The sequence below is a fragment of the Chlorogloeopsis sp. ULAP01 genome (assembly GCF_030381805.1).
GTDB lineage: Bacteria > Cyanobacteriota > Cyanobacteriia > Cyanobacteriales > Nostocaceae > Chlorogloeopsis.
In genome coordinates this window covers 1-115343 of the sequence record NZ_JAUDRH010000005.1, presented here as the reverse complement: position 1 = coordinate 115343, position 115343 = coordinate 1, and the positions used below count along the sequence as shown (strand labels likewise).

The following is a 115343-nucleotide window of genomic DNA, read 5'->3' as shown; positions in this document are numbered from 1 at the left end:
ATTAGTGCTGCTGAATTAATGCAAATTCCTGGCATCGGCCCAGCAAAAGCAACTACCATATTGGCAGCAATTGAATTAGGTAAACGTGCTTTTCAGTCTCGTCCTTCGGATCGGACAGTTATTGATAGTCCAGCAGTAGCTGCTGCTGCTCTCAGCCAAGATTTGATGTGGCAAACAAAAGAGCGTTTGGCAGTTTTGCTGTTGGATGTGAAAAATCGCTTGCTAGGAACCCAAGTAATTACTATTGGCACTGCCACCGAAACTTTAGCACCTCCCCGCGAAATTTTTCGAGAAGTGATTCGCCAAGGGGCAACACGAGTTATAGTTGCGCATAATCATCCTTCAGGTAATATTGAACCGAGTAGCGAAGATATCGAACTTACCCGGCAGTTGCTAGCAGGGGCGCAATTTTTGGGTATTCCACTGCTAGATCATTTAATTTTAGGTAATGGCAATCATCAAAGTTTGCGGGAAATTACAACTTTGTGGGAGGAGTATCCCCAGGGAGATTGATAAAATTGGAAGCCCTCTGTAAATGCTAATAATTCATCACAAGAGTGGAGAGCCACGCAGTAAAGTAATCTATTTCTGGTAGTGTAACCCTATCTAGGGGAGGATATTACCCAGTAACAAACCGCCAATATTTTGCTTAATGTTCTCCGCTCGCTGGTTTAAGCATATTCCCTCATACTAAAAGCTGGTATATACCGATGAGAGTTCCGTCTGGATCTCGAAGATAAGCCGTTTTAATTCCAAAGTAGGGATTATTCATGGGTGGTGCGATAAATTTCACACCTTTATGTCTTAATTGTTGATATTCTTCTTCCACATCATGGACTGTAAAAATCAATGCTACAGTGTCTTGACATTCAGCATGAGGTGGCTTGTCGGCATTATGAATTAGTTGTGCCATTTCTTGTCGCCGAAATATACTTAGCCTCATATCTCCGGCTTTAAACTCGGCATATCCGTCTTCTTCATCTTCTACAGCAACGTCAAATTCCATCACATCTTTGTAGAACAAAAAGCTAGCTTTCCAGTCTTTTACCAATAATCTTGTGTATGCTAAACCTGTTTTCATTGCTAGTGTCCCTCTGCTGCAATCTTTGATTGACTTATGCGATCGCCTCTTGTGGTAAGTTTCTGTGCAGATTTATTTGTAATAATCTTCGTTATTAAAAACAGAGTAAATCAACTTTAAGGAGTATTTTTGCAAAAAATTGCACATTGTAACTGCTTAGATCGCTAATTATTCAGCAGGTTCGGTGTAAACAACTTCGTAAAGATGAAATTCATTTTCAGCCAACCCTTGCCAATACTCATTCAAGGGTTTGTATTTTGGATCTTTTAGTAATTCTTCAAAATCTGCAAAACTGCGCCATTGTCCATAATTTACATTGTGAACACCATCTAGGGAACGATGAAAATTAGCAGAAAGAAGTCCAGAATTTTGCAAACCCACTCCTACGTATTCTCTTTCTAGTTCCACTAGGCGCATTTGGTTTTCTGGCTTGACTCGGAATTCAGCAAGGTGAATCAACCCGCCTTTACTAATTTTTAGATTGGCATTATCCGGTTTAGAAACCACAACTTCGTAAACGTGTGATTCTGGTTTAGAAAAGTTACCTAATTTTGCAGCCTTTGCTTGCACCTCAGAATTATTGATAAAGGCTTTGTAGTCTTCTATCGTTTGCCATTGAGCATAATTCATTACCCGCACCTCATCTATACTTTTATGAATGCTAGATGAGATAAAACCGGGCTGATATTTCACTGTTGTTTCTAGAAATTCAATAATTGTGTTTATCAATTCCTGCTGACGTTTTGGCTCTACGGCAAAGATAATTATTACCGTAACTACATCGTTGTTTTTAGAAATAGTTGGCATTTTTTACCTCGTAGATGTTCTGGTTCAAAAAGATTGATTAAAAAACTTCTGCTTTGTGAATTATCCTTATTTAGATTCGACAGCCACCTGTTCTGGCTTTTGAAATACAAACGATAGTAAGGGTGGTGCTAAAAAAGTTGTCAAAATTACCATCACAATAATTGCAGCATCTAACGAACCAGATAAAACTCCAGTTGTTGAGCCGATACCTGCAAATACCAGTCCTACTTCTCCCCGTGGAATCATGCCAACACCAATTGCTAATCGATTAGTTTCTTCTCGGTCGAATACTGCAAAACCGCTGATTACTTTGCCTACAATTGCTACCACAATTAAGAATGCAGCGATAATCAGACCTTCGCGATTTTCGGGTACAAATGGATTTAAGACGCCAATATTAGTTTTGGCACTTACAACCACAAAGAAAATAGGTACTAGTATATCTGCAATGGGAATAACTTGGTTTTTTAACGCTCGACATTTTTGAGTTTCTGCTAATACTAAACCAGCAGTAAATGCTCCTAAAATTGCTTCTAATTTAATAGCTGTAGCAATGTAGGACAAAACAAAAGCAAAAATTAAAGCCGGAATTAACAACTGACCGCGAGTTCTCAACTCATCGACAATTTTGACAAAGTAAGGATTGAAAAGACGACCAAGTAAAACTGCTCCGACTAAGAATACTACTGCACTGATAATCAAATATAGTACATTCGTCAGTTCTACTTCTCCAGTTTTTGCCAGACTTGCAACAACAGCAAGAATAATAATGCCAAGAACATCATCTAAAACAGCAGCGCCAATAATAATTCGTCCTTCTTTACGATTGAGATATTGTAGTTCTGCTAAAACTTTAGCTGTAATTCCAATACTGGTTGCGGTAAGAGTGGCACCAGCAAAAATTGCTGGAACAGTGGGTACACCAAACAAGTAAACTAATCCTAAAGTTCCACCAAAAAAGGGCGCGGCTACTCCTACGAATGCAACGATCGCTGAGTAAGACCCTACTTTCAGTAGTTCTTTTAAATCTGATTCCAAACCAATTTCAAATAGTAGAATTACTACACCTATTTCTGCCAATACTGAAATGACTTCGCTATTGATTTGAAATGTAGCTGCTGCTCCATCCAAACTTAAACCTGTAGTGGCTATTAAAAAATTAATGATGAGGGAACTACTACTATCACCTCCCCCCTCAGGAAATACTAATAAGTGAAATGCAGATATTCCCACCACAAGCCCACCGAGTAATTGTCCTAAAACTGGCGGCATATTTAAGCGAGCGCAAATCTCAGCACCAATAATACTGGCAAGATAAATTACGATCAAACTAATCAGCACTCCTGCCATGATGGCTGCACTGTCTGATTCTGTGGCAGTTGCCAACAGAGGAATAATTTGGCTAGAGGTAAAAGAAGTCACCCAGGTTAAAGAATTTGTTAACATCTTGTGTTGCTTTTTTCAACTCTTTTGGATGTAAAAAAACCCGATTTCATTGAAAAATCGGGTTGGTAGTAAATTTAGCGATATATTTCAGTAGAAACTCGTCCATCATCTTCTAGATGTTGTGGTGGTTGAGGTGGACGACGACGCGAAAATAAGCGATCGCGTATTGTTCCAATCACGATGTATAAAATTGGCACCACAAATAAACTTAAGAAGGTGGCAACAAGCATTCCGCCAAACACTGCTGTACCAAGAGATTGGCGACTACCAGCCCCTGCTCCAGTGGCAATCACCAAGGGGAAAATTCCCAATAAGGTAGAAATGGCAGTCATGAGAATTGGACGCAAGCGCTCTTGAGCTGCTTGTACGGCAGCTTTGGTAATCGAAAGCCCTTGCTCGTGTAGTTGGTTGGCAAATTCTACAATCAAAATAGCATTCTTACTTGCTAAACCAATCAACATTACCAATCCAACTTGGCAAAAGATATCGTTATCAAGTCCCCGCAATGACTGTGCCAACAGCGCCCCAAAGATAGCTAGGGGAACCGAGAGCATAATAATTAACGGATCAATATAATTTTCGTACTGGGCAGCTAATACTAAGAAAACGAAAACAAGTCCCAAACCAAAAATTAAGGGTGCAAGTCCGCCTGATTCTATTTCTTCTGCTGCTATCCCTGTCCATTCATAACCAAAAGTTGTTGGTAATACCTTTTGCGATACTTGTTCCATCGCTTGAATTGCTTGTCCTGAGCTGTAGCCAGGATCTGGTGAGCCGTTAATTTCAATTGAGCGGAACAAGTTGTAGTGATTAATTGTTTGTGCTCCAGTAGTAGGAGTGAGTTTAACAAGATTGCCCAGAGGAATCATTTGATCGTCAGCAGAGCGAACATACAGTTTATTAATATCCTGTGGATTGGAGCGAAACTGAGCATCTGCTTGAACATATACCCGGTAAGTCCGTCGTTCATAATTAAAGTCATTTACATATCGCGAACCTAAGTAACTCTGGAGAGTATTAAATATTTCATCTACGTCAACATTGAGAGCCTTAGCGCGATTGCGATCAACTTCAATCAACATTTGGGGAGTATTGGCAGCGAACGTGCTAAATACAGCTTGTAATCCTGGTGTTTGATTACCTTGCTGAAGTAACTGCCCCATTACTTGCAGCATGGTTTCCAAGTCGCTGTTACCAGCTCTATCTTGTAGCTGATATTGAAAACCACTAAAACTACCTAAACCTCGAATTGTGGGTGGATTGACTGGCAAAACTCTTGCTTCAGTAATTCCTGATAATTTACCTTGCAAATTGCCGATGATTGCCTGCACTGGCTGATTGCGGCGTTGATCCCAAGGCTTGAGGGTTGTAAAAATTACACCGTTGTTAGCTGTGCTGCCACTAAAACTAAATCCACCAACAGCAAATGTGCCTGTGACTTCCGGCAATTTGAGAATTTCTGCTTCAGCTTGCTGCATCACTTTGCTAGTGTAGTTCAGCGAAACTCCCTCTGGCCCTTGAATAATCGTAATGAAGTAACCTTGGTCTTCATCGGGAAGAAATGATGTAGGTACTTGGGTATAAAGCCAACCTGTCAATACCAAGGATAAAACAAACAGTGCGATGACAATTGCTTTCACTCTTACCAAGCGGTTGAGGAACCACTCATATCTGTGACGCATTGAGTCTTGGAACGAGTTAAACTTACCAAATACCCAACCTAAAATGCCGCGTTGTGGGGGTTTGCGCCGTAGCAGTAAGGCAGACAAAGAAGGTGTGAGGGTAATGGCAAGAAAAGTAGAAATAACGATAGAAAAAGCAATTGTTAAAGCAAATTGTTTGTATATTTGTCCGGTAGCTCCTGGAAAGAATGCGACAGGGACAAATACAGCCATTAGTACCAATGAAGTGGCAATTACTGCCCCAAATAATTCCTGCATTGCTACTGATGCAGCTCGTCGAGGTGACATTCCCTCTTGCTGAATCAAGCGCGAGATATTTTCTACTACGACAATGGCATCATCAACTACCATCCCTGTTGCCAAGGTAAGACCAAATAATGTCAAGGTGTTGATGGAAAAATTAAAGGCTTTGACAAAGGCAAATGTACCAATTAGTGCTAGGGGAATAGTAACAACGGGAATTAAAGTTGTGCGCCAATCCTGTAAGAAAAGAAAAATTACTAGGATCACCAGAGCGATCGCCAGTAATAAAGTCGAGACTACTTCCGAGAGCGATGCTTCTACAAAACTAGTGGTATCAAAAGCAACTTGATATTCCATTCCCGGTGGAAACTTTTGAGCAAGTTGTGCCATTTCGGCTTTGACTGCTCTAGCTACGTCTAGTACGTTACTTCCTGGGATAGTAAATATACCAAGACCTACACCCTCATTGCCTCTAAATCGCAGGAAAGAACTATAATTTTCGGCTCCTAGTTCGGCTCGTCCTACATCCTTAAGCTTAACCAGTGTCCCGTTGTCACCGGTTTTGAGCACTATGTCCTCAAATTCCGCAACATCCGTAAGTCTACTGATAGCACGTAAATCTATTTGATACATTTGATCAGATGGGGCTGGCTGCTGACCAATTTGCCCGGCACCCACTTGGATATTTTGTTCGTTGAGAGCATCTATGACATCTTGAGCGGTGAGGTTGCGGCTAGCAAGTCGATTAGGATCAAGCCACAGACGCATTGCATAGCGACGTTCGCCAAAAATCCGCGCCTCACTTACACCTTCAATTCTTTTGAGTGCATCTGCTATATAAAGGTCAGCATAATTACTTAAAAAGACGGTGTCGTACTCTCCTTGATCGCTATACAGCCCGATCGCTAATAAGATGTTAGTGGACTGCTTTCTGACAGTAACTCCAGTTTGTCTGACTGGATCTGGCAGTTGTGGTTCAGCCAACGAAACACGATTTTGCACATCAACGGCGGCAATATCTGGATCTCGCGCAGCATCAAAAGTGACTGTAATCGTACTAGTACCGTTGTTACTACTGCTAGAAGTTATGTACTTCATGCCTTCAACACCGTTAATCTGTCGTTCTAAGACAGTGGTAACAGTGTTTTCTACAATTTCAGAACTTGCGCCAACATAGTTAGCAGTAACCTCTACTTGGGTTGGACTAATTTCTGGATACTGTTCTGTAGGTAGGGTAGGTATACTAATTAAACCTACCAACAAAATGATGATGGCGCAGACACTGGTGAAAACAGGTCGCTTAATAAAGAAGTCAACAAACATGGGGGATTGGGGATTAGGAATTGGGGATTGGGGATTGGGGTTTGGGAAAAGGACGCGGGGACACGGAGAATTGTGATTGAGGTTCTTACCCCTTGTCTTTTTGTCTCCCCCTCCCCTTGTCCTCTTCTTTGTCCCTAGTCCCTACTAAGATTCAGGATTGATGGGTGCTCCATCTGTGAGGTTAAGTAGCCCTGAGACAATAATTCTTTCTCCTGGCTCTAATCCTTCTAAAACTTGATAAGTATTGCCCTTAATATTGCCTAACTTTACACGCTTTTGTTTTGCTACCTGTTGAAATTCTCCTTTGGGAGATTGTTGCATTTGCGCTACATAAACAAAATTCTGTCCAGCCACACGAGTTACTGCCGTAGTTGGAATTAATACTCCAGGGCGCTGATTCCAGATTACTCTTACCCTAGTATATTCATCAGCCCGTAATTGTCCTTTGGCGTTATCAAAAAGTGCTTTAACTAATATGGATTGGGTGTTATTAATAACTTTAGGAGAAATAAAAAATACCCGACTAATACCAACGCTGCGACCTTGAGCATCCATGATTTCTACTGGTGTTCCCTTACGCAATTGAGATCCGCGCTCAAGTGGTACAGAGATATTTACCTCTAGTGGTCTATTTTGAGTAATGGTTACCAGTTGAGTAGAATTACTCACGAAATCACCCACCTTTACAGGAATGTCACCCACTGTGCCTGCAAAGGGAGCTTCTATTCTGTAATACTGGAGTTGAACAGCTTGTTCTTTTGTATTAGCTAATGCTTGTTGCAAGGATTTTTCTGCTTGGGAGACAGAAGCCTGCTGCGCTTGTATTCTAGATTCAATCGCTCGCAAATTAGCCCTTGCTGTTGCTAGTCTGTTGGCATACTGATCTCTTGTTTGTCGAGAAACTGCTCCTTGAGCAGCAAGATTAGAATAGCGATCGTATTCTTGCTGATTTAATCTCACATCGGCAAGGTTAGATATACGTTCTGCTTCTAGAGAACGCAGGGTTGCTCTAGCATTTTCTAACTGGGAACTAGCTGCATCAGCTGCTGCATTAACACTGTTGAGTGCTGCCTGTTGCTGTCTGGCATCTATCTGGATAATTGGATCTCCTTGTTTGAGTGTATCTCCCGATCTCACCAATATTTGGGCTACTTGTCCCTGAATTCTTGGCTGTAGAATTACCGAGCGACGTGACTCTAAGCTGGCTATATACTCTGAGCTATCTTCGATTAAGCCCGATTGTACTGTAGATACCTTAACTGGTACTGCTGGCGGTGGAGCATTAGCACCTGTTGGTGCTTGATTATCAGCTGGATCTAGTAAACGCCACAACAAAAAGCCTCCACCCATCAATCCTAGTAGGGCTAACAATAACCAAAGCCACCGACGTTTTTGGCGAGGTGGCTGTATTTCTGTCTCTGGAACACTATCTTCAAATTCAGTTCGAGGCTGAGGGGGTATCATGGATTGCAGAGAAGTAAATAAAACAAATGAGCGCTAAATCAGGATTGAACTTAGAATTGATATGGAAATTACTTGTTATGACTAATTTAGTTATAATGCTCCTTCGTATAATCAAATACTAAAAATTTATCCTAATATAACTTTTTGTTAAAGTAAATCTCATCTATCTAGAAGTAGGTAGTAATTTATAGTTTATAAAAAAATCTGTTCTACTGTCTTGTCTATTCTTGCGAAAATTATTCAAATCTTGCTATGATTTATATGCAAAGTTTGTACTCACTAATCAAAAAGTTGTTATTTTTGACTGTTTACAGCTAATATTTTCAAATTCTTTCCAAATTAATTAATGCTTAGTGTTAGCTACAGCTAAGTTAATTTAAAATTAAAACTTCCCTCAACAAGCAACTACTTACAATCATCCATGTGTATGTAATTACCTGTCGTATGGTTGTGTAAAATACATCCTTTATGGCGGTTTAATTTGTTTTCTCCTACAACAAAAAGACCAATAAATAATATTAATAATAATCTCAGTAATTTTATTTTATCAGTTGGATGCAAAACTTCTAGATATTTATTTTTAAAAGCATTGTAATAGTTTTTTTTGATTTTGCAATTAGTATTGAGTATATTTTTTTTAGATGAAGTGAGATTTAGTGGAACTTCTACATTTAATTCTTGACTCCATAAAGGCGCAGATTTTCCTTCTTGAAAGCCATAAATTTTGACATTCTTAATACATACAGTTTTCAAACCTGTGATTTCTTGACGAACATATTTAACTAAATTTTCTTGTTCTGGTACTTGCATAGATTTAAATTTAATCTCTAAACAACTATTATTGAAGCTAACTTTAACTGTGACATTTTTAAGTTGTAGTTGGCTGTTCATTAAAGACGCGATCGCCTTAACATCACCCTGCTTGGCAAGTTCTAAAATATTTGCTTGTGTCATAACTGTAGAAGTGAAGAGTTATCAAAAGAAAATTTACATCAAATATAACTTGCGCTCTCAAGTTTTACTTCGGTGATTACACGACAATTACAGACAGCAATCTTCAAAAAATTGTTGATTTTAATTCATATAAAATTAATATGTAGTGACTGGGGATTAGGGGCTAGGAATAAAGAAATTTTAATACCCAATCCCCGATACCTTTTTAATTTCCATCTAGAGTATATTGTTGAGCAAACTCACGATGAATCTGATATTGTATAATTTCTTGCTGGGCTGAGCTGTAATTACTACTAGTATATGGTACAGTTTTCATAAGAGTGATCGCTTCGTCCCAATTGCGAACAACCTTTTGCCATTCGTCTTGAGATTGTGCCAGTTGTGCTAGTTTAGCTGCGCGTTTCGCTTTGTTTACGGCTCTTTCGTAATTATCTGTAGGTTTTTTAGGTTTAGCTTTAGATGGCTCTTTTTCGGAAGCGACTGTTGTAAGATTCTCTAGAGAAAAATTTGCAGATATACTTTGTTTAATTTCTGGTAACTTAGCATAGGAATATATCCAGAGAGCCAGAAAGGGAATTAAAATAAACGTAACTAATTGCTTTGAGACTGAAGAATACTTTTGAGGTGTCTGTGTCAATGTCTGTTTTGTGTTAGCAACTTCATCGGTTGTTTGTACTTTAGTAACACTAAATTCAGATGAGATTACTTCATTTTTAAATTCATGTGATGCAGTTTGAGTGATATTTTTAGGTTCGATACTCACAGAATTGCCTAAAGTAATTTGGCGTTTAAATAAAGATTCAATCTCATAAAGTATAGCAGCCAAAAAGAGCCAAAAAATAGCAAAATATGGTAATATTTGACTACTAATTTGACTATAGTTAGAAATTATTTGATAATAGTTGAGTTGAAATAAAGGGAGAAGAGGAGTAAAAATTAAAGTTGCCGTTAGTGTAGACAAGATAAAAACTAGCCAGCTATACAAGCTTTCTCTCCAACTTTGCAGCCCTGGCAAAATTCCTCTAATTTTATTTAACTTTTTTCCTGGAATTACTGGAATAAAGCGACTGAGCAGAAAATGATGCACAAAAGCGATCGCTGGTATGGGTAAGATTAGCAAAAATATCACCGAAGTGATAATTCGCTCTGGTTTGTCTGATAAATTAGTAAAGTTAAGCAATAAAAATTGATTATATGCAATTGTGTTGATAAATCCTGCCATCAAACCAAAGAGTATTAAAGCATTTAGCCAAGAATAAGGATGAGGAAGCCATCTTAGCAATTTAAACTTTCTCATGTTTCATGTATCCTCTGTTTTATCAAGATGATTATGTAGAGTTAGCTTCAGCCACATTCTACGAAGATATCGAGTAATTTCCGCTTTTTAGTTGTTAAATAATTTACTCGATCTAGGATAATCTAACTTTCTATAACGCCCAAAACAGCAGGCGTTGCAAAAATTTATAGTTTGAGCAAAATTACTGATATGGCAATCGAATCTGCCGTAGGCGAAGTTGGAATCGAGCAAAATTTAAAGCAATTTCTACTTGTACTCTCAGTTTCCTTGAGCGTGGCGACTTTACCGCAAGTTATTAGCTGGTTTCGTCAAATTCCCTACACTTTACTCTTGGTAATTGCTGGATTGGGATTGGCGCTAGTGGATGTGCGTTTAGTTAATCTTTCCCCGGAGTTGATTCTGGCAATTTTTCTGCCACCTTTACTATTTGAAGCTGCTTGGAATTTAAAATGGTCTAATTTAAAGCGGGATTTAGTGCCTATCTGCCTTTATGCGGTGATCGGAGTGCTAATTTCCATTGCAGGTGTAGCGCTAGGTTTGAATTTATTAGCACACCTGCCACTAACAACAGCATTGCTAGTAGGAGCAAGTTTGTCTGCCACCGATCCGGTTTCAGTCACAGCTTTGTTTCGAGAACTGGGAGTAGACAAGCGTCTCACAACACTGATGGAGGGCGAGAGTTTATTTAATGATGGTATGGCAGTTGTGGCTTTTAGTTTCCTAGTTGCCTTACCGTTGGGAACAGCACAATTAGCAGTACGACCTGTATTATTACAACTGTTTGCAGTTGTTGGGATCGGTTTAGCAGTAGGTGGTTTGATTGGGTTTGGAATCTCTTACCTAACGCAAAGATTTGATTTACCGCTAGTGGAACAATCTTTAACTCTCGTCTCCGCTTACGGAACTTATATTATTGCTGAAGAATTTGGTGGATCTGGGGTAATAGCAGTTGTCACCACTGGCTTGATATTAGGTAATTTTGGTTCCCGAATTGGTATGAACCCGCGTACACGGGTAATTGTCAGCGAATTTTGGGAATTTCTGGCTTTTTTTGTTAATTCTATTGTTTTTCTATTGATTGGTGATCAAGTTAGATTTACCCATTTAGGAGAAAATCTGGCAATTATTGCTGTTACCGTTGCCGGGATGGTTTTAGCACGAGCGATCGCTGTTTATGGTTTAGGGTTGATCAGCAATCGCCTCGTCAACTCTGACATTTCCTTAGCACAACAAACTGTATTGTGGTGGGGAGGTTTGCGAGGCTCTGTCTCCATCGCTCTAGCATTGAGCGTACCGAATATCCTCAGTGAACGAGAAGATGTAATTGCTACGGTATTTGGAGTAGTATTATTTACACTTTTGGTGCAGGGATTAACTACCAAGCCTTTGTTAGAAAAACTCAATCTTTTAGGCGATCAGCCCCTGCGACAACAATATTTAGAGTTAGTGGCTCGCCAAACTGCTCTTAAACGTGTTTTAAGATACCTGGAACAAATAGAAGAACGCCCAGGATTGGATCCAGAATTTTACCGCTATCAGGAAACTTTAATTAAAGGCGAACTGCGACGGTTGGAGGAGCAAATTGATAAATTACAAGATGAATACCCCAACTTGCGAACCTTCACTGCTGAACAGCTGCGAATGGAATTGCTGGCTGTAGAGGCAGATACTTACGCAGAATTTGTGCGATCGGGTAGGTTAAATCAAGAACTTGCTCCTATGCTTGAGGATGTTTTAGAGGATGAGCTTTAACAGTTATCAGTGCAATGATGCAATAAATTTTTTTGTGGTGCGGGCATCCTGCCCGCTTATAAAGACGGGCTAGAAGCCCATCCCACAAGATTTTTCTAATGCACTAAATTAGCTGTGTCAGTCCAATCAGGCGGTGCGTTACGGCTAGTTCTCATTTTCTTTAACTCTCAAATCCTTACGTAGCCGTATCACACCCTACTTTTCTTGTTCCATGAAAGTTATGCAGGTAAAGGTACATACTTCTACTTCCCTTGGCTGATGCAAAGTGTACGTGGTTAATTTAGGTTAATTAGGTTGTGGTTAGCACTAGTCACCGTAATTGTCCGCATTTACAGCCAGATTTAATTACATATGCCAGAATTTGCCGGAGAAATACCTGTTCGCGAACCAGCGTGGAATGTCATCTCATCCGTTCAAAATATCCAGCGTCATCAGTGGGGGATAGATTTTGAATGCGGTTTTTCTCGCCTTCTTTTGAGGGTTCTTGCTCCCAACCTAATCCGCGTGCGCTTTTCACCAACAGGAGAGTTTAGAGCCAGACGTTCTTGGGCTGTGACGCCACAGGATGAGGAATGGGCTGCTATCTCTTTCGATGTGCAAGAGACGGAGGAAGAGGTAATAATTGAAACTGAAAAAATGCGCGTCTGCGTGCAGCGCCATCCTTGTCGAGTCAAGTTTTTTGACAAAGAAAATCGTCCCTTTGCTCAAGATACGGGTTTGGGGATGGGTTGGCGGCAAATGGGAGCACAAAAGTTTCAAGTTGCTAATTGGAAGCGTATAGAAGCTGGAGAAAAATACTATGGCTTTGGAGAGCGGGCTGGCTTGCTAAATCAACGGGGCAAGCGTCTGACTAATTGGACAACGGATAGCCTTGATTACACTATGTTAACGGATGCAATGTACCAAGCGATTCCGTTTTTTATGGCGTTGCGTCCGGAAATTGGTTATGGTTTATTTTTTAACACAACCTTTTGGAGTCGGTTTGATATTGGTGCCGACGAACCAGAAATTTTACGAATGGAAACGCTGGGTGGCGAATTAGATTATTACATTATTTACAGTCCTGAACCAGCAGAAATTATTCGTACATACACGCAGTTGACTGGGAGAATGCCACTACCACCCCGGTGGGCATTAGGTTATCACCAATGTCGGTGGAGTTATGACTCAGAAACAGAAGTACGACAATTGGTATACCAACTGCGCCACCGTCGGATACCTTGCGATGTTATCCACCTAGACATTGATTATATGTTTGGCTTCCGGGTGTTTAGCTGGAACCCTAGACGATTTCCAGATCCAAAGAAATTGCTCGGCGATTTAGCACAGGAAGGTTTTAAAGTTGTCACCATTGTCGATCCAGGGGTGAAATTCGAGCCGCAGTCAGATTATGCAATTTATGACGAAGGAGTGGAAAAGGACTACTTTATTCGTAGAGCAGATGGTAAAGTGTTTCACGGTTATGTTTGGCCTGATCGCGCTGTATTTCCCGATTTTCTTCGTCCGGATGTGCGTCAGTGGTGGGGAGATTTACACCACAATTTAACTGAGGTGGGTGTTGCTGGAATCTGGAATGATATGAATGAGCCAGCAATGAACGATCGCCCATTTGGAGATGAGGGGGGGCGGAAAGTTTTCTTTCCAATGGATGCACCTACAGGCTCTGGTGATGAGCGCACAACCTACGCCGAAGCTCACAATCTGTATGGGATGATGATGGCTCGTGCCTGTCGGGAAGGATTAGAAAAACTCAGAGGGCGATCGCGTTCTTTTGTTCTGACGCGATCGGGTTATGCTGGTGTGCAAAAATGGTCAGCAGTATGGACAGGGGATAATCACTCGCTGTGGGAATACCTGGAAATGTCTTTGCCCATGCTTTGTAACTTAGGTTTATCGGGCGTAGCATTTGTTGGTGCGGATATTGGGGGATTTGCAGGAGATGCAACCCCAGAAATGTTTGCTCGTTGGATGCAGTTAGGAATGTTGTATCCTTTGATGCGCGCTCATTCAATGATTAATACCAAGCGCCACGAACCTTGGGAGTTTGGAACAAGGGTAGAAGAAATTTGCCGCCAATATATCGAATTGCGCTACAGATTATTGCCTTACATTTACACCTTATTTTGGGAAGCAACAAGCACGGGAAACCCCATTTTACGTCCCTTATTTTATCACTATTCTGATGATCCGAAAACCTATGAAATCTACGACCAGGTACTTTTAGGCTCATTTCTGATGGCAGCACCAGTATACCGACCAGGAGTAGAGCAGCGTATGGTTTATTTGCCGAAAGGTAACTGGTATGACTGGTGGACGGGAGAGTGTTACACAGGCTCAACTTATATTCTTGCTGATGCACCCTTGGAGAAAATGCCCATGTACATTCGTGCCGGCTCGATAATTCCTCTTGCCCCTGTTATGCAGTATGTGGATGAGTTACCCATCAACGAACTGAGATTACGAGTTACTCCTGGTGTATGTGAATGGACATTATATGAAGATGATGGGCATAGCTTTGAATATCGCCACGGCGCTTGCTCAACTATAACTTATCGTGTGTATTCAGAAGGTAAGCAGACAGTTGTGGATATCCAAACACGTCAAGGACAGTGGACTCCCCACCCTCGCAGAGTTATTGTTGAGGTGGTAGGTTGTGGTGAGCAAGAATTTACAGATGACGGTTCCGCTCGTCGTCTAGTTTTTGACTAGCGTCTGTTGATAATTGCCTCTTGTAATTCTACTGGAGGTAATTGTTCTACAGTTTGTAGAGGCGATCGCCCTGTGATTAAACTTTGACTCAACCAAATCAAACTACCACCAAATAAAGTAATAACCCCGATCAAAATACCAGTCAGTAATTTCACTTGGGAGCGTAGAAATTTTACTTCTCTGCTTTTATATTCCAATTCAGAAATTACCTTGGCAGGAGGAAGTTGTTTTTCTATTACTATTTCTGCCGATTGTTGTATTACTGGCTTCTTGAAACTGACTTGTTGGTACAGCCAATTAGTAATTAATATTGGACAATTTTTTCTAAACCAACGCCAGGCAAAAAGTCTGAACGCTGGTTTAGACATTCTGGCAATCCATTTTAGTACTCTTTTTACAGCACAAGAGCGAAACTTTTTATTGATTAAATTAATTGAACCTATATCATAAAGTCGGTCAAAGATAAGTTTTGCAGTAGCTTCTTCTCTATATGCTAGATTTTCTATAATTAGAAGAACTTCGTACATTAGTTCTTCTTCTTTTTTATTTTCTGCTAAAAAATGTGTTAAATTACCTGATATTTTAACTGGATTAGCCATATATTTTACTCTGGCAGCACCTTGTATTTTTAATTAAAAAATATTTTAATTCTTTAACTCAAATGACATATCAAAATTTTTGTAAACTGAAAAATACTGTTCCTGTTAAAATCTCCCAAGCATAGTATATTTCATCTTATATTTTAATACACTTCTAACAACAGTAATGGTAAAAAAACTAACATTACATAGCTGATTGAAGAAAAAAATAATTGTTACTTTGCTGTTAAGCATAAATTTATGTTAAATGCAGTGTTTTTGAAACTTATTTACCTCTGGGAGGATTTAATTTTTTCTTTAAGATATATTCTTAAGCTTGTCGCTGTTAGTGAACAGGAATCTGTATCCTACTCTACAACTAAGTAGAATTGCTCTGAAGATGCACATTTTCTTTCAGATCTTGCACTTAGACATTGGCTACTTTTAGACGTAGCAGCAGTCAAAGTGGAAGAACATCAACATGATAAAACTTAGATACCAAAAGACTGTAACCCTGCCACTTACCATGTTCCTCAGAATTTCCTCATTTTTAGGTGGCAAGATTTATTACACAGTACAAAGCGGATGCCTGAAGCGTAATGCTTTTTACTGAGCATACGGTAACATTTATTGATAGCCCCAGTTGGGGCTTTTATTTTTTCAAGCCCAAAACACAGATCCTTAACTGTTCTAATAAGTTAAGTATTTTCTAGGGCAAAATAAAATATTAGTATACTAATTTTTATACTTAAAAAGATGGTGGCATGGCCCCAAAGTGAATTGATTCAATCATGTCTGGTGACTTTACCACCAGACACCTCAGTTGAAACTGCCGTTAAAGTCATGAACCGTAGCAAAACTAGTTATGTCTTAGTCTTTGAGCAAAGACAACTAGTTGGAATTTTTACTGAGCAAGATTTAGTTGGGGCGATCGCCTCTGGGGTGAACTTAGATATTGCCACCTTATCAGAGGTAATGACTGAGCAAGTTATTAGCATTAAAGAATCAGAGTTAGACAATTTATTTCATATCCTACGCCTGCTTTGTCACCACAAAATCCGCTACTTGTCAATTGTGGATGAACAAGAGCAACTAGTAGGTGTAATCACGCTTGAAAGTATTCCAGAAGCTTTACAACAGATAGAAACCCAACTGAAACAAGCCGAATTGCAGTACCGCAATCTCATTGAGCAAATTCCTGGAGTTGCATACACTTCCCCAATCACCGCAACCTCGGAATTTGCCTATATCAGCCCGCAAATACAACAATTCCTCGGCATTCCAGATCAAGAGTGGAAACCAGGATTTTTCAACAGTTGGGCAGATTATGTGCATCCGGAGGATCGCGATCGCATTCAGCAAGAAGTTGCTGCTACCATCGCCACGGGCAAACCGTTTCGTAGCGAGTACCGCATGATCCGACATGATGGCAGAATTATTTGGGTGCAAGATCAAGCCAAACTTGCGCTGGCAACAGATGGGGAAACAACTGTGCTTCAGGGAGTTGCCTTTGATATTAGCGATGCCTCACCGCGTCTATGCAAGCAGCAAGAAGAAGCACTTCAACAAAGCCAAGCCCATTATCAATCAATCCTAGAAGATCAGACAGAAATCGTAGCTCGTTTTTTGCCTGATAGTAAGATTTTGTTTGTTAATCAGGTATTTTGTCGTTACTTTGGCATTGAGCGGCACGGAATTCTTGCTAAGAGCTACATACCTATTATTTATGAAGAAGACAGGGATAGGGTGACTCAACTTCTAGAGTCAATGAGTATTGAAAACCCTACCATAATGATTGAAAATCGAGTAATTAATGGTAAAGGGGAAATTCGCTGGACACAGTGGGTTAACCGAATACTATTCGATGACTGGGGAAATGTCAGTGAATGTCAGTCTGTTGGACGCGATATTACTCAATTAAAACTTACAGAAGCAGCACTACGCCAGAGTGAAGAACGATTGCAATTAGCCTTGGAGGCATCTGGAGATGGAATTTGGAGCTGGAACATTCTCACGGGAGAAGTATATCTTAGCCCTCGCTGGCTAGAAATGCTGGGTTATGAAGCTAATGAATTTCCAAGTGAATTTAGCGCTTGGGAAAAAAGTATCCATCCAGACGATAAACTTTGGGTCATGGATGTATTGCAAGCTCACTTGAAAGATAGTTCTGTTCCTTACACATTTGAATATCGAATGCGAACTAAATCGGGTGAGTGGAAATGGATTGCTAACTATGGCAAGGTTGTGGTGCGCGATCAAGATGCCCAACCATTACAAATGGCAGGAATTCATCGAGATGTGGACGATCGCAAACAAGCAGAACAAGCTCTAAAAGAGCGAGAGGCTTTTTTACGCGCGATCGGGGATAATATTCCCAATAGCTACATTTACCAGGTTGTGCGGGAACTGGATGGTAGCTATCGCTTTTACTATTTTAGTGCGGGTGTTGAAAAAGCACATGGACTGAAACCGGAAGCAATTTTGGCAGATCCAAGTCTGTTGTATAGTACTTTGCTTCCAGAAGATCTCCTTTACGTCAGTCAAAAGCAGGAAGAATCTGCACAAACAATGTCAGTCTTTGATGTTCAAGTGCGGGAATATTCTCCTAAAGGCAATATTCGCTGGGTGCGCTTATGCTCAACTCCTCGCGCGATGGATGATGGGCGGATAATTTGGGATGGTGTCCGCTTTGACATCACCGAACTCAAAGGTACTGAAGAAACACTACGCAAGAGCAAAGCTCTCCTTACAGAAGCCCAAAAAGTTGCCCATATCGGTAACTGGGAGTTTGATGTCGCTACCCAAAAAATCACCTGGACAGAGGAGCTATTTCACATATTAAATAGGGATCTGGTACAAAAGGAACCCACTTATCTTGAGCATTTACAACTCTATCATCCAGATGATCGAGAAAAATTGCACAAAGTGTTTGAGCGAGCGATTACAACAGGTGAATCATACAAACTTACACTCAGACTCAATCCTCAGTCTGATAGTTCTATACGCTACATTGAGGGAATTGGATACGCAGACTTCAATGCCGAGGGGCAAGTGATTCGTTTGTATGGAACTACCCAAGATGTTACAGAACGTGTGCAAACTGAGAAGGCACTGCAAGAAAAAGAGCAGTTTTTACGCAGTATTTATAATGGTGTTGAACAAGCTATTTTCGTAGTAGATGTTCTCGAAGACGGTGATTTTAAATTAGTTGGATTCAATCCTGCCTGTGAACGTTTCACAAATATGCGTTCAGCAGAAATACAAGGTAAGTCTCTACAACAAATATTTCCTCCCGAAATTGCTGCATCGGTTCGGCAACGCTACCAAGCTTGTCAAGAGGCAGGAAAAGTGATTACCTATGAAGAATGTTTACCCTTTTTAGGGTTAGATACTTGGTGGATAACTAACCTGGCTCCTTTATGGGATGAACGTTCACGCATCTATCGGATTGTGGGCAGCAGCATCAATATTAGTGAGCGCAAACGGCTAGAACTTGCTCTGGAAGCATCAGAAAATCACTTAAAAAATATTCTCACTACGGCGAATGCCTCTATTGTCAGTTTTCGCGTCTTTGCCAATCGAGACTGGGAATATGAATATCAGTCGATTGGATGTGAGAGTCTTTTTGGCTATACAGCAGCAGAAATCTTAACCGACAAAATGCTGTGGATATCACGGGTGTTTCCAGAGGATCGAGATACGCTTATTTATCCACATTTTGAGAGTATTTTTGCTGAACGCACTTTTGCTGTAGAATATCGATTCCATCACAAAGATGGTTCGCTGCGTTGGATTTCTGCAATTTATTCCTCTCATCGGGATGAGATAGCCAATTGCTGGATTGTAACAGGAGTTAGTATCGATATTAGCGATCGCAAACGGGCAGAAGAGGCTTTGCAGCAAAGTGAAACTTTGTTTCGGACTCTCAGCGAGTTTGCACCAGTAGGCATTTTTAGAACGGATGCTCAAGGTAAAAATACTTATAGCAATCCTCGCTGTCAAGCAATTTGTGGCTTTACCTTTGAGGAAGCTTTAAAAGATGGCTGGATGCAGTTTATTCACCCAGAAGATTTGGAAGTTGTTTTTCCTCAGTGGATTTTGTTCTTAACCACAAATCAAGAATTTCGCGCCCAGGTGCGTTTTGTTCACCCAGATGCAACAATTCGCTTTTGTCGATTGATGGCAGTTCCCATTTTCTCTGAGTCAGGTGAATTAATGGGTAATGTGGGTACTGTAGAAGATATTACGGAAAGTCGGGCAATAGCGAAAATGAAGAACGAATTCATCTCTATTGTCAGCCACGAGCTGCGAACCCCCTTGGCTTCTATTCGTGGTTCTTTAGGATTACTAGCTGCTGGAGTACTCAAAGATCAACCAGAATCAGCTCAACAAATGTTAGAAATAGCTTCCAGTGAGACGGAACGCTTAGTGCGCTTAGTAAATGATATTCTTGACTTAGAACGCTTAGAGTCAAATAAAGTAACTCTAGTCAAGCAGTGGTGCGATGTAACTAAAATTTTGCGTCAGTCTATAGAAACTGTCCAACCTTTGGCGGCTGAAAATAACATTGCACTAGTTATGTTACCCAGTTTTATACAAATCTGGATAGATCCAGATCGAATTATTCAGACTCTTGTTAACTTAATAGGTAATGCGATAAAATTTTCACCGTCAGATAGTCAAGTGACAGTGAGTGCAGAATCTCTGACAAATCAAGTTTTATTTAAAGTTCAAGACCAAGGTAGAGGTATTCCAGATAGTAAGTTAGAGACTATTTTTGAACGGTTTCAACAAGTTGATGCCACTGACTCACGCCAAAAAGGAGGAACTGGTTTAGGTTTAGCTATCTGCAAGAGTATTGTGCAGCAGCACGGTGGTAAAATTTGGGTAGAAAGTATTTTGGAAAAGGGCAGTATATTTTATTTCACAATACCCAAGTGAGTGGAAGGGTAAGGGCTGATAGTTTCTGAAATCTATAAGCTCCAACCAAGAATTTTAGCAATTTCAGAAACTAGCGTTAGAGGATTGAAAGGTTTAGCGATCGCTCCCACCGCACCTAGTGACAAGAACTGATGTGGTTCCGTAAAACTCAGAAAAGATGTAATAAATATTACTGGTATTGTTTGAGAGTGAATATTTAACTGTAATTTTTTTAGGCAAGCGATGCCATCGATTTCTGGCATGAGCACATCTAAAAGAATGGCATCTGGTTTAAGCTCCTCAGCTTTTATTAAACCCTCTGCACCTGAATTTGCTACTACTACCTCCCAACTGCCAATCGTTTCTAGGCTGATTTTGACAATTTTTTGCATATATGGTTCATCATCAACAAATAGAATCTTTTTACTGGCTGGTTCTACCATCATTTGTAGTTCCTACATACTGTTCGCTTGGAGAGAATACCAAACTTAACTTGTCCCAATTCATACCAAGAGCTGCATCTACAGCCAAAGATTGTTCTGGTGCAGACTCTTTTGTGTCAAAAATTTTTACCTTAATTGGCCGCCTTTTATGATAAGACTTCTGGAAAGTGAGCTTCAGGATACCGTCATTAAATTCTGCGATCGTGGCATGAGGTTGAATCAAATTAGGTAGAGGAATAATAATTTGAAATTGATTTGGGCAAAATTCAAAATCAAAGGAGCTAAAAATTTCTGCAAGTTTTAACTCTTGTCCTATGATTAAAACTGTTTCCTGAGAGACTTGAACATCAAGGTTTTCAATTTCTATATTTGGAATTTCTGCTATAACTATAATTTCCGTATCTGTTTCTTCTACCTCAATCGTAGATACGCCAGTTGTACCGTCTTCATAAACCCATACTGTATCTTCACTATAACTGTACAAAAACTCACGTATGACACTATATATGTACTGCTCGAAAATACTCAACCTCTGTAAGAACTGCCAACAGGTTAACATTCCGATATTTCCTTTTATCTCTCAACTAATGAATATTACCAAAATCGGCAATCATATAAATAGTTGGGCAAAATTAAATTCATTCATGTAAAGAAGGAACAGGGAACCGGGCTAGGGAAAACAATATGTGTAATTAATTCTGTTTAGGTACTTACGTCAGCCAAAAATTATTAATTTAAATTATCAATAGATAAAGGTTTAGTTGAATTTCTATAGTTTTCTATGATTGTTAAAATTCTATTTCTAACTAGCTGTTGCTGATAATTATAGTACTGTCTGAGTAATTCAAGCTGTTGGTTTAAACGCTCAGTATCTTCAACTAATGTATTTAATTCGTAGATTATACTTGTGTATCCAGCTAAAATTATACTATCCGTAAGTGTTGAGGAAGTTTCATTTCCAATAATTTCAAAACTTTGGCGATCGCTGTTATTAATCATCGTTTTTATTCCTCAATTTAGCTTCATCCCATAACTTAAAACAAAAAAATGAGGATTTTATGAGGAACAACACCTGCGCTAGAAATTTATGTTTAAGGTAATGCTGTTAGTGACGTTACTGATTTAATGTCTTGAAAATAATTTTCGTTATGCCAAAATTCTTATCCAGACGCAATAAATCGCCTCTTCGCATCCGGATTCATACCCCCCCATTCAGAAATACCCTTTTAGTTCTAAAGACAAGCAAGTTTATTTCAAGAGCCTTCAACAGATATTTCCTTAATTCCTCATGCCCTTGTATCATACTTAGCAATCTACGAGCAGCCATCAGGCAAACCCACACCATGTTACCAGCTCCTAGCTGGTAAAGGAAACTAGAGCCGCTCTTACTCTCGCAATTGTATGGCAAAGTTTTTCTTGCATATGGTGTAAGATATCAATTCTTGTACTAAGATTTCCACCCTAGAACTTCAGCTACTACATGTGAAAGTTTTAATGGATCAAAAGGTTTAGGAATTACTCCTGCAACCCCTAGTTGAGCAAATTTATTTAAGTCAACCGTCTGTACCTTAGCTGTCAGTAAAATTACGGGAATATTTTGAGTTAAATGATTACTCTGCAATTTACCAAACAGTGCCAGCCCATCTATATCTGGCATCATCACATCTAAAAGAATAGCATCAGGATGTTCGGTTTCAGCTAAAGTTAAGCCTTTACTACCTGAATGTGCTGTTAGCACTTTCCAACACCCAAGCTTTTCCAAACAAGCTTGAATAATAGTACACAGATTTTTTTCATCATCAATTACCAGAATACATTTTGCTGACATAGCTTTACTTTTACCCTTCAAAGCTTGCTAGGGGTAAAAAATCGTTTTGAGCAATAGTATAAATCATCAACATTGATAGTAGTCATAATACTTATAGATTCTCCTTTCTAGGCGATTAAGTATACGGACGATTAATTCTGACTCTACAAATGGTTTTTTTACATAATCATCAGCTCCTGCCGCATAAACTTTACGCACAATTTCTGTATCAGAATGTACGGACAGGAACAAAACAGCTAACTGATTCCAACGAGGATCGTTACGTACAGCTTGGCATAGTTCAATCCCGCTAAAATCAGGCATTTCGATATCTAAAATCAGCAAATCTGGTGCAGTATATTCTAATACATCCCAAAATTTTTGAGAATCTTGTAATGTAGTTAGTTGTATTCTCCAAGGTGACAGCAATGCAGTTACGTGATTAAGCACTAGGGAGTCATCATCTACAATCAGGATTTTGGCTTCAGTGATATGGTTCTGGTTCAGTGCTGTTTTGACGACGGAAATTACCTCGCTAGCAAACATAGTTTTACTCAAAAAGCCACAGGCACCAAGACTTGCGGCTTCTACTCGTTTAGACAATTGATTGCAGCTAGTAAAAACTAGGACAGGAATATCAGGCTTACTTTGATTAAGTTCTGCTAAGAGCTTTAAACCATTCTCCTGTGAATCAGCGAAGGAGAGGTCTAATAAAATGACATCAGGAGAGTATTTAACAAGTATACTTCTTGCCATTTTCAAATTTGCTGCAATCTCTACTTGGAAGCCGTGGGTTTTTGCCTCCAGTTCAATTCGTTCAATTAACATAGCATCGTCGTCAATTATTAGTAACCGCCTAGAAGAAACTCTAGAGGAAGAACTAGCGGCAGGCATTGATGATTGCTGATGCAGTATTTTTTTCAGTGATTTAATTAATTCCCCTAACTGCAAGGTTATACTTTGCTTTGGAGTAGTTTGAGTTTCCTCCAGCAATCTTTCAATTTCCCTTGCTATTTTTGAACCTTCCAAAAGACTGTAGCATCCTAAAGAACCGGCTAAACGATGGGCTTGTGCCGTTGCTTGCTTGAGTAAAGTGTGATTTAGCGTTGCGTCTAATAACTGGGCTTGTACCTGCTCAAATAATTTAATCTGTTCTCCTAGAGTCTGTTTAAACTCTTCCCACATATTTGCTACTACAGCCATCACTTTTGCTTCGGCTTGCTGCTTTTGTGCCAACTCATAACAAGGAGTTATTTGATTAACTGTTCCTCTATGGGAGTCTAAAATCCCCTGTTCCTTTTGAACTGATTTATCCTTTTCCTCTTCTGTGAGGCGATAACCCAATCCATAAACTGTTTCTATTAAATCTACCTTCATCCCAGCTATTTTTAGTTTTTGCCGCAAACCTTTAATTTGAGTTGTAACAGCTTCCTCGCCAGGAAATTCAACAGAAGACCATATTTTATCTAGTAAAGCTCTTCTACTATATATCCTATGAGGATTACGAAGAAATAATTCTAGTAATCCATATTCTTTTGGAGTGAGATGGAGATGCTTCGTAGTATAAGTAACTTCTTTGGTATTGGTATTAATCTGCAAATTTTCCCAAGCTATTATTGTTGGTAAAATTTCTTTTCCCCTACGCAATAAAGCTTTTATTCGTGCAATTAATTCTGATATATCAAAGGGTTTAGCAACATAATCATCTGCACCAGCCTCTAATCCCGTCACACGCATACTAATGCTATCCTTGCCAGTCAAAATTAAAATTGGCATTTGATAGCCTGCACAACGAATTTGGCGACAAAGACTGATACCATCTAATCCTGGAAGCGAAACATCCAATAAAAGCAGATCGTAATCTACTTTTTTTGCTAACTCCAACCCTATTTGGCCATCATTTGTAGTCTCAATCTGATAGTTAGAATTTTTAAGTGCTGCTACAACTACTGAGGTTGTAAATTCATCATCTTCTACCAAAAGAATTTTCATGGACATTTTTCTTCTGTATTTAGATTACAGAAACTAACAGAAATTATATTCTTGCCTATTGTCTAAATAAAAACTAAATTATGCAAACCAATCTTGAATATGACAAATCAATTCGGTTTTCTCTGTAAAGTTTATTTTATTTAGTTCTTTGGAATTGATTCTTTGCACGCAATGTTATATCAAATCATGAATAATGTCATTGACTAGTAGCAAATGACTCAAAGCTATGCTCATCCGTATTAGTACGATGAGTAGGAAATTATGAAGATTTATCTTTAAGAGATTATTTATAAAGTAAACCCTAATTTGTAGTATTTATTGGTGCGTTACGGCTAATCTGACTCTCTTAAACGCTCAAATCCCTAAACAGTCGTAACACAACGGTAATAAAACGAGAACTCAGAGCGGCGGCTACTTAACAGAAGCCACTTAACGTCTACCGCCGAAGTGCGTTAGCTCCTTGCTCCGCGAGGCTCTGAAGTTGGGTGGGCAGAACATCTGACCATTTTTTACCTCCCCTACTTAACATTAACTTTATAAATAGCCTTTAAATAAATTTTTGAGTGATAGCGATCGCGTACTTAAAAGAAAAGATTGCGGAGGCTTCAATATTGAAATTTTCTATCTAATGTAAACAGTTTGAACAATCAATTTCAACTTTTTACAAGTTTCAAAAATACTCTTTGATTATATTTACTTAAAAGTGGGGGTGGAGGGACTTGAACCCTCACGACCTTTTACGGTCAACGGATTTTCATTCTCCTGCAACTTTCGCCACTGCCTAATAGCTTTATCAGCTTTAGACTTTGAGAATTGGACTCTCCCTTTACCCTCGACTTTACGTTAGGGTAGCTCCCGTCAAGTCTCTGCACCTTCCAAACTAGCCTTTTGTTAGTAATTATTTGCTAGCTACAAATGACTAATGACAAGTGACGAGTTTGGCTTGGCTCAGGATTGCCTTGTCTGTTACCAGATTTAGGTTTCCCTGAATTTGAGAGCTTACACTCAAAGGATTTCTCCTTTAAGGCTCAATTACTTAAGTCCGTAGCGTCTACCATTCCGCCACACCCCCATATTAATTTGGGAGTCACTTTTTAATTTGTGAGGCATTAAACACCTCCTCGATCTATTGCAACATCATTTGCGTCATTTGCCAACTAGTAACTATAAAAAATTTTTCTGGATAACCGAACTTTTTTAAAAAAAGGCAGAAAATTCTCCTTGCCAGCTTGAAGATTAAATCGTTAAGAGCGCAAAAGCAATTAACAGTACTTTCCTGGTGACGAGCTTTCAGCCTATGATGGAAAGGAAAGATGCACCCGTTGGTTATTGCTGTATTAAACTCATGATGGAATCTATGATGGTACCGCTCCTGTACCTGATTTTGGCTGGAGCTTATCTATTAGTCATACCTGTGGCTGTGCTGTTCTATCTAAACAAACGTTGGTATGTGGCTAGCTCCATAGAGCGTGCATTTATGTACTTTTTGATATTTTTCTTCTTTCCAGGTTTATTAGTTCTGTCACCGTTTGTGAATCTTCGACCCAAGCGGCGGCAAATTGAAGCTTAAATTAACAATGGTAGGTCATAAGACTTATGCGACGCATTGACGCTATTGGAATTGGCTTAGGCGTTTTTATTGCAGGTGGCTTGGTGTATTTACTCCTACAACTAGCAGGCTTAGATAGTTTGAATGCTGGTATTTGGAGTCAAGCCTTGCTAGTCGGTGGATTAGTTGGCTGGTTGCTGACATATCTTTTCCGTGCAGTGAGTCACAATATGACCTACCATAAACAACGCGAACAATACGAAGAAGACTACTTGCAAAAGCGCTTAGAAGAACTTTCCCCAGAAGAGTTAGCGAAAATTCAAGCTGAAATAGAACAGGAAGAACAACATAAGGTGTAAATTAGTTATCTGTCATTCGTCAGTCGCTACAAGTCGCTTAACCCGCAAGAGCGCGCTGGCTCCCAATGACTACTTACTATTTACTAATTACTAATGACTGCGATTTCCGATTGCTTTGAAAACCTGGCACGTAACCGAGAGTGCGCTTTAATTCCCTTTATTACTGCTGGCGATCCAGATATAGAAACCACAGCAGAAGCTTTGCGAGTTTTGGATCGCAGTGGTGCGGATATAATCGAACTTGGTGTTCCCTATTCTGATCCTCTGGCTGATGGGCCTGTTATTCAAGCTGCTGCTACTCGTGCTTTGCAAAGGGGAACAAGTTTAGATCAAGTGCTGGAAATGCTAAAAGCTACTTCTCCTAGCTTGCGAGCGCCAATTATTCTTTTTACTTACTATAATCCCATTCTTAACCGTGGTATAGATACATTTCTCCAGCAAGTTGCTAATGCTGGCGTGGCTGGCTTAGTCGTGCCAGATTTACCTTTAGAAGAAGCTGCAACCTTGCTCAAACCTGCTGCTGAAATTGGAATAGATGTCACTTTGTTGATTGCTCCTACTAGTTCCAGCGAAAGGATCGAAGCAATTGCTCGCGCCTCTCAAGGATTTATTTATTTAGTCAGTGTCACGGGTGTTACAGGTATGCGATCGCAAGTTGAAACACGAGTATCTGATTTATTAAATAAAATACGTAATTATACTACTAAACCAATTGGCGTAGGTTTTGGAATTTCCCAAGCAGAACAAGCTCGTCAAGTGAAAGAGTGGGGAGCAGATGCTGCAATTGTTGGCAGTGCTTTTGTAAAACGCCTGGCTGAAGGCACTCCACAGCAAGGTTTAAAGGCGATCGCTGAATTTTGTCAAACACTCAAAAGCGCGATCGCTAACCCGTAAGCAAAAGCAAATAGCAATTTGAACGAGACAAACTGGGAAGGTAGATTAAAATGTTTAATAATCAGAGTTTTTTTACCTTCCTTTGTAGACATTTTGAAAAATATAGTTTTGAATATATAAAGCAGATATCAAGCGGTAACAAGGCAGGTTTGATCGCTGATCCGGATTTAGATGTTATTTAAAGTACAGTACTTTAGAATGTAAATTTTATGATTATGAGTGTTAAAGTATATCGGTCACAAGCGATCATAGTGGCTTCGCTGACTAGAGGTAAAGGCAATGAGTGAGAGTATGGCATTTATCGGCGGTGTTGCCGTAGCGGGGCTAGCGGCTATTTTGTTGTTAAAGGGAACTGGAAATCCTCTGCAACAGCCAAACATCGCAGTTGCTCCACAATTGCCAACTACTATGATGCCTGGAGTTATACAGCAGCCACCGACATATAATCCTTACGCACCACAACCTGTTGCTCCAACACCTGCAAGTCCAAATCCTGATGAGCGTTTAGCAATGGAACGTCTCAAAATGGAAAATGAGGGGCTAAAGAAGGAAAACGAGCAACTCAAAAGTCAAATGCAGCAGTTCCAAGCCCAACTCCAACAGGCTTACAACTATCAGTTGCAATTAAATGCACAGCAAAACCAAAATGCAGCGTCACGCTTGCAGCAATCTGAAAATCCCTGGTGGTCTTCACCTATAGTATGGGCAGTGGGAGGTATGTCTTTAACTATCGGCGGAGGTATTGTTGTTGCTGGGGTATTATCTTTGTTTTCTCCTAAACAACGACATACTCGTACAGTCCAAGTTATTCATCCTTACAATGGTTCTGGTACACCATTAGTTCCAGTACGTCGAGCTGAGTTTTTACCACCTCACACCGAAGTAAGACGAGTTAATGCGCCAGAATACGAGGATACCTACTAAGTAGTTTGAAACCAGTTAAAGTATATCCTATTGAAAAACGCTTTCCCAAAATACAGACGTGCGAAAAATAATTTTCTCATGCTTATTTTTCATGTTTTTTTATAGTAAAAAATATTAAATATTTAATTAGTAAATAAAAAATAGATACCCGACTTCTTTAAGAAGTCGGGTATCTTACTCTTAAATTAACCACTAAATATTTTATTATCTTTACTGTTTAGTTGATTCAGTAGTGGAAAGCTTGTCCTGAGAATTATTATTCGACTTGGTTATCTGAGGAAGCTTTTGTTTAGCTATATTTTCGGCAGCTTGTTTAAATAATGGCTCTATTTTGTTTCGCCAATATTGAATATTTGGCAAATTTTCAGGATTGTCTTTGTAAGCTAAAACCTTATCCCATTGACCACTATCTAATGCTTTATTAATCTCGTTGAAGAAAGCTTCTGACTTTGCCCAATCTTGTTGCCATTGATTTAACATTTCTGTCGTTTGTTTTAAGCCAGAAGGATTTATAGGAATAGACTTAACTAATTCAACTGCACCTTGTAAATCTCCAGATTCATACTTCTTTCTTGCTTTTTCTATAGTCTGGGTAGATGTTTTGTGTTGTGAGTTTTCTGACTCTAATTTTGCAGATAAAGAAGCTGGTTCTGATGTTTCTGTGGAAGAAATTTTGCTATCCACAACAGATTTTGATGAGGAAGTTGAGAGAAAACCAATCAAGTCAACATCGTTTACAGTTTTCACAGCAATGCCCTTATCTCGCAGACAAGTAACCCATCCATCTTTATTTTTGATATGAACTTGTTCTATCCAAGCCCGCTCCGAGTCAAGTCTTACTTCTACCCAACCGCGTTTTGTCCTTTTTCCTGTCACTTCTAACTTCTTGCCCTGGTTAACTTTTTGCACGATGTTATCACTGGCGATCGCACTCGGCTCTGAACGGATATTTGCTTGCTTTGCTCCAACAACAGCTAAACAGGTGGGCGCTGTAATGATGTCATTTCCTCCTGTCACGTTCGCAGCAAAATTTTGTGCATTCTTAACTACCAACGGAGCAATAGCAGCAGCACTACCTGCCAAAAATACTAGAACAAATAGCTGCAATAAGTCAGGGCCATTAGAAGAACTCCTGGAAACAGAAGTAAGTGGCTTGGTGGCTGCTTCTGGTGGTGCTGGAGATACATTATTTGCTGGCGCGAGGGCGATGGTTTTCTGCTGAGATTGGCGTGATGGGAAAGTAGTTGCCCCATAACTGAGATTTTTGCGATATTCTCCAATTTGAGAGCGGATATCAATTGCTTGCAGTGCTTGCAAAGCTTCTTGAGCGCTTTGATAACGATCCTTGAAGTGATAGCGTACCATTTTGCTCAAAACCGCCGCCAAATCTTGGCTGATGGGTACTAAGTGCTGCCAGAGAATTTCGCCTGTTTGGGGATCTTCTTGCATTTCTACTGGCGCTACTCCCGTTAGTGCTTGAATGGCTATAATGCCCAAAGCGTAGATATCACTATTAGGGCGGGGTTTGCCTTGCCCTTGTTCTGTGGGCATATAACCGGGAGTACCAATAGCTACCGTAGCAGAGAAGTACCCGGCGGCATTGAGAACTGATGTTTGAGTAGCATATTCGGAGGGTGTACGCAATTTTTTCACCGCCCCAAAGTCTAATAAGACTAATTTTTTGTCTGCGGCACGGCGGATAATATTATCTGGCTTAATGTCGCGGTGAATTACACCATGACTGTGAACAAAATCTAAGATATTTAAAATTTCTGTTAACAAATCGATGACTTCCCCTTCAGTCCAGTTTTCACTAGATATCATTTCATCGCTAAGGGAATGCCCTTCAATAAATTCCTGTACCAAGTAAAATTCTTGATTTTCGTCAAAGTAAGCCAACAGCCGGGGTATTTGATCGTGGTTACCCAATTTTTCTAAAGTTTCGGCTTCGCTTTCAAATAGGCGTTTAGCTGTATCAAACAAGGAGGGAGCGGCGCTGATTGGCTTGAGGTGCTTAACTACGCAGATCGGATTACCCGGACGTTTTGTATCCTGGGCAATGTATGTTTCACCAAATCCTCCTGTTGCTAGGACTTGCATGACTTGGTATCGATGGTCTAGTAACTTGCCAATCATATTCCCTCCCCAGTATTAACACCCATTTTCTCAGGATGGTAATAAATATCTCCAAAATTTCCTCGATAAAATCCGTTATCTTGAGAAAAGATTTGGATGTAAAACACAATATTTTAGTCAATAAACATTGTTAATTTTGATTTCAATATCATTTTTTAGTAACCATGCCACCTAAAATAACAAATTCAGTCGCGTGGCGGCAGGCTGAACTCCTCATGCAACCTGCTTTCATTCGCGTTGTGGATAATATTCGCAAGTTGCTTGATGTATCTGCTTGGAAGGGAACTTACCAGGATGTGCTGATTTGGCCCCCAAATACCAGCGATGAGACAAAAGCAGTTGTGACAAGACTTTTACAAGAACTAGAAGCCGCAACTCCTGAGAAAGCACTTGAAATTAGAGAGACTCTTGCCCGTCTACCAATGCCCCATCCAGGATATCATCTGTGTTTACAGCGTCAAGAGCAACAAGTAAGTGTGGATTTATGGGAATTGTGTTACCGAGTGTGTTTTCTTGATTACAATTCCTTAAGTGATGAACCAGTTGATATTGATACTAGTTTAATCGATGAAACGGGTGATGTGGATTGGAATGCTCTAGAAACTAAAACGAAAGGGTTAGTCGAACAAGTATTTGCAAGTTTACCTCCAGAAGAACTTCACCCTTAGAACGTGTTGTCAAATCTCACGAGCCTTCAGGCTAGCTTGAGGCTACGCGGACAAAGCCTGCCTCCGCAGGTCAAAATCTTAATTTTTATAGTCCGTGTCGGCGGACTACCCTTCAGGGAGCCGCTTCCGCGTCTACGTTTTTATAGCCGCACCCTTCAGGGTATCGGCTAGTTGGAAAATAGGCCTTAGCCCTTTTTTGCAAGTGGAAAGGGGATTTTTTTCTAAACCACCAAGAACAGATAAACGCGGAAGCGGTTAATTGCCCAAGCGACTCTCTACCCACTGGAAAGGGGATGAAAAAACGATAAACAGAGTAGATTCTTTTAATTAATGATGGCTGTTTTGCAGAAGTTGAAGAGAATTCTAAAAATTCTCGCTTTTGACTTCAAAATAGGAACTAGAGAATAGAAGTTTACATAATTTCTTTATGAGATTAATTATATGAGCTTCTGACTTCTGAATGCTTTTATGATTAAATTTCTTACTTGTATGTAGAGTGCTCTGGAAGCTTACTCTCTAAAATATTTAAAAATAATAACTTAGTACAAGTTTATAAAACATTTCTTTAAGATATGTTTAACTTGCAGTTAAATTTGGATTTTGAGTATAGTATTCTGGAACGCAAACTTTTTTAGTCAGCAGAAAGTATAATTTAGTGTCGCAATAATATTTTTATTTCTAATTCTAACTGTTTTAGGCAAATAAAATACTCTAACACCTAATAAGTTTAGCAGCAATTTTTTTATATTTTAGCAAGAATTGTTGACTTTTAACCTAAAGATGTATAGGTAAAAATGACAGCACAGTTACTTAAAATTCAGCAGCAATTGTCACTCAAGAGAGGACGAAGAATCTTATTAATAGAAGATAATGATATTAACAGAATGTTACTCAGTGACTATCTAATTCACTTTAGATATGAAGTTCAGAGCTTGGCAGGAGGTTCTGATTTGATTTCTACTATCAAGAAATTTCAACCAGATTTGATTTTATTAGATTTAAAATTACCTGATATTGATGGTTATTCTTTATTAGAAAAAATACAGCAAGAAACAGATATATCACTGACACCAATTTTTGTAGTTTCAGCCTTTGCTTTTAAAGAGGATCGGGAACGAGCAATCAAACTAGGTGCTCGTCGCTACTTTGTCAAACCTGTAAACTTGATTGAGTTAATTTTGGCAATCGAAGAAGAATTAGCTTGTAAACTTTTCCAGTAAATTGGCGATATAGAAAAATATACAATCAATAAAATTTCATAGTAATTTTACTTAAAACCAATATATTCTCATCTTGCACTAGTTCCAATAGCCTTCAAAGCCCTCGTTACCAGGTTCAACCTGGTAACGAGAACTATCGATAAAATTTCATAGTAATTTTACTTAAAATAAATATAGGTGAATTATAAAGTTGCCAAACTTTGGTTGTGACAACATCTGCTCAAACACTACCACTAATTAAAGAACCAGAACGTCTAGAAAGCCGTTTAGCCGAAATTCCGCCAGAACCTGGAGTGTATATGATGCGAGACAGGAGCGATCGCATTATATATATAGGTAAATCTCGGAAGTTGCGATCGCGTGTTCGTTCTTATTTTCGAGAATCACAAAAACTCAGCGAACGCATCGCCACAATGGTAAGGCAGGTGACAGAGATTGAATTTATTGTCACCGATACAGAAGCGGAAGCCCTAGCGTTAGAAGCTAACCTGATCAAGCAGCACCAACCTTATTTCAACGTGTTGCTGAAAGATGATAAAAAATATCCTTACGTTTGTATCACTTGGTCAGAAGATTATCCCCGAATCTATATTACTCGTAAGCGTCAACTAGGTAAAGAAAAGGACAAATATTATGGCCCTTATACTGATTCTCACTTACTGCGGGAGATTTTGCGCTTATGTAAGCGGATATTTCCTTTGCGACAGCGCCCTCAACCCCTGTTTAAAGACCGTCCCTGTTTAAATTACGATATAGGACGTTGTCCTGGTGTGTGTCAGTTGCTGATTTCTCCAGAAGAATATCGCAAAACTGTGCAAAAAGTGGCGATGGTATTCCAAGGGCGAAGCAGCGAACTGATTGACATCCTGACAGAACAAATGCACAAACAAGCGGAGGCACTCAACTTTGAGGCGGCAGCACGGATTCGCGATCAAATTGCAGGGCTAAAGTCTCTCAATGCCGATCAAAAAGTTTCCCTACCAGATGATACGGTTTCTCGTGATGCGATCGCCGCTTCAGCAGATGCACAACACGCCTGCATTCAATTATTTCAAATTCGTGCCGGACAATTGGTGGGCAGACTTGCATTTATTGCGGAAGTACCCCCCCTTTCATCCTCCCCGCAAGCGGGGGAGAGTGAGGGAGGGTTGATGGGAGCCATCTTACAACGCGTGTTGGAAGAACACTACCAAACTGCCGATGCGGTAGAAATTCCTACGGAAATTTTGGTGCAGCATGAATTACCAGATACAGAGATACTGGCAGATGTGCTGACACAGCGTAAAGGTAGAAAAGTGACGATTGTCGCTCCCCAGCGCCAAACCAAGGCAGAATTAATCGAAATGGTAGAGCGAAACGCTCAATATGAATTGCAAAGACTGCAAAAATTGGGCGATCGCAACCAACAAGCGATGCAAGATTTAGCTGCCATCCTTGATTTACCCGACTTACCTCACCGCATTGAAGGTTATGATATCTCTCACATCCAAGGCTCAAATGCTGTAGCTTCCCAAGTCGTGTTTGTCAACGGAATCAGCGCCAAGCAACACTATCGCCACTACAAAATCAAAAATCCCACAGTTACAACCGGACATTCGGATGATTTTGCCAGTCTTGCTGAAGTTATCTGTCGCCGCTTTCGCAAGTATGCCGAAAATCCGCAATTGTCGCGAATTGGGAATCCTGACTGGCCTGATCTAATTATGATTGATGGTGGTAAAGGTCAGTTATCAGCAGTTGTAGCAGTCTTGCAACAGATGAATTTATTGGAAGACTTGCGTGTAATCAGTCTGGCAAAACGACGAGAAGAAATTTTTCTACCGGGAGAATCGGAACCACTGTCAACAGAGTCAGAACAACCAGGAGTACAACTACTGCGGAGATTGCGAGATGAAGCGCATCGATTTGCTGTCAGTTTTCATCGCCAGCAACGCAGCGATAAATTGAAGCGATCGCGTTTAGATGAAATTCCTGGTTTAGGGCATTATCGCCAAAAACAGCTTTTGGGACATTTCCGCTCAGTTGATTATATTCGCCAAGCTACACCCGCACAGATAGCTGAAGTTCCAGGAATTGGCTCGCGTTTAGCTCAGGAAATTTATGACTATTTTCATCCCGCTTGAGGTAGATAAAATCAAATGCTAGCGCTAATTCAATGCTGATAAACAGGTGAAAAGAAATGATGGGTAATTGATAAGCGGAAAAAACCCATTACCTAATTACCCATTACCCATTACCCATTACCCATTACTAATCATTAGATTAGCAAATATGGCTGAGGCTACTCATCTATTGATTGGAAGTTTTTCTTAAATTTTATCTCTAGAATTTAATTCTTTTTTTGCAGTAACAAAAAAATCATTTCAACCTAGAATTAATATTTTTTTACTCGAACTTATAATTTGTGATGTATTTACTAATTTAATCATAACGCTATTTTTGCAGCTAGATTTTAGACAAAATCTTCATTTACAGTCTTTTTATACCTAGTTTCAAAAAAATTGTGACTTAATATACAGATTTTGCACTTTTTTATAAGAGAAGATTTTACACTAGAATCACACTCAGTTTTGTGGGGGAGTAGTGTGCTAGCAAAGCCTAAAGTCAACTACATATGATTTGCTCAAGTCTTGCTAAAAGCTACTGCTGATTTTAGTAGCAATAGCTAGACGAAAAGAACTAGAGTCGCTATAGTCTCAAGCTAATCTTGGTAGGGATCGCAGAAACCATAAGCTAAGACAGCATAAACAAGCTAATTTTATATCCAAAGCTAGATGGTTATATATCTAAAGTTTAAGATAATCAAAAGAATTATAGGTTGTTAAGTTTTTCCAGGCTAAATTGATTTACCAGCTAACATAAATATTGATTTTTGTTAAGTATAGAAGATTAAAGGTTAGCCGGTTTCATTAACCTGCTTATTGTTTACAGCAAAACTAATCATGATATCCAGGGATTTAAAAATGCAGATAGTACAAAGTATTTACTGCCCCAATTGCGGTAGTAAAGGAGAAAGATATTATATTTTTGATAGGCAATTAACAAGAACTCAATGCCAAAGTTGTGACTACTTAATGGTATGTTGCACGCGTACTGGTAAAGTTATTGAAGCTTATGCCCCTGGAATTTATGCTCGTTGATGATAACGTTAATACCTAATAGCTAATGGTTAATGGCCAATAGCAATAAACTCTAAATAATGTACGGGCGGGTTGAGTGTTTTATCAAAGGATAATCAACAAAACTCGCCTTTTCTCTACTGCTTACTTGCTCGTAGTTGTCCGCAAGCAGCATCTGCTTCTAAACCACGAGAGTAGCGCACGCTCACAGCAATATGATGCTGTTTGAGAACTTTGACAAAAGTTTGAATGCGACTAGGAGTCGGACGTTTGTAGTCTACTTCAGATATAGGATTATATGGTATTAAATTAACATGACTTTGAAATCGCCGTAGTCTTTGTGCTAATTCAACAGCATCCTCTGGAAAGTCGTTAACATCCGCAAGAAGAACATATTCAAAAGTTACACGTCGTCCAGTAATTTCCACATACTCGCGACATTCAGCTAGCAAATCTTCAATTTGATAGGCACGGGCGCTAGGAATGAGTTTTTCTCGTAGTGCTTGGTTAGGAGCGTGGAGACTGACTGCGAGGGTAACTTGTAATTTGTGCTGGGCAAATTTACGAATGTGATCGCTTATTCCCACTGTAGAGACAGTCATGCAGCGCTGCCCAATACCCACATCTTGATTGAGAGATTTAATCGCTCCTAAAACATGATCTGAATTTAACAGTGGTTCACCCATACCCATAAATACGATATGACTCACTCGCTGCTGAAAATCTTCCTGAACAGTTAATACCTGATCGATAATTTCGTGCCGTGCCAAATTGCGCTTATAGCCACCTTTACCAGTCGCACAGAAATCACATCCCATCGGACAACCGACTTGAGTTGAGACGCAAACTGTCAACCGTTCTAGGGATTTTGGATCTGGGAATTTCTCCACTTCCCCCCGTCTTTGCGTCTCCCCCTCTCCCCTGCTTCGATAAGTTGGGATACCGACTGTTTCAATGATATATCCGTCTGCTAGTTGCAAAAGATACTTAACAGTGCCATCGGGAGCAACGGAGCGGTAATGGATTGTAGAGCGCCCAATTGAAATTTCTGCAACCTCTGCCCGCCATTGTTTAGGGAATACAGAGATATCAGCAAGCGATCGCACGCCTTTATGATAGATCCATTCATGTAACTGCTTTCCTCTGTAAGCAGGTTGTCCTTTTTGTTGCACCCAAGCGGTTAACTCGGCAAGCGAAGCACCCAGTAGAGAAAGAGTTAATTCTCCTGATGCCGTATCTAGTTTTTTATTGGTAGGAGAGTTAACCCCAGGTAAAAGAGGCGTAGCAGACATAAAAAGTCACAAATTCACGGTGGCATATCTATCCTATAACCTCTTGCTAAATCTTGCTTTGACTGACTTTGCTCAAGCGTATTCCCAGTACCAGCAGCCAAGAGAACCAATCAGAACATTGGGTGGGGATACACATGATGCCTTTACCTCAGCACTGAATATTTCCTCAATCTGAAGAGACAGCATTGTAAACTTATGTTAAGTTTTATTTTGGTTTGCACTCATGATTTCTCGCCGCCATTTTTTAAGCATATTATTCGTTAGTTGTTTTGCTCTCATCAGTTGGTTGAATTTTGTCCCAACAGCTAGTGCATTGGGTGGTAAATTACCCCCTCTTAATCAACCTGCACCGTTATTTACTTTGCCGACAAACTCTGGCGATGGTGAAATTTCTCTTGAAGATTTTCGTGGTAAGTGGTTAGTTGTGTACTTTTATCCGAAAGACTTCACCCCTGGTTGCACAATAGAAGCACGTCGCTTTCAGCAAGACTTGCCTAAATATCTCGAAAAAAATGCCCAAATCATTGGTGTGAGTGCCGATGATGTAAATTCTCATGCCGAATTTTGTGATTCAGAGGGATTAGTATTTCCACTATTGGCAGATACAACGGGTGCAGTAAGTAAATCCTACGGTTCTTGGATGAGCTTTGTCTCGATGCGTCACACATTTATCATCGATCCGCAGGGTGTTCTGCGCGAGACTTTTGTCAAAGTCAATCCAGCTATCCACAGTCAAGAAGTCTTATCTCGGTTAGAGGAATTGCAAAAAACTACTGCTAAGGGTATAGGGGTATAGGGGTATATGGGAGTAGGGGATAATGCTTCCCTTACACCCTCACACCCTTTTCTTTAGTCACTAGTGATTAGTAATTAGTCTTAAACTCATAATATAAATGGGCAGAATGAGAAAAAACTGAAAACTAATAAAAGCTGATAGCTCCTTGGCGAGGCATACTATGAATGTTGAACGCAAAGTAAATTTTCAAAATCCAACAGAAGAATTAGAATTTGCTCAACCACCTGTTCCTCCTAAACCACTAGAATTGCTAAGAGATACTGAGGCTTTACTGCGTCGTCCAACAGTTGCAACCTTGGTACCACTTTTACCACCAAAGCTAGGAAAGAACTTGCAAGCTGCGTCTTGTGTTGCAGAAGATTCCTTAAAAGAGTTAGCCGAAATTGAACTAGAGAAAATTAGCGACTGGGAACTAAGAACTGCGCGTATTCGTATGGGATTAAGCTTTGTTGGTTTTGGAGCGCTGATGATAATTGTACTTTTGCTTTATCTCACCACGTTACATCCACAACTCAGTCCAGTTGAGCAAATTGGTCTATATTGGTATCAATATGTTTGGTTTGTGTGTTTGGGCGTAGCGGGAATGTTTATTCTCGGACGAGAAGCAATGCGTCCTACTGAAAAGCCTCAAAAATTCAATCAACGCTGAGTATGAATGATATCAACCACAACCATTTAATTGTTAAACCTGGTTCTAAAATTTTATTAAAAGATTATGACCCTAAATATACGGGTAATTTCCAAAGTAAGGTTGATGCACAAGGCAAATTAGAAGCAGGCGTTCAGCAACTAAGAAAATATCAAGACGTTCTGTATGCTCAAAATACTTATGCTTTGTTAATTATATTTCAGGCAATGGATGCCGCTGGTAAAGATAGTACGATTAAGCATGTGATGTCTGGTGTCAATCCGCAAGGCTGTCAGGTATTTAGCTTTAAAGCACCAAGTGCAGAAGAGTTAGATCATGATTATTTGTGGCGATCAGCCAAATCATTGCCAGAAAGAGGACGAATTGGTATTTTCAATCGTTCATACTATGAAGAAGTTTTGATAGTTCGTGTTCATCCTGAACTCCTACAAAAGCAACAATTACCTGAATCCTTCAAGGGAAACTATATTTGGAAGCAACGATTCGAGGAAATTAACAATTTTGAAAAATATTTAGTAAATAATGGCATTATAGTTATTAAATTTTTTTTAAATGTTTCTAAAACAGAACAAAAGAAACGTTTTTTAGACCGAATTGAATTGCCAGAAAAAAATTGGAAGTTCTCAATCAGTGATGTTCAAGAACGTGCTCACTGGGATGATTATATGGAAGTTTATGAAGATGTTTTCAATCATACCAGCACAGATTGGGCTCCTTGGTATATTATTCCTGCCGATCGCAAATGGTTCATGCGTCTTGCTGTATCTGAAATTATCTGCTCAAAATTAAAAGACCTTAATCTAAAATATCCGACGGTAAGCGATGAACACAAACAGCAACTTTTGCAGGCAAAAGCAATATTAGAACGAGAAGATTAACTGTAGAGTGAGAAAAAGATAAAAATTTTAAAATTCACCTTTGTTGCGATAGTGATATTATGCCTATTAATTAACTAAAATATTGCCAATCCAGATAGAATGCTGCTTTTTAACCATAAATACTCATCGTAAAGCTACATCAAAAGAGCTTTTTGTTCACTAGGGTAAGCAAAAAGGAGTACTCAACTGGATTGAACATTATTTAATCAAGGCTATACAGAAACCCATACTTGACCGCACGTTATGTATGGCTGATTTTGAAAGCCAAGCTTAATCTCATCAAATCCTCACAAGTTCCTCAGGTTTATAGCTTAATCTCATGAGTATTGCCCAAGGAGAGGTGGCAAGTATGGAAGCAAGTAAACTTGCAAAATTCCTTAGTTTTTTGCAAGAAGATTTAGCGATTCCAGCAGATGATCTGCAATTAGCATTGCGGCATCCTGAACAAAATCCAAATTTGTTACCAATAATTCTGTGGCAATATGGGTTGGTAACGTTGAACCAGCTAGACTTGATTTTTGACTGGTTGCAGGGGAATGGTTGAGGTTAAGCCGCAATGAAAACAAAAAAACGTGTTGGTATTCTTACCAGTGGCGGCGACTGCCCCGGATTAAACACCGCAATTAGAGCTGTTGTTAGTCATGCCACCCTGACTTATGATTGGGAAGTGGTGGGCATTCCCTACGCCACAACGGGACTTTTGGAGAAAAAAACAGTTCCTCTATCGATGCATGGTTTAGATTTACACGGTATCGATCCTTTACTGTGCATAGGCGGAACAATTCTCGGCAGCATCAATAAAGGAGATACCCTGGCTCATGTTAATGAAATTCTAGCTGGTTATCAGGCTTTAGAACTGGATGCCTTGATTGGTATTGGTGGAGACGGTAGTTTAGCAATTCTTAAAGAGCTACAATCTAAAGGCGATTGGCAGTTTATTGCCATCCCAAAAACTATTGATAATGATGTGGCATTGACAGAAAGAGTAGTTGGATTTGATACTGCTGTGAATACAATTGTTGATGCCCTAAATCGTTTGACTTTTACTGCTGCTAGTCACGATCGCGTTATGATTGTAGAAGTAATGGGGCGTACTGCTGGACACTTGGCGCTACAGGCAGGAATTGCAGGTGGAGCAGATATCATCCTGATTCCGGAAATTCCTTACTCAATTCAAGAAATTTGCCAGCATCTTGCAGAATTACGCGATCGCAACTGGCGTCGATTTGCAATTATTGTCGTAGCAGAAGGCATTCGCATCGCTGAAGATTCATCTTTGCAACCAGCCTGTGAAAAGCCAACTTGTGGGATGGGGCAGTATATCGCTGATGAAATTCGGCGTTGCAGCACTTATCCTGTAGACGTTCGAGTTTCAGTATTAGGGCATATCCAACGCGGTGGTATTCCCTCTGCTAGCGATCGCTTGATAGCTACAGCTTTTGGTAAAGCTGCTGTAGATTTGATTATCAGCGGACACACTGGTTTAATGGTATCTTGGCAGAATGGGAGAGTAGTGCCAGTTTCTTTGGATTTGGTTTTAGCAAAAAGTCCTTTACTGGTAGATCCCAATAGTTTTTTAGTAGAAACTGCCCGTTGTTTGGGTGTTTATGTGGGCAAATGAAGATAGAAGGCAGACGAACCAGAGGCTCTACTTCTCGTTACCAGGTTGAACCTGGTAACGAGGGTTGTGGGGCTGCTGCCTAGTGGCTGTTGGTAGGAGTGCAAAAAAATTTCTCCGCGTCTCTCCCTCTCCGTGTCCCCGCGTCAGCCTCAACCCGTCAATTAAGTTATCGAACCGCAGCTTCTAGCATTCGTAGTGTTCCATTGTCGGCATCTATTTCTACATCAACACCTAGAGGTATAGTAAATTTATCCTTAATATGACCAATCATCGAACCATACCAAGCAGGAATACCCAAGGGCTGGATGTGATCCTTTAATATTTGGGCTAAAGTCAGCGATGGTTGATCACCAAGACTACAATTGGTACATTTTCCAAACACAAAACCAACGATTTGGTTGAGAATACCCGCATTTTTTAACTGAGTGAGCATTCGATCAATGCGGTAAATATCCTCGCCTATATCTTCCACAAATAAGATACTATTCTGCCATGAGGGAAGATATGAAGATCCCAGCATCGCCGAGAGTACCGACAAATTACCACCAACTAATTTACCCCTAGCCTTGCCAGAGGTAACTGTTTTGCGGCTAATTTCGGTGGTGAGGGTATTTGTCATTGTCACTATTTCCGCATTAAAAAGAATGCGCTTAATATAATCCACGGTAAACTGATTCCAAGTAGATGTAGCAACAGGGCCGTGAAAAGTAATTAACCGACTGCAAGCATATATTGCTAATAAAAGGGAAGTAATATCGCTGTAACCCATAAAAATTTTTGGATGGGAGCGAATTAGGGAATAGTTAATTAGGGGTAAAATTCGATTGCATCCCCAACCACCGCGCATAGTAATAATGGCTTTTACCGAGCGATCGCGAAACATATTATTAACATCTTGAGCACGGTTAATATCTTTGCCTGCTAAATAACCGTAACTATCTAAAATATGCGCCCCTAGCTTCACCTTTAATCCTAAAGTCAATAATACTTGTTTTGCGTTTTCGATGTCTTGTGGTTCAACTATACCAGCAGGGCTGATTAATCCTACTGTGTCGCCTACTTGTAAACGTGGTGGCTTAACTAATGTATGTGAATATAATTTACCTTGAGCAGTATATACAGGAATTTGAGAATATAGAGCACCTAAACCCAAGAATTTGACAATTTTTCGGCGCTTGATGGTCATGGTGAAATATGGTATCATTTAAAACCTGTATCCAATGATAGGAAAAAAACAGAAGGTAAAGGGTAAAAGCAAAAACCTTCCCATTACTTTTACCTTTTACCTTTTACTTTTTGTGCTCTATAAAAACCGCGATCGCCAGTACCAATGTTGCGAGCCATCAACAGCGAGCGGCATGGGGTAACATAAACTTCTCTGTTTCTAGGGGGAAAGCACCGCGAACCATCAAAAAAGAATCGCCGTCAAGTAGGTGAGGAAGTGCTTGTACATCAGCATCTAAGCGTTCCGGGCAGAAATAAATTTCAACTTCGTTAATTGGTTGCGGTACTCGTTTGAGAATAGCTTCCAAAGTACATATTTGCGTTCCTACCACATCAAAAAGCTTGATTTTATTACCTTCTATCTTCATCGCCGCAATCAAATCTAAATCCTGGGCATAATACAGGGGATTGTTGCCTTCCTGGTAGCAGAATATTGCTTTCTCATTTACTATTCCCAAAATGTTAGATACTGGCTGACGTGCTTCCAAAAGTCTGTGTAGCAATTTTATATCATCGTGATCGCTAGTATTTAGCAATCGAAAGCCATCAATGCCACCTTTTGAATCACACTTGCTGATAAAAATATGTTCTTCGATCCAGCGAAAGCCAAAAGGTTTATATAATTCGGGTTGGGATGTAGTTAATACCAAGGTTTGATAGCGGCGATCGCAGTAGTTCAGTACCTCTTCCATCACTTCCCGGTAGTAGCCACGCCGTCGAAATTGGGGATGGGTGCATACACCGTGAATTCCTCCTACAACCACATCTTTTCCCATCAGTCGCATCGGAATCTCCAGAACCCCCACATGGGTAATAGCTAACTCATCGTGGAAGCGAATAAACGGGGTAGAAGCATCTTCCCAAGGAGCACCCAACTTCCGAATGCGTACTGCTGCATCCTTAACCCCAGGGAAAGCAATCTCTAGCAATTTAAAGAGGCGATCGCTTAATCTCGGATCTACAGCAAATGACTGCCGGAAGCGATACTGATTCATAGTTCGTGTACTCAACAAAAACGCAATTCTATTTTTTATGCTACACACACTACAAAATCATTTCCCGAACAAGAGGCTAAAGCTTTGAGAAATTTAGTAGGCTGTGTAGAGAAAATCTATAGCAATCCGAAATACTTAAAGAGGTAAAAATGGCGCGTAAACGCTTAATTATAGAGATGGGGATGGGAGTAGATCAACACGGACAAGATCCAACAGTAGCAGCAGCAAGGGCAGTAAGAAACGCCATTGCTAACAATGCCTTGCCTGGTGTTTGGGAAGTAGCTGGCTTAAGCGATCCAAATAACATGATTGTGGAAGTGGAGGTTGCAGTACCATACCCAGAGCAAGTAAAAAATGAAGAAGTACTTGCTGTACTACCTTTTGGGCATAAATATTTGAATGTGAAACTTGGGGGAATGGTTGTGCAAGGAAGAGCAATTGCAGAACTTAAGGATAAAAATGACGAAATGTTGATAGCTGTCGCTGCTGTTACAGTTTTGGTTGAAAATGAATGGCTGAAACAGTGATTATAAAACTTAGTTAAAAAGTGCCAATTGATTTCTGAAATGTTTCATAGAGAAGAGTAAGCAAAAGTTAATCAGGAGTAAGAAAACTATGAAAGCACAGCTAGAAAATTGAGATAGTTTTTGTCGATATTTTATATTTTTCAGATGGTGTTTATATCAGTTATCTACGCAATATGTACTCTGAAAAAGATTTGTGTTTAGCAATAAACTGGCAGATTACTCCTAACTTTTTGCAACGTGGTATTCATACTTATGATCCTTCTGGGTTTATAAGTTTTACTCTGGAAACATTTAACTTACTGATTAAAGGCGATCGCCTCCGATAGTTTTGGTACTATTGCACTCATAGTTGTTACCATATGTTCAACATTGATGTAGCAATAATCAGTGCTATTCCTCACAGATTGGCATTAATCTATACTTTTTACTAATAGTATTAACTCTTGAAATGATAGCAAACCAAAATATGAATTCTGAAAAATTATTTGCAACCAATACAACTCAATCTTCTAAAGATAACGTATTAATTGTAGGAGGAGGGCCAGCAGGTCTTGCCACTGCATTAATGCTAGCCAAACGCGGCTGGAAAAATATTACAGTTTTAGAAAAACGTCCTAGTGCTGACTATTATGAACTAGATAAATCATTCAGTTATCAAATTGATGGACGTGGTCAAAAATTCACCGATTTTTTAGATTTAACCCAACAACTATCAACAATTAGCGTTCCAAGTACAGAATTTTATTTAACAACAATTAAACCAAATGGTAGCCGCAAAACCTTCAAGTTACCTATCGTAGATTCAAAACGCAAAACTGCTTACTGGTTACCAAGAAGAGCATTTCTTCTATTGTTGTACCAAGAAATTGAACGGAATTGGCAAAACTACATCAAAGTACTTTTCAACACAAGCTGTCTCCAGATTAATAAAATAGCTATAAATAACGCAGAAGAAAAGCTTGAGATTATTGTCAAACAAGAAAATGGCAGTATTGTGAGATATGAACCCAATCTTCTAGTGGGTTGTGATGGTCTTAATTCTATTGTTCGTAATACCTTAAAAGAGTGGGATAACCAATCTAGTTCAGACAGATTTGAAATGAAGCTTTTTCCTTCACCTAGTTCAGGCTTGAGGTATAAAGTTTTAAGCTTACCGCCAAATTTACCTCTTGATCACAGTGGAGAAGAACACGCTGTATCGACAATGGCTTATGCGATTCGTGGGGCTTTTAAAGGGCGCAAGCGTTCTGTCTCCCTTGGTTTGTTACCGCTCAAAAACCCAGATGAACTTAGGACTGCAAATATCATTACATACCCAGACCACCAAATCTGGGAATTAAAAAACAGCGAGCAGTTATATGACTTTTTAGAGCCAGCCTTCCCCCAATTACCTATACATCAAATAGTCTCACCTCAAGAAGCGGATAGATTTGCCCAAAGTGAAGGCGGTTCTTTTCCCATTCCCCAATACTGTTCTGGATTGCACTTCCTATTAAAAACCAATCAATCTTGTGCAACTGGGATAGTACTTTTAGGAGATGCGATTCATTGCTTTCCTCCAGATATTGGGCAAGGGGTGAATTCGGCATTGGAAGATGTATGTGTCCTTAACGAGGCACTATCGAGAAGCAATGATGATATTTTACAGGCTCTGCCTCTTTATGAATCCTTAAGATTGCCTGATGTCAAAGCTTTGGTACGTCTTGCCCAAACTGCCTTTCCGTGGCAGTATAACCAAGATCCTCTGCGCAGAAACTTATGGAGTGTCAACTTTTTTCTCCGACTTTTACTCAGTCGTTTACTACCTTTTGTATTTAGCTCTCCAGCTTTCCTTCTCATCCAGAACCAGCAACTTTCTTATCAGCAAATCTGGGCTATGGCTCAACGCACAACCCAAATTTTGTATTTACTCGGTTTGATATTCATTCTTGGATATTTAGCTGTAGTTTTGAAATTAGCAGAGATTTAATGATTGCCTGTAGAAATAGCAGCTATCCGTGACAAAATAAGAGCTAGTCTGAAAATCTAAGAAACTAACACAATGACAGAAGAAGCAATAGAAAGCGTTGTTTCTAGCTACTTTGCCAACATTGCTGCAATGAACGCCGAAGGTTGGGTGGACAATTTTGCAGAAGATGCTGTTAGTTACGATCCCGTTGGAGAGCCACCGACAAAAGTTCATGAGGGATTTCGTGCTTTGATCGGGCAGTTGCAAGCAGTGTTTGAGAAACTAGAACCCACTACAGAGCATATTTTTATTGCAGGCAATGAAGCAGCCGTAAAATGGACTATGCAGGGCATCAGCAAGAGTAACAAGTCAGTGACATTTGAGGGAATCACAGTTTTTGAGATGAATGAGGCTGGCAAAATTCAAACCACTCGTGCTTATTGGAATCCAGCAGCGATGGTAGCGCAACTGCGTTCTTGAGGAGCGGCTGTGCGGTAAACTAGAGGCATAGGGGTGGAAGTCTCTGATAGTAAGCCTGAATCAATGACTAACCTTCACCACTCCAGTAACAATGTCTCAAGAGAATAACGAAGCAATCAAAATTCAAGAACTCTACAAACTCAAACCAGTACATTTTGCTGATTTAATCAGAGCTGTACAATTGATTTTTGATCCAGCCAGAGGAATGTCTGGTATATACAGAGAAGTTGATTGGAAAGACTTTGGCATTCCCGATGATGTGGTGGAAAATTTGAAAGCTCTCGGTAAGGAATATCGATATGCATCTCCCCACATTCCTCCAGAAATTATTTGGAGTAAATTAACTCCCCAAGCGCGAATTTGGTTTCTAGAAAATAAAGAAGATTTGTGGCAATTTGAGGAATTTTTTCCCGCTCTGGATGAAGATTAACTTTCTACTATGAACCTACCTGCACCAATTTTTGAACTCAAAAACGTCACCCAAAAATTTAATCAAGTTCCATGTCTGATTGATATCAACTTGCAAATTTACCCTGGTGAGAGAGTTGCCCTTGTTGGTTCTAGTGGTGCAGGTAAAAGTACGTTAATTAGCTTACTCAATGGTACACTACAACCTACACAAGGGGAAGTATGGGCATTTGGCCGCAATTTGGCACGCACGCGCCCTAAGTCACTGCGGCAAGTACAACGACAAATTGGTACAATTTATCAGCAATTTCATCTAGTAGATAACCTACGAGTAATTCACAATATTAATGCTGGCAATTTAGGGCGATGGTCATTTTTGAAAGCAGCTATTTCTTTAGTTTATCCCTTAGAAGTGGAAACAGCAGCTAAAGCATTAATGCAGGTAGGAATTCCAGAAAAACTGTACGAGCGCACCGATCGCCTGTCTGGGGGACAACGACAAAGAGTAGCGATCGCCCGTGTTTTAGTACAAAATCCCGTTGTGATTGTTGCCGATGAACCAATCTCTAATCTTGATCCAGAACGCAGTCGGGAGATAATGAATCTGTTAAGCAATATCAGCCAACAAACAGGCAAAACATTGCTCACTAGCATACATGCAATCGAGTATGCCCGCAGTCACTTCCAGCGAATTATTGGTTTGCGCCAAGGCAGAATTCTATTTGATGCACCCACAGAGGAAGCATCAATGAAAATGGTGGAGGAGTTGTATAGGATTGAACCACAGAGGCGCTGAGAACACAGAGCAAGAGGTAGAAAGACAAGCGTTTTTCCCATCTCCCTATCTTCTTGGGGTGTTGGTGTTGTTAGTGTTGATAATTTGGTCGTTACAAGTAGCTGGTATATTTCAAGGAGATTTAATTAATGAAGGCGGTTGGAGTCTTGTTGTTAGTTTTCTGATTGCTGTACTCTCTCCTGAAATCAGTTCAGATTTTTTACTACTAACCTTAGATGCAACACTCAAAACTCTCGCCTACGCGATTTGTGGCACATTTTTTAGCATTGTGATTGGATTTGTGGTTGGTGTTTTATCATCTCAAGTTTGGTGGAAATCTTTAGGTAAAGCCTACAAAATTCCTTGGTTAATGATTAGAGCTATTTTAGCAATACCAAGAGCAATTCACGAACTAATTTGGGGATTATTTTTTATCAATATTTTTGGACTCGATCCACTCGTAGCGGTGTTGGCGATCGCTATTCCTTTTGGTGCAATTACTGCTAAAGTTTTTTCCGAAATTTTAGATGAAACACCCCGCGAACCTTTATTAGCGCTACTAAACAGTGGTGTACCTCCTGTGAGTGCTTTTATCTACACTCTGATTCCCCAAGCGTTACCTAATCTAATTTCCTACAGTTTTTATCGGTTGGAGTGTTCTATCCGTTCGGCGGCGGTTTTAGGTATCATCGGTGCTGGAGGATTAGGCTATCAAATTTTCCTGAGCCTTCAATCGTTGCAGTACGAGCAAGTATGGACTTTGATGTTTGCATTGCTATTTTTGAGTGGTTGTACTGATTTTGTGAGTAGGTTGTTGCGTCAGCGTTCAGAATTACCAAATCGCTCCCCCACTCTCTCGCTGTTATGTGCATTTTTCTTATTAATATTTTCCTTTTGGTATATTAAAGCCGATTTTGGGAAATTTTGGGAACCACGCACAGCCGAACGTTTGACAAGAGTAATCCAAGATGCTTTTCCGCCACAATTGATTGATTTGCATCAATTATTTACTTTGTCGGCGCAAACTCTGGCGATGTCTATATTGGCAATGGCTGGTGCAGGATTGGGTGGCATTTTGCTTTCTTTTGGGGCAGCAAGAGAAATTGTGGCAAAAAAAAGACGATTCTCAATTGAAAATCTCCAATCTCAAATCAGAATTGGTATTACCCGCTTGTTATTGCTTATTGCTCGTGCTGTACCGGAACCAATTTGGGCATTAATATTTTTGTTTGTATTTTTTCCCGGAATTTTACCCGGTGCGATCGCTCTGGCTGTTCACAATTTTGGTATTCTTGGTAGACTAATGGCAGAGGTTGTAGAAAATTTAGATCGGCGTCCACTACTTTCTTTAAAAGCTTTAGGTGGAAGTAATTCCCAAGTTTTTATCTACGGCGTTCTACCCGCAACTTTTCCTCAGTTCATCGCTTACATTCTCTACCGTTGGGAAGTCTGCATTCGTGCTACAGTGATTGTCGGATTAGTAGGTGCAGGGGGCTTAGGGCGTTTGTTGACAGAGCAATTGAGCAGTTTTGACTATAAAGGTTTACTAACAACTTTGACAGTTTTGATTATTCTTACTTTAATGATAGATATTATCAGTACAACCCTCAGAGGAACTCTACGTTAAAAAGTTAAATAACTAACATTTATTTAGTCGAGCGTGGTAACATTTTCTTGAAAACTTCAAAACATTAAATCCCCAACCATAAAGGTATTTGTTGTTGCACTGAAGACTAGTATTTAAGAACAAGACTGTAAGCAATTTTACCTGCAATATCTTTCAAACAAATGATACTATGTCGGACTTAGGGATGTCACCTGATCGCAAAGGGGAAGTTTCAACCAATCTGCAACCACAGGAATCTTTGCATGATCAACCTGAAAGTTGCAAATTGAAAGAAAATATATTGATTGTTGACGATAATCCTGACCATTTAGAGATTCTCATCAAAATCTTGTCTGAACATGGGTATAAAGTGCAACTGGTTACGAGTGGGAAACAAGCTTTAGTTGCTGTCGAGTCAACTCCACCTGACTTAATTTTATTAGATATTGTCATGCCGGAAATGGACGGCTTCCAGGTGTGTTCTGAGCTAAAAGCATCTGCCCAAACCAAGGATATTCCGATTATCTTTCTTAGTGTCTTACACAAAACGTTCGATAAAGTAAAAGCCTTTTCCCTTGGTGGAGCAGACTACATTACTAAGCCATTTCAACCAGCAGAAGTTTTGGCTCGTGTCGAAAATCAACTACGCATCCAGAGACTGACAAAGCAATTAAGTGAGCAAACAGCACGGCTTGTGGAGGAAATCAAAGAGCGCAACATTGCCCAAGAGCAGCTTAAGCAAAGTGAGAAGCGCTATCGCAAACTTTTTGAGAGTAGCGTTGATGGCATTGTCATCACCGACATGGCGGGAAGAATTATTGATTGTAATGCTAGTTACCAAAAGATGTTGGGATATTCCCTAGAGGAACTCAAGTTAAAGAGTTTTTGGGATCTCACACCGATACAATGGCATTGTTGGGAAGCCGAAATTATTGAGCAACAAATTATTGAACGAGGCTACTCTGATACCTACGAAAAAGAATACATCCGCAAGGATGGTACTTTATTTCCGGTAGAGTTGACAGTTTATTGTCAGAAAAATGACTGCGGACAACCGGAGTTGATGTGGGCAAATGTACAAGATATTACGGAGCGCAATCAAGCCCAACAGATACTACATCAAAGCCTAACCAAAAATCGCGCCCTTGTTGACGCCATCCCCGATATGATATTCCGTTGTCACGTCGATGGTACTTATCTAGAGTTCAAACCTGCGAAAGGTGTCCAGCCCTTTGTACCACCTCTTGCCTTTCTGGGGAAAAAAATCCAAGAGATATTGCCAGCTGAATTGGCATACAAGATATTGCAAGCTCAAAGGCAAGCTATATCATTACAAAAAATCCAAATTTTAGAATATCAGCTCACAATCGATGAGCAACTTCACGATTACGAAGCTCGCATTGTCGCTTGTGGAAGTCATGACAATATTATTATAGTACGTGATATTACGGGACGCAAACGCACTGAAAAAGAATTACAGGAAGCTTATAAAAAATTAGAAGCATACAACGCCGATCTCCAAGCAACAAATCAAGAATTGCAATGTATGCTGGAGGAATTACAACTGCTTGAGGTAGAACGACAAGAGCAGTATTACAAGTTGGCAATCGAGCAAAAGCGCTATGAAGATTTATTTAACTTTGCGCCCGATGGCTACCTGCTGACAAACGCAAAGGGGATCATCCAAGAAGCAAACCATGCGATCGCAACATCCCTGTCAGTAGATTTGAGATTTTTAACCGGCAAACCTTTAGCTCTTTTCATCCCAGCAGATGAGCGTCTGGTATTTCGTACTAAATTAAATCAGCTATTATCGCTTCCAGAGAGGCAAACCTGGGAACTGAAGCTGCAACCTCGCGATGGTGAGCCTTTTCCTGTGGAAATTACAGTTGCTCCCGTTCGTGACTCTTCAGAGAAACTCATTGCTCTACGCTGGCTGCTCCGAGATATTACTGAACGCAAACAAGTCGAAGCTGCCCTCCGAGAGAGTGAAGAGCGATTTCGTCAAATAGCAGGAAATATCAATCAATTTTTCTTTATAAAATCTGCCAAGGACGGAAATTTTCTTTACATCAGCCCCGCTTATGAGAAGATTTGGGGACAAAGTTGTGAAAGTCTCTATCAAAATTCTACATCTTGGCTAGAGTTTTTACATCCAAATGATCGCGAAATTGTATTGCAATCTATCGAACAACAGTCACAAGGCAAGCGCGCCCAACGAGAATATCGAATTATTAAACGTGATGGCACAACTCGCTGGATTTTTGCCGAAGTGCTTCCAATTCTGGATGAAGTAGGAAAACCCTTACACTACATAGGATTGGCAGAAGATATTACGGAGCGTAAAAAGGCAGAAGCAGAACTCAAAGAGAGTGAACAGTTTTTACGCAGTATTTATGAGGGAATTGAAACTGCTGTCTTTATCGTTGATGTGCTAGAGGATGGAGGGTTTCGCTATGTCGGAATTAATCCTGCCAATGAGCGGATGTCAGGGTTACTATCATCAGAAGTTAGTGGCAAAACTCCCGAACAAGTGCTGACTCCAGAGATGGCACAAATGGTGTCGGATCATTATCGTGCCTGTATTGAAGCTGGAGAGCGCATTACCTATGAAGAATATTTGTTGATTAAAGGAAAAGATACTTGGTGGATCACAAACCTAACTCCAGTGCGAGATAGCAATAGTCGTATCTATCTCTTAATCGGCACAAGCTTTGATATCACACAGCGCAAGCAGCTAGAGCAGTCTTTACGCTTGCAAGCGCAACAAGAACGCTTGCTTGGCACTATCACTCAACACATCCGTCAGTCGCTCAATTTAGAGGAAATTCTAGCAACAACTGTGGTTGAGGTACAGCGAACTCTCCAAGCAGATAGAGTTTTGATTTTTCGGTTGAATGAAGACGGTTCGGGAGAGGTGATTGAGGAAGCCGTTGTCTCCCAGTATCCTGTCACAAATCAGATGCACTGGCTTGATGAGTGTTTCCCAGACGACTGCTATGAGTACTATCGCCAAGGAAATCCTCGCATTGTGCCTAATGTGGCAACAGATGATTGGGGAGCGTGTTTGGCTGAGTTTATGCAAGAAGTTGGCGTCAAGTCTAAAATGGTTGCGCCGATTGTCCAAACTTTTGAAGGTTCCTCAAGTAAAGTTTGGGGATTGCTCATAGTTCACGCCTGCTCTTACTATCGTCAATGGCAAGCATCTGATATCGAATTTTTGCAGCAGATTAGCAACCAGCTAGCGATCGCTATTCATCAGGCAAATATATACCAGAAGTTGCAAATTGAATTAGCTGAACGCAAACAGGCTGAAGCTGCTCTAAAAGCTGCTCAAGAGAATTTGACTATTGCCATCGAAGCTGCGCAAATGGGAACATGGCATTTGGATATAACCAAAGATTTTGCCCCGAAGCGATCGCTGCGTCACGATCAGATTTTTGGTTACGAAACACTACAAGCAGAATGGGGGCAAGAAATTGCTAGACGCCACGTAGTTGAGGAAGATCGTGAAATTTTCGACGCGGCGTTTGCTCGTGCTATGGAAACTGGCAAACTCGATTTTGAGGTACGCATTCAATGGCCGGATGGTAGCATTCACTGGATGGCGGCTCGTGGGCGTTTTTACTTTGACGACAACGGCAAACCTGGGTACGGGGGAGGTGTAAACTTTGACATTACAGAGCGCAAACAAACAGAATTGGCACTGCGCGAAAGTGAAGAGCGATTTCGCAGAGCCTTTGATGATGCTGCCATTGGCATGGCAATGGTTGCAATTGATGGTAGCTTTTTGAGGGTTAACCGTTCGCTATGTGAAATTTTAGGCTATTGTGAATCGGAATTTTTGGCGTTGACATTTCAAGATATTACTCACGCTGATGATTTACAAAAGGATCTCGATCATCGACAGCGTCTTTTAGTTGGAGAAACTCGCACCTACCAAACACAAAAGCGATATATTCACAAACTAGGACACGAAGTCTGGATATTACTGAGTACATCCCTAGTGAGGGATCGGGATGGACAATCACTCTACTTTATTACTCAATATCAAGATATTAGCGATCGCCAGCAGATTTCTCGGATGAAAAATGAATTTATCTCCATCGTCTCTCACGAACTGCGTACTCCATTAACAGCAATTCGCGGCTCTTTGGGTATTTTGGAAACAGGTATCTTAGAAGATGAACCACAACAAGTCAAAGAATTAATCCAAATAGCTCTTAATAATAGCAATCGCCTCATGCGTCTTGTTAACGATATCCTCGATCTCGAACGCCTAGAGTCGGGTAAAGTTCGACTGATCATGCAAGAGTGCGAAATTGCCGATATAGTTAAGCAAGCAACCGAAACAGTGCAATCGATCGCACACGAAGCCAAAATCACCCTTTGTGCTACATTCCCTAACACTAAAATTTGGGCAGCACCCGATGCGATCGCCCAAGCACTAATTAATTTATTAAGTAATGCGATCAAGTTCTCGTCTGCTGGTAATAGCGTGTGGTTAAGTGCAGAATTATTTCCCGACTATGTTATGTTCTTCGTCAGAGATAACGGACGTGGCATTCCCTCTGACAAGCTCAAAACCATCTTCGGACGATTTCAGCAGGTAGATGCTTCTGATTCCCGTCAAAAAGGGGGAACAGGATTGGGATTAGCAATCTGTAAAACTATCATTCGCCAACATGGTGGACAGATTTGGGTAGAGAGTATATTGGGTGAAGGAAGCACGTTTTACTTCACATTGCCAACAACAAGGCTCGATCCATGAGTGAACAAATTTTTTGCATCCTTACAATCAAGTCTTGCAAGGATGTTCTGAATCTTGGCAAGACTATCAATTACTGAGTCAGCAACTTGGCGATCGCTGTAAAAAACTTCACTTTCTTTCTGCACATCCTTCCAAAACTCTATCACCCAAGATTAAAGTTGCTGAGTAGGGATAATTATTGTCAGACATACCATCACTACAGTTATCAACTTTTTTAATCATGAGCATATTGTTGCCTTTGCCCGTTAATCTGTATACTCTGACTAAATCTGTAGGACGACCTGCTGCTGTTAATGGTGCAACATATGGGAATGTTAGCTTGCGAGTGTCTGGTGAAGAGTAAACAATTCCACCTTGGGTGACAGTAACACTCCAAAATGGTTCAGTCCCTCGACTAATAAATTCTTCAACGTTAGCATTATTGCCAGCTATGGCGGCATTTATATTTAGAAATCCTAATTCTTTGTTCGTACTGAAATAAGCAACAACTGCTAAGAAAGTTGTACAAAGTCCCAAAGTTAAGATGCGGGATGCGAAAGCTTTCTTCATAAATATAGAGCTACTTTAAATTCCAATTTCATGACGCCAAATACCTCTGAATCGTTTCCAATAGAGATTTAAATTATAGGAATCCAGTTTGATGAGTGAAAAAATTCAGTATTTGTAGTGGCGTGACTACCTTACAATAGTTCATTATAGTTTTCTTGTGGGATGGACTTCTAGCCCGCACCACAAAACAATTTATTCTGCCATTTTAATCGTGTCACCCCAGTAGGGCGTGTTATGGCTTTAGTCTAACGCACCCTACCCTTGAAAACGGTGCGTCACGCTTTGCGACAATACACCCTATGTGTTTTTCAAAAATCAAATATGAGTCCTGTATTTCGTATCCTGATGGCAAGGTTGCTCCAATCACAACAGTATTTAGTTCTCACTACGACTTCACCAACCTATAGAGGGATGGGAATTTTCTTAGAGAATGGTTAAATAATAGACTATAACAATACCTTTAGTCATATCTTTAGTTTATGTGTGGTTGAGTGTAAAAACAGGAAACTTCAAATACATCTCATTGCAAAAACAGAGAGAACCTCTGACTAAGGAAGAGAAAAGTTGTATCTGAGACTACTTAAACAACAGCAGCAAGGTTTGGTGGGGCAGATTTAATAATGGCTTCTTTACATAACAATTGCAAGCAAGCAGAAGAAACATCACCAGACAAGCAAATCCCGATCAAACAATTAGCCGATATGAGTCCGGGATTATTATATCTTTACGATGTGATCGAGCATCGAAATCTCTACATCAATGCGCGATCGCTCGAATTGCTAGGCTACTCACCCGAAACCGTTTTGGCTATGGGAGGTGACTTTATGCTCAAAGTCATGCATCCAGACGATTTGGCTCAAATGCCTGCCCATCTTGAACGGTTAAATGCTTCTTGTGATGGCAGTTTTCATGACATTCAGTATCGAATGCAGCACACCAATGGCGAATGGCACTGGTTTCGTAGTCGCGATACAGTATTTAAGCGGACAGCAGACGGACGAGTTTGCCAGGTTTTAGGCACAGCCGAAGATATCACTGAGCAGATACGTGCAGAAACAGCGCTCCGCGAAAAGGAGCAGCATTTAAACATCGCCTTACAGACAGCTAAACTTGGTACCTGGCAATTAGATTTAGCAAGTAGTCAGCTGACTTGTTCCCAGCAGTGTAAGGCAAACTTTGGATTACCATCTGAGATTGATTTTTCCTATCAAACTCTATTTTCTGCACTACATCCAGATGATCGCGATCGCGCACAAGTAGCAATGCAACAGGCAATAGAACAGCGAAGCGATTATGATATTGAATTACGTTGCTGTTGGGCAGATGGCAGCTTGCACTGGTTAATCGCACGGGGACGTTTGATTTATGGTTCTGATGGTACTCCTGTGCGTATGGTAGGTGTCACCCTTGATATTACAGAACGCAAGCAATATGAGGAATCTCTCAAGGCAGCAAACCAACGCATCTCCAACATCTTGGAAAGCAATACAGATGCGTTTGTGGCATTTGATCGGCAATGGCGCTACACCTACGTTAATCGAGAAGCATCAAGAATATTACAGCGATCGCCCGAAGAGTTACTAGGAAAATGTCGGCAGGATATCTTTTTGGAAGCAGATCGTCTCAATCCGCAGATTTATCAAGAACTGTATCGAGCCGTAGCCGAGCAAGTCACAGTTAAATTTGAAAGTTTTTCCTTCGCAGCCAATTGTTGGCTGGAAATATCTGCTTTTCCATTCTCGGATGGACTAGCGGTTTATTTTCGTGACATCAGCGATCACAAACGAGAGGAAAGACGCAAAGCAGCACGGTATGCAGTAACTTGTGTTTTAGCTGAGGCGACTACATTGGTTGATGCAGTTCCAGCCATTTTACAATCTTTGTGTGAAAACCTCAATTGGCAACTAGGATCAATTTGGAGTGTAGATAAACACCACAACATTTTGCGCTACGTCAATAGCTGGCACGCTGCTAAAACTAATCTCCAAGAATTCATCACGGTTAATCAACAAACGACTTTTGCACCTGGTATTGGACTTCCAGGTATGATTTGGGCAAACCGTCAACCGGCTTGGATTGCCAAAATTAATAAAGAGAAAAACTTTACTAGATCTGCATCGGCAAGCAAAAGCGGATTACAGTCTGTATTTGGCTTTCCAATTTTGCTTGGTAGCGAGATTTTAGGCGTAATCGAATGCTTTAGTGATCGCGCTCAAGAGCCAGATGAAGATTTACTACAAATGATGGCAGCGATCGGTAGTCAAATTGGACAATTCATGGAGCGCATCCGTACACGAGAAGCTCTGAAGGAAAGTCAAGCGCTATTCCAAAGTTTCATGAACAACAGCCCTATCGCTGCCTTTATTAAGGATGAGGCTGGGAAGTACATCTATGTAAATGCGTTTGTAGAACAATTATTACAGCGCAGTCAATCTGAATTGGTAGGCAAAACAGATTTTGAGTTGGTACCCGATCAAGCAACGCAGATGCGTGCTAATGATGCAGCAGTGCTGACAACAAATCAAGCAATCCAAGTATTAGAAACGCTTCAAACCCAGGATGGGGAACACTATTATATGTCCTTTAAATTCCCTTTCCAGAATACTGCTGGGCGAAAATTTCTAGCCGGAATGTCTGTTGAAATTAGCGATCGCATCCGAGCCGAAGCAGCTTTGCGCAAGAGTGAAGAGAAATACCGGACAATTTTTGAGAATGCAGGTGTATCAATTTGGGAAGAAGATTTTTCTGAGGTGAAAGCAGCGATAGAGCAGTTGAAAACCCAAGGAATCAAAGATTTTCGCGCCTTTTTTACGGAACATCCTGAGTTTGTGCAGCAGGCTGTTGGCATGGTGAGGTTGGTAAATATTAACCATACAACGGTACGAATGTTTGGAGCGCAGGATAAAAATGAGCTGCTGACTTCATTCAAGCAAATATTTCTGCCAGAAACCTTTGAGGTGTTTGTCGAAAAACTCCTTACCATTGCTGAAGGAAAAACTTCATTTGAATCAGAAACTATTGTCAAAACTCTACAGGGAGAACGCCTGAATGTAATTTTTACAGTAACATTCCCGCCTGCGACAGCAACATTCGATAGCGTACTGGCGAGCGTTATGAATATCACTGATCGCAAGCGCTTAGAAGAGGCTTTACGAGAAAGTGAAGAACGTCTGCGGCTAGCATTAAACGCTGCCCGAATGGTTGCTTGGACTTGGAATGCTAACACTGATGCGATCATTCATTCCGAAACTGCCTGCGAAGTTTTAGGACTAACACCTGACACCCTATACGGTACAGGAACCCAAGCATGGCAGTTAGTTCACCCAGAAGATCTTGCCACTCATCAGGCAACAGTACAAGCGGCGATTGACTCGAAGGGTAGCTATGTGTCTGAATTTCGCGTTATTCGTCCTGATGACGGTAAAGTTATCTGGGTAGAGGATCGGGGGAAGATTACTTGTGATCAGATGGGGAATCTTGTCAGTATTGAAGGAGCTCTATTTGACATCACTATTCGCAAACAAATTGAAAAACGCGAACGGGCGGCTCGTGAACAAGCTGAAGCTACTAATAGAATTAAAGATGAATTTTTGGCTGTGCTTTCTCATGAATTGCGTTCTCCCCTCAACCCAATTTTAGGTTGGACACAGCTTCTGCAAACTCGTCAGTTTGATCAGCAAGCAACCAGTCGCGCCCTAGAAGCAATTGAGCGCAATGCTAAATTGCAAACTCAACTCATCGAAGACTTACTTGATGTCTCACGTATTCTGCGTGGCAAAATAGTCTTGAATGTTTGCCCAGTTGATTTAGTCGCAGTGATTGAAGCTGCTTTGGAAACCGTACACCTGGCAGCAGAGGCAAAAAACATCACTATCCAGAAGGTTTTTGCAACCGATATTGGACAAGTTTGTGGTGATGCAAACCGTTTGCAACAAGTTGTGTGGAATTTGCTCTCTAACGCCATCAAATTCACACCCCCAGGTGGACGAGTGGAGGTAAGATTGTCAAGCTTGAAGGACACGGAAACACGGGGACACGAGAACACGGGGAATTGTTCTGTCTTTGCGTCTTCCCAGTACCCTATCCCCGCTCCCCAATCCTCAATCAATAACTATGCTCTAATTCATGTTATGGATACAGGCAAAGGCATTTGTCAAGAATTTTTGCCTCATGTTTTTGAATATTTTCGTCAAGAAGATGGCACTACCACCCGGCAATTTGGCGGACTAGGGCTTGGACTTGCGATCGCCCGTCACATCACTGAACTGCATGGTGGCACCATTGAGGCAAAAAGCCCCGGTGAGGGATTGGGAGCAACCTTCACAGTTAGATTGCCTTTACCAGCAAATAACCCAGAGGTAACTCAGAATCGTACACAATTTATTGACAACAGCGATCTGAGCCACTTGCAGATTTTAGTCGTAGATGATGAAGCCGATATGCGAGAGTTACTGGTGACAATTTTAGAGTTTTATGGAGCAAAAGTAACAGTTGCAGCATCGGCAGCACAGGCATTATCCACTCTAGAGCAATATCAACCAGATCTGGTAATTAGCGATATTGGTATGCCAGATATGGACGGCTATGTGTTGATGCAGCAAATCAAAAGTCGCTCAACACAACAAGTTAGAAAAATCCCAGCTATTGCCCTTACTGCCTATGCTGGAGAATACAATCGACGTCAAGCTCTTGCTGTTGGATTTGAATTACATATTTCCAAGCCTGTAGAGCCACAAAAATTAGTCAGTGCAATCGCTCAGGTTATGAATAAGACTCATTGTGCATCTTAATTTCACGATTTGGGCAAGCATAACTACATATTATCATCAACTAAGCGAAATTTAGTAGAAATCTGGTGTAGAGGTATAAAAGCCGAGGCTATTATTCACCAATTTAATTAAAGGAATAAAAGATTAGTCATAAGTACTTAATGAGTCATGAGATTGCCTATGACTTTACTTAACCTGCCTAATCCAAAAATTCCACAACATGACTGAATATATGCGATTGCCGCGAGGTGAACTATGTCAGGTGATGATCTGCCAGAGATTAGTACGAAGTGCGAAAGTTTTTTTTCACAAGTTTTCTGTGAAACACCCATACTTTTTAGCGATAGAAACATATGGAACGGAATCAGTTTAGAGCAACGCTACCTACCACCAGGGGAAACTCCTGAGTATTCTCTCAATCAATTTGTCATCACTATTAATCTTGGGCAGAGTTTTCAGGTAGAGCGAACTCTAGATAGACATTTGCAAGCAGGATTAATGTTTACAGGTGCAGTGGGGCTTTGTCCAATGCATATTCCCCAGACGATCCGTTGGGATAGAGATGCCAATGTTCTTTTCCTCTATTTAGAATATGCATTCTTGACTCGTAATGCTGTAGAGTTACTTGATACAGATAAATTTGAAATGTTACCGCATCTGATCGCTCAAGATATGTTGGTTCATCAAATTGGGCTAGGATTAAAAGCACAACTTAAAACTAATGGTTTAGATAGTCGTCTGTACGCCGAATCAGCCGCAACATTTTTAGCAGTTCATCTCCTGCAAAACTATTCAACTCGAAAATCTTTGTTCCGGGAGTATGCAGGAGGTTTACCGCAACAGCAGCTAAAACAAGCAGTTGATTATATCCAAGATCACTTAACACAACAAATCTCTCTAGATGCGATCGCTAATTATCTTGGTATCAGTCGCTATCACTTTTGCCGATTATTCAAGCAATCTACAGGACTAAGCCCTCATCAGTATGTGATTCAACAGCGAGTAGAACGGGCAAAGCAACTATTACTGCAAGGTGAGATGAGTATTGCTTATGTTGCTCAAGCTTGTGGCTTTTCCCATCAGAGCCATCTTAATCACCACTTCAAACGATTAACTGGAGTGACACCCAAAAATTTGCTCAATTCATAGCAAAATTATGCAAAATTAGCACAAACGTGCAAGATATTTAGCTGGCGACTTGCCAAAATTAAGTTGTTTAAGGAAATTATTGCCATCAATATTTCCACTTTTTCTAACTCAAAAAGGCTCACATAAATTACTCTCTTACCGTTACAAAATTACCTATGTTTTTCTTTGTGTGCTATCCTTCCGGAAAGCCGCTATGGTCTAATGTTTACTTTTTGGTTAGTTAAAAAGTTTTTTCAAAAACATAATTGTAATAGGACTTAATTAACACATGACCAGTGTCAAAGCTTGTAATTTATCTTTTGATTCTGAAAATTTTTTTACAGAACTTTCAGAGGATGAACAAGAAATAATTTCTGGAGGCAGCATTCCCCAAGGAATACCCTGTACAGATGATTTACCACCAGGTCATTGGGGTGCTCCATGTATTGGACGTGGTGGTGGTTCAGATATCAAAGTGTTTGTGTGGGAGCAAAAAATTGCTTAAATACTTACATAAACCATACCATCTTACTCAAAAGTAAAATTAGAAACTGTATCAATCCCCTTGAGTTATTGATACAGTTCAAAAACAACATAACAAGCCAAAAATATTTACAAGTTTTTGAGGATCAGAAAATCTTAAAAAATTAAGAAAAATCACCTAATATTATGCTTAAATATCAGTATTTACAAATTATTATTTTGGATGTGTGAGAAAAAATTAATATAAATCTATCCATAAATCAGCGAATTTAGACTAAAATCAGCCCCTTGAAAATTAATGAATATTTCGTAAGTCTATTTGGTTAATATAGAATCAATCATCAAAAGGAGTTGAAATATGTTTTATAAGTATTTATTTAAAAATTCATCACAATCTAATTTAAATGTTGAAATCGATGTTGAAACAACACAATTTTTTTGGCAAGAGCTAAATGAGCAGCAAACTGAAAGTATTCGTGGAGGTTTCAATAAAATTGATTTTTTAGACAAAGCAGTTGAAAAAGTATTTACTATACAACCAGAAGCAGAAGGTAAAATTCGAGGAACTTTGATATTAACCTGATAAATTCTCATACACTTAACTATAGTAGAATTAACTGAGCCAAAACAGAAACTTGGCAGCATAATTTTCCTGATGTTTTTACTGCTGTCTCCAAGAATTCCATAGCTTTTTTGCTATTCTTCGCCAACTCTTTTAATTAAATTTGAATTACTTACACCTTGTCTTTCGGTGGCGGTACAATCCTAAATTTCTTTAAACCCGCGTCGATTTCTCTAAGTATTTTAAAATCCTGCTCCGGCAAGGAATAACTACCACTTCCTAACAAACTCGCATCCTTTGTGGGGAACTTTTCCAGAAAAGAGAATGCTTGTCGAAATTGATGCCCTCCTGCTTTGATGGGTGAGTTAAAGTGAGAGGGAATAATCCACTGAAAATCCCAACTCGCCACCCGATTTGCCCATTCAATAGTTTCCTTTGGTGCTCGATTTAGAATCAGAGTCTGTAAAATTGGGGCTACAATTAGACGACCATCTCCTTGCAATACATCAAATGAGCGTTTCCAGTCGTCCTTCCATTTAAAAGGAAACAAACCAAAATAAGCTTTCTTTGAGCGTTCCGGTGCTTTGAAGGCATTGCGAAATACCTCACCCCAACTAATAACCTCCAACACACTTGGTTGAAAGTACATAGCAAACAACGAAATCCGTTGCCAGCCTTTACAGCGATTTACTTGATTATCTGCAACAACATCAGATGCATTATCCTTAGCATGGAATAGCAACGGGTATGGATCTAATTGGACGATCGCAGGTGGTTCTTCCGGTATAGAAACTACTGAATCCGTAATCAAGAGTGTGTGCGATCGCTTATGAAAGAATGCAACTTCTGTAAATTTACCCAGCCCAAGCTCGATAGAACCCAAAATCGCATAATCAAACTCGTCAGCGAAGGGTGCTGTAGTGCTGTCTTTTGGTAGCTGCTGAGTGCGCCGAGAGGGTAAACCAAGCCAACTGAGGGGCAGATTTAGAGGAAAACTCCACTGATTGGGAGCTACAAATACCAGTGCTTTTGGAAAGCATCTAGAAAAAGGGCCAACGAAAACCTTATGTTCTATACCAGAGGTAGTCGGCAGAATAATATACTTGACATCCCCATGTTCTGCCACTAATTCTTGCATAAGTCCAATACACTCAGGCGTTGGTGCAACAGGTGCATAAACCAAAAGTCCTCCCTGAGCGAACTTCACCACCGTCATCCGAATAGGTACAACAACATAGAAAATGCCTTGAAGTTGATCAAAAGTCCAGATTGTATCCTGAACCACTTCTTTGCGAATTGTTCGGCGTTGACCGTATGGATAAAGTGGTACAACAGGCCACAATGGCCATGAAAAGTCTTTTGAATAAATCTCTGATGCTTTCGCTCCCTGTGCATTTATCGTGGTTTTAGGCACTCCACGACCCCCTTAAAAAGTTATAATCCTAAAACTGTCTGACTTACTCCCCAAAGCTTGGAGTTGAGACAATTTTTGAGGTAATCATCTATTTTTTTTATAACTTACTTTAATGCTTGTACCTCACTTTAACAAATAAGTGCGATCGCCTCAGCTATTTTTCAGTTGGCAGAAGATCCTACCCAAAAACTTGACGCTTTCTCCATCACGGCTGTCTAGTGTTCTTCTTGTTGGGAAGTAATTGCTCAATCAGTTCCCAGTCTTTTTCAGTTAAGCTGCTGAGGTACAAATTTATTCTCATCGTCAAATATTCCAAGTGGCTTCACTAGAAGCCTTAATGCTATTGATTTGTATAGCCACTATTTTTGTGAATTTTCCTGAGCTAATTACTAGCCTTTTTTCAAAAAAGTTACTGATGGTGACTGTAGTCAAGACAAATCCCATACACAAAAAGTAATTATTGTTACACATAAATTCAGTAGACTATCGGTAAATGTAAATAAAGTAAAAGCAGCATTGCAAGTTGCGAAAAGAATATACTGCCAGGTTCTAACACTGAATATTGCAACTATCTTCAGAAGGTAGAGTGATTACCAAAATATTGAATTTAAATATTTGATTGATTTGATAGCTATGTTTGTTTTGAATGTTTTAGAGTCATTTTCAGTTTTAAAATCTAGGTTTTATAAATTGCGATTTAGTCTCTTGACTTAATTCATCCTAGTTTTCTGTAAAGTATATTAATTTGAAAAATTTTTAAACATATCGTTGATTACGTAATTCGTGCCGCAACTAAAAATAAGTATCATTTCGCAGGTTTAACTATAAAATCAGCGTTTAAAGTTGAAGAAAAGGAATAACAAGTAAATTTTTCATGCCAATTCGATTAGCCTTAATATCTTTGAGTTGCCTATCTATCGTAGGTTGTACTAATACTACAGAGCTACAATCATCAGCAAATTTAGTTGAATTACAGGCCAGTAGCAATCAGAGAATACAAACAAAATTAGCAACTATTGAGCGAGAGAAAGAAAGCAAAAGTTATAATGTATTATCTAATTTTGAAATACAAAATAGCAATGACTTAAAGCACGAGTGGAAATTTGAGAATCAAGAATTATATGCTCAAAAAATTTCAACAGCACCAATAAGTCCATCTAGTTACATGAAATTAGTGCCAACAGGGAAAAAAAATGCTCTTGGTAATCCCCTTTATCAACTTAAAATGTACGCAAAAGGTCAGCCAGTTGGCACTTATAATACTGTTTCTGGAAGAGCTTCTAGTCAAAAAAGAAACCGCAATCTCTCCGGAACGGAAGCACCATTACCAAATGGAAAGTATGAGGTTGCAAGAAATTATATTCGCGGCACGATTCCAGAAGCAGGCGATCGTTTCCTTCCGATCAAGCCAAAATTTAAAACTGGTCGTACAGATTTAGGCATTCATTACGATCCATCTTTTGATAAAGACAACGGTGAAGACGGAACATCAGGATGTATTGCACTAACTAAGCGACAGGATTTAGATCAAGTTTTGAGATATATCCGCACTTATCAACCCAGTTTTCTTGAAGTCACTATTTAATAATTTTTTATTTAACTAAAAGGATTTAACAATGTTGAAAATTTTCATGACTGGCGCATTAATTCTAGCTGCTGCTCTACCCGCACGCGCACAAGTTGGGCCTGGACTTGGTCGCACTGATAGTATTGCGTCTCGTCCCCAATCTTATGCTCAAGTTTGTACTAATGATGTTTATGGTAGACTTTCAGTGCGTAGTGGCCCTGGGCGCAACTTTCGTAAGCTTAAAGAAATTACTAACGGACAGCTGGTAGGATTAATGAGTGGTCAGTACGGACAAGACGGTTTTTGGTGGTGGAGAATTTCTCATCAAAATGGAAGTGGTTGGGCTCGTGCTGATTTTCTTTGTGGCGATCCTCAATAATTAGTTACTCAAGCACATTTAGTATTCTTTGATTAGCTGATGCATGGATGTTTGCCATTCTCTAATCATAAGAAATACTTTAGAGAAAAACCCCTCATCCATTCTGAATGAGGGATTTTTAATATTCAGTAAAGGCTGTGATCGCCCTCTTGCCTTCAGATTGCTAAACTAAAATACAACCCTCACTTCCAAGCAAAGGTAGCCTTATGACCTCTGCAACCAATCCAACCACTGACCTTACTCCTTTCCCTGACCATACGCAACTACCAGAGTCTGACGGCACTTTTGTGAAAAATTTCCAGGAACATCCACAAAGCATTCTACTAACCGACTCGATTAAACCCATATTGCAAAAACGTCATCCTGATGGGCAATACTGTATTGGTCAAGATTGCGGTATCTATTGGCGCATAACCGATCCTCCAGAGAAAGGTGCAGAAGCTCCCGACTGGTTCTATGTACCGAATGTACCATCATTGCTCAACGGGCAAACACGGAGGTCTTATGTATTATGGCAAGAGTTTATCGCACCCTTAATTGTATTAGAATTTGCCTCTGGAGATGGAAGCGAAGAACGAAATCAAACCCCCTGGACGGGGAAATTTTGGATTTATGAGCAAGTGATCCACCCGGCTTTTTATGGCATTTATGAAGTAAATAAAGCCAGTGTGGAAGTTTATCACTTAATTGAGGGGCAGTATCAGCTATTACCAGTAAATGAGCGCGGACATTATTCTATACATCCTTTAGGCGTTGAATTAGGTATATGGCAGGGACAGTATCAGAATATGGAATTACCCTGGTTGCGCTGGTGGGATTCGCAAGGTAATTTGTTGTTGACTGGCGAAGAAAGAGCCGAACAAGAACGTCAAAGAGCCGATCGCCTAGCTGCCCAATTGCGATCGCTTGGCATTGAACCAGAAGCTTAATATTTTTGTGTATTTTCCAACTTTAGTGAACTAAAATCTCAAATAGAGGTGGCTAGAAAATAACCCCGAAACAAGGCATCTTATTCCATTTAGGAAAATAGAATTAGAAATTGCCTTGGTGTGTCTGGATTTGGTGAATGCATCTGCCCTTAATCATTTTTTAAATTGGTATTAGTTGGAAATTTAGATTCTGCTATTTTAGAAAGACTAGCAAATCTTGCCAAACAGCGTGGTATATCTTTGCAAGAGATGAAATACTACAAGTATTAGTGCAATCAACTCCAGACAGATGCTTGAGACTAATTGCAATATGGCAAAATTCTGGTGTTAGCAAAGCTTTCCTTGAATAAACTCGCTCTGAATTGCTTACGCAGGAGAAAAATGAATCAGCAGCAAGCACTTGCTCCTTGGCAGTGTTTTTCACTTCACCTAAGTTAGGCATCCTCAAACCCAATAACAATAATATAATTCCCGTTGCATTTCCAGCCTTCTACTCGCCCATTGACTCAAAGTTCATGACTGAAACTTCCCCTAAACCGATTGCAACAACTGCCCCTGTTCCAGCAAATGAGGTAGAACGCTTAGAGGCACTGCGGCGATACAACATTCTCGATACACCACCAGAAGCTGCTTTTGATCGCATCACCTCCTTGGCAGCGCGTATATTGAATGTGCCGATCGCACTGGTTTCGCTAATTGATAAATCGAGAGGCTGGTTTAAATCGGCTCATGGCTTTGAACTACGCGAGGTGCAGCGAGATGCGACTATTTGTAGCTTTGCCCTGTTATCTAATGAAATTTTAGTCATTCCCGATACTAGGCTCGACAATCGTCTCGTCTGTAATCCATTTGTACAAAATGAACCAGGTTTGCGATTCTATGCTGGTGCGCCATTGCTGACTCAAGATGGCTTCAACTTAGGTACTCTTTGTTTGTTAGATACTAAACCGCGTGCTGACTTAAGTGATGAGCAAAAAGTCGTTCTGACAGATCTGGCTGCAATGGTAATGGATGAACTAGAACTACGATTGGCAGCCCGTAAAATTGCTCAAATTGATGTTGCATTGTTAGAGGTGACTCAAGGCGTTTCTGTAGCAACGGGTGAAGCATTTTTCTTTGCTTTGGTGCAACATTTAGGCAAGGTGCTGGGAGTTGATTACACATATATTGGTTTATTGGATGGAGATAACCAAGAAGCAATCCAAACGATCGCCGCCTGCGCCAAGGGGCAGATCATTGACAATTTTGCATACCTGCTACAAGATACCCCCTGCCAGGAAGTCCTTCAGACACGAAAATTGTGCTGTTATCCCAATCGAGTCCAAGCTTTGTTTCCCAACGCGCCTCTTTTAGAACCTCTAAATGTGGAAAGCTATGTAGCGGTTCCGTTTTTTGACTCCACGGGCGTACCCCTCGGCTTATTAGGTGTGATGCATAGCAATGCTTTGACGAATGTTCAGCTTGCAGAATCTCTATTAACCATCTTTGCCCTCCGCATCGCCACTGAACTGGAACGACAGCAAACAGAAGCAGTACGGCAACAAGTCCAGTACGATTTGGAGCGGTTAGTTGAAAAACGAACAGTTGAACTATCCCAAGCAAATGAATTACTCCAGTCAGAAATTGCAGAGCGCCAGCAAGCCCAAGTAGCCCTGCAAAAAGAACAAGAGTTACTCAGAGTGCTGCTTGATAATGTTCAGGCAGGAATTGTAGCCTGTAACGCCGAGGGGATTTTGACTCTATTTAATCGAGCCGCACGGGAATTTCATGGCTTGCTGGAGCAACCACTACCACCTGAAGAGTGGGCAAGACACTATAACCTGTATTTGCCTGATGGCAAAACGCCTATGTCCAAAAACGAGATCCCGTTATTTCGGGCGTTACAGGAACAGACAGTCGAGAATGTTGAAATGGTAATTGCGCCCAAACATGGAACGGCAAAAACGGTGCTTGCTAGTGGGCAGGCGATCGCCGATAGCCAGGGCAAAAAACAAGGGGCAGTCGTCGTGATGCACGACATCACCGAACGCAAACAAGCCGAAGCCGAGCTACTGATTTCCGATGCTGCCTTGCAACAAATGCCTGATGCCATTTTGTTAACCGATTTGGAGGGTAAGATTCAACGCTGGTTGGGCAATGCCGAGCAAATTTTTGGCTACACAGCAAAAGAGGCGATCGGCAAACCCGTAAACTTTCTCCATCACCCAGATATCAAACCGAAGATGACGGCGCAAATGATTCGCTCCATTCAAGAAACAGGAGCCTTTTGTAGTGAAGTCCCCTGTCTACGAAAAGATGGATCGGTAGTGCCAATTGAAACAACAGCCAAAACTGTATACGACAAAGCGGGCAATCCAATCTTTTTTATTAGTATCAACAGAGACATTACCGAGCGCAAACGTTCAGAAGCAGAACGCGCCCAATTGATGCGCCAGCAAGTTCAAGAGCAAACTGCGCGTCTAGAAGCAGAAGCCGATCAACGGCGATCAGCATTTCTTGCAGAAGTTAGCACAGCACTGGCATCCTCATTGGATTATGAATGCACTCTGGCAAGTGTTGCAAATTTGGTAGTGCCGTTTTTTGCAGACTGGTGTGCGATCGACCTACTGCAAGACAATCAATTTATTCATCGGGTTGCAGTGGCTCACTGCGATCCAAACAAAGTGGAATTGGGTTGGGAAATTCATCGTCGATATCCCAGACACATCGACGCAACGGAAGGAGTACCTAAGGTATTGCGAACTAGGAAAACCGAAATGGCAACTGAAATTCCAGATGCTGCATTGGTAATGATGGCTCAAGATGCTGAACATCTGCAAATTTTACGCGAATTGGGCTTAAAATCTGGGATTATCTCACCGTTACTTGCTCGTGGTCAGATTTTGGGAGCAATTTCCTTTGTCACTGCCCAATCCGAGCGCCGTTACAGTCAAGCAGATCTAGCCTTGGCAGAAGACATTGCCCATCGAGCCGCGATCGCCATTGATAATGCCCGCCTCTACGAAGCCGAACGAACAGCCCGAAGTACAGCAGAAGCTGCCAACCGAGTTAAAGATGAATTTTTGGCGGTGTTGTCTCATGAGTTGCGAACGCCACTCAATCCGATTTTAGGTTGGTCTAAATTGCTTCGTGCAGGAAAATTAGATGCTGCCAAAATAGATTATGCCTTAGAAACAATTGAGCGTAACGCTAAACTCCAAACCCAACTCATTGAGGATCTTTTGGATGTCTCGCGCATTTTGCAAGGCAAGCTTAGTTTCAACATGGCTCCTGTCGATTTGGCACCGACGATTAAAGCAGCTATTGAAACTGTGCAGTTGGCAGCCCAAGCCAAATCAATCAATTTACGATTTACGATTTTAGATTTTGGATTGGAAAATATTGATGTTAGCCCAAAAGCTACAGACTTTAACGAGCAACTGGATCATCTAAAATCACGCCACTTGCACTCAACGCGCTTAACCCGTAAAGGCTCAGTGGCTCCAAAATTCCAGGTTTTGGGTGATGCTGCTCGCCTACAGCAAATGATTTGGAATTTACTTACAAACGCCGTTAAATTTACTCCATCAGGCGGACGGGTTGAAATTATACTGAAGTGTATTGACTCAGAGGCTGAAATTAAAGTTAGTGATACGGGTAAAGGTATTGATTGTGACTTTTTGCCGTATGTATTTGAGTATTTTCGACAGGCCGATGCAACAATCACCAGGAAATTTGGCGGGCTAGGATTAGGATTAGCAATAGTTCGTCACTTAGTCGAACTACATGGAGGAACTATTTATGCAGAGAGTCCTGGTGAGGATTTAGGCGCAACCTTTACGGTCAGATTACCATTAATAACCGTTGTTGGAAAAACAACTCAGGACAACCTATCTGCTGTTGGCAACTTTGATTTTAGTCAACTACAAATTCTTATCGTTGATGATGAAGCTGATATGCGAGACTTGGTACTCACCATTTTGGAACAATATGGAGCGCAGGTGAGGGTTGCAGCATCAGCTACTGAAGCATTGGCACTGTTGGATATTTCCCAGCCAGACTTGTTAATTAGCGATATTGGGATGCCTGATATCGATGGTTATATGTTAATGCGACAAATCAGGAATAGACCGCCTGAAAAAGGAGGATCAATTGGAGCGATCGCTCTAACTGCCTATGCCGCAGAGTACGATCAGCAAAAAGCCCTGGAAGCAGGATTTCAACAGCATATATCTAAACCCGTTGATCCAGAAGAATTAGTCAAGGCGATCGCGACATTGGTTGTCAGTATTGATGGACAAAACAAACCTGGCAATGTCTAACAAAATTGATGGTATTTTCAAGGGCGGGAAATGGCTTTATGATTTTTTCCCTATGATCTCCATCTTAGTAATGATGGATTCTTTACGACTTTTCCCACACGGTTCAGCACTTTGACAATCACTAACTGATGCTATTTCATAATAGATGCGTACTTGCCTGTTCAAGAATGTTTTTTCTTGCGCACATATCTCAAAATCTGCGCCAACGTTATGCTCTTTTCCACTTTTGTCTACTAAACTCACGTAACAAAGAAGGTCACCATTTTGCATACTTGTGACCGTACCAACTGTTGGTTGTTGCGATGAATCTTGCTTTTGGGTAACAGTGTTATCTTGACCAGAAGTAGTAGTTTTGACAGAATTACTCTGGGGAGAATCTTTTTTCACCTCAGCAATGGTGTCCTTCTGAGTTTCCGCAGAAGTATCATTCTGAAGATTCTCGCAGCCAGAAATTAAAATCAGGCTGCAAGCGATCACATATGCGGGGATGGCGATCGCAATTGTTGAAATCAGCTTTTTCATGTATGCATCCTTAGTGAATATCTCGCTCACGCACCATATCAACTAGTTTAGAGCGATGCGGCAATCAGCCCATAGTATAAAAAAATATACAAATACCCTATGATTATTGCAACTTTTTCAGGACATTCAGAACCAAAAAAGACAATACAGTACTAATTAATCCTAATTGCCATAAACCACATCCAGCAGCTATTCCCAAAGCTGCCGATATCCAGATAGCTGCTGCTGAGGTAAGCCCACGAACTTTTGTACGTTGGGATTCTTCAGGAGATTCACGTAAGATTTCTCCAGCGCCCAGAAACCCGATACCAGCCGCAACACCTTGGATGACACGACTGAGAGGATCGTAATCCGGTGAAACGGCAGCCGTTTGCAAGATAACAAGAACAAATAGTGCCGAACCAAGACTAACCAACATATGAGTTCTTAGACCTGCGGGTTTACGTCTTAGTTCGCGTTCTAAGCCGATAACTGCCCCAAATAGCAAAGCGAGGCATAACCTAAAGGTAAGGTTAAACCAATCATGAGGTGAAAGGTAGTATGTATTAATCAGTAATAATGATTGGAATGTCATATTTTTTATTCAAAGCACGCGATACAAATGCGATCGCAACAGTATAAAATCCACATATCTAGCGTTTGACAATTACTAAAGCTTACTTCACACCAGCATACGGAACCAGTAAAGGGATGTCGTTAGTAAAGAGGAGGAATATTCTGTACAATTTGTCTTGTTTAGTTCTTAGACTCTTTCTGGTATGATCTGAAAAGTTATAGTATGGATTTTTTTTCTTGGATGCCCTGCAAGCAGACCAACAGAGCAAAACTCACGGGAAAATACCCAAGAGTTTATGTCGGCTCTTTGCTACGCTTCCAGATGTGTTGATTAGCGACATACAAATGCCAGGGCAAAAATAAAATCGCTAATTTAGATAAGTATTATCTTTAGCATTTTCAGTATAGCTAATTCACAACTTTAAGAGCTAAGATCATTCTGAGCAAGCAGACGAGAGAATTTACCAGCTTGGACATCAAGAAGCTCTCTATAAAAGTTAGTAAAAATTTTATTAGCATACACGTGCTGTAATTAGTGGTGATTTAATTTAATAAACATCAGCCTGGAATTATCATAGTTAAACCCGCTCATATATTAGCTAGCAGTAATTTTTGATAAATAACGAAACACCACCAAAAATGGATTTCTCTGGTTTTAACTAGAGATGATGAAAACCGATAACTGACAACTGACTAACTGAGTGGACAAACTCTACTGGCTTGAGAAAATTAAACTGCAAGATCGCGCCGAGGTAGGTGATAAAGCTTTTTATTTAAGCAAAATCATGCATCGTGGTTATCCGGTGCTACCTGGTTTTGTGATTGCAGCATCAGTTTTGCGAAAATTTCTAGAAAATCTCAATAGTTCAGAGGCGCTAGTTGCTGACTTACCTCACTCTTCTTTACACTTAGATGTGAATAATTGGCGTCAACTTCGGCAGGTAGCTAGTGGTCTGCGTCAGGAGATAATTAATGCTACAGTACCACCCCAATTGTTGAACGCAATCCTCAAAGCAGCTAGGCAATTAGAAACTAAATATCTAATTTTTCGCCCCAGCTTGATGCTTCCAAGCATGAAACAGTCTATTGGGAGTATATCTGGATTGCTGGAGTCGCAAGTTTGTTGTTGTGAGCCAGAAGCGATCGCCATAGCACTCAAGCAAACTTGGAGTCAGTTATTTCGAGCTAGAAGTTTACTATATTGGCAGCAGGTAGAAATTGATTTGCAACAAATTAATTTCGCAATTTTAGTACAACCAATCCAAAATGCGATCGCCTCTGGCTTGCTCGTTGCTAACTCTTCAGGATGGGAAATTCAAGCTACTTGGGGATTAGGGATGGCGATCGCTTACGGCGAAGTTCTACCAGATTCCTACTACATTCATCCAGAAACTGGGGCAGTGTTGGAGCAACAACTAGGGAACAAAACTTTGGCTTATGATATTGATAAAACAAATTATAAAGTTGATTTACAACACGTGTCTTTGTCTGGGGAAATACTAGAGTGCTATTGCTTACAAGCCTATTTCCTAGAAGAAGACCAACAAAAACAGTATGCTTTACCGGAAGAAAACTTACAACAATTGATTGGATTAGCAAAGCAAATTGCCAAAGAATTTGGGAATAATTTTACCTTAAAATGGACAATTCCACAACAAGAATCTTCTAGAGCACTTTATCTAACACAAGTCATTGCCCCTCAATTAGGTATTTCTAATTTTCATTTTCTCAAAGGATTGGGGGCAGCAGCAGGACGTGTCACAGCCACTGCCCATGTGGTTGCTAATTCCCGACAAAAACCAACACAGATACCCAAAGGAGTAATTTTAGTCACATCAATCATTACACCAGATTGGTTACCAATCCTGCAACAAGCAGGCGGTATAATCACTGAGCAAGGAGGATTAACTAGCCATGCTGCAATATTGGCAAGAGAATTGGGAATTCCGGCAATAGGGAATTTAGCAAATGCCACAACTTTCATTCAAAACGGTGAACGAGTGCTGATAGATGGTGACAAAGGAGAAGTTTATCGGCTTGGCATGAATACAGAAGAGGATGTAAACAAACAAGAAGAAAATTCGACAAGAAAACAATTAGAAAAACTCTCTGTTCACCAACCCAACCACTCGGTTTACTTCGAGCAACCCATGACTGCCACTAAGTTACTAGTTAACTTGAGTCAGCCGAGTCTCATTGAGCAAGTGCAGTCCTTGCCTGTGGATGGAGTTGGATTATTGCGCTCAGAACTAATGTTGCTCACTATTTTAGATGGAGAGCATCCTAACACTTGGTTGAATGAGGGGCGTCAAACACAATTGTTAGAGCGTTGGTGCGAAACAATTATGCAGTTTGCTCGTGGCTTTGCTCCACGACCGATTTTTTATCGCTCTTTGGATTGGCGATCGCACGAATTTTCATCTTTAAGAGATAATCTACCATCTTATGCGGCATCAAAGCTCGGAGAACGGGGTACCTTTAGTTATCTAGCAAATCCCACCCTTTTTGAAATAGAACTTACAGCTTTGGCAACCCTACAAAAAGCTGGTTATACCAACATCCACCTAATTTTACCCTTTGTTCGTACCCTAGAAGAATTTCGCTTTTGTCGCCAAAAAGTTGAACAAGCAAATTTAACCCAAGTGCCTCAGTTTCAATTATGGATAATGGCAGAAGTGCCAAGTGTACTGTTTTTATTGCCAGAGTATGTTAAAGCTGGGGTGCAAGGTATTTCTATTGGAACAAATGATCTAACTCAACTACTATTAGGAGTAGATAGAGAGCAAGGGCAGCTAGCACAAGCATTTGATGAACGTCATCCAGCAGTAATGAGTGCCATAGCTCAACTTATTCGCACAGCAAAAGAAGGAGGAATTCCTTGCTCAATCTGTGGGCAAGCTCCAGCATTGTATCCAGAGATCATTGAGAGCCTCGTTCAATGGGGCATTACTTCTATTTCCGTTGAACCAGAAGCATTTTCGAGGACATATCAAGCCATTGCTCGTGCGGAGAAAAGCCTGCTTTTAGAAGCAGCACGGCGACAAATACAATAATTAGTGGATACAGACGCAATCAATCGCGTCCGTATATTTAATGGTTGATGCCTAATCTTGAGAATTTAGTTGTTAGTATTGATACCTTGAGAAGGAATATCTATATTATTATTTCTTTGCTTGATAAAACCAAGAGTCACTCGTTTCATTAACCAATACAAACCAACAAGTATGCCAAAAGTTATCGCAATAATAACTAATGGTTGCTTACCAAGAATTTCTTCTATACCTTTAGTCAGTAAAGCATCTGGTTGAGTCACAAAATCCCAACTATTGAAACGCAAAAAACGCCCCCAATAAATACCAATAGCACATAAAGCATGGGTAATTATTTCAACCCAAAAAATCCATTGACTCTTGCCAACGCGGTGCAAATAGTAACCCAAATTAATTAAAGAGATGACATAAGCTTCAAAACCAGCCAAAATTACTAACAAATACACTGGGATTAACACGAGGCTAATTATCCACACAGATTGAATTGTGCGGATATCATGAATTAGGTGAATTACATCAGTCAACAAATAAGGCGCATTTGGTAAGAAAGCGTAAAATACCAAAAAACCCAACCACCAAACCCAAGAACGTCCACGTTTAATCCGAAATAGCCAAATACTTAAAACTAAAGGTATAAACGCCAGAAATAAATTCCAAGTCATCCAACGTATATTTATTAGTAAGACTTGTATAACTCTGTCTATCAATTCAATCAGATCCGCTTTCATTGCTACTTCCTCTGAAGACGTGTGTGAAGATTGGTTATTTCCTTGTGAGCGTGAACCAACATTGTTGACAGATAAAACAATTAAAAGCCGACTGTAGTTTTTTCTGTCAACAGTGAATCAGTTTCATTTCACTCTAAATAAAGAGTTGTGTATATAGGAAAACTGAATCTGTGACAGTATAGTTAGGAAGAAGGTAGTTTGGAATCCTTGTGTTAATCATCTAGTATAGCGATAACAAGACTATAGGCAAATCTCCCACACCAAATTTTTATTGTGGAATACTACCATTGTCTTGTCTATGTTATCAATTTCATCTTGTCTCAGTGATATTCCAGAAAAGATTGACTAACACAGCAGCAAGAAACTATGAAGAGCGATCGCACTCCTGGCGGCTAACGCTGATACGACAAATGCGATTGTATTTGTCGCCCCTTGATGCGTCACACCATCGCTTCTTGGAATCTAGATACTTTTGGCAGTGGTACTATTCAGTCTGACTACAATACTTATTCACCTCACCTGCTAAAGTATCAGATTGTTTCGCAGCAATTGTAGCTGCTTTTAAAGCATTATCAATTTCATCTCTAGTCTTTTGTAGTTTATCTCTACCAGATGATGACGCTTCTGTGAGCTTTGCTGCACCAAGAGCTTTACCAGCCTTGTTAATATTTTGACTAAGAGTTGCAAACACTTTGACAAAACGGGTTTGAAATTCTTGAAGCTTAGGATCTTTAAAGTTTTTTTCTTCAATATTTTTAGCAACAGCTTCCAAATCTTGAGCTAATTGCAAACTTGTGATCACTTGCGTGCCTTTATTTGTCTCTAAAAGAGAGGTGCCATCATTCACTGCCGTAACGAGTCGCTGGCATTGAGAAGCTTTGCTGTCGTCACAACTAGCAAGAAATAGAACTAAGCTTACGCTCACAGGAATAATAAGGGTATATTTACGCCAAACAGACATTTATACTTTACTACCAATAAAATCTAAATCATAGTAACCAATGATTCAGTATTTTTGGGGTGTGTTCCGATGATTTGAAACCTCAATCAAATTACCATCAGGATCACGTAAATAAAGAGATTCAATTTCTCCTGCTGCTCCTATTCTACTCACTGATCCTCTACAATTTTTACACCATAAACACTGATATGGTCTTTTACCTGAGATAGTGGTGTCTTTGTAATGAAACAAATATCTGCCAAGCCAGGTGTGGGATGAGCAGAATCCTCATAATAGATTCTAATTCAGAGCTAGAAGTCATTTTGGCGCATTATACATTGACAAGATCATGAGGCGATCGCCACTGCAAACGAAGTAGCTCAGATTAACGCTCTGTGTTCCTACCCTGCGGGAAGGCGTTCGCGTAGCGCGTCGCTTTGCGACTCAGCGCCTAAAGCGTTAAACTCTGCGTTCCCACCGAAGCTTTGATCGCCGGAAGCCGACGCACCCTTACGGGAAGTCGCTCCGCGCCTACAAACTTCTCTCTGCGTTGAAAAATCAACTCAAACATTTGGGATGCTCCCCAGATAAAAGCGTTCTCATCCGCTATAATTTGCATATTTTTTGCAAAATCATCTTATTTATTACTTATCACAATCTTATTTCTTTGCTGTAATGTTAATTCTGTTACAAAATAAACTTAATAAAAACTATTTTTTCAATGCATCTCACACCCAGATGTAACAGGTTTTGATGTATGCTCGCATAGCTTTTGAAAAAAATGATTTTAATTATTAAGTTGCTAAGTTTAAATATTTCATATTTTCATTCAATATTTTTTTATGTTCGTGTCACAAAATCACTGCCAATAATTTTGAAGATAATTGGACTAATAGACTTGCCACATCTGCTTTTTCAGACGCTTGTCATACTTGAATTTTTCTTGTTTGCTTACAATCCAGCTAATCTAGTAGTGAACTCAGCTATTAATTTATTTCTCAATTTTTCTAAGTTCAGTTGAGTGATAAATTTCAGACCAATGTATTATTCTCAATTGAGATTTATGTAGTCTAAGATGTATTGTTTTTTGAATTTTTAGAATGATTTAATCTTTAAAGTTCAGAATGTTTATAAACTCAAAGATAAAAGGTATTAATTTTTGGCTAGAAAAATTATCTGTACCTAACTGGCATTTGTTTAACAAATTAAAAAGATTATATCAGCATTAACTGTCTAGAGATTTTACACTGCTAAAAATCTAATATTCACGTGAGCAGGAGATATCTATGACTGCGGAAGAACAACGGCTTGAGCAAAACCGCACTGGCAAAACCGATTGGTATAAATGGGGGCCGTATATAAGTGAGAGGCAGTGGGGTACTGTACGCGAAGACTACAGTTCCGATGGGAATGCCTGGAATTATTTCCCGCACGATCACGCGCGATCACGAGCATATCGCTGGGGTGAAGACGGATTGGGTGGTATCACCGACAGCCATAACCTGCTCTGCTTTGCACTGGCACTATGGAATGGCAAAGATCCTATTCTCAAAGAGCGGTTATTTGGGTTGACTAATGGCGAAGGCAACCACGGCGAAGATGTAAAAGAGTACTACTTCTACATCGATAGCACGCCCACCCATTCCTACATGAAGTATCTCTACAAGTATCCGCAATCAGAGTTTCCTTACAACGATTTACTCAACACCAATCGCCGTCGCAGTCGTTATGAACTGGAATACGAACTTTTAGATACGGGCGTTTTTGACGATGATCGCTACTTTGATGTGTTTGTAGAATACGCCAAAGCAGATGTCGAAGATATTTTGATTAAAATCAGTATTGTTAATCGAGGATCACAAACAGCTCCTATTCATGTGCTACCGACTTTGTGGTTCCGTAACACTTGGTCTTGGACGAACGGTGGAACAAAGCCTGTACTCAAAAAAGTTGAGGGAACGAATAACAGTGTAGTGCATGCTCACATCACAGATACCTTGCTCAATCAATATATCAGCGACTATTACTTCTACTGTAATGGCTTGGTTCCGTTGCTATTTACAGAAAATGAAACAAACAATCAGCGACTGTTTGACACACCTAACGCTAGTCCCTATGTAAAAGATGGTATTAATAATTACATTTTAAATGGACAGCAGGACGCCGTTAATCCCCACAAAGTTGGTACAAAAGTTTCACCCCATTACGAAATCAACATTGGAGCCGGGGAGACAAAGGTAATCCGATTGCGTCTTTCCAAAAATGCTCCGGCTCATCTCAGTGAGGCATTTGGCACTGAATTTGACCAAATTTTTACGACTCGCCTCAAAGAAGCAGATGAGTTCTATCAAGCCGTGACTCCACCATCAGTTCTAGCAGATAGCGATCGCACGAATGTCATGCGGCAAGCACTAGCCGGGATGATGTGGACAAAACAATACTTCTACTACGATGTGGATAATTGGCTGAGGGAGCGCAACATCACCCCTTGGACACTGGCAGCCCAAAGAAAGCATGTGCGCAACAGCGATTGGTTCCATATGCATAATGACGATATTGTTTCTATGCCAGACAAGTGGGAATATCCCTGGTACGCTGCTTGGGATCTGGCGTTCCACGTCATTCCTATCAGCTTGATCGATCCGGACTTTGCCAAAAATCAATTGATGCTGATGTTGCAGGAAGATTACTTGCATCCAAACGGTCAAATCCCTGCCTATGAATGGAACTTTAGCGATGTGAATCCACCCGTACACGCTTGGGCAACCTGGGAAATTTATATCCGCGATCGCGAACTTAACAACGGCGTCGGGGATATTGAATTTCTCAAATACGCCTTTTCCAAATTACTGATTAATTTTACTTGGTGGGTCAATCGCAAAGACGAAGGCGGAGACAACTTGTTTCAAGGTGGATTCCTGGGATTGGACAACATTGGAGTGTTTGATCGCAGTTCACCGTTACCTACAGGCGGCTATCTTGATCAAGCAGACGGTACCGCCTGGATGGTATTTTTTAGTCAGCAGATGTTTGAGATTGCAATTGAATTGGCACTCCACGATCAACTCTACGAAGACTTTGCAATTAAGTTCTTGGAACACACCATGTGGATCGCTGGAGCGATGGATCGGATGGGTGAACATCAAGACGAACTATGGGATGAAGAAGATGGTTTCTTCTACGATGTACTGCGTTTTCCCGATGGCAAGTCCACCCGTCTCAAAGTGCGATCGCTAGTCGGTTTATTGTCTATGATGGCAGTTGTTGTTTTTCCTAGTGAAGCTTTTGCAAAACTGCCACGTTTTAAGGCAGAAGCACAAAAGTTCATTATGCAGCACCCCGAACTTACTCATAATATTCATTTACCTAATCAGCCCGGACATCGAAATCGGCTAATGCTCTCTATCTTGAACGAACATAAACTGCGCTGTGTACTCTCCAAAATGCTCGATGAATCAGAGTTCCTCAGTGATTATGGCATTCGTTCCCTGTCCCGCTATCACTTAGAGCATCCTTACAGCTTTTATCACGCGGGACAAGAATATAAAGTAGGATACGTTCCCGGTGATTCTACCTCAGGTATGTTTGGTGGCAATTCTAACTGGCGCGGCCCCATCTGGATGCCTGTCAATCTCCTGCTACTGCGAGCACTTTTTCATCTGTATGCCTATTACGGCGATTCTTTTACCGTAGAATACCCCACAGGATCTGGTAAGCACCTATCGCTATTCGATGTCGCCCAGCAAATCAGCGAGCGAATTGTGAGTATTTTTCTCAAGGATAAATCTGGTCGTCGTCCAGTCTATGGCGGTACTGAGAAGTTCCAGCAAGATCCGCATTGGCGCGATCTAATTTTGTTCTACGAATATTTCCACGGGGATAACGGTGCAGGAATTGGTGCGAGTCACCAAACTGGATGGACGGGCTGCGTTGCGCGGATAATACACGCTTTGGGCTACTTTACTAAAGAAAGAGTATCAGATATCACAACACCTGGAGAACTCTCAAGGTTTCGGGCTTAAGTTACTGCATCTATCAACGGTAGCCCTCTTCTCTAAGTTCTTGTACTTGCCCAGCAGCGTGAATGGTAGAGTCATACAACAATGGGAAGTCCACAGCTATGCTAAAACCTATGTATCCCCTTTTATATCAGGTCAATACTCGTGTCTGGATACAATTGCTATCTAAACAATTGCATCGTCCAGCGACACTAGATGATATTCCTGACACAGCCCTAGATGAAATAGCCAGTTTGGGATTTGATTGGGTTTATTTCCTGGGGGTTTGGCAAACAGGGGATGCGGGGCGAAGTGTTTCACTGTCGAACCCAGAGTGGTTAGAGGAATATCGGCAATTGTTGAGCGACTTGTCCGATGAAGATATCTGCGGCTCTTGTTTCGCCATTAAAAATTATATTGTCAGCGATCGCATGGGCGGCAATCCAGCGATGGAACGACTGCGCGATCGTCTCCACCAGCGCAAACTCAAACTGATGTTGGATTTTGTTCCCAACCACATGGCTGTTGATCATGCCTGGGTGCAAACTCACCCCGATTTTTTTGTTCAAGGAACCGAAGCATTACTAGCACAACAACCTCAAAACTATTGCCGAATGTCCTTACCCTCTGGTGAAGCCATCTTTGCCTACGGACGCGATCCCTACTTTGCTGGTTGGCCTGAACACTCCAACTCAACTATGGGAATCCCTTACTGCAAGCGGCAATGCTAGGTGAATTGTTGACAATTGCTCAGTTGTGTGATGGGATACGGTGCGATATGGCAATGCTGATTCTGCCAGAGATTTTTCAGCGCACCTGGGGCATTGCAGCCGAACCATTCTGGCAAATCGCCATCCCAAAAGTACGGCAACATTATCCCGGCTTCATCTTCATGGCGGAAGTTTATTGGGATTTGGAGTGGACTCTACAACAGTACGGTTTTGACTACACCTACGACAAACGCCTTTACGATCGCCTGCGCGAACAACACGCCCAACCCGTGCGCGAACATTTTTGGGCAGACATAAACTATCAGAATAAGTCTGCTCGATTTCTAGAAAATCATGACGAACCTCGTGCTGCTGCTACTTTTCCACTCGATGTGCATCGTGCTGCCGCCATCCTCACCTTTTTGAGTCCAGGTTTGCGCTTCCTACATCAGGGGCAGCTAGAGGGCTTTATACATAAGATTTCGGTGCATCTCCAAAGAGGCCCCACCGAAATTATTAACGAAGAACTACATACCTTCTACTACAAACTGCTAACCTGTTTACGGCTACCCGTTGTACGAGAAGGCTCCTGGCGACTGCTCAACTGCACTCCCGCCTGGGATGGCAACTGGACGTGGAATAATTTCATCAGCTTTTCTTGGCAAGAACCCGGACAAAATCGGTTGCTGGTGATTGTGAACTACGCACCCTATCAGAGCCAGTGTTATGTAACTCTGCCTGACGACGACTTAACAGGCAAGTCATTTCACCTCAAGGATTTAATGAATCCTATTGTTTATGAGCGCTCCGGTGACAGTCTAGTCTCTGGTCTGTATTTTGATATACCGGGATGGGGCTACCATGTGTTTGACTTGCAGCCCGTGAGTTTGCTCCAACACCCTTTAGAAAATTTGGTCTCAGCATCATGAAATTCGGTGACACCTATTTAACTGCTCTAGATACTACATCTTTAATCTGTGGCAGTGAGCGACAAGAAAATTTAATAGGGGTTCTACGTCGGAGATTTATTTCACCTCAAAACCCATGCTCCGAGAACGCCTACACAGCTGTTTTTGGGTTAGCTCAAATCTGAAAGCTAATCCAATGATTACTCTCCAACTCAAACTAAGGAGCAAACCAACATGGAAAAAATGGTTGTAGTCGTTTTCGACAACGAAAGCAAAGCTTACAGTGGTTTGAACGAACTTAGAAAGCTGCATCAGCAGGCAGATATAGTCCTCTATGCGATCGCAGTCATTGCTAAGGATACAGACGGTAAAGTTGATGTGCGCCAAGCCGATGCAGGCCCCCTTGAAACCCTCTTCGGTGCAGCCCTAGGCAGCATGGTGGGTATGCTTGCAGGCCCTGTTGGCATGGCTGTAGGAATGGCTAGCGGCTCTCTTGGCGGAGCAGTGAGCGATATATCCCAGATGGGTATTGACCTTGAGTTTCTCGATGATGTCAGCAGAGTTCTAACTCCAGGTAAAGCAGCGGTTGTGGCATCCATTGATGAATACTGGACAACTCCTCTCGACACATCAATGGAACCACTGGCAGGAACAGTATTCCGTAAACTCCGCACCGAAGTCATTGACGATCAGCTTGATCGCGAAATCCGAGAGACTCAAGCAGAACTGCAAGCATTGGAGGAAGAATTCAATGCAGCAACGGCAGAACAGCAGGCTAAACTCCAAGCCAAAATTGATGCCACTCGCAGCAAACTCCAATCCAAGGTTGATGCGGCAAACAAGTGGATGGAAGAAACCAATCGTCAGTTTCAAGACAAAGTCAATGTACTGCAAGAGCAGGCAAAAATTGCTAGCGACAGAAGAAAAGCTCAGATACAGAAGCAGATTGCAGAAACTCAGTCTGATGTAGCACAACGGCAGGAAAAGCTTAAGCAGGCATCTACCTTAGCGAAAGAAGCCCTGACTGTCTAGTTAGATTCTGTTCAGAATATGCTCCGTTAAGCTACTTGTCTAACACAACTGCCTTCAAGCCTGATGTCACAGTATTTGGCTAGCGTGGATTTCGACAATTCATACCTTTCAATCAAGAGCAAAAAAGGAGAAATGAATCATGAGTAACAATCCAGTTCAAGTTATTGTGGCAGCGTTCAGCACACCCGACGGTGCAGGTAAAGTCATGACAGATCTCAAGCAGGGTAAAAAGGCAGGGTTAATCAGTATCCAAGATGCCGCAGTTGTTGTTAAAGACACTAACGGTAAAGTTAAGATTACTGATGCAAAACATCGCACAGCCAAAGGCTTGGTTACCGGTGGTATACTCGGTGGCTTGGTTGGGCTACTAGCTGCACCGTCGGTTGCAGCGATTGCGGCGGGCGGTGGTGCGATCGGAGCACTCATTGGTAAGTTGAAGAACGCTCCACTCAAGGCTGAAATGAAAGAAATTGGTTCAGCCTTACCTCCAGGCAGTTCGGCGATTGTAGCAGCGATTGAGCACAACCAGGAGGCACAATTGGAAGCTTTAGAAACTGCACTGGCAGAAGAAGCCGAAAGAGTCGTCCGCGATTCGCTCAAGGCAGATATTGCCGAGCAGTTAAGTGCAGGTGGCAACGTGCTGTATACCGCAGGTAGCGGCACAATCGGATCAGGAGTTGGTCGCGTGGCTCAGACACCCCAAGGAACTCAAATGAGCGGTATCCTCACCAGTGAAGACGGTGTCTTCGTAGAGGACGCGCAAGTCACAAACGAACCATTAGAGACAGCTAAGTAAAAATATGCCGCTAGAACCTGGCAATAACTAGCTCTATCAACTTGATTTCTTTAGATGATTCTTGTCAAGAACGCCTAGCTTGTCAACAAATCGCACAGCAATAGGCGTTCTTGGCTATTCATTACTCAAGCCAATTTTAGGATGAAAAATAAATTTAAAATATACCTGCCTCTACTAACTAGTTATTAGACTGTTAAGTAGGTCTTATTTCTAGAAATTAGATATCTTTTCCTTCTGCCATCTGCCTTCTGAATAACTTCACCAATCTACGGGTAAACCTAGCCTTTCCAAAGTATCTGCTTCTCGTAACAGTGACTGAATTTCAGTGTCTATTTGAATACAACCCCCAGACAACACTAAAGCACGTTGAGTAACCTTGCCTAACCAATGCAAATCATGTGATGCGATTAACATCACCTTTCCTTGCCACTGTAATAATAGTTGAGCAAATTGACGACGCCATGACGGATCAAGTCCATTTGTCGGCTCGTCTAAAATCAAAATTTCGGGTTCGAGGGCTAAAATTGCAGCTAAAGCAGCAAGGCGTCTTTGCCCTCCAGACAATTCGTGAGCAGAACGGTTGGCGTAAGCTTCTAAACCAAAATCAGCTAAAAGTTGCCTGGCTTTGTCAATTGCTATTGCTGGTGATACACCGTAATTACGTGGCCCGAAGGTAATATCTTCTAGTATTGTTGGCATGAAAAGTTGGTCATTGGCATCTTGAAAACCAAAACCGATTTGACGACGCACTTGTGGTAAAGTTTTTGGTTCTACGGGAATACCATTAATCCAAATCTTCCCGCTTTGGGGTTGTTTTAAGCCGATAATATTTTCAAGCAAGGTGCTTTTCCCAGAACCGGTTGGTCCCATTAAAGCTACACGATCGCCTGCATTGAGGGTAAAAGAAATTTCTTGTAAAACAGGTTTAGAGTTGGAATAAGTATAAACTAAATTTTGAACTACTAAGGCTTGTGACATTCTTGGAGTTAGTGGTTAGTAGAGGCGGGTTTTGCTGATGATTTTTGGGCTGAAAAAGACAATTTGTCTTCTAAACCCGCCCGTACAGTGGTTAATAATAGCTAATAGCTAATTGTGAGTTATGAGTTCAAAACCCAATATTTGATAAGAGGTTAGTGTCAAACAAAAAGCGATCGCAAAAGCTGTCAGCACGACAAAACGCTCTTTTGCTTTTAATGTGGAATCTACTGGTAGTGTACCTTGATAACCACGAGCTACCATTGCGGCATAAACTCTTTCTGCCCTGTCTAAACTCCGCAGATACAAGCTGCCGATCATAGCAGCACTAGTGTATCGCAACCATCCAGCAGTGCCATTCATTCCTCTAAGTTGCGCTGCACGCTGCATTCGCGTTACTTCATCCAGCAAAATTTCTATATATTGTCCAGATAATAGCAAGCTTTCCTTTAAACCACCTGGAACGGGTAAACTCTTGAGAGCAATGCCAAAGCTGTGTGGCGGCAAAGTTAACAAAAAACTATTCATTGTGATCAAGCAAATCAAAGAACGAACAAGCAGAAAACTAGCTCGCTCCCATCCCAAAGGTAATGCTAAAAAAGACAGAAAAATTAATTCTGCACCCAATAATCCTGTAAGTTGGCGAATGGGTACGCGTAATAGGACAGCCCAAATAAATGCGATCATACCATATGCAGCCAGCCAATACCAAGCATGGTACTTTAGTAAAGCTGTTCCGACTACAATCACTAAAGATAGATGTAAACGTAACGGTAATGACAGTCTAAGCATTATTTGGTTTCACCACTTGTGCAATACCAAAGGCAACAGCAAAGCAAACGCCAGATCCAAGAATTCCAGCGATACTTGTGCCAATCGGGCCTAATCCCTCTATGCTGTAGTCAGCAAAGGGTGTTGGTACTGATACTCGTATTTGTTCTGCTAAGTTAATAAAACCTAAGTCTTCGGCAACTCTCTCCAAACCATCTGGCCATGCTGAAGCTACTAAAGACAATACACCAGCAATCAGTAGAATACTCACTACTGGTACTAACCATCCTTGTAACTGCTGTTGTGTTCCTGGTAACAAATCTGGCCGTGCTGTCGATAGATAAGCTAATACACCCCCGGTAATCAAACCTTCGCCCACACCAATCAAAATATGCACACCTGTCATTGCTGGTAAAACTATGTTCACAGGTGCAGTCCCCGAAAGTGCCAATTGGATTGCAGCAACGATCGCGGCTGCTACAACACTGACGCCAGCAGCGATGCCAGCAGCTAGGGGCAACTTTCCTCTAGTTCCTCCCAGCAAACGTTGCAAAGTTTGAGTTAAGCCCCAGCCTACCCACACACCAACTACTGCCATGTTAAAAATATTCGCTCCTAAAGCTGTAATGCCTCCATCGGCAAATAGCACAGCTTGAATAATTAAAACTGTAGCGATGCACAACGTACCTGCCCAAGGACTGCCAAGAACAATCGCTGCTAAAGTTCCCCCCAACAAGTGACCGCTAGTGCCGCCTGCTACAGGGAAATTAATCATTTGGGCGGCAAAAATGAAGGCGGTAGTTAAACCCAAAACAGGTGCGCGTCGGATCCCAAAAGCATCTCGCGATCGCCCTAAGGCAATACCCAGTGCTGCCACACTCAATGCACCAGTTGCTGCTGCCACCGGTACAGAAACAAAACCATCAGGAATATGCACTATGTGCCTCCATTTTTGTTTTTATTTGCATTGTGTTTAGTAATTAATAAAACTACAGCACAAATTAATAAAAAACAAATTTTTGGTCTCTTTTACAATGCCCTATTGGGGGATTTACTAGTATTCCCCAAGGATTATTGACAAGAATTTTTCTATCAATTACTTTACATTATTTTTAATTGTAAAAATATAATAATTTACTTTTTATAATTCACAAAATTTGTGTCAAACATTTACAAAAATGCTTATTTAAACTAACTAAAATTTATTTAATGAGTACCCACATCTTCCATATTAAGTATAGATAATTACTAGATCATCATGTTCTAAGTATATTACTTACATATGGTTAGTAACAGCTTAGTTATATAAATAAAACCTTTTTTGTGAGCGAACTTGTTGACATCAGCACAATATCAATTATGTCACCGAGAAAAAACCAAGCTATGTAAAAAAAGTAGGATATTTGTACGCGGCTCATAGTAGCGCTATCTTTGTTAAAGAACTACTCAAAACTAATTATGATTATTAATAAGGACTTACTTAACTCCTTGTAATATGTACAACCAAGCAAAGTCTTATCTCTGCGGAGTGCTGTAGAAAGTAAGTCGAGTTTTGTATGCAATCATAAAAACATTGAAAAATTATTGACATTAATTCTTAATTCCTCTTCAATAAAAATTAATTGCAAAATAATCGCAGTTTATTTGGAATTGCAAATCTAAGATCTGCTATGCCTAATAAATTTACTCTCAATAAAGAAAAAATAGTAAGTCGTCGTCAGTTGTTGAAACTTGGGTTAGCAGGAACTGGTATAGCAGGGGTAGCGGTGGTGTGGCATAGGCTAAATGTCCAAAAGCAGTTGGTAAGAATACCATCCTTGGAGATGGAGGCAGTCGCCAAAAGTGCTGCTAACCCTATGCAGGTAATTCGAGATTTTGATTATGGAACGCCCAAGCGGGAAAATGGGCGGATAATTCGGGAATTTAGCTTGACTGCCGGGACTTCGGCTATACAGCTAAATAGTGCTGTTGATTACAATATATGGGATTTAAATGGTCGCATTCCAGGGCCGACACTGAGGGCAAAACAAGGTGATCGCGTGCGCATATTGTTCCTGAATAAAGCGGGGCATTCTCACTCTCTGCATTTTCATGGCATCCATCCTGCGGCAATGGACGGTATTCGTCCAGTTAGCAACGGTAGTGCGGCGATTTATGAATTTGATGCTGAACCTTTTGGCGTTCATCTTTATCACTGCCATATTGAACCTGTCACTCGGCACATTGCTAAAGGACTGTATGGAATGTTTATCATCGATCCACCCACTCCGCGTCCACCCGCAGATGAGATTGCCCTGGTGATGGCTGGGTATGACGTAAATGATGATAACCACAATGAATACTACGCATTTAATGGCTTGCCGGATTATTACATGGAGCATCCGATTCGCATTTACCAAAATCAGTTGATTCGGCTATACGTCCTCAACATTATTGAATTCGATCCTGCTGTAACGTTTCACCTTCATGCCAACTTTTTTGATGTTTACCCATCAGGAATGACTCTAACTCCTAACCTAAAAACAGATGTAATCACGATGGGTGTAGCAGAACGACACATTTTAGAGTTTGCTTTTCGCTATCCGGGAAAATATATGTTTCATCCTCATCAAGATGCGATCGCAGAACATGGATGCATGGGACAATTTGAAGTAGTCGCTGAGAAAGGCTCTCCCAATCAACGTCACAATGCTTAGTATTGCTTAGTCAAACAGGCTCTAGAAGAATGTGGTAATTTACTGTTTGCTATTGGCTACTAGTGAAAGAGTCTGCTTTAGGAATGCATGAATCTAGTAATTTACTGATATCATTTTAGACTTTTAATTAATAGATATTCTTAACAAGCGTTAGTTCCTAATCACAAAAGTCAAAGAATTTGTTAAAATCAGTAACTTAAATTAAATAGCTAGTTGATAAAAAGTTTCATTACGTGCAAAATTAACATAGCAAAAATTACAACAAAGTGTCAAACTTACCTGCCAAATATAGCCTAACAGTCTTTCAATAACTAGCTTTTAAATCTATTAGGAGTACAGATGATAAAATTCCGTTATATTTGCTTAAGTGTTGCGGCTTGTGCAATTGTGACTTTGAGCTCCTGTAGTAGCGGCACACCCACAGCAGAAAATTCACCCGCGCCGAATAATGTCAATCCTGCAACAAAAACTACACATACAGGAAGTCATAGTGGACATAGCAGCAACAAGAAAGTTAATATTAACACTGCGATTTTATCCGAGTTAGATAAGTTTGAAGGGCAGCTAGGTGTACCCGCTTTATCGCATAAAATTCAGGCAAGTCGCCCCTACGGTAGCCCAGAGGATTTAGTGACTAAAAAGGTAATTACCCAGGAACAGTTTGATAAAATCAAAGACCAAGTCACCATTGAGGAAGTGGTTCTTACAGGTGAAGCTAAAGATGTAGACTATATGACCAAGCTGGGGTTGATGAAAGGACATCTGATAGTAGCACAAGAACTATTAGATAAAAATCAGCCAAAGCAGGCAGAACCACATATTGGACATCCTGTGGAAGAGATTTATGTTGATGTAGAAGATCAGATCAAGGAACGCAAAGTTAAGGAATTCAAGACTACTTTGATCAGCTTGCAAGACTTGGTAAAAGCTAAACCCAAAGATGCCAAGGTAAAAACTGATTTAACTTCTTCTATACAAGCAGTGGATGGAGCGATCGCTGCTTTAAGTGAAACTGAACGGACTAATCCTTCATTCGTTCTTCAAGTGATGAATGGCTTGCTTGATGCTGCCAATTCGGAATATGGCGCGGCAATAGCCAATGGCAAAGTGTCGGCAGCTATTGAGTATCAAGATTCCCGTGGCTTTGTAGTGTATGCTAACGACTTGTACAAAGGTATTTCTAGTCAAGTAGCTAAAAAGAATCCCACAGCGCACAAAGCTATTGAGACGAATATGGCTGAACTATTAAAAGTTTGGCCTAGTGTAACTCCGCCAGCAAAACCAGTCAAAACACCAGAAGAAGTAACCAAGCTGGTGACAACCATTGAGCAGGAATCGCAAAAAGTGGTTGATGCTTCTAGTACCCAAGCACAAAAATCATAATCATCGCAATGAACGGAAGCTGGATTAGCCTTGGTTTTAATCTTAAGGTAGGAGTTTAAAATTTAGTCAGAAGTGAAGAGTTATGGGTAGAAGTGGCTGATTTAGTCAAGAGCTTTTAACAAAAGCAATATTCGATTAAATCTGTCTATATAGAAGTTAATGGTATTGTTGATTACTCGTAATTCCTCACCTCACTTATAACTCCTAAATGATAACTTTGGCTTTTAGTGTGAATTAACTAATAATGGAAGAACTTGACCACAAAAAGACAATCGACCTGCTAAACTCCATCATGGAATTTGAACTAGCAGGAGTTGTGCGTTATACACATTATTCCTTGATGGTTAACGGACCTTATCGTATTCCCATCGTAGATTTTTTCAAAGCGCAAGCAAGTGAGTCTTTACTTCATGCCCAACAGGTAGGAGAAATTCTCACAGGTTTAGATGGGCATCCTAGTCTTAAAATTGCGCCGATGGAAGAATCTTACAAACACTCTGTTAAAGACATCTTGGAAGAAAGTTTGGCACACGAAAAGAAAGCTCTAGATTTGTATAAAAAACTGCTAGGTGCTGTTACTAATGCCAGTATTTATCTAGAGGAATTCGCTCGAACCATGATTGGGCAGGAAGAGATGCATAATCTTGAACTGAAAAAAATGTTACGCGATTTCGGTTAATAGTCATTAGTTATTAGTTATTAGAAGCCAGCACCTGGGGCGGGTTTCCCGACTTGGGGTGACTGGCGTTCATTAGTTATGGCTTGTGACTAATGACAAAAGACAAAAGACAAAGGACTACTGATGGATTTTAGTACTGCTTTACCTACTTTTGTGATTACACTCCGAGAAGGAGTGGAGGCTGCCTTAGTTGTTGGTATTGTTATGGCTTTGCTCAAAAAAGCAAAAGCTACTCGGCTCAACCCTTGGGTATATGCTGGTGTCGGAGTTGGCATTGTCATCAGCGCACTTATAGGTGTGCTGTTCAGTTTGTTGATTCAAGTACTAGGGAATTTTAATCCTCAGTACACCTCTGTAGTTGAACCATTAATGGAAGCTACTTTCAGCGTTTTGGCGATCGCCATGCTCAGTTGGATGCTCATCTGGATGACTAAACAAGCCAGATTTATGAAAGCCCAAGTTGAGGGAGCGGTTACAGATGCTTTAAAAAGTAACTCTAATGCTGGTTGGGGAATTTTTAGCTTAATTTTAATTGCAGTTGTACGCGAAGGCTTTGAAACTGTTCTGTTTATCGCTGCCAATTTTCAACAGGGGTTAATTCCCAGCCTCGGTGCGATTGCTGGTATTGCAGTTGCTGCACTTGTAGGTGTACTTCTGTTTAAATGGGGTGTCAAAATCAATATCAAGCAATTTTTCCAAGTGATGGGTATTTTGTTGGTATTGATTGTTGGTGGATTGGTGGTGTCAGCATTACATAATTTTGATGAGGCTGTCGCTAACCTTGCTCTTAGTAACCGTGCCTCAGAAAGTCTTTGTTTTTATTATCAAAGGTTTACCAAAATCCACTCTTGCATTTTAGGGCCAATGGTTTGGAACACTGCCAATATTTTGCCCGATGAAAAATTTCCTGGTATTGTGCTCAAAGCTTTATTTGGTTATAGACAACATCTCTATCTCGTACAAGCTGTAGGATATGTCTTATTTTTGCTAACAGTCGGGGGTTTGTATTTCCGCAGCATCACAGGAGGAACTCCTGGTGGCAACATTCCAGTAAAGACTGGAAGCTAGGGACTAGGGGGGGGCTAGGGCGTGGAACATAAAATTATAGATCTAATCCCGAATCACCAGTACCCAGTACCCATTTCCTATGAACAAAATTTCTGTTCAGCAATTATTTATTTATCCATTTAAAGGCTTAAGCGCCCACCAGTGCGATCGCGTTAACCTGCAAGTAGGGCATGGCATACCAGGCGATCGCGCTTTTGCTTTGATGTACAAGCAAGATGTAATAGATACTGTCTTTACAAGCGTGCCTTGGATGAAGAAACATAACTTTGCCATGCAAAATGACTGGCATGGGCTAGCGGCGTTAGATTGTTTCTACGAGTCGGCTAGCGGCACTTTGACAGTCAAGCGTAAAGGTGTAGAGTTATTAGTTGCCGATACCAATACTAATAAAGGACGCGATTTAATTTCTGCCTTTTTCACTGGCTACCTAGCAGGAATTTACCCCAGTCAAGCTGCGAGACATCCTCAACGCTCACCTTTGCAACTAGTGGGAGAATTTTACAAAACACGCTATCCCGACCGAGAAGCAGTACATATTTCCCTTATCAGTCGGGAAACTATTAACCATTTAAGTGAGTTGGCTAGACAACCAATAGATGTACAACGGTTTCGTCCTAATATCGTCGTTGAGGGTGTATCCGCTTGGCAAGAATTTGATTGGGTAGGGCAAGAAATCCAACTGGGAACAGCGCGAATTGCTATTACAGCAAGAATTAATCGTTGTTTAAATATTGATGTGAATCCTGAAACAGGGGAAAGAGATACAAATCTACTTTCTCTGCTGCAAACACATTTTCATCATACACAGACTGGAGTTTTGGCGCAGATAATTAGCGATGGTTCTGTAGCGATCGGCGAGCAATTAATAGTTAATCTTTAATAATAAATTAGCCGAACTCACTTTTTCATTCAAACGTAAATTTCAAAAAATTATCCTTTTTTTCTACGACTGCAATAAGCAACTAATAACACAAATAATCCCATTCCAAACAGGTATTTAAAAGGTGTTGGCACGAGAGGATTAGGAGATATAAATCCCTCAATTATGCCAGCAATAATCAACATTGGCACAATAGCAAATACTAATTGCACTGCTTGAGAACCGTAGAACTTTAATGCATCAGCACGGCGATACTTTCCAGGAAATAAAATTGCTTTTGCTAATAAAAATCCAGCACCACCAGCAAAAAATATCGCAGGTAATTCTAAAGAACCGTGGGGAAATACGAACCCCCAAAAAGGATAGGCAAGATTATTTTGTCCGACTAAAGTGCCGATCGCACCAATCATCAAGCCGTTAAATACCATTAAAAACGCTGTATACAGCCCAGCTGTGATTCCGCCAGCCACTGCACCAAAAGACACCGACAGGTTATTCGTCATAATGTTGCTAGTTGCCAGAGGTTCGATACCGACAATTGAACCCATCCACAATTCACCGCGATCGCGCACTCTAATAATCAAACTTTCAGGCACAATCAGCGACATAAAACTGGGATCTTGCCAAGCATACCACCAAGCAACCAGCGCCCCCAGCACAAATAAAGCTGTGGCAAAAGCAATATATGGGAATGTTTTTTGGATTATATTTGGTAATCCCCAACGGTAAAAATTCAATACTGCATCCCATTCTTGTCGGCGTGAACCTTGGTATATTTGCGTATAGGCACGAGTTGTTGATGATTGTAAATTTTGTATCAATGTATGACTGACTTGTTGAGTGCGAGCGCGTGCCAAATCTGCCGATATCGAACGATATAAACTAGCTAACTCTTTGATTTGGGCTGCTTGCAAAGATTTAAGTCCTTTTGTTTCTACTTGTCTTAACAGAGCCTCCAGACGTTGCCAATTTGGTTCTCGTCGCGAAATCCAACGTTGAATATTCATAAATTTTGGGAACACTGAGTTTAAGTTAACTTAAGATAGCCTCAAGTTTACTACTGCATCTCACAGGAGCATAAGACATCATGTCTTTTAATCACGGTTCTTATAGCCCTCTACAACCATTAAGTATAGGTAATGTCGTCAGTACAGGATTTTTACTATATCGTTCTCATCTAAAGAAATATTTCTTACTTGCTCTCAAAGCTTATGTGTGGCTTTTTGTTCCAATTTATGGTTGGGCAAAGTTTTTTGCCCTCACAGCTCTAATTTCCCGTTTAGCATTTGCCGAGTTGGTTAATCAACCTGAAAGTATTCCCTCTGGCCAGCGTTTTGTTAATTCTAAGTTATGGCAGTATCTAATTACGATGCTGTTAATGTTACTTTTAGGTGTGGGAATTGTTATTGGTATTGTAATTTTATTTTTAGTTTTTAGTATTTTATCAGCATTACTAGTTGGTGGGATAGGTCAACAAGCAAATCCAACTGCATATAACATCTTTGGTTTAATAGCTATTGTATTTATGTTTTTGATAATTGTAGCTATTTTATGGTTAATGACACGGTTTTATTTAGTGGAAGTTCCTCTTTCTATTGAAGATAATATTAACAGCACGTCAACAATATCTAGAAGCTGGGAGTTAACTCAAGGTTATGTATGGCGAATTCTTTCTATTTCACTAATTGGATTTTTAATTACAATACCTATTCAGATATTTACGCAAATTATTAGCTTTATTCTACAGGGAATCTTTGCACCTCTTATTAGACAGGAACCTATAATTTTTGGTCTGATTTTTTTTGTATTAACCATAATTTTAAGCTTTGGTAGTGGAGCAGTTATTTTACCATTTTGGCAAGCTCTGAAAGCTGTGGTTTACTATGATATTAGAAGTCGTAAAGAAGGTTTAGGTTTAAAGTTACGAGAACAAGATATTTAAATATCATTATAATTTGACTGTTATGCATATTTTTAATCGTATTAAATACCAAACTCCAGAAAGTGTAGAATTAGAATTTGTTTTAGCAGGAATAGGCAGTCGTGCTTGGGCATTACTAATTGATTATCATGTTTTGGCTTTAATTTTTATTACCTTCATCAGTGCATGGTTATTAATTTCAGTACAACTAATAGATTGGTTAACAAATATTTTTAATAGTGAAAAAGTTGGTATTTGGCTATATGCGATCGCTTTATTAATCAATTATTTTATTTACACAGGATATTTTGTCTTTTTTGAGACAATATGGCAAGGGCAAACTCCCGGCAAACGCATAGCCAAAATTCGTGTTCTTAAAGACAACGGACGTCCGATTGGATTGCAGCAAGCAGCCCTACGTGCTTTACTGCGACCTATAGACGATACCTTATTTTTGGGTACATTTTTTATTATTTTTGGTCGTCGTGAAAAGCGTGTGGGCGATTGGGTAGCTGGTACAATTGTCATCCAAGCTCAACCACCTTCTATATCCAAAAATTTTACTATTTCTGAACAGGCAAAGTTAATATGTCAAGAATTGCTAGAAACAGCAAATGTATCAGCAATGTTACCTGATGATTTTGCCGTAATTCGTGAGTATTTGCTCAGACGTAAAGGAATGTCACAAAAAGGAAGGGAGTCAGTAGCTCTGCGACTAGCCAAGCAAGTTCAAACTATTATTAATTTAGAAAAATTACCAGAACGTGTTAGCCCTGAACTATTTTTAGAAGCTATTTACCTTGCGTATCAACAATCTTCAAATTTTGGTCAATAGTTGATAGCTAATAGTTAATAGTTTATTTTAGCCATTAACCATTAGCTATTAAACCTTAGCCATTAACTAAAGTTTAGAATTGGCCAGTCTGGCTCACGATAATACTGTGTCATGTTATCAAATTTTCGTAGTTCGGCACAATTTACTACAAAATCTAATGGATTCATCAACCATTGTTGATTGATTTGTGAAAATACATTCACAAGGCGATCGCGATCTAATTCAAGAGGAACCTCTCCAAAATAGCCCAATGTAATGTGGGCAGTGAAATGGTACTGTTGTTCAATACCTAAACCAATTAATTGAGGATTTTGATAAATTGCCCGGCGTAAATTTACAACTTGCTCGTAAAATTTTTCTTCTTGAGGAACTAAACAAACACCTACAGCTCTTGGCATAATCATCAGTCCCAATGTTTGCCAGCGAATTGGAGCAGAATAACCTGTCATAGACTGTTGATATTGCTGGAAAATTTCGGTAAAGCAAGAGCGTAACTGTTGTTCAAATTTAGGATTTTTTTCACAAGCGTCTCGAAAAGCGCTGTCCCAAATTAGATCTGCTAAGGTTAAATGAAAGCTAGCAGGTGGAACAGGTACAATCAAATTAGAACCAACAGGCAATTGCAAGAGTTCTTGTTGGTAAGCCTCTAACTTGGCATAGAAATTAGAGTTTTCTGTTTCTTCTTCCCAAGGTGGAGTAATAACTGTATAACCAGGAAAAGATACAGCTTGTCTTGCCCCATCCGGTGTAGGCTGAAATTTAGAGGATTCCTGGATATGCTGGACTTGGGATTTGTACGCTTCTGGGAGCGTCATCCGTGCTACCCGGTTTAAGTATGTTTGATAGTTGTCGTCCAATCTTCATATCCTCATGTTCTTACGCTTATTGATTTTAGGCAAACTTATCCGCATTGATTTAGTGACTTAAAAAGTATTTAGCTTTTTGGTGTGAAGGATAACATAAATTAAAAATTAACTAGTTGCGGTGAACAACCCCCACCGCAAAAAAGAGGAGTGACGAGAAAATGCCGCCCCTAGTGGGGATATAAAATATAGATTGTACAGAATCTAATGCCCAAATTCGATACCCAGTAACTAGTCCCCAATCCCCAGATTTCCTTTTCATCGAGGTTCCCTATGCCAATCTACGTTTACTGGGGTGAGGATGATTTTGCGATTGAAAAAGCAATTACCGCTTTGCGCGATCGCATCCTCGATCCTTTGTGGACAACTTTTAACTATACAGCTTTTCCGCCAGAGCAATCTGATGCCGTTATTGCTGGTTTAAATCAAGCTATGACACCACCATTTGGTGCTGGAGGACGCTTGGTGTGGCTTGTAAATTCTACACTGTGTCAGCATTGTCCAGAAAATGTCTTATCTGAATTGACACGCACTTTGCCAATCATTCCTGAAGATTCGTTTTTATTGCTGACAAGCCGTAGTAAACCTGATGAAAGACTGAAATCTACAAAGCTTTTAAAAAAATTTGCTACTGAATTTCGCGAATTCTCGCTGATTCCACCTTGGAAAACAGAACTGCTGCTACAATCAGTTCAACAAGCTGCTCAAGTTGTAGGCGTAAAATTAACTCCTGAAGCAGCGCAGATGTTAGCAGAAGCCGTAAGCAATGATACACGACTGCTGTACAATGAGCTAGAAAAAATACTACTGTATACTGGCGGCAACAACAAACCACAAGATGTAGACACCGTTGCCCAGCTAGTCAGAAACACCAATCAAAATAGCTTGCAACTAGCAGCTGCGATCAAAATAGGTGACGTAGCCAAAGCTTTAGCTATTTTGGCGGATCTCATTAATGCTTGTGAGCCATCTTTGCGCATAGTTGCCACACTCATTGGTCAATTTCGTACCTGGTTATGGGTAAAGATGATCGTGGAAAGTAGTGAAAAAAACTTACAAGCGATCGCCCAAGCTGCTGAAGTTAGGAACCCCAAGCGCATCTACTTTTTACAACAAGAAGTAAAATTCCTTTCTGTAAAGCAATTAATTGCTTGTTTACCTTTACTACTGGAGTTAGAAGTTAGTTTAAAGCAAGGAGCAACAGAGATATTAACCCTGCAAACGAAAGTAATTGAACTTTGTCAAGTATGCCAAGGAAAATAGTAAATAAAGACAGAGATGTGAGATCAAAGTACCATTCACAGAATAAATTCAGTATTTTCCTGGAACTTCTCTCTTATAAAATAATTCATTGTGGTTAACAGAAGTCTCAGTGTAGTTGTTTTGTACATAGCATAATGAACAGATCTGATTGCCTTTTTCGCAAATCAAGCCTAGCTAAGATAATTTTTCACTCCTTACTTGTTAGTTCTCTTAGTATTGTTAGTTGGGTAACTACCATGTTTGTGTGGAATACAAAAGTGGATGCTCAAAGCCCATCACAAACTATCCCAGCAGATAAAAATCCCGAAATAATGGGCTACTCTAGAGCCCTCATCAAAATTGAGTCGGCACGTCAACAAGCTTTTGAAAACATCAAGAAAATAATTGGGAACAGAGAAGTTCCTAAAATGGCTTGTAACGATCCCAATAGCTTAAATAACATTCCCAGTGAGGCTAGAGATATAGCGGTCAACTACTGTAATCGTTCTCAAGAGATAGTTAAAGAAAATGGGCTAACACCTGAACAATTTAATAAAATTACTGTTGAGTTACAGAATAATGAAGACTTAAAACGTCAAATTTATAATACGTTAATTCATTTGCAAAAAAACCCTAATGAGAAATAAATCAAATTACCACAAATTTGCAAATAGAGCTTAGGTAACTTCCTTACTCCAGAAATATGTGGAGGCAGTAAACCTATGATGTAATTAACAACAAAATAAATGTTTGTATTATTTTGGATTTAAGCGCAAATATAAATGAAATGCAAATTTATACACAAACTTTTCTTCGTCTCTCTTTATCCATGTCTTACCTTCTGCCTCTTTGCAGTCGCTACAACGGGGAGAACCCCTAAGGGCGCGCTGCTCTCTGCCTTCTGCCTTTTACTTAGCACAAGATACGATATATCTAGAGTTTTCTGACATTTAGCCGTGTTTTCTTCTGTGTTGCCGACTATCAACATTTTGAAACAACCCACAAGTGCCAATTGGGTGGAGCAGGCCATATCAAATCTAGACACCATTCTCCTCGATCATGCTCAATGCGAACGCAAAGCTGCTGGTGTCGCTTTGAATTTGATTTTTCGCTACCCTTCTAATGCGCGGATGGTAAGAGAATTAACTAAAATTGCTCGTGAAGAACTAGAACATTTTGAGCAAGTGAATCAATGGCTAGAACGCCGGAATATACCCATGCGCCCCTTAACACCGCCTCCTTATGGTGCGGGTTTGAAAGCCCAAATTCGCCCTCAAGAAAGCGATCGCTTTTTGGATTCCTTGCTTGTGAGTGGTTTAATTGAAGCTCGCAGTCACGAACGCTTAGGATTATTGGCTACTCACTGCCCTGAGCCAGAATTGGCGACATTTTATGAAGGTTTGATGAGTTCAGAAGCGAGACACTTTGGTATATATTGGGTACTAGCTGATACTTATTTTGACCGTGAAATTGTCAGGCAACGCTTAGATGAACTAGCAGTGATTGAAAGTAAGTTACTGGCAAATTTACATCCTGAACCGAGAATTCACAGTTAGGGGAAAAGCACAGGAGCAGAGGGGAAAATAACCACTGTACGGGCGGGTTTAGAAGATAAATTATCAGTTTGAACAACAAGATTATCAACAAACCCGCAGGGCGCTTCTTTTTGCAACGCGCTGCCTCCTCTACTAACAAATGACTAATGACTAATGACTTATCACTATTACCGAGATTTTTTAATTCGTGACTGGCAACAGCGCGATCGCATTCCCGCAGCAGAAGTAATTCGATCAGTATTATTGGAATATGGTTTGGGTTGGGAGCCAAACGGTGCAGATCAAGATGTACTGCAAGTAGAAGCATATTACTTAGCAACAAGGGGAGAGTTTTGGATAATTGAACACCAAAATCAAATAGTTGGTACGGGCGCATACTACCCCATCAAACGTGGTGAAAAAGCCGTCGAGATACGCAAAATGTATCTTTCGCCCAGTGTTAGAGGTTTGGGACTAGGAAAATATTTGTTACAACAGTTAGAAGAAGCGATCGTCTCCCGTGGTTTTCTCTCAATCTGGATAGAAACTGCCAGCGTTTTAGCCCAAGCAGTTAAGTTGTATGAAAGCAACGGATATATACCGACAACAGGTGTAGAAACAACTCGATGCGATCGCGTCTACGTCAAATCCCTCATGGCTAATTCCAATTAGCCATTAGCATTAGCTGTTGAAGTGATTATGCAAGTCTGGAATAAAGCGCTCGCATCTTTTCTAAATTTATTTCTCCAATCTCATTGCCCTTTGTGTCAACGTTCCGCTCCACAGGAATTGTGTCAAAACTGCACTCAAAAGTTACAAAAATTTCGTCTTTCTACCACTAGCAGTTTAAGACAAGACTCTGTGCCTATATTTGTTTGGGGAGCCTATGGTGGTATGCTCAAACGAGCCATTGCTATCATGAAATACGAAAACCAGCCCCAAATTGCTCGTCCTCTGGGTAAATGGTTAGGAGAAGCATGGTTATTACAACACGAATGCGATCGTAAACTAAAAGTAGTTCCGATTCCACTCCATCCCCAAAAACTACAACAGCGTGGCTATAACCAAGCTGCACTGATAGCCCAGAGCTTCTGCGAAATAACTGGATTAAAATTGAAACAGAATGGTTTAGAAAGAGTCAAAGCAACGGACGCACAGTTTGGCTTATCTGCATCTGAACGAGAAAAAAACTTAACGGCAGCCTTTGAATTAGGGCAAGACTTTTACCGTCGTCCAGATGCTCCAGTTTTATTAGTAGATGATATTTATACTACAGGTGCAACTACCAGAGCCGCTGTGCAAACACTTCGTCAAAATGGAATAGCAGTTTCTGGTTTAGTAGCAGTTGCCACCACTGTTAAAGACGGATAATAAAGTGAACAAATAGCAATCCCTGCTAAACAAAACTATAATTGACCAAATTACGCTATTTTTGTGGAAAAACTCTTGGGGATGTTAAGTAAAACTTTTGCGGTGGGTTTGAAACAAACTATTTTCATTCCTACCTCTTTGCTGGTAATTGGCATGAGTTCAACAGCAGTTTTTGCCCAACTTAATAAGCTGTACAATCCAATTCCTTTGCCCAGCACTTATGAAGTTGCCGATACGCTATCAGATAAAGATATACCTACAGGTCAGGGTGGATTTGCCCGTGATTATATGGTGAAGTTAAATAAGGGTGATAATTTAGCTATTGATCTCAGTTCTGATAATTTCGATAGCATTGTCACACTACTGGGGCCAGATGGTACAACAGTAGCAGAAAACGATGATGGCCCTGATGGCAGCAGCAATTCTTTATTATTTACCCGTATTACCCAGGCTGGGATGTACATTGTCCGCGTTCGCTCCTTTGGCGAAACAGGTGTAGGAGCTTTCAAGTTGAAAGTTACACGATTGCAGCCAATCAAATAATAAATTAAAAACAATTAAAAAACAGTGGTCAATACACACAATAACAAAGCTTCAGTCCATTCTACAACCGCGCCGTATGTATCGCCTGTATGCCCACCTAGTTTATGATTGAACCAAGCACCAACGCAGAGGGCGATCGCACTTCCTGCAATTACCATGACAAAACTTTCAAGTAATTTACTTCGCTCCATAAAAATTGGCCAAATACTCAAGCCTACCAAAAATAATAGTGTTGGCAACCAATCTCGATAAGAACGAATAGCTTGTTTGTGAAATGCCCCCTTGCCAGTCGGTTTCAAGTAAGGGTAGCGAACAATCGCCAGTACTTGCCCCCAACGCCCCCAACCCATTGCCGCACTCAAAACCAACCAACGGTTTTCCTGTAAATCAGCCAATGCTGCCGTTTTGAGTAGTACTAACGCGATCGCTACCATTGCCCCAAAAGCACCTGTGGCACTATCTGCCATTACCTCTAATCTTCGCTTCGGATCGCCCACTGCCAAACCATCAGCAGTATCCATTGCTCCATCCAAATGCAATCCTCCAGTCATGGCAATCCAAGCACAAACTAATAGAGCACTGCGAGTCAGTGTTGCCATGCCCACATATTGCATCAGAGCATCAAATAGCCCTAAAATCACTCCAACTATCGCCCCTACTACTGGTGCAAGTCGCGCCACACCTTGGAAGTTGAAAGCATCTATAGATGGCAGTGGAATAGTCGTATAAAAAGTGATAGATGCTCCTAAATCTAACACTAGTTGTTTCCACCACTGACATTTATTTGTCATGTTAGTTACGCTAATGCAAAGTAGAGATGCGATGAATTGAACCTGTACAATAGTCTAAAATTCTAAAGTGAAAATATACACTTTCAAATCCTGAGTTTACAAACCCAAGTTGAAAATAGTTACTAATATTTTTTTACATATGTTTACACTAAGACTAAAAAATTCAAATAAGATTTAATGAGACTATAAACTTCACTATAAAAGTTTGCTATGCTTAGATTCAATTACAATCAATTAAAAGTATAAATGATAACCTAAATAATTTTACGTAAGTACAATTTCGTTAGTGGCACTTTTATAGTGTTTTCTCAACCAAATAATTTAATAATTTATTGCAGTTGATTCAGGCGATCGCCCTACAAAGTTGATAATAAATGGAAGGGACGAGAAAGCGGCGAAATCGACTGTTGAGTCTTGTTCCATCTGTGCTCGTAAAGTAATTTGATTATGAGTCATCATCTACCCGAAAGTCAGATCCCAGCTCCATGCATCATCAACACAGGTGTAGTTGTAAATAAGTTGGATATGCGGCGACTTCTAGCCGATTTAGGACGTGTCCGCTATATTTACACCCAAGATGGTGAATTGCGGAGCGAGGGTGAAGGAGATGTGATGGAAGTGTTTGCTAACCCACGGCGTTCAACCTTAGTGGCTAACCATACTCTATATCTCAATCTTTATAGTTTTGATTATTTAGAATTAAAACTGTTACCACAACAACAAACCTGCTTCGATTTGGTGCAAGAAGGAAACTGTCTCCGATTAATTCCTCTTTCTACTCCTATGCAAGAACGGCAGGAGCGTTCGTTAAATGTGAGCGCCATAGAAGCGATGATGGAGCAGGTTCTTTCAGCTAGATGGGATGCAGAAATTGACGACGATTCTTCAGAGCCGTTTTGAACTGATAGCACTTGAGTGTTTTCATTATATATTGACCAAAATCCAACACTGAAATACCGCTATGCTGTACATAGGGACTTAAAGCAGTGAATAGCAAAAAGCACCACTCTTGATCTTCATAAGTGTACAGGAGTTGCGCAATTAGCCTCTGAGAACTCATCTCAATTGGCAGTAGCGAGAGCGATTCAGGTATATTACCTGTGAAAATTTCTTTTATCTATTTTTGTCTCTTGTGTTGAGTACGATCACTTCCCAAATAGACAAAACTTTCAAAGATAGTGTTCCCGAACACGTAAAATATATTTTTGCTTCCTAATGGCTCAGGTGTGATTCGAACACACGGCCTAGGGCTTATGAGTCCCCCGCTCTAACCTACTGAGCTACTGAGCCAAACTTTTCTCACCGATTTCTAAATATAGCACACAAGCTTTCTCATGGCTAGTCTCTCATGGAAATTTGTTGTATTGAAAACAGGGAACTCATCAGCAAAAGAGGGAGATAAAACTCCCTCAAGCACTAGAGAATCATTGAGTTAGCAAATAAAACAACTAGAGCCGCTCTTGCGGTAAGTAAGCAATCGGATTAACAGCTCCCTTACCTGATGAATGAACTTCAAAATGTAAATGAGGACCAGTGCTAAAGCCAGTGCTGCCCATTAAGGAAATGGGTTGTCCTTGCTGCACTTGTTGACCAGCCCGTACCAAAACCTTGCTATTGTGAGCATAGCGTGTTAAGGTTCCATCGCCATGACGGATATCTACAAGATTGCCGTAGCCACCGGGATTCCATCCTGCTTTCTCAACTACACCAGCTGCTGCTGCAACAATTTGTGTACCAGTTCCGTTAGCTATGTCAATTCCTTTATGCATCCGTCCCCAACGCCAACCATAACCGGAGGTAAGAACACCTTTTGTTGGCCAAATAAAACCTGTGGATGTCGGTGAAATTTCCTCAATTGGTTTAGGCAGGTATATATCAACCGAGGCTAAAGGTGGTAATTCTGGAGAAACTTTGGTTCCTCGTCTTACGCCAAGAGAGCGAGAGGCATCTACATCTACAGACGGTGTTGCTACCTTAGTACCTCGGTTAGACTGGAACTCAGGATTAATTGGTTCATTAGTCGGTTGAGTAGCACGGAAGGAAGGCTTAATTGGCTCTGGATTATTAGATGCCCTAACCTGAGGAACGGGAATTGATACTGATCTTTGAATCAAAGGAGCAGCTACAGTGTTTGGTGTAGCAACTGGAATTGGTACTGATAAACTCTCACTGGGTTTGGATTGAGAGCTTTGTAAAGCAGTAGTATCGGTGGTATTTTGTGTAACTGTTGAATTACCAGATTGCTGAGAACGGTACTTGGCTCGCAGTTTTTCAATTTCTGCTTGTAGGCTGCGCAAACGCTGATTGCTCTTAGTATTTGTGGTTGTGGCGCTATCCTCTTGTCTGGCTAACCGTGTCTGGTTTGTAACTTTCGGTAGAGGAGTATCACCACCTATACCATTGGTATTACTTGTATTAATGGCAACTGGGGCTGCAAAATTTGTTGGAGTCGGCTCTGTATTTGAAATTTGGCTACTCGTTTGTTGCCAAACTCCAATCATAGGAATATTTTTGTTAGCAATAACTGAATTCGTATTTGTATTGACAACCTTGGAAGCGCTATTCCAATTAAAAGCTGGTGAATAGGGCGTTGCTGCTGTTTGAGTTGAAGTATTTTTTGCTGGAACTTTAGGAATAATCAGCTTTTGATCAACCAGCAGTTGGTTGGGATCTGTAAGATTATTGGCTTTAACTAGTTCTGAGATTGAAGTGCCGTATATTCTGGCGATCGCTGCCAACGTATCTCCACGTTTAACTTTATATTTTGCCGTAGTGGATAGCGCTACAAGTGTCGGTGAAGCTGGTGTTGGCTCTAAACCTGGCGTTGCAGATGTCGGTGAAGCTACTGTTGGTTCTAAAACTGGTGTTGTCGGTGTGGGTAGAACTGCTGTTGGTACTGTTGCTGAAGTAGATAGATTTGTTGCAGTTGCCCGCTTTAATTTGGATATCAGGTTAGCTTTACTAGAATCTGTTTGTGATTGTGGTCTAAAAGTGCTGCTTGTATTTGCTTGTGACGCGTTTTCTGGCACACTTGCTGATGGGAGTGTGTTTGCAGCAATCGGTGAGAATCCTTGAGTCTGCCCGGAGCGCAATTGTGTCAGACTTGCTCTTAATCGATTCGATTTTTCTTGTAAACGGTAGAGTGCAAACTCTTGTTGTGCCTTTAGTTGGGCATCTACTTCACTCTTTACCGCATCTGTTGTAGTTGAGCTTTGTGGTTGAAAAGCAGCAAAGGTAGTTTGATTACTATCAACACCGTAAGCCCTAGATAATTTCTCTACTGTTTGAAGTTGTTTTTTGACTTTCTGTGCATTCGCGCTTTCTAAAGAGGCACCTTGTTTTACTGCTGATGGTGCATTAACTTGTACAGGTTGCCATTGCGCACCAAATCCAGGTACTTGTGAAGCTGCTTGTGGCTCAACGAAGACAGGATTTTCAACTGCTTTGCCTGCCAAAGAACCAGTTTTAGACTCCCAGCGATTTGCGGCAGCAAGTTTCACCTCTGCATCCGCAATAGTAGGAATCGTTGAGGCTGTATTTTGGTTGCCTACAGGTTCTGCTGCAAGGGCTCGATCGCTTTGTCGAGTCACCAAAAGGCTGGTTGCTCCCATTGAGATTGCCAGTCCAATCATGGCGGCTTTTGTCGGTACCCGGTGATAATTGCGTGGATTAACTACGTTCTGGTGTTCCACCGGTACATCCTCACTTTGGGCGTTTTCTAGCACAGCCTTCTCTTTTTTCTTTAATGCTCGTTTCAAAGACGACCTCCTATGATCACTAGCGCTTAACTGACCTCAATATTTCGGTCGGATACTAGTCAATGATTTAGATCACATCGAACTGTAGATCAAGATCACACTCTCCAGAGATACTTAGGCAAGATTAACTTGCTTCTGTAATTTAGACAAGTTTACATCCTTTAAATTTGGTAAAAATGAAATTTTGCCGTTTACTTGGTTTACTTGTCTATCACTCCTCATAACCTTTGACAGTCGTTACCGTGATTTTTCACTGATTTTGCTTCAAAAACTAAGGCTGATAAAAATATATATTTAACCAAGCCTTCATAATCTGCAAGTATTTCTCCTGTCAGGGCTGATAAAAGAGCTTTACTCCTTGCCATAGACATTTTCAAGGTTTTTTCGCTCAATCCGCGACCCAACAAGAGACTTTAAGTTGATTATTCCCTAAAAAATCACTGTAATAACTTTCATGCAATTTTCATGATTATGAAAAGTCAACGAGCTACAAATACATTCAAATGGTTGTTATGACTGACTTACACGTTTTTTGTTCCCTCCCGGAAAAAAATTAAGTTCACGAAAATCTATCTTTGGGTGTGACCTTAAGCTAGTTTTTGATATACAAATTTCTTATATTATCCTACTCACTCTCTAAGTATTTTTAACTACATTTTGCTGAAAATTTAAAAATTAGGTGTAGGAAATTAATTGTGTTTACTGCAAAATATGGAGGGAATTTTACTGCAAAAAGAACTTAGAACATTGAATCTGTTCAGTTTTTCTAAGCAATAATACTCAAAGTATCATTTGACGTACCCTTTCTTTGTGAGCACTTATTGAAGTTTTTGGAAATTGCCCAACTGACGTCGTGCTTCAAACAAGCCTACTGCTACGCTAACTGAAAGATTTAAGCTGCGTACCTTAGGTTGGCTCATGGGAATGTAGAGAGTAGCATCACAAGCAGACAGAACGCTTGGTGGTAAACCTGTAGTTTCACTGCCGAATAATAACCAGTCGTTTGCTTGAAACTCAAAGCTGGTATAGTCAAAGCTTCCCTTCACACTAAATCCTAGCCATCTTCCTCCAAGTTTCTGGTGTACGATTTTAAAGGCTTCAACAGATTCGTGATAATGGAGCTTGACATAAGGCCAGTAATCTAAGCCAGCTCTTTTAAGATAGCGATCACTAATTTCAAATCCTAAAGGCCCAACTAAATGTAATTCTGTACCAGTTGCAGCGCAAGTACGAGCAATGTTACCTGTATTTGGAGGGATTTGTGGATTAACTAGAACTACCTGAGGCATTTTTTGAGCAACTTTATCAGAACTTTAAAATTGAAGTATAAATTCTTACTTACCAATCTAAGTAAACTAGTGGTTGTTATAGAATTTTTTAATATTTATCAAATTACTATAATTGATTAGAAAATTAAAATAAATGAAAAAATCTTACTTAAGGGTGAATTTGAGAGTAGTGATGGATTGTGTCCAACAGAAGCTAACTTTTCTGTCTCATAGCAGTTGAAATTATCTCCAGAAAAATCTATCACTCTCCTGGAGATACCTAAAGATATGGTGTTATGCCACCAAACTAGAACACAATTTATCTGCTAGCTCCATTTCACGCTCTTGAGTAGCACTAATAGCCTGGATAATCGTGTTACGAACACTAAAACCAACTTTGTGTAGTTGCAGCCACTGCTGGGCTTCATTACCTTCGCGGAGAATTTTTTGCAAAGGTGATAGAAAACAACTAAAACCTTGTTGCTTGGCTAGCATCCACACTTCCTGATAAAGTTCGTCAATCCAATCTCTAGCAAGGATGGTTCTTCCGTCTTGCCAATGTAACAATTGAGCATCAAGGCTTGAAGTTGCTGCTGCAATTTCGTTAGCAGTGGTAAGAGAGATGAGTTCCTCATTCGAGAAACTGCTTTGGGTCAACGGATCGAGTTGAGGATTTTCTAAGAGCTGTAACAGGCGCGCTTCTAGTAAAGCGGTAATTGCCAATAACGCAATTGGATCTGTGACTAAATCACAAATTCGCAATTCGAGTCGATTTAAATCATAGGGGCGGCGATCGCCATTTGGTCGTACAGATGTCCATAAATGACGAACATTTTGCATTGTTCCTGCTACGAGTTGCTGTTCTACCCATTCAATATGGTGGGCATGGCTTTCAAATAACGGAACATAGGTAGGAGTATGGGGAAAGACACGCCAACGAGTGGAATGGTAGCCAGTAGCTTTGCTATCTAAGAAAGGAGAAGAGGCACTAAGGGCAAGGAATAATGGTGCTTCCACCCGAATTAACCGACAAGCCCGCATTAACAACTCAGGATCGCTAATACCAATATTGATGTGAATGCTGGCAGTGACTACTTTAGTGCCGTAAGTATTCTCTATATAGTCGTGATAGGGATTTGTGGGATCGGAGCGAAAAAAGCGATCGCTACCACCCAAAGATAGAGTACTACCTGGAATTAAAGTATAGTTGCCTAACTGTTTCAGATATTCTCGCAATTTGAGGCGAGGACGCACTAAGGCACACAATAACTGTTCATAATTGCTGATTGGTGCGGTTGTGTATTCTACATTTCGGCTATCTGGTTCCCGCACATACCCATCTAAAGAGGCGGTAATCTTGTCGGAGAGACCGACTATATCACCATTAGGTGTGCCTGTGTACATCTCGATCTCAAAGCCTTTCAATAGCACCTTATTCTTTCTCCTCGGCTCTCCTTATTTATAAATTGTATCGAAGGAGACGACTTTAGTGCTTCACAATCGAAATTGTTGATAAACTTCACTCGCAGCTCTATGTAGGAGGGAGTGGCGATAGACTAGTGCATTGAGATCCTCAGCATAACCACCACCGATCACGCAGGCAACGGGAATAACAGCCGCGACACAGGTACTCAAAACCTGCATTTCCCGACGATAAATGCCAGTATCTGTGAGGGCTAATTTGCCGAGGCGATCGCCAATATGGGGATCGACACCCGCATCATAGAAAACTAAATCTGGTTTGACATCCGACAATAAATCTGACAAGTAATCTGCCAAAGTTTGTAAATAGGCATCATCTTCCATTCCCACCGGGAGAGGAACATCTAAATCGCTTTTTTGCTTAGTACCAGGAAAGTTTACTTCACAGTGCATTGAAAAGGTGAAAACGCTATCGTCACCTTGAAAAATAAAAGCGGTGCCATCCCCTTGATGAACATCCAAGTCTACGATGAGAACTTTTCGGACTAACCCAAATTTTTGCAAGACACGGGAGGCAATAGCTAAATCGTTGAAAATACAAAAACCAGAGCCATAACTAGGAAAAGCGTGATGCGTACCACCAGCAGTATTGCAAGCTAAACCATGACTAAGTGCGAGTTGGGCTGTCAGGATTGTACCACCTACTGCCACACAGGTACGATTCACTAATAGCGGACTCCAAGGCAAACCAATCCTGCGTTGTGCTTTTGGAGTTAAGGTTCCGTCACAGTAAGCTTGAACATACTCTGGCGTGTGAATTAATTCGATTAGCTCTTGTTCTGGGCATAGAGGAATGCGAAATTGGTGAGGAGAAGCCACTCCATCTTTTAACAGTAGTTCATAGAGTTGCCGGAATTTGGGCATGGGAAAACGATGTCCTTTTGGCAAAGGAGCAATGTAATCTGGATGATAAACCAGTGGTAAGTCCATTGTTAGGCTATTAGCTATTTCTTAACCCATTCGGTATTTTAAGCAGTTTTTTAGAACCTGCGATCGCGCTGTAAATCATAAATAACCTTTTCTAAGTACCAGTTATCGGATTTACCCGGATGTAATTGCCGTTGATGCTTGAGTAGGCGCTTGGCTGCGGATACATCACCACGTAGGAGAGTGAGTAGTTGTTTTTGCAATTGCCTATTTTTAGGATCGCTCAAGTATGAGAGACTTTTCCCCCGTAATCGATTGCAAAAAAGTATGAGTGCTAAAGCAACAATAACCAAAATTAGAAAGATAAAAACGCTTTTCATACACAAGCAAGTAAGGAGCATAACTCTGTCATGCAAGCATTTACCTTATGGCAACAAGAGTGAATTCTCGTATTTTTCATCCTTAAGCGATCGCTTTCGCTTCAAGTCTTATATTTCGGCTGACATGGAGAGATTTTAGTGAACTAATCAGCAAAAAAGTTAATCTCAAGATGTAATATCAACTAAAGTCTTTGATTGAAAATACCACATTGCTCATGAACATGATGGAATTAATCGTGCCAGTTGTGTTTATCATAGCTGGTGTAATTGCTGGAATTATTGGCGAAAAAATAATTTTCAGTAAGCTCAGAAAATTTGTGAGCAGGAGTAGGCTTCCAGGAAGTGAAATCATCTTTAGCTCTCTGCATCGAATGACATTTATTTGGTTAATATTGGCTGGTTGTTTTGCAGCAACTCTCAGTTATCCTCTCAATGCCAATATTTCAGAAGCAATTAAACAAGTTATTACTATAATTTTTCTATATTCAGTCGTTTTAGTATTTGCCAAATTAACTGCTGGTTTTGTTAATTTATTTTTGCAAAGAACAGAAGGAGTGTCAGCATCATTATTTTCTAATATTACAAAGATAGCGGTTTTAATTTTTGGGATTCTAGTTATTTTACAAACAGTAGGAATTCAAATTACACCATTGATTACAACTCTAGGCATTGGTGGACTTGCTGTTGGTTTAGCCCTTCAAGACACATTAGCTAATTTATTTTCAGGTGTATACTTAATTATCTCTAAACAAGTAAAAACTGGAGATTACGTTAAATTAGATGGTGGATATGAAGGATATATTACAGATATTACCTGGCGAAATACAACTATAAGAGAACTTTCAAATAACGTAATTATTGTACCGAACTCTAAATTGGGAACTTCTATTTTCACTAACTATCATTTACCAGTTAAAGAAATTACCTTAACGCTAAATGTTGGTGTTAGTTATGATAGTGATTTAGATAAAGTTGAAAGAGTTACTTTAGAAGTAGCAAAGGAAGTAATGCAAGAAATTGCACCAGGTTTAATGAAAAATGAACCTTATATGAGATTTCATACTTTTGGTGACTTTAGTATAAATTACACTCTTTATATGCGTGTTAATGAATTCTTTGAACAGCGCCTTGCCAAGCATCTCTTAGTTAAGAAATTACATAAACGCTATCAGCAAGAAAGAATCGAAATTCCTTTTCCGATTAGAGATGTTTATGTTCAAAATAATGGAAATAAAGTTATCAATCAGGATTAACAAAATGCCCGCAGGCTGGAAGCCTGGGGCTAAAAGTACAAAGCCCACGGAGGTGGGCTGAAATCTTTATAGTCCGCACAATTTTTGTAGGATGGGTAGAGCGTAAGCCTTACCCATCATCACTTAAATTTAGCTACTTACGTCCTGGTGTACGTCCACCTTCATCATTACTACCACCATGCGGACGAGATTTACCAGGATCGCACCCTTCAGCGCCGTTACCAATTCCTTGGTTACAATTACGTTTCCTGATCTTGGTATCGTCATCATCGTCGTCATCGTCGTCATCGTCGTCGTCATCAATCTTCTTAGATTCGACGTCTTTACCTTCCACAGTATACCGAGAGGATATATCCATAACTTCGCCCGTGCTAACTAATGCTTTATATAACAAAGCACAGACTTCCGCTCTGGTTGCTACTTTCTCGGTATTGAGAGTCTGAACATTAGGATAATTTACAACAATACCTCTTTCTGTGAGTGCGGCGATCGCACTGCGGACATCGCTGCGAATCATGGCAGCATCACTGTAAGCAGCTAAAATTGTCTCCGTAGAACCACTCACACTGTAATTTAGCCCTTGAGCAAAGCCTAACAACACTTCCAAGCGAGATAGGGCTTCATTAGGATTGAACTGATTACCATAAGTTCTTAAAAAGCCCATTTGATAAGCTTCCCGAATCGCATTATAAGCCCAAAAAGCTGTTGAGACATCCTTGAATGACATTGCACTACGAACTTTTACCCTGTCAAAAGCTTGACTAATCATTGCTGCAAATTGGGCGCGAGTTAGTTGCTCATCAGGGCGAAAACTTCCATCTGGAAAACCTTCGATCATTTCCAATGCAGCCAATTCAGCAATAAAATCTTTTGCCCAGTGATCTGAATAAACATCAGAAAACTTCACCTTGATACTACGGGCTACACCTACCTCTCGATAAGCCATCATTAATTGACTGATATCGTAAGTAGAACTACCGTGATCATTAATTTCAGTCACTTGTACCAAACTGCCAGGAGTAGCTTGCAAAGCCTCTGCAAGATTGGAATTTGTAACGCTCATAGATTGACGAACTAAGGCAAACTCACTTTGAGTAAAGGAGGTAGGATAAACACTATTTGCAGTTATTGCTGACAAGCCTTGAACTTGGAACTGATTAGCTTGAACTTCTCTAGAACTACTAAGAAAACTAACACGCTGACCATTAACTTGGGTAAAGTAGTCATAGGTAGTAGCACCTGCATCAATTCTGCTATCGAAGTCAGTATCAAGACCATAAACGGTGCGAATGACTTTATACTCTGTGGGGTTCGCCGACAAAATTAAATTAACCATTGTGTTTGCCGACAAGCACTCAAATTCGCTGTAACCAAGAAAGCGATTTTGCAAATCGTACAAGCGCACAACAACACGATCGCCTGCTTTTAACCCCTTCACAAATTTCGCTTTGTGCTTCATCTTGTACTTATAGTCGCCCAAAAACCGCTCTTTGGCATAGCCTTTACCACGTTTGGTTTTAACAGAAATACGGCTAATAACTTCCGAGAAGTTACCGGAGGGTTGCAAGATTGCGAGAGTGAAACCTGGTTTTGTACTTTTAACTGCAACAGTAGCCGCACTGATTTGAGTGCTGCCTTGTCTGTTTGCAACACCCACAGCACTTGTTTGGGTGCTACGTTGGTGTAGGGTTGCGGTACGGCGCTGCATTGTAGTACGACTGCTGTTTTGCTGAGTTAAAGATTGTACTCTCGCTATCATGGCGCTAGCTACTTGCGATGACTCTTCATCCAGCATGGCTAATGTTCCAGCTTCGTCTGTGCGATACACCCACATCTGCCTATTGCTAGCTACGACAACTTGCCAACCAGGTACTAAAGCCTTAGAACAAATCCCATTTCCTTTCAAACCCAAACAACCATTAGGCCAAGTTATCTTTTCTGCTTTTACAATCCGTAAAGTGGAGGTTCTTAAGTTTGTGCGGTGGGTAATATCTTTTAGAACAGCAGTTTTGACAATTTCTGGCGCGTTGTTTCCTGCATAGTCACTAACAGACTGATCGGCTAAAAGTTGCTCTGTGGAATTAGTCAGTTTTAGCTCGATAGCGTCAGGAACTGCTGATGTAGCTAATGCAGGTGCCATTTGCGAAACAATAGCTACACAACTAGCAATAGAACTTACTTTACTGAAAATCACCGAGTTCATGTAATTTTTGTATCTCATCTCACACCGTACTAATTAGGTAAAAATAAAACAGGCCTAAATAAACCCTTACCTATTAATCCCTTCGTACGAATATAAAACGAGATACTTTAAAAAAATTCATGATAAACGTTACATTCCTGCTTTAAGTAGTAATAAAAATTATTTTTTACTCTTCTATCCCAAAGGTGATCGCATCTGAACAATCTGATGAAGCAGGATGCCGAGTAATATTAGCTTTTGCTTTTGTTTGTCTAGTGTTTTGCTAAAGTCTAATTTATCGGTAATAAACAATCGCGCGATCGCACCATTTTCTTGACTCAATGCGCGGATGAGTAGGTGTTGGAAAATCTGCTTCAGAAAAAATCGCTGGATTTCTTTTACGATAAGGGATTTGGGCGATCGCACTACTTCAACCATCCGCGCTCCTTGCCCAGATTGGATTTGAGCGATTTATACCCTACTCAATCGAAATTTTTCATGCTATGATTGCCCCATCCGCGCAAAAGAACCTTGAAAACCCAATATTGATTGACTTTCCGGCTGCCGCAGTTGAAATTATAATTAATCCCTATTAGGGATTGAAACCTTTGACCCTATGGCAGGCATCGTTAAGTTTTTCGAGTTGAAATTATAATTAATCCCTATTAGGGATTGAAACTATGTATCCATACCAAGACTACCGGGTACCGTTGGGTTGAAATTATAATTAATCCCTATTAGGGATTGAAACAACATAATATGCCAAGGAACTCAAAAGACTATAGAGGTTGAAATTATAATTAATCCCTATTAGGGATTGAAACGCTAACCAGTTAGGCTTGAAAATACCATCACCTGAGTTGAAATTATAATTAATCCCTATTAGGGATTGAAACCTTTAGTATCCCTTCAAGCAGCTGGAGGACTACTCTGTTGAAATTATAATTAATCCCTATTAGGGATTGAAACTTAATAAAGCCTTACTTTCGTTATCCACTGGTGCATGTTGAAATTATAATTAATCCCTATTAGGGATTGAAACAAAGCAGTAGCAGGCTAAGGCTAGAGCGTCGGCGTTGAAATTATAATTAATCCCTATTAGGGATTGAAACTCCGTAAGTGGCTCTGACTTCCCTAGTACTCTCTGGTTGAAATTATAATTAATCCCTATTAGGGATTGAAACACAGCTCTCAGGGAACTTAGAACGATTTAAGAGAGTTGAAATTATAATTAATCCCTATTAGGGATTGAAACATCTTTAACTTCACCCCCTGCAAACACCATACAGCAAGTTGAAATTATAATTAATCCCTATTAGGGATTGAAACTTTGCAAACTCACGCGCATTCAAAAGTATTCCCGCTTCAGTTGAAATTATAATTAATCCCTATTAGGGATTGAAACTTATAGTGAGCTATAGAAGGCTGTCCGTCTATAGTTGAAATTATAATTAATCCCTATTAGGGATTGAAACGTTCATATGGTGGCACCGATGGGATTGTGGTAGGAGGGAAAGGTTGAAATTATAATTAATCCCTATTAGGGATTGAAACTGAAAGCCACCCAGCAATAACAAAGAATACTTCTAAGAAGTTGAAATTATAATTAATCCCTATTAGGGATTGAAACGTAGGCTTGAGCTAACATAAAATGTGACTTTCCCATGGTTGAAATTATAATTAATCCCTATTAGGGATTGAAACATTAATAATGTCCTTGCAACAGGTTCTATACCCTCTGTTGAAATTATAATTAATCCCTATTAGGGATTGAAACTATCATGCTTGAGGTGAAAAACGAGCTTTCATTTCTAGTTGAAATTATAATTAATCCCTATTAGGGATTGAAACAGTTTAAGTAATATTTTATCCATCTGATTTTTGAGGTTGAAATTATAATTAATCCCTATTAGGGATTGAAACCTACAAAGCATGGATTAGACCTCAATCCAAGAGTAAGTGTTGAAATTATAATTAATCCCTATTAGGGATTGAAACCTGATATAAAACTGGCGAGAAAAACCGCGCACTCGAGTTGAAATTATAATTAATCCCTATTAGGGATTGAAACAATTTAGGAGTTATCTTTAATACCTAGCACCAATTTGTTGAAATTATAATTAATCCCTATTAGGGATTGAAACACTTCTTTGGTGCTCACGCTGTGGGTGAGATTTTGTTGGAATTATAATTAATCCCTATTAGGGATTGAAACTGTATCCTCATGCTGCTCTTACTCCTATAAATGGAGTTGAAATTATAATTAATCCCTATTAGGGATTGAAACTGTATGAGCGATGTTGAAAGATTGTTAGACGGCGTGTTGAAATTATAATTAATCCCTATTAGGGATTGAAACCCATATCCAGATGCGATCGCACCTAAGCTAGTTCCGTTGAAATTATAATTAATCCCTATTAGGGATTGAAACGTGCTTTATCAATCTCAATACCTAATCGAGATGCGGTTGAAATTATAATTAATCCCTATTAGGGATTGAAACATTTACTACAAACACGAAAGTGCTAAGGTTTGGGCTAGTTGAAATTATAATTAATCCCTATTAGGGATTGAAACAACGAATTTTTCGCCAAAACCCTCAAAGCTGCTAGCGATGTTGAAATTATAATTAATCCCTATTAGGGATTGAAACCCAAGAAAATCGTGCAGTTTTTAGGTAAATAAATAGTTGAAATTATAATTAATCCCTATTAGGGATTGAAACAGTAGTTTGTTACTTTACCACAAGAGCGTCACTGGTTGAAATTATAATTAATCCCTATTAGGGATTGAAACTGATTTGCTCTTGGTACTTGAGCAGGTATTTTTGCAGTTGAAATTATAATTAATCCCTATTAGGAATTGAAACACTTCCCAGACTGGGCAACTTTATATTTCTTTTCGTGTTGAAATTATAATTAATTCCTATTAGGGATTGAAACGGATAGCCAGCATTAGAAAAAGCAGTTTTTATGGCGTTGAAATTATAATTAATCCCTATTAGGGATTGAAACCAATTGTAGAAGCTTTTTATTGTAAAATCCTTGCCGTTGAAATTATAATTAATCCCTATTAGGGATTGAAACACAATCACGAAACAGGTTTAACATTAGCAACTAAGGTTGAAATTATAATTAATCCCTATTGGGGATTGAAACAAAACCCATTTCTCTTACTCTACCTTCTAAATCTTCGTTGAAATTATAATTAATCCCTATTAGGGATTGAAACACTTCCCCAATCACCAACTAACTACTAATCAATATGTTGAAATTATAATTAATCCCTATTAGGGATTGAAACTCTTCTCTTACCCTTCGTATACAAAATTAAAAGGGGTAGTTGAAATTATAATTAATCCCTATTAGGGATTGAAACCACGTCGTTGATGCACTGCCCTTGAATTTGATTCGGTTGAAATTATAGTTAATCCCTATTAGAAATTGAAACAAGCACAATATCAGTATTGTTGTACAGCCAATACACGTTGAAATTATAATTAATCCCTATTAGGGATTGAAAACCCATTCTGATCAAAGCTTCGAGGGGTTGCAGATTAGTTGAAATTATAATTAATCCCTATTAGGGATTGAAACTCTTCTCTTACCCTTCGTATACAAAATTAAAAGGGGTAGTTGAAATTATAATTAATCCCTATTAGGGATTGAAACCACGTCGTTGATGCACTGCCCTTGAATTTGATTCGGTTGAAATTATAGTTAATCCCTATTAGAAATTGAAACAAGCACAATATCAGTATTGTTGTACAGCCAATACACGTTGAAATTATAATTAATCCCTATTAGGGATTGAAAACCCATTCTGATCAAAGCTTCGAGGGGTTGCAGATTAGTTGAAATTATAATTAATCCCTATTAGGGATTGAAACTCTTCTCTTACCCTTCGTATACAAAATTAAAAGGGGTAGTTGAAATTATAATTA

General features: G+C 40.3%; 92 protein-coding genes, 1 tRNA gene and 1 CRISPR repeat array (1 of these 94 running past the window's edge). Of the genes, 54 read left to right on the top strand and 39 right to left on the bottom strand.

Annotated elements, in window-relative coordinates; all coding sequences use genetic code 11:
- On the top strand, positions 1-513 hold the 3' portion of the coding sequence (gene radC, locus QUB80_RS11155) for a RadC family protein (protein ID WP_289789577.1). The gene continues 219 nt to the left of window position 1, outside the view; 513 of the gene's 732 nt are visible here — the last part of the coding sequence; its start codon lies off the left edge, out of view; it ends in the stop codon at positions 511-513.
- Positions 514-685: 172 nt separating this feature from the next.
- On the opposite strand, the gene QUB80_RS11150 is transcribed toward radC, so the two are convergent.
- From QUB80_RS11150 to QUB80_RS11120, 7 genes are all read right to left on the bottom strand, one after another.
- On the bottom strand, positions 686-1081 hold the full coding sequence (locus tag QUB80_RS11150; protein ID WP_289789576.1) for a VOC family protein: 396 nt from the start codon (positions 1079-1081) through the stop codon (positions 686-688).
- Positions 1082-1249: 168 nt separating this feature from the next.
- Positions 1250-1888 carry an antibiotic biosynthesis monooxygenase gene (locus QUB80_RS11145; RefSeq protein WP_289789575.1) on the bottom strand — a complete coding sequence of 213 codons (639 nt, stop codon included), beginning with the start codon at positions 1886-1888 and terminating at the stop codon, positions 1250-1252.
- Positions 1889-1954: 66 nt separating this feature from the next.
- Positions 1955-3334 (bottom strand): cation:proton antiporter, encoded by a 1380-nt coding sequence (locus QUB80_RS11140; RefSeq protein ID WP_289789574.1) that lies wholly within the window; start codon positions 3332-3334, stop codon positions 1955-1957.
- A gap of 74 nt (positions 3335-3408) precedes the next feature.
- A complete protein-coding gene (locus QUB80_RS11135) occupies positions 3409-6582 on the bottom strand; it encodes an efflux RND transporter permease subunit (protein WP_289789573.1) in 3174 nt (1057 codons plus the stop codon).
- Between the two features lie 144 nt (positions 6583-6726).
- Positions 6727-8046, bottom strand: a complete 1320-nt coding sequence (locus QUB80_RS11130) for an efflux RND transporter periplasmic adaptor subunit (protein ID WP_289789572.1) — start codon at positions 8044-8046, stop codon at positions 6727-6729.
- Between the two features lie 405 nt (positions 8047-8451).
- Positions 8452-9000 (bottom strand): hypothetical protein, encoded by a 549-nt coding sequence (locus QUB80_RS11125; RefSeq protein ID WP_289789571.1) that lies wholly within the window; start codon positions 8998-9000, stop codon positions 8452-8454.
- A gap of 205 nt (positions 9001-9205) precedes the next feature.
- Positions 9206-10087 carry a hypothetical protein gene (locus tag QUB80_RS11120; RefSeq protein ID WP_289789570.1) on the bottom strand — a complete coding sequence of 294 codons (882 nt, stop codon included), beginning with the start codon at positions 10085-10087 and terminating at the stop codon, positions 9206-9208.
- A 399-nt stretch (positions 10088-10486) separates the two neighbouring features.
- Here QUB80_RS11120 and QUB80_RS11115 point away from each other — a divergent pair, with 399 nt between their 5' ends.
- Both QUB80_RS11115 and QUB80_RS11110 read left to right on the top strand, forming a co-directional pair.
- Positions 10487-12049, top strand: a complete 1563-nt coding sequence (locus QUB80_RS11115) for a cation:proton antiporter (protein ID WP_289789569.1) — start codon at positions 10487-10489, stop codon at positions 12047-12049.
- A 351-nt stretch (positions 12050-12400) separates the two neighbouring features.
- Positions 12401-14758, top strand: coding sequence for a glycoside hydrolase family 31 protein (locus QUB80_RS11110; RefSeq protein ID WP_289789568.1), 2358 nt, complete (start codon positions 12401-12403; stop codon positions 14756-14758).
- Here QUB80_RS11110 and QUB80_RS11105 read toward each other — a convergent pair.
- Positions 14755-15357, bottom strand: coding sequence for a hypothetical protein (locus QUB80_RS11105; RefSeq protein WP_289789567.1), 603 nt, complete (start codon positions 15355-15357; stop codon positions 14755-14757). The genes QUB80_RS11110 and QUB80_RS11105 overlap by 4 nt on opposite strands.
- A gap of 735 nt (positions 15358-16092) precedes the next feature.
- Between QUB80_RS11105 and QUB80_RS11100 the strand changes: the two genes are divergently transcribed.
- Complete coding sequence (locus QUB80_RS11100; protein WP_289789566.1) at positions 16093-20277, top strand: PAS domain-containing protein; 4185 nt, start codon at positions 16093-16095, stop codon at positions 20275-20277.
- 32 nt (positions 20278-20309) lie between these two features.
- Here the strand turns inward: QUB80_RS11100 and QUB80_RS11095 are convergent, their stop codons facing one another.
- The 5 genes from QUB80_RS11095 to QUB80_RS11075 all read right to left on the bottom strand — a co-directional run bounded on the left by QUB80_RS11095 (position 20310) and on the right by QUB80_RS11075 (position 24504).
- The gene (locus QUB80_RS11095; RefSeq protein ID WP_502875291.1) at positions 20310-20702 is read right to left on the bottom strand and encodes a response regulator; all 393 of its coding nucleotides are present in this window, start codon (positions 20700-20702) and stop codon (positions 20310-20312) included.
- Entirely contained in the window at positions 20680-21258 is a 579-nt protein-coding gene (locus QUB80_RS11090; protein WP_289789565.1) for an Hsp20/alpha crystallin family protein, read from the bottom strand. Before QUB80_RS11090 ends, QUB80_RS11095 begins: the two co-directional genes overlap by 23 nt.
- Positions 21259-21428: 170 nt before the next feature.
- Positions 21429-21698, bottom strand: coding sequence for a hypothetical protein (locus tag QUB80_RS11085; RefSeq protein WP_289789564.1), 270 nt, complete (start codon positions 21696-21698; stop codon positions 21429-21431).
- Between the two features lie 448 nt (positions 21699-22146).
- Positions 22147-22527: a response regulator gene (locus QUB80_RS11080; protein WP_289789563.1), complete on the bottom strand. Its 381-nt coding sequence runs from the start codon at positions 22525-22527 to the stop codon at positions 22147-22149.
- Positions 22528-22593: 66 nt separating this feature from the next.
- Positions 22594-24504 (bottom strand): response regulator, encoded by a 1911-nt coding sequence (locus tag QUB80_RS11075; RefSeq protein WP_289789562.1) that lies wholly within the window; start codon positions 24502-24504, stop codon positions 22594-22596.
- A gap of 1342 nt (positions 24505-25846) precedes the next feature.
- Here QUB80_RS11075 and ndhL point away from each other — a divergent pair.
- The 4 genes from ndhL (at position 25847) to QUB80_RS11055 (ending at position 28224) form a co-directional block, all read left to right on the top strand.
- Positions 25847-26068, top strand: a complete 222-nt coding sequence (ndhL, locus tag QUB80_RS11070) for an NAD(P)H-quinone oxidoreductase subunit L (protein WP_289789879.1) — start codon at positions 25847-25849, stop codon at positions 26066-26068.
- A 26-nt stretch (positions 26069-26094) separates the two neighbouring features.
- A complete protein-coding gene (locus QUB80_RS11065; RefSeq protein ID WP_289789561.1) occupies positions 26095-26406 on the top strand; it encodes a DUF3007 family protein in 312 nt (103 codons plus the stop codon).
- A gap of 93 nt (positions 26407-26499) precedes the next feature.
- A complete protein-coding gene (gene trpA / locus QUB80_RS11060) occupies positions 26500-27300 on the top strand; it encodes a tryptophan synthase subunit alpha (RefSeq protein ID WP_289789560.1) in 801 nt (266 codons plus the stop codon).
- A gap of 279 nt (positions 27301-27579) precedes the next feature.
- Positions 27580-28224: a coiled-coil domain-containing protein gene (locus QUB80_RS11055; protein WP_289789559.1), complete on the top strand. Its 645-nt coding sequence runs from the start codon at positions 27580-27582 to the stop codon at positions 28222-28224.
- A 210-nt stretch (positions 28225-28434) separates the two neighbouring features.
- Here QUB80_RS11055 and QUB80_RS11050 read toward each other — a convergent pair whose 3' ends face one another.
- Positions 28435-30360: a serine/threonine-protein kinase gene (locus QUB80_RS11050; RefSeq protein WP_289789558.1), complete on the bottom strand. Its 1926-nt coding sequence runs from the start codon at positions 30358-30360 to the stop codon at positions 28435-28437.
- A gap of 164 nt (positions 30361-30524) precedes the next feature.
- On the opposite strand from QUB80_RS11050, the gene QUB80_RS11045 reads away from it, so the two are divergent.
- The 4 genes from QUB80_RS11045 to QUB80_RS11030 all read left to right on the top strand — a co-directional run bounded on the left by QUB80_RS11045 (position 30525) and on the right by QUB80_RS11030 (position 35388).
- Positions 30525-31028 (top strand): hypothetical protein, encoded by a 504-nt coding sequence (locus tag QUB80_RS11045; protein WP_289789557.1) that lies wholly within the window; start codon positions 30525-30527, stop codon positions 31026-31028.
- Positions 31029-31822: 794 nt separating this feature from the next.
- The gene (locus QUB80_RS11040; RefSeq protein ID WP_289789556.1) at positions 31823-32248 is read left to right on the top strand and encodes a response regulator; all 426 of its coding nucleotides are present in this window, start codon (positions 31823-31825) and stop codon (positions 32246-32248) included.
- Between the two features lie 206 nt (positions 32249-32454).
- Complete coding sequence (gene uvrC, locus QUB80_RS11035; protein ID WP_289789555.1) at positions 32455-34371, top strand: excinuclease ABC subunit UvrC; 1917 nt, start codon at positions 32455-32457, stop codon at positions 34369-34371.
- 840 nt (positions 34372-35211) lie between these two features.
- Positions 35212-35388 (top strand): replication restart DNA helicase PriA, encoded by a 177-nt coding sequence (locus QUB80_RS11030; RefSeq protein WP_289789554.1) that lies wholly within the window; start codon positions 35212-35214, stop codon positions 35386-35388.
- A gap of 116 nt (positions 35389-35504) precedes the next feature.
- Here QUB80_RS11030 and rlmN read toward each other — a convergent pair whose 3' ends face one another.
- The gene (rlmN, locus tag QUB80_RS11025; RefSeq protein WP_289789553.1) at positions 35505-36659 is read right to left on the bottom strand and encodes a dual-specificity RNA methyltransferase RlmN; all 1155 of its coding nucleotides are present in this window, start codon (positions 36657-36659) and stop codon (positions 35505-35507) included.
- 223 nt (positions 36660-36882) lie between these two features.
- On the opposite strand from rlmN, the gene QUB80_RS11020 reads away from it, so the two are divergent.
- The 5 genes from QUB80_RS11020 to QUB80_RS11000 all read left to right on the top strand — a co-directional run bounded on the left by QUB80_RS11020 (position 36883) and on the right by QUB80_RS11000 (position 40603).
- Complete coding sequence (locus QUB80_RS11020; RefSeq protein WP_289789552.1) at positions 36883-37455, top strand: peroxiredoxin; 573 nt, start codon at positions 36883-36885, stop codon at positions 37453-37455.
- Between the two features lie 160 nt (positions 37456-37615).
- On the top strand, positions 37616-38104 hold the full coding sequence (locus QUB80_RS11015; protein WP_289789551.1) for a hypothetical protein: 489 nt from the start codon (positions 37616-37618) through the stop codon (positions 38102-38104).
- A gap of 2 nt (positions 38105-38106) precedes the next feature.
- Positions 38107-38982, top strand: a complete 876-nt coding sequence (locus tag QUB80_RS11010; RefSeq protein WP_289789550.1) for a polyphosphate kinase 2 family protein — start codon at positions 38107-38109, stop codon at positions 38980-38982.
- A 349-nt stretch (positions 38983-39331) separates the two neighbouring features.
- Positions 39332-39526 carry a DUF2949 domain-containing protein gene (locus tag QUB80_RS11005; protein ID WP_026087746.1) on the top strand — a complete coding sequence of 65 codons (195 nt, stop codon included), beginning with the start codon at positions 39332-39334 and terminating at the stop codon, positions 39524-39526.
- Positions 39527-39538: 12 nt separating this feature from the next.
- A complete protein-coding gene (locus tag QUB80_RS11000) occupies positions 39539-40603 on the top strand; it encodes an ATP-dependent 6-phosphofructokinase (protein WP_289789549.1) in 1065 nt (354 codons plus the stop codon).
- Between the two features lie 166 nt (positions 40604-40769).
- Here the strand turns inward: QUB80_RS11000 and QUB80_RS10995 are convergent, their stop codons facing one another.
- Together QUB80_RS10995 and QUB80_RS10990 are read right to left on the bottom strand one after the other, a co-directional pair.
- A complete protein-coding gene (locus QUB80_RS10995; RefSeq protein ID WP_289789548.1) occupies positions 40770-41789 on the bottom strand; it encodes a S66 peptidase family protein in 1020 nt (339 codons plus the stop codon).
- Positions 41790-41946: 157 nt separating this feature from the next.
- A complete protein-coding gene (locus QUB80_RS10990) occupies positions 41947-42822 on the bottom strand; it encodes a GNAT family N-acetyltransferase (RefSeq protein ID WP_289789547.1) in 876 nt (291 codons plus the stop codon).
- Positions 42823-42971: 149 nt separating this feature from the next.
- Between QUB80_RS10990 and QUB80_RS10985 the strand changes: the two genes are divergently transcribed.
- The 8 genes from QUB80_RS10985 to QUB80_RS10950 all read left to right on the top strand — a co-directional run bounded on the left by QUB80_RS10985 (position 42972) and on the right by QUB80_RS10950 (position 53337).
- A complete protein-coding gene (locus tag QUB80_RS10985; protein WP_289789546.1) occupies positions 42972-43349 on the top strand; it encodes a Lin0512 family protein in 378 nt (125 codons plus the stop codon).
- 173 nt (positions 43350-43522) lie between these two features.
- A complete protein-coding gene (locus QUB80_RS10980) occupies positions 43523-43675 on the top strand; it encodes a hypothetical protein (RefSeq protein ID WP_336622317.1) in 153 nt (50 codons plus the stop codon).
- 140 nt (positions 43676-43815) lie between these two features.
- Entirely contained in the window at positions 43816-45318 is a 1503-nt protein-coding gene (locus QUB80_RS10975) for an FAD-dependent oxidoreductase (RefSeq protein WP_289789545.1), read from the top strand.
- A gap of 72 nt (positions 45319-45390) precedes the next feature.
- Positions 45391-45777 (top strand): nuclear transport factor 2 family protein, encoded by a 387-nt coding sequence (locus tag QUB80_RS10970; RefSeq protein ID WP_289789544.1) that lies wholly within the window; start codon positions 45391-45393, stop codon positions 45775-45777.
- A 91-nt stretch (positions 45778-45868) separates the two neighbouring features.
- Positions 45869-46207, top strand: coding sequence for a hypothetical protein (locus QUB80_RS10965; protein ID WP_289789543.1), 339 nt, complete (start codon positions 45869-45871; stop codon positions 46205-46207).
- A 9-nt stretch (positions 46208-46216) separates the two neighbouring features.
- Positions 46217-46981, top strand: a complete 765-nt coding sequence (locus tag QUB80_RS10960) for a phosphonate ABC transporter ATP-binding protein (protein ID WP_289789542.1) — start codon at positions 46217-46219, stop codon at positions 46979-46981.
- A gap of 64 nt (positions 46982-47045) precedes the next feature.
- Positions 47046-48587, top strand: a complete 1542-nt coding sequence (locus tag QUB80_RS10955; RefSeq protein ID WP_502875295.1) for a PhnE/PtxC family ABC transporter permease — start codon at positions 47046-47048, stop codon at positions 48585-48587.
- A 169-nt stretch (positions 48588-48756) separates the two neighbouring features.
- A complete protein-coding gene (locus tag QUB80_RS10950; protein WP_289789540.1) occupies positions 48757-53337 on the top strand; it encodes a PAS domain S-box protein in 4581 nt (1526 codons plus the stop codon).
- 108 nt (positions 53338-53445) lie between these two features.
- Here QUB80_RS10950 and QUB80_RS10945 read toward each other — a convergent pair whose 3' ends face one another.
- Positions 53446-53886 (bottom strand): COG3650 family protein, encoded by a 441-nt coding sequence (locus tag QUB80_RS10945; RefSeq protein WP_289789539.1) that lies wholly within the window; start codon positions 53884-53886, stop codon positions 53446-53448.
- 620 nt (positions 53887-54506) lie between these two features.
- Between QUB80_RS10945 and QUB80_RS10940 the strand changes: the two genes are divergently transcribed.
- From QUB80_RS10940 to QUB80_RS10925, 4 genes are all read left to right on the top strand, one after another.
- Complete coding sequence (locus QUB80_RS10940) at positions 54507-58676, top strand: PAS domain S-box protein (RefSeq protein ID WP_289789538.1); 4170 nt, start codon at positions 54507-54509, stop codon at positions 58674-58676.
- 234 nt (positions 58677-58910) lie between these two features.
- Positions 58911-59804 carry a helix-turn-helix domain-containing protein gene (locus QUB80_RS10935; protein ID WP_289789537.1) on the top strand — a complete coding sequence of 298 codons (894 nt, stop codon included), beginning with the start codon at positions 58911-58913 and terminating at the stop codon, positions 59802-59804.
- A gap of 268 nt (positions 59805-60072) precedes the next feature.
- Positions 60073-60288, top strand: coding sequence for a hypothetical protein (locus QUB80_RS10930; RefSeq protein ID WP_289789536.1), 216 nt, complete (start codon positions 60073-60075; stop codon positions 60286-60288).
- Positions 60289-60624: 336 nt separating this feature from the next.
- Positions 60625-60849 (top strand): ATP synthase subunit c family protein, encoded by a 225-nt coding sequence (locus QUB80_RS10925; RefSeq protein ID WP_289789535.1) that lies wholly within the window; start codon positions 60625-60627, stop codon positions 60847-60849.
- A 151-nt stretch (positions 60850-61000) separates the two neighbouring features.
- Here the strand turns inward: QUB80_RS10925 and QUB80_RS10920 are convergent, their stop codons facing one another.
- The gene (locus tag QUB80_RS10920) at positions 61001-62227 is read right to left on the bottom strand and encodes a DUF4336 domain-containing protein (RefSeq protein WP_289789877.1); all 1227 of its coding nucleotides are present in this window, start codon (positions 62225-62227) and stop codon (positions 61001-61003) included.
- 889 nt (positions 62228-63116) lie between these two features.
- Between QUB80_RS10920 and QUB80_RS10915 the strand changes: the two genes are divergently transcribed.
- The 4 genes from QUB80_RS10915 to QUB80_RS10900 all read left to right on the top strand — a co-directional run bounded on the left by QUB80_RS10915 (position 63117) and on the right by QUB80_RS10900 (position 69418).
- Positions 63117-63827, top strand: coding sequence for a L,D-transpeptidase (locus QUB80_RS10915; protein ID WP_289789534.1), 711 nt, complete (start codon positions 63117-63119; stop codon positions 63825-63827).
- 31 nt (positions 63828-63858) lie between these two features.
- Positions 63859-64188: an SH3 domain-containing protein gene (locus tag QUB80_RS10910; RefSeq protein ID WP_289789533.1), complete on the top strand. Its 330-nt coding sequence runs from the start codon at positions 63859-63861 to the stop codon at positions 64186-64188.
- Positions 64189-64394: 206 nt separating this feature from the next.
- Positions 64395-65117, top strand: a complete 723-nt coding sequence (locus tag QUB80_RS10905) for a Uma2 family endonuclease (RefSeq protein ID WP_289789532.1) — start codon at positions 64395-64397, stop codon at positions 65115-65117.
- Positions 65118-65632: 515 nt separating this feature from the next.
- Positions 65633-69418, top strand: coding sequence for a PAS domain S-box protein (locus tag QUB80_RS10900; RefSeq protein ID WP_289789531.1), 3786 nt, complete (start codon positions 65633-65635; stop codon positions 69416-69418).
- A gap of 36 nt (positions 69419-69454) precedes the next feature.
- Here the strand turns inward: QUB80_RS10900 and QUB80_RS10895 are convergent, their stop codons facing one another.
- On the bottom strand, positions 69455-69940 hold the full coding sequence (locus tag QUB80_RS10895; RefSeq protein ID WP_289789530.1) for a hypothetical protein: 486 nt from the start codon (positions 69938-69940) through the stop codon (positions 69455-69457).
- Between the two features lie 103 nt (positions 69941-70043).
- Positions 70044-70514, bottom strand: a complete 471-nt coding sequence (locus QUB80_RS10890) for an MgtC/SapB family protein (RefSeq protein WP_289789529.1) — start codon at positions 70512-70514, stop codon at positions 70044-70046.
- Positions 70515-71196: 682 nt separating this feature from the next.
- Here QUB80_RS10890 and QUB80_RS10885 point away from each other — a divergent pair.
- On the top strand, positions 71197-73548 hold the full coding sequence (locus QUB80_RS10885) for a putative PEP-binding protein (protein WP_289789528.1): 2352 nt from the start codon (positions 71197-71199) through the stop codon (positions 73546-73548).
- 65 nt (positions 73549-73613) lie between these two features.
- Here the strand turns inward: QUB80_RS10885 and QUB80_RS10880 are convergent, their stop codons facing one another.
- The 3 genes from QUB80_RS10880 to QUB80_RS10870 all read right to left on the bottom strand — a co-directional run bounded on the left by QUB80_RS10880 (position 73614) and on the right by QUB80_RS10870 (position 75832).
- On the bottom strand, positions 73614-74273 hold the full coding sequence (locus QUB80_RS10880) for a DUF1361 domain-containing protein (RefSeq protein ID WP_289789527.1): 660 nt from the start codon (positions 74271-74273) through the stop codon (positions 73614-73616).
- A gap of 484 nt (positions 74274-74757) precedes the next feature.
- Positions 74758-75234, bottom strand: coding sequence for a hypothetical protein (locus QUB80_RS10875; RefSeq protein ID WP_289789526.1), 477 nt, complete (start codon positions 75232-75234; stop codon positions 74758-74760).
- Between the two features lie 430 nt (positions 75235-75664).
- Positions 75665-75832, bottom strand: a complete 168-nt coding sequence (locus tag QUB80_RS10870) for a hypothetical protein (RefSeq protein WP_289789525.1) — start codon at positions 75830-75832, stop codon at positions 75665-75667.
- A 667-nt stretch (positions 75833-76499) separates the two neighbouring features.
- Between QUB80_RS10870 and QUB80_RS10865 the strand changes: the two genes are divergently transcribed.
- The 5 genes from QUB80_RS10865 (at position 76500) to QUB80_RS10845 (ending at position 82657) form a co-directional block, all read left to right on the top strand.
- Positions 76500-79235: an MGH1-like glycoside hydrolase domain-containing protein gene (locus QUB80_RS10865; protein WP_289789524.1), complete on the top strand. Its 2736-nt coding sequence runs from the start codon at positions 76500-76502 to the stop codon at positions 79233-79235.
- A gap of 98 nt (positions 79236-79333) precedes the next feature.
- Complete coding sequence (locus QUB80_RS10860) at positions 79334-79942, top strand: alpha-amylase family glycosyl hydrolase (protein ID WP_289789523.1); 609 nt, start codon at positions 79334-79336, stop codon at positions 79940-79942.
- Positions 79936-80850, top strand: coding sequence for an alpha-amylase family protein (locus QUB80_RS10855; RefSeq protein WP_289789522.1), 915 nt, complete (start codon positions 79936-79938; stop codon positions 80848-80850). The genes QUB80_RS10860 and QUB80_RS10855 overlap by 7 nt, the downstream gene beginning before the upstream one ends.
- Before the next feature lie 213 nt (positions 80851-81063).
- Entirely contained in the window at positions 81064-81861 is a 798-nt protein-coding gene (locus tag QUB80_RS10850) for a DUF1269 domain-containing protein (protein WP_289789521.1), read from the top strand.
- Between the two features lie 139 nt (positions 81862-82000).
- Positions 82001-82657 (top strand): DUF1269 domain-containing protein, encoded by a 657-nt coding sequence (locus QUB80_RS10845; RefSeq protein ID WP_289789520.1) that lies wholly within the window; start codon positions 82001-82003, stop codon positions 82655-82657.
- A 258-nt stretch (positions 82658-82915) separates the two neighbouring features.
- On the opposite strand, the gene QUB80_RS10840 is transcribed toward QUB80_RS10845, so the two are convergent.
- From QUB80_RS10840 to QUB80_RS10830, 3 genes are all read right to left on the bottom strand, one after another.
- A complete protein-coding gene (locus tag QUB80_RS10840) occupies positions 82916-83635 on the bottom strand; it encodes an energy-coupling factor ABC transporter ATP-binding protein (RefSeq protein WP_289789519.1) in 720 nt (239 codons plus the stop codon).
- A gap of 108 nt (positions 83636-83743) precedes the next feature.
- Entirely contained in the window at positions 83744-84424 is a 681-nt protein-coding gene (locus QUB80_RS10835) for an energy-coupling factor transporter transmembrane component T family protein (RefSeq protein ID WP_289789518.1), read from the bottom strand.
- Positions 84417-85340 carry an energy-coupling factor ABC transporter permease gene (locus QUB80_RS10830; RefSeq protein ID WP_289789517.1) on the bottom strand — a complete coding sequence of 308 codons (924 nt, stop codon included), beginning with the start codon at positions 85338-85340 and terminating at the stop codon, positions 84417-84419. Before QUB80_RS10830 ends, QUB80_RS10835 begins: the two co-directional genes overlap by 8 nt.
- Before the next feature lie 733 nt (positions 85341-86073).
- Here QUB80_RS10830 and QUB80_RS10825 point away from each other — a divergent pair.
- From QUB80_RS10825 to QUB80_RS10805, 5 genes are all read left to right on the top strand, one after another.
- Entirely contained in the window at positions 86074-87099 is a 1026-nt protein-coding gene (locus tag QUB80_RS10825; RefSeq protein ID WP_289789516.1) for a multicopper oxidase domain-containing protein, read from the top strand.
- 339 nt (positions 87100-87438) lie between these two features.
- The gene (locus QUB80_RS10820) at positions 87439-88482 is read left to right on the top strand and encodes a ComEA family DNA-binding protein (protein WP_289789515.1); all 1044 of its coding nucleotides are present in this window, start codon (positions 87439-87441) and stop codon (positions 88480-88482) included.
- Between the two features lie 244 nt (positions 88483-88726).
- Positions 88727-89161 (top strand): ferritin-like domain-containing protein, encoded by a 435-nt coding sequence (locus tag QUB80_RS10815; RefSeq protein WP_289789514.1) that lies wholly within the window; start codon positions 88727-88729, stop codon positions 89159-89161.
- Between the two features lie 123 nt (positions 89162-89284).
- Entirely contained in the window at positions 89285-90229 is a 945-nt protein-coding gene (locus QUB80_RS10810) for an FTR1 family iron permease (protein ID WP_289789513.1), read from the top strand.
- Positions 90230-90308: 79 nt separating this feature from the next.
- Positions 90309-91109, top strand: a complete 801-nt coding sequence (locus QUB80_RS10805; RefSeq protein WP_289789512.1) for an MOSC domain-containing protein — start codon at positions 90309-90311, stop codon at positions 91107-91109.
- 50 nt (positions 91110-91159) lie between these two features.
- On the opposite strand, the gene QUB80_RS10800 is transcribed toward QUB80_RS10805, so the two are convergent.
- A complete protein-coding gene (locus tag QUB80_RS10800) occupies positions 91160-92116 on the bottom strand; it encodes a stage II sporulation protein M (protein ID WP_289789511.1) in 957 nt (318 codons plus the stop codon).
- Between the two features lie 80 nt (positions 92117-92196).
- Between QUB80_RS10800 and QUB80_RS10795 the strand changes: the two genes are divergently transcribed.
- Both QUB80_RS10795 and QUB80_RS10790 read left to right on the top strand, forming a co-directional pair.
- Positions 92197-93051, top strand: coding sequence for a DUF975 domain-containing protein (locus tag QUB80_RS10795; RefSeq protein ID WP_289789510.1), 855 nt, complete (start codon positions 92197-92199; stop codon positions 93049-93051).
- 22 nt (positions 93052-93073) lie between these two features.
- A complete protein-coding gene (locus QUB80_RS10790; RefSeq protein ID WP_289789509.1) occupies positions 93074-93865 on the top strand; it encodes an RDD family protein in 792 nt (263 codons plus the stop codon).
- A gap of 62 nt (positions 93866-93927) precedes the next feature.
- On the opposite strand, the gene QUB80_RS10785 is transcribed toward QUB80_RS10790, so the two are convergent.
- Positions 93928-94722 carry a DUF1868 domain-containing protein gene (locus tag QUB80_RS10785; RefSeq protein WP_289789508.1) on the bottom strand — a complete coding sequence of 265 codons (795 nt, stop codon included), beginning with the start codon at positions 94720-94722 and terminating at the stop codon, positions 93928-93930.
- Between the two features lie 279 nt (positions 94723-95001).
- On the opposite strand from QUB80_RS10785, the gene holA reads away from it, so the two are divergent.
- The 6 genes from holA to QUB80_RS10755 all read left to right on the top strand — a co-directional run bounded on the left by holA (position 95002) and on the right by QUB80_RS10755 (position 99419).
- Positions 95002-95991: a DNA polymerase III subunit delta gene (holA, locus tag QUB80_RS10780; RefSeq protein WP_289789507.1), complete on the top strand. Its 990-nt coding sequence runs from the start codon at positions 95002-95004 to the stop codon at positions 95989-95991.
- Between the two features lie 134 nt (positions 95992-96125).
- Complete coding sequence (locus QUB80_RS10775; RefSeq protein WP_289789506.1) at positions 96126-96617, top strand: DUF4168 domain-containing protein; 492 nt, start codon at positions 96126-96128, stop codon at positions 96615-96617.
- Positions 96618-96926: 309 nt separating this feature from the next.
- Positions 96927-97526 (top strand): MiaE family protein, encoded by a 600-nt coding sequence (locus QUB80_RS10770; RefSeq protein WP_289789505.1) that lies wholly within the window; start codon positions 96927-96929, stop codon positions 97524-97526.
- Between the two features lie 153 nt (positions 97527-97679).
- The gene (locus QUB80_RS10765) at positions 97680-98177 is read left to right on the top strand and encodes a GNAT family N-acetyltransferase (protein WP_289789504.1); all 498 of its coding nucleotides are present in this window, start codon (positions 97680-97682) and stop codon (positions 98175-98177) included.
- A gap of 27 nt (positions 98178-98204) precedes the next feature.
- Positions 98205-98876 (top strand): ComF family protein, encoded by a 672-nt coding sequence (locus QUB80_RS10760; protein WP_289789503.1) that lies wholly within the window; start codon positions 98205-98207, stop codon positions 98874-98876.
- An 81-nt stretch (positions 98877-98957) separates the two neighbouring features.
- Positions 98958-99419, top strand: a complete 462-nt coding sequence (locus QUB80_RS10755; RefSeq protein ID WP_289789876.1) for a PPC domain-containing protein — start codon at positions 98958-98960, stop codon at positions 99417-99419.
- Between the two features lie 14 nt (positions 99420-99433).
- Here QUB80_RS10755 and cobS read toward each other — a convergent pair whose 3' ends face one another.
- On the bottom strand, positions 99434-100210 hold the full coding sequence (gene cobS, locus QUB80_RS10750) for an adenosylcobinamide-GDP ribazoletransferase (protein ID WP_289789502.1): 777 nt from the start codon (positions 100208-100210) through the stop codon (positions 99434-99436).
- 447 nt (positions 100211-100657) lie between these two features.
- Between cobS and QUB80_RS10745 the strand changes: the two genes are divergently transcribed.
- Complete coding sequence (locus tag QUB80_RS10745) at positions 100658-101110, top strand: hypothetical protein (RefSeq protein ID WP_289789501.1); 453 nt, start codon at positions 100658-100660, stop codon at positions 101108-101110.
- 316 nt (positions 101111-101426) lie between these two features.
- On the opposite strand, the gene QUB80_RS10740 is transcribed toward QUB80_RS10745, so the two are convergent.
- From QUB80_RS10740 to QUB80_RS10710, 7 genes are all read right to left on the bottom strand, one after another.
- Positions 101427-101500 (bottom strand) — tRNA-Met (locus QUB80_RS10740).
- Between the two features lie 158 nt (positions 101501-101658).
- Positions 101659-103968 carry a peptidoglycan DD-metalloendopeptidase family protein gene (locus tag QUB80_RS10735; RefSeq protein WP_289789500.1) on the bottom strand — a complete coding sequence of 770 codons (2310 nt, stop codon included), beginning with the start codon at positions 103966-103968 and terminating at the stop codon, positions 101659-101661.
- A 218-nt stretch (positions 103969-104186) separates the two neighbouring features.
- Complete coding sequence (locus QUB80_RS10730; protein WP_289789499.1) at positions 104187-104333, bottom strand: hypothetical protein; 147 nt, start codon at positions 104331-104333, stop codon at positions 104187-104189.
- Between the two features lie 453 nt (positions 104334-104786).
- Positions 104787-105257: a tRNA (cytidine(34)-2'-O)-methyltransferase gene (locus QUB80_RS10725; protein WP_289789498.1), complete on the bottom strand. Its 471-nt coding sequence runs from the start codon at positions 105255-105257 to the stop codon at positions 104787-104789.
- 273 nt (positions 105258-105530) lie between these two features.
- Entirely contained in the window at positions 105531-106667 is a 1137-nt protein-coding gene (gene gshA, locus QUB80_RS10720; protein WP_289789497.1) for a glutamate--cysteine ligase, read from the bottom strand.
- Between the two features lie 63 nt (positions 106668-106730).
- Entirely contained in the window at positions 106731-107648 is a 918-nt protein-coding gene (locus QUB80_RS10715; RefSeq protein WP_289789496.1) for a histone deacetylase family protein, read from the bottom strand.
- 50 nt (positions 107649-107698) lie between these two features.
- Positions 107699-107965, bottom strand: a complete 267-nt coding sequence (locus QUB80_RS10710) for a hypothetical protein (protein WP_289789495.1) — start codon at positions 107963-107965, stop codon at positions 107699-107701.
- A gap of 215 nt (positions 107966-108180) precedes the next feature.
- Here QUB80_RS10710 and QUB80_RS10705 point away from each other — a divergent pair, with 215 nt between their 5' ends.
- Positions 108181-109218, top strand: a complete 1038-nt coding sequence (locus QUB80_RS10705; protein WP_502875294.1) for a mechanosensitive ion channel family protein — start codon at positions 108181-108183, stop codon at positions 109216-109218.
- Positions 109219-109351: 133 nt separating this feature from the next.
- On the opposite strand, the gene QUB80_RS10700 is transcribed toward QUB80_RS10705, so the two are convergent.
- The gene (locus QUB80_RS10700) at positions 109352-111439 is read right to left on the bottom strand and encodes an S-layer homology domain-containing protein (RefSeq protein ID WP_289789493.1); all 2088 of its coding nucleotides are present in this window, start codon (positions 111437-111439) and stop codon (positions 109352-109354) included.
- 156 nt (positions 111440-111595) lie between these two features.
- The gene (locus QUB80_RS10695; RefSeq protein WP_289789492.1) at positions 111596-111838 is read right to left on the bottom strand and encodes a hypothetical protein; all 243 of its coding nucleotides are present in this window, start codon (positions 111836-111838) and stop codon (positions 111596-111598) included.
- A 131-nt stretch (positions 111839-111969) separates the two neighbouring features.
- Positions 111970-115289: a CRISPR direct-repeat array (repeat unit 37 nt; unit sequence GTTGAAATTATAATTAATCCCTATTAGGGATTGAAAC).
- Positions 115290-115343: the final 54 nt, after the last annotated feature.

Bases quoted from the DNA above. Each gene is read 5' to 3' on its own strand.
- QUB80_RS11050 (WP_289789558.1), bottom strand. From the start codon at position 30,360: ATGATTGGCAAGTTACTAGACCATCGATACCAAGTCATGCAAGTCCTA.
- QUB80_RS10710 (WP_289789495.1), bottom strand. From the start codon at position 107,965: ATGAAAAGCGTTTTTATCTTTCTAATTTTGGTTATTGTTGCTTTAGCA.
- QUB80_RS10755 (WP_289789876.1), top strand. From the start codon at position 98,958: ATGTTAAGTAAAACTTTTGCGGTGGGTTTGAAACAAACTATTTTCATT.
- QUB80_RS10950 (WP_289789540.1), top strand. From the start codon at position 48,757: ATGTCGGACTTAGGGATGTCACCTGATCGCAAAGGGGAAGTTTCAACC.
- QUB80_RS10795 (WP_289789510.1), top strand. From the start codon at position 92,197: ATGTCTTTTAATCACGGTTCTTATAGCCCTCTACAACCATTAAGTATA.
- QUB80_RS10990 (WP_289789547.1), bottom strand. From the start codon at position 42,822: ATGAATCAGTATCGCTTCCGGCAGTCATTTGCTGTAGATCCGAGATTA.
- QUB80_RS10995 (WP_289789548.1), bottom strand. From the start codon at position 41,789: ATGACCATCAAGCGCCGAAAAATTGTCAAATTCTTGGGTTTAGGTGCT.
- QUB80_RS10730 (WP_289789499.1), bottom strand. From the start codon at position 104,333: ATGGCAAGGAGTAAAGCTCTTTTATCAGCCCTGACAGGAGAAATACTT.
- QUB80_RS10765 (WP_289789504.1), top strand. From the start codon at position 97,680: ATGACTTATCACTATTACCGAGATTTTTTAATTCGTGACTGGCAACAG.
- QUB80_RS10860 (WP_289789523.1), top strand. From the start codon at position 79,334: ATGCTAAAACCTATGTATCCCCTTTTATATCAGGTCAATACTCGTGTC.
- QUB80_RS10875 (WP_289789526.1), bottom strand. From the start codon at position 75,234: ATGTCTGTTTGGCGTAAATATACCCTTATTATTCCTGTGAGCGTAAGC.
- QUB80_RS10725 (WP_289789498.1), bottom strand. From the start codon at position 105,257: ATGCCTCAGGTAGTTCTAGTTAATCCACAAATCCCTCCAAATACAGGT.
- QUB80_RS11110 (WP_289789568.1), top strand. From the start codon at position 12,401: ATGCCAGAATTTGCCGGAGAAATACCTGTTCGCGAACCAGCGTGGAAT.
- QUB80_RS10695 (WP_289789492.1), bottom strand. From the start codon at position 111,838: ATGGTTGAAGTAGTGCGATCGCCCAAATCCCTTATCGTAAAAGAAATC.
- QUB80_RS11015 (WP_289789551.1), top strand. From the start codon at position 37,616: ATGAATGTTGAACGCAAAGTAAATTTTCAAAATCCAACAGAAGAATTA.
- QUB80_RS10855 (WP_289789522.1), top strand. From the start codon at position 79,936: ATGCTAGGTGAATTGTTGACAATTGCTCAGTTGTGTGATGGGATACGG.
- QUB80_RS10915 (WP_289789534.1), top strand. From the start codon at position 63,117: ATGCCAATTCGATTAGCCTTAATATCTTTGAGTTGCCTATCTATCGTA.
- QUB80_RS10890 (WP_289789529.1), bottom strand. From the start codon at position 70,514: ATGACATTCCAATCATTATTACTGATTAATACATACTACCTTTCACCT.
- QUB80_RS10800 (WP_289789511.1), bottom strand. From the start codon at position 92,116: ATGAATATTCAACGTTGGATTTCGCGACGAGAACCAAATTGGCAACGT.
- QUB80_RS11090 (WP_289789565.1), bottom strand. From the start codon at position 21,258: ATGTTAACCTGTTGGCAGTTCTTACAGAGGTTGAGTATTTTCGAGCAG.
- QUB80_RS10960 (WP_289789542.1), top strand. From the start codon at position 46,217: ATGAACCTACCTGCACCAATTTTTGAACTCAAAAACGTCACCCAAAAA.
- QUB80_RS10715 (WP_289789496.1), bottom strand. From the start codon at position 107,648: ATGGACTTACCACTGGTTTATCATCCAGATTACATTGCTCCTTTGCCA.
- QUB80_RS11055 (WP_289789559.1), top strand. From the start codon at position 27,580: ATGAGTGAGAGTATGGCATTTATCGGCGGTGTTGCCGTAGCGGGGCTA.
- QUB80_RS10940 (WP_289789538.1), top strand. From the start codon at position 54,507: ATGGCTTCTTTACATAACAATTGCAAGCAAGCAGAAGAAACATCACCA.
- QUB80_RS10910 (WP_289789533.1), top strand. From the start codon at position 63,859: ATGTTGAAAATTTTCATGACTGGCGCATTAATTCTAGCTGCTGCTCTA.
- QUB80_RS11000 (WP_289789549.1), top strand. From the start codon at position 39,539: ATGAAAACAAAAAAACGTGTTGGTATTCTTACCAGTGGCGGCGACTGC.
- QUB80_RS10980 (WP_336622317.1), top strand. From the start codon at position 43,523: ATGTACTCTGAAAAAGATTTGTGTTTAGCAATAAACTGGCAGATTACT.
- QUB80_RS10985 (WP_289789546.1), top strand. From the start codon at position 42,972: ATGGCGCGTAAACGCTTAATTATAGAGATGGGGATGGGAGTAGATCAA.
- rlmN (WP_289789553.1), bottom strand. From the start codon at position 36,659: ATGTCTGCTACGCCTCTTTTACCTGGGGTTAACTCTCCTACCAATAAA.
- QUB80_RS11095 (WP_502875291.1), bottom strand. From the start codon at position 20,702: ATGATGGTAGAACCAGCCAGTAAAAAGATTCTATTTGTTGATGATGAA.
- QUB80_RS11020 (WP_289789552.1), top strand. From the start codon at position 36,883: ATGATTTCTCGCCGCCATTTTTTAAGCATATTATTCGTTAGTTGTTTT.
- QUB80_RS11080 (WP_289789563.1), bottom strand. From the start codon at position 22,527: ATGTCAGCAAAATGTATTCTGGTAATTGATGATGAAAAAAATCTGTGT.
- QUB80_RS11105 (WP_289789567.1), bottom strand. From the start codon at position 15,357: ATGGCTAATCCAGTTAAAATATCAGGTAATTTAACACATTTTTTAGCA.
- QUB80_RS11150 (WP_289789576.1), bottom strand. From the start codon at position 1,081: ATGAAAACAGGTTTAGCATACACAAGATTATTGGTAAAAGACTGGAAA.
- ndhL (WP_289789879.1), top strand. From the start codon at position 25,847: ATGGAATCTATGATGGTACCGCTCCTGTACCTGATTTTGGCTGGAGCT.
- QUB80_RS11115 (WP_289789569.1), top strand. From the start codon at position 10,487: ATGGCAATCGAATCTGCCGTAGGCGAAGTTGGAATCGAGCAAAATTTA.
- QUB80_RS10965 (WP_289789543.1), top strand. From the start codon at position 45,869: ATGTCTCAAGAGAATAACGAAGCAATCAAAATTCAAGAACTCTACAAA.
- QUB80_RS11140 (WP_289789574.1), bottom strand. From the start codon at position 3,334: ATGTTAACAAATTCTTTAACCTGGGTGACTTCTTTTACCTCTAGCCAA.
- QUB80_RS10970 (WP_289789544.1), top strand. From the start codon at position 45,391: ATGACAGAAGAAGCAATAGAAAGCGTTGTTTCTAGCTACTTTGCCAAC.
- QUB80_RS10880 (WP_289789527.1), bottom strand. From the start codon at position 74,273: ATGAAAGCGGATCTGATTGAATTGATAGACAGAGTTATACAAGTCTTA.
- QUB80_RS10835 (WP_289789518.1), bottom strand. From the start codon at position 84,424: ATGCTTAGACTGTCATTACCGTTACGTTTACATCTATCTTTAGTGATT.
- QUB80_RS10745 (WP_289789501.1), top strand. From the start codon at position 100,658: ATGAGTCATCATCTACCCGAAAGTCAGATCCCAGCTCCATGCATCATC.
- QUB80_RS10905 (WP_289789532.1), top strand. From the start codon at position 64,395: ATGACCTCTGCAACCAATCCAACCACTGACCTTACTCCTTTCCCTGAC.
- QUB80_RS10935 (WP_289789537.1), top strand. From the start codon at position 58,911: ATGTCAGGTGATGATCTGCCAGAGATTAGTACGAAGTGCGAAAGTTTT.
- QUB80_RS11125 (WP_289789571.1), bottom strand. From the start codon at position 9,000: ATGACACAAGCAAATATTTTAGAACTTGCCAAGCAGGGTGATGTTAAG.
- QUB80_RS11065 (WP_289789561.1), top strand. From the start codon at position 26,095: ATGCGACGCATTGACGCTATTGGAATTGGCTTAGGCGTTTTTATTGCA.
- QUB80_RS10845 (WP_289789520.1), top strand. From the start codon at position 82,001: ATGAGTAACAATCCAGTTCAAGTTATTGTGGCAGCGTTCAGCACACCC.
- QUB80_RS10870 (WP_289789525.1), bottom strand. From the start codon at position 75,832: ATGCAAATTATAGCGGATGAGAACGCTTTTATCTGGGGAGCATCCCAA.
- QUB80_RS10825 (WP_289789516.1), top strand. From the start codon at position 86,074: ATGCCTAATAAATTTACTCTCAATAAAGAAAAAATAGTAAGTCGTCGT.
- QUB80_RS11045 (WP_289789557.1), top strand. From the start codon at position 30,525: ATGCCACCTAAAATAACAAATTCAGTCGCGTGGCGGCAGGCTGAACTC.
- QUB80_RS11085 (WP_289789564.1), bottom strand. From the start codon at position 21,698: ATGATTAATAACAGCGATCGCCAAAGTTTTGAAATTATTGGAAATGAA.
- QUB80_RS10925 (WP_289789535.1), top strand. From the start codon at position 60,625: ATGTTTTATAAGTATTTATTTAAAAATTCATCACAATCTAATTTAAAT.
- QUB80_RS10775 (WP_289789506.1), top strand. From the start codon at position 96,126: ATGAACAGATCTGATTGCCTTTTTCGCAAATCAAGCCTAGCTAAGATA.
- QUB80_RS10810 (WP_289789513.1), top strand. From the start codon at position 89,285: ATGGATTTTAGTACTGCTTTACCTACTTTTGTGATTACACTCCGAGAA.
- QUB80_RS10865 (WP_289789524.1), top strand. From the start codon at position 76,500: ATGACTGCGGAAGAACAACGGCTTGAGCAAAACCGCACTGGCAAAACC.
- QUB80_RS10975 (WP_289789545.1), top strand. From the start codon at position 43,816: ATGAATTCTGAAAAATTATTTGCAACCAATACAACTCAATCTTCTAAA.
- cobS (WP_289789502.1), bottom strand. From the start codon at position 100,210: ATGACAAATAAATGTCAGTGGTGGAAACAACTAGTGTTAGATTTAGGA.
- QUB80_RS11040 (WP_289789556.1), top strand. From the start codon at position 31,823: ATGACAGCACAGTTACTTAAAATTCAGCAGCAATTGTCACTCAAGAGA.
- QUB80_RS11145 (WP_289789575.1), bottom strand. From the start codon at position 1,888: ATGCCAACTATTTCTAAAAACAACGATGTAGTTACGGTAATAATTATC.
- QUB80_RS11075 (WP_289789562.1), bottom strand. From the start codon at position 24,504: ATGTCCATGAAAATTCTTTTGGTAGAAGATGATGAATTTACAACCTCA.
- QUB80_RS10930 (WP_289789536.1), top strand. From the start codon at position 60,073: ATGACCAGTGTCAAAGCTTGTAATTTATCTTTTGATTCTGAAAATTTT.
- QUB80_RS11005 (WP_026087746.1), top strand. From the start codon at position 39,332: ATGGAAGCAAGTAAACTTGCAAAATTCCTTAGTTTTTTGCAAGAAGAT.
- QUB80_RS10705 (WP_502875294.1), top strand. From the start codon at position 108,181: ATGAACATGATGGAATTAATCGTGCCAGTTGTGTTTATCATAGCTGGT.
- QUB80_RS10820 (WP_289789515.1), top strand. From the start codon at position 87,439: ATGATAAAATTCCGTTATATTTGCTTAAGTGTTGCGGCTTGTGCAATT.
- QUB80_RS10700 (WP_289789493.1), bottom strand. From the start codon at position 111,439: ATGAGATACAAAAATTACATGAACTCGGTGATTTTCAGTAAAGTAAGT.
- QUB80_RS10805 (WP_289789512.1), top strand. From the start codon at position 90,309: ATGAACAAAATTTCTGTTCAGCAATTATTTATTTATCCATTTAAAGGC.
- QUB80_RS10815 (WP_289789514.1), top strand. From the start codon at position 88,727: ATGGAAGAACTTGACCACAAAAAGACAATCGACCTGCTAAACTCCATC.
- QUB80_RS10760 (WP_289789503.1), top strand. From the start codon at position 98,205: ATGCAAGTCTGGAATAAAGCGCTCGCATCTTTTCTAAATTTATTTCTC.
- trpA (WP_289789560.1), top strand. From the start codon at position 26,500: ATGACTGCGATTTCCGATTGCTTTGAAAACCTGGCACGTAACCGAGAG.
- QUB80_RS10945 (WP_289789539.1), bottom strand. From the start codon at position 53,886: ATGAAGAAAGCTTTCGCATCCCGCATCTTAACTTTGGGACTTTGTACA.
- QUB80_RS10840 (WP_289789519.1), bottom strand. From the start codon at position 83,635: ATGTCACAAGCCTTAGTAGTTCAAAATTTAGTTTATACTTATTCCAAC.
- QUB80_RS10790 (WP_289789509.1), top strand. From the start codon at position 93,074: ATGCATATTTTTAATCGTATTAAATACCAAACTCCAGAAAGTGTAGAA.
- QUB80_RS11030 (WP_289789554.1), top strand. From the start codon at position 35,212: ATGCAGATAGTACAAAGTATTTACTGCCCCAATTGCGGTAGTAAAGGA.
- QUB80_RS10895 (WP_289789530.1), bottom strand. From the start codon at position 69,940: ATGAAAAAGCTGATTTCAACAATTGCGATCGCCATCCCCGCATATGTG.
- QUB80_RS11130 (WP_289789572.1), bottom strand. From the start codon at position 8,046: ATGATACCCCCTCAGCCTCGAACTGAATTTGAAGATAGTGTTCCAGAG.
- QUB80_RS11100 (WP_289789566.1), top strand. From the start codon at position 16,093: ATGGTGGCATGGCCCCAAAGTGAATTGATTCAATCATGTCTGGTGACT.
- holA (WP_289789507.1), top strand. From the start codon at position 95,002: ATGCCAATCTACGTTTACTGGGGTGAGGATGATTTTGCGATTGAAAAA.
- QUB80_RS11010 (WP_289789550.1), top strand. From the start codon at position 38,107: ATGAATGATATCAACCACAACCATTTAATTGTTAAACCTGGTTCTAAA.
- QUB80_RS11135 (WP_289789573.1), bottom strand. From the start codon at position 6,582: ATGTTTGTTGACTTCTTTATTAAGCGACCTGTTTTCACCAGTGTCTGC.
- QUB80_RS10900 (WP_289789531.1), top strand. From the start codon at position 65,633: ATGACTGAAACTTCCCCTAAACCGATTGCAACAACTGCCCCTGTTCCA.
- QUB80_RS10850 (WP_289789521.1), top strand. From the start codon at position 81,064: ATGGAAAAAATGGTTGTAGTCGTTTTCGACAACGAAAGCAAAGCTTAC.